The following is a 115,343-nucleotide window of genomic DNA, read 5'->3' as shown; positions in this document are numbered from 1 at the left end:
AGGTTTGAATTGTTAGTATCTGCTCCTAAATTACACCATTCTCCTAAAACCGAATTTCCTAAGAATCCATCATGACCTTTATTTGAATACCCCATTAAAACAGAATTATTCACCTCTCCTCCTACTTTACAATAAGGCCCTAATGTAGTAGCTCCATAAATCTTTGCTCCTAATTTTAAAACTGATTTTTCACACATAGCTAAAGCTCCTCTTACTACAACTCCTTCCATTACTTCCGCATCTTTACCAATATAAATTGGCCCTGTAGAAGCGTTTAAAACTGCATAAGTCAACTTAGCCCCCTTCTCTACAAAGATATCAGCTCTATTAATACAATTAACCGTTTCTGGGATTGGTTCTGATTGTCTTCCTTCAGTAATTAAATCGAAATCGGCACGAATTGCTGCATCGTTTAAAGAAAAAATATCCCACGTGTTTTTTATTTGTACAATATCATCTTCAAATTCTATTTGCTCATACTTGGAAAAGTCTACTTCTTCTTGTGTATCTGCTGTATAAAAAGCAATAACATCATCTCCTCTAAAAACTGCCTGATTCTCTTTTAATCCTTTTACAACCTCAACCAATGATTTGTTTGGTAAAAAAGACGCATTTAACAATACATTCTGCTCCATTTCTACCATTGGATATTTTTCTTCTAAATATTCTTCAGTAATGGTAGTAGTTGTTAAACCAAGGAACTTTTCCCACTTTTCTCTAATTGTTAAAATACCTACTCTTAAATCGGCAACTGGTTTTGTATATGTAAATGGTAATAATGCTGTACGCACATCGCCATCAAATAAAATATAATTCATTTCTGTTTCTTTTTGTAGATACACAAACTTACTACTTTCCTTTGATTTTTTAAGTCTAATTTTTTAATATTACTTTTGTCCTAACAAAACCTAATTGGTTTTTAATTTTTAAACAATGAAAAAGATTTTAGCCCTTATTATTGGTATTATTTTATTAGTTGCTGGTATATACTATGCATTTATTTATTATGTTCCTTATAGCGAAGGTGTTCGATCTGGTGAACTAATCAAGATTAGTCATAAAGGTGTATTTGTTAAAACTTGGGAAGGAGAAATTAGTCAAGGAATTTCTGGAGCTCAAATTTTTTCTTTTTCAGTAGAAGATAAAGAAACTACCGTTATTGATAATTTAAAAAAATACCAAGGTAGGTATGTAAAAGTTACTTATAAAGAACGTTTTGGAACTTTCTTTTGGTTAGGAGATACTAAATATTTTATTACTAAAGTGGAAGAAGAAGCTTCTCCACATTTTAGAGGAGTTACTAAAGAAAATGAACAATAATTATAAAAAAATAGAAGATACTTGCATTACAATTTCTGAACTAATGCTTCCTTCACATGCAAATTTTAGTGGTAAAATTCACGGTGGTTATATCTTGAACCTAATGGATCAAATTGCCTTTGCTTGTGCTTCTAAACATTCAGGAACTTATTGTGTTACTGCCTCTGTAGATACCGTTAATTTTATTAACCCTATTGAGGTTGGCGAGTTAGTTACTATGAGAGCTTCTATTAATTATGTTGGAAATACTTCTATGGTAGTAGGAATCCGTGTAGAATCTCAAAACATCCAAACAGGTAATGTAAAACACTGTAATTCTTCTTATTTTACTATGGTTGCTAAAAATGAGCAGGGAAGTAACTCTAAAGTACCTGGCATTATAATTAGTAACGATAATGAAATGCGTAGATTTTTAGAAGCTATTCATAGAAATGAAACTAGAAAAAATAGACTCGAAGAATTTGATAGTGAAAACTTCTCTGTACAAGAGCACGCAAAAGATTTAGAAAAATATAATATCAAAATTGAATTATAAAAAAACCGAAGCTTAAAGCTTCGGTTTTTGTTTTATACATAGAATTTAAAAATTCTTATTATCTAACAATGTTCCCGCTAATTGCAATAGCTGAAGCTCTGCATTTTTAGCAGTATACTTTGCTCTACTTACACTTAACTCTGCGTTAATTAAATTAATCTGAGCCTGACGGAAATCTATTGAAGTAATTTGCCCTAATTTGTATCGCTCATTAGTTCGTTCAAAATTACGTTTATTCGTTGTTACATTTTTTTCTTGGGCTTGTAACGAAAACAATGCATTTTGATATGTCTCCCAAGCATTATTCACATCTCTTTCTAATTGCTCCTCTTGCTGTTGTTTTTGAATTTCTTGTGTTTCTAAAGCTATTTTTGCATTCGCTACATTAGTTTTAGTTCTTCCTCCATCAAAAATATTCCAAGACAAACTTAAACCTGCATTTACCCCAGTTTGTGTGTTTGATATTGGACTAAACTCATTGGTAGCATCATTATTACTTTTATTCCAAGCATATGAACTTGTTAAACTTACGTTTGGCATCCATCCTGCTCTATTAATTTTCACATCCAATTGCCTTAATTCAATGTTCTTTTTTGCCTGTAAAATAGCTGCATTGCTTGTTTTAGCCTTTTGTAAAACATCTATCAAATTTAAATCAATTGCGTAGGTTACATTGGTATCTACTTTTACAGGGGTGTTTACACTTCTACCCAATACCACGTTTAAATCTCTTTTCGCGTTCGATAATTGACGTTTTAAATCTATATATGTAATACTATCATTATTAACATCAACTTCTGCATTCAGCACTTCTAACTTAGTATTCTGACCATAATCAAAATTATACTTAGCTCTTTCTAATCTCTTTTTAGAAATTTCTAATGTTTCTTTTTGAGTCTTTTCATTTTCCGTCAACCTTCCTACTTCATAATAGGCTAAAAACAATGTAGTTAACGTATTTTCCATTACTTGTCGTGCTTGTAATTCTGTTAAATTATAATTTTCTTTTAATCGTTTAAAGGTATTTTGCCTGTTAAACCCGTTGAAAATAGTATAATTCAATCCTACTGATGCATTGTATGATTTTGATTCAGCTCCTGTAACTGAATTCGTAGTTCCGTTTTGAAATTCAAGATCCGTATTGTTCTTACTATAATTTGCTCCAGCATTTCCCGTAACAGTTGGTAAATATCCGCTGTTATAAATACTTTTATTGTTTTTAGCGGTTTCTAAATTATTCTTTGTTACTCTAATATCGTAATTATTCGCTAGTGTTATTTCTACTGCCTTCTCCTTACTTAATACTTCTTGTCCGTAAAAAGAAATACTAGTGAATAAACACCCTATGATTAAATGTATTTTTTTCATTTCTGTTTTCTTTTACTTTTCTGATTCTTCGTTTTCTGCTTCTAATTCTTTAATAGCCCTTTCTACTTCTTCTCTACTTGGCTTTTTTCCTGTCCATAACCACTTAGTATATACTTTTGAGTAATTAGATATAGACAATAATATTGGTAGCGTTAAAAGTGTTAAAAATGTCGCTATCACAATTCCATAAGCAATAGATATTGCCATTGGAATTAGGAACTGAGCTTGCCTACTTGTTTCAAAAATTAAAGGTGCTAATCCAGCTACTGTAGTTATTGTTGTTAAAAATATTGCTCTGAATCTTGATTTACCTGCTGCAAATAAAGCCTCTTCATATTCCATCCCTTCTTTTAGATAACTATTGAACTTGCTAATAAGGACTAATCCATCATTAACCATAATTCCTATTAAAGCAATAATTCCTAGAAGTGATAAAATATTTACAGCAAACCCATGAATCCAGTGACCCCAAGCAACTCCTATCAAACTAAATGGTACCATAATTAATAGCATAAATGGTTGCCCATATGATCTAAACGTAAATACAATAACAATATAGATTAACAATAAAATTACTGGCCCAACTATTTTTGCTGAACTAGATACTTTTGAAGCCTCTCTATTTTGTCCTTCATATAAGGCTGTTACTGATGGATATTTTGCCGAAATTTCTGGCATTATTCTCTCTTGAATATCTGTAAGGATATCTGTAGCACTTCCTTGGGTGGTTTTTAAATCTGCTTCTACCTTTATCTCTCTTTGTCCATCTAAGTGACTAATTGATATTTCACCTCTTTCAATTTGATAACTTGCTATTTCTGAAAGCGGAATTCTACTTCCTGTAGGAGTTACGATTCGCATGTCATCTAAATTTTTAATTGACGATCGCTCTTCTTTATTATACCTAACCCATACTTTTATTTCATCTTGCCCTCTTTGAAAACGCTGTGCTTGTCTACCAAAAAAACCACTTCTTATTTGCGACATTACCTCGTTCAAATTCAATCCTAATAAATAGGCATTCTCTTTTAATTGAATTTTAATTTCTTTAATCCCTTGCGGATCGTTATCAGTAACATCTTTTAAATCTTGATTCTTTTTTAACTCTTCTTTTAACTCTGTCTTAGCCGCTTTTAGCTCAGTTATATTATTACTTAATAAAGAAACTGATACTGGACTTCCTCCAAAATTACCTCCCGAACCAAAGGTTAGCGTTTCTACTCCATATACTTCTCCTACTCTTTCTCTAATTGCATTGGTAATTTCTCTTGAACTAAAAGAACGTGTTTCTCCAGGTAATAAATTAATTCGTAAAGATGCTTTAGCAGATCCTGGTCCTATTTGTTTTAAAATATTTTCTACTACTGGTTCACCTTCTACTCCATACTTTTTAGTAAATTCTTTCTCTACTTCCCAAGTTTTTGCTTCTATTACTGATATGATACTATCTGTAATTTTCTCATTGGTTCCTTGCGGCATTGTTAAGTTAACCGAAACTCTATCACTTGCTATAGATGGAAAAAAAGTTCCTTTAATAATTCCTCCTTCAAAAGCTCCTTTTGTTAATACTAATAATGATATTGGAATTATTATACCAAAAAACTTATTTTCTAATACAAATTTTAATGCAGGAGCATATAATTTATCCCGCATAAAATCCATTAACTCTTCTGCGTATTTATTAAACTTGTATAACTTTTGATTTCTATCTAGTGCTTTTGAATGTGCTACGTGAGCTGGTAAAATAATTAACGCTTCTACTAATGAAAGAATTAACGTTAATGCTACCACAGTTGCTACTTCTCCAAAAAACTCCCCTATATTCCCATCTAAAAAGAAAAATAATGAGAATGCTAAAACGGTAGTACTTATGGCTGATATAATTGGTGGCACTACTTCCATTGTACCATCTATAGCTGCTCTAATTGGATTTTTCCCTTTCTCATAATGATGGTAAATATTTTCTGATATTACAATTCCATCATCTACCAGAATACCAATTACAATGATCATTCCAAATAGCGATAACACATTTATTGTAATATTAAAATATCCAGCTAACATAAACATTCCGAAGAATGCAACTGGTAATCCAGCTGCCACCCAAAAGGCTAATCGTGGACGTAGAAATAATGATAAAAATAGCATTACCAATAACATTCCTTGCCATGCATTTTTAAATAACAATTCTGTACGCTGGTTTAATGTTATTGAAGAGTCTCTCGTTACCTCTATTTTTACATTATCGTGTTCTACATTAAACTTTTCAATGTATTCGTTTATTTTTTCTGCTGATGTAAGTAAATCTTCACTATTTGTATTACTCACCTGCATTCTTACCGCTAAATTTCCATTGTAAAAATTTCTATTAGGTGTTTCATTCCAAATATCTCTTACTGTTGCAACATCTTTTAATCTAATTATTCTCCCTGAAGCGTCTGCTTTTACTACTAAATTATCTAATTCATCTCCGTAGTATGACCTGTTATTAGCACGTATTAAATACTCTTCTGCATCTGTTTTAACCGATCCTCCTGTTGTTAAAATATTTGCTGTAGAAACTGCATTAGCTACTTGATTAAATGTTAGTTCGTATGCTAATAAATCATTTTCTCTTACGGCTATTTCTATTTCTTCTTCTGGATATCCTGAAATTGAAATTTGTGAAATTCCATCTATTCTTCTGATGTCATTTTCTATTTCTCTCGCTATATTTTTTAATGATTTTAGCGAAATATCATCTCCGGTAACTACAAAACTTATGGTTTCTGCTATATTCTCTATTTTAGCAACTACTGCTGGTTCCATTCCTGTTGGAAAGTTTGGAACTTTATCTACTGCATTTTTAACATCTGCTAAAACAACATTTATATCATAACCTTTTAAAGTTTCTACCGAAATAGTTGCGGCATTTTCTGAGGATGTCGATGTTACTCTATCTACTCCTACTAACCCTTTTAAGTTATCTTCTATTTTTAAAACAACTCCTTCTTCAATTTCTTGAGGTGATGCCCCAGGGTATGCAACATTAATATTAATAAATTTTGCATTTGTTAATGGAAAGAAAGATGATTTTAGTGATGAATATCCAAAAAATCCTAATATCACAAAAGTTATAATAATAATGTTTACTGCTACGGGATACTTTATAAAATATGCTATTACTTTTTTCATATCTTATTTTTTTGCTGTGCTTTTATTTTCTGAAAATATTTTAACTGGCATTCCTGCATAAGCTCCTGCAACTGGTTTATTCACTAATTCTTCTCCATTAGCTAACCCTTTTATTACTACTGTATTTTCATTGAAGTGCACTGGGTTAATTTCAACTAAGTCTAAAACATTATTCCTTACCACATACACTGCTTTATTTTCAACTAACAATTTTCTATTTACCTCTATGGCTTCTTTTTCTGATTTAACAGGTACATTTGCCTCTAAGTACATTCCTTCTCTTAAATCCTTTCCTTTTACTTCTATAAATACTTGAACTGTTTGTGAAGCTTGATCTATTTTTCCATTAATTCTAGAAACTTTTCCTTTCCAAACCTTGGTCTTTTCTAGGTTATGCAACGCTACTAGCTTACCTACTTCTAAAACATCTACCAATCCTCCATTTACCGATAATGCTAATTCAAATACAGAATTATCAATGAACTCTCCCATTTTTTGTCCTGATCTTACCAAAGTTCCGTTAGTTACCAAAGCCTCAGTTAAAACCCCATTAAAAGGAGCTCTAATGTTGTACTTTCCTAATTTTGTTTCTAGATTTTTGATAGTATAAAATGTGGTATAGATATTTCTTCCTGTTATAAAATACTTCTCTTTATCTGACTTTGGTACTGGAAGTGGTTGTACCGTTTTATTAATATCAAAGTTTTTCAAGTAAGCATTCCAGCTTTCAAATGAATCTGGGTAATCCAAACGCATATCTGGCATTATTGAAGCTATTAAATTTTGTAACGAACTTCTTTGTGATTGAATAGACGCATAAAACTCTTGATTATTAATTTTTAAAAGTGTTTGTCCTTTTTTATAAGATACTCCTACTCTAAAATCTTTCCCAGTATTTTGTAAAACCCCTTGTACTTCAGAGTAAATATCTACTTTATTTTTAGCTACTAAATTTCCATTTGCTGAAATATTAATCGCTACATCTCCATTTTTCACCTCTTTTACAAAAACAGTTTTTTCTACTTTTGTTACTTTTTGTTCTGGTACTTTTTTACTGTTTTTTAAATAGTTTGATATTAAAAATGCTAATCCTAACACCACTATTCCTGCCACTACAATAATTACTTTTCTCATGTTCTATATTTTAGTTGCTACCACAACCTTTAGTTGATTTTTGTATTAAATTTCCTTGTACTTTCTTAATTACATTAATTGTATCTTTTATTTCTTTTTCTGAAATATTTTCTTGTAATGATGTTACAAAACTGTCCATTATTGGCATGGTTTCTTTAAGCAATTCTTCTCCTTTTTTTGTCAAATGAATATGATTTATTCTTCTATCTGATTTCGAAGGAATTCTTGCTACTAAACTTTTCTTTTCCATAGTATTTATCAGCCTAGTCAAAGAGGTCTTATCTCTACCTGTTAAAAAAGCTAGCTCCTGTTGTGGCACTCCATTCTTTTCTTCTAACTTTTTTAAAAGAACCCATTGTATTTTAGTCAAGTTTATATTTTTCTCATAAAATAAATCCTGAATATGATTATCTATCATTTTCATTGTCCTTCCTAACCAGGGCGCTAATGTTTTCTCTAAATCCATATTCCCGTTCCTTTATTAGACGCAAAGTTAGATTAAAAGATTAATTTAGTTGCATATGCAACTAGTTAACTTTCTGTTAAAATTGTTAACTTAAAAAAAACTACTCTTTATTCCATTCCTCCATCCAATTACTCATTGCTTCTTTCAATTCTTTTTTAACTTTTGAATTATATTTTTTTAATTGAATTTCTGACAAAACTTTCTCTAAATTTAAATACTCTTCCTTCCCTACTGCTTTCATTTTTTTTCGAATACTGAACATTGATGAATTCTCTACAACTTCCTTCCTTGCTTTAAAAGCATCTAAATTGATTCTAAAAATTTCTTTTGCTTGTTCTTCCGAGAGACCTAATTTTTCCTTCATTAAATCTGTTTTCTTTTTAGCCATTTCTTCTGCTGGAATTGCTTTAAACTTTTCCAATTTTGACTGACTAAAACCTATAGTTGAAATCATCAATACAATCACAACCGTTATTTTCTTTAATACATTCATCTTGTTTGTTATTTAATTATCAAGCAAAAGTATTTTAGAGGTATAAATAAAGTAGAATCTGTTATACCAACTCTTAAAATGTATAGACAAACTGGTTTTAGACTCCTAATCTTTTTAAAATAGCAGCTTTGTATGTTTCACCTATTGGTAAACGTTCATTATTTACAATAAGTTTGTTTTTTTGATGTGAAGACACGTAATCTATATTTACAATGTATGAACGGTGAATACGAAAAAATTTTACTGAAGATAGTTTTTCTAAAATAGCTTTAAAACTCATTAAGGTAAGTATGGATGAGCTTGAATCGATTGTTTTTATCTTTATATAATCTTTTAAACCCTCGATATAAATAATATTTTTAGTTTCTATTTTTACATTTTCATATTCAGATTTTACAAAAATGAAATCATTCTGAACTTCATTCGTAGTATCTTTCCTTTGCTTTAACTCATAAAGCTCTCTTGCTTTTGTTATAGCTTTTATAAATCTTGGAAACGGTATTGGTTTTACTAAATAATCGGTTGCATTCAATTCAAAACCATCTAAAGCATACTGAGGATAGGCTGTAGTAAAAATAAACTGAGGCAAATTAGATATAGATTTCACTAATTCTAAACCTGTTAAATTTGGCATTTCAATATCTAAAAAAACCAAGTCTAAATCGTGTTGTTGCAGTAAAGATAAAGCCTCTAAAGAATTATTGGTTTTGGCTACAATTTCAATATTTCCAACACGTTGAACATAGGTTTCAATAATATCTACTGCTAAAGGTTCGTCATCAACTATAATACATCTCATCTATTTTACTTCTTTTTAAGTTTTACACAAACTTTAAATTTTTCTTTATTAACTTATACGTAATTGCAAACTTACTTTGTACAAATTATCCTTATCTGAAATTTCTAATTTATGCTTATTTGGATACAACAATTTTAAACGTTCTTTTGTATTCTTTAAACCTATACCTGAATTTATATCATCTATTTGTTTTCTATTCTTTACGTTTACACACTCAAATTTAAAATGAGTATCATCTACATCTATAGTTACAATTATTTTTGAGTTTTTTATTGGATCAATACCATATTTAAAAGCATTTTCAATAAATGAAATTAACAATAATGGTGGTATTTTTTGATTGGTAATTTCTCCTGATACTTTTAAAGAGATTCCCTCTTTATCTATCAATCGTAACTTTTGTAGGTTAACATAATTCTCTATGTAGCTAATTTCCTTTTCTAACAATACAAAATCATCATTTGCCTGATATAACATATATCGCATTAACTCTGATAACATAATAACTGCTTCAGGAGCTTCGTCTGCTTTTTTTACTGTTAAAGAATAAATACTATTTAATGAATTAAATAAAAAATGTGGATTTATTTGAGATTTTAAAACCTCTAATTCAGTTATCCTTTTCTGACTCTCTACATCTTTTTTATCTGTTTCATTTTTAGTCCAAGCCAAATATGTTTTAATTACTGCTCCAAGAATTACTAGAATAATATTAAACATTACACTTATTGAAAAACTCTTATAAGCTTTTAAGTTTATTTTCTGTGGTAAGGATTCAAAATAACTTGAAAAATTAAAAGACCTGTATATGAGAGCACCAAGATAAACTACCAACAATACTGCTATTACATATAAAAAAACTTTCTTTTTAAATAATAACTTTGGAACTAGCACTAAATAATTAATATAGAAAAATACAATTCCTAAAGAAATTCTTACCAAAAACGGCAATGGAATTTTACCTTTATCTAAATAAAGTTGAGTTCCTACAAACAAAATAAATGTTAGCCATATAGAACTATGTATTAATAAGCGTTTGTTTGCCTTATCCATTTCTTTTAAAAATTATCTAGATAAATTTAACCTATTTATTTTTACTTCGTCTCTTTTTTATCAACTCCGATAAATCATAAGCAACTCCTATTGAAAAGAAAGGTCTGTTATCTATATCAAAATCGTACAATTCATCTTTATCTACATCTAATAAAGAATACGTATTACTAAACGAATAACCAGCATTAGCATTAGCTCTCCATCCTTTTGCAAACTTATAACTATAACTAATATTTGCTAAGAAATTTCTAAACTGAATTTTTTGAGCTTCTTCTCCATTAAAAATCGGACTGTTACTTCCCGATAAATTCGCATAAAAACCTTGTTGTCTTGCTTCTATCCTAAAACTATTTTTCTTATTTAAATTATAATTGAAAAAAGTACTCGGAAAACCAATTCCATATGAAAATCGTTCATTTAATTTTTGTCTAAAACTTATAAAAGGAATCACACCTGGTTTTCCTGATAAAGTAGCATAGGCAATTCCAAAAATCATAACACTTCCTTTCTTAAAATCCCCCCATCGCTTTGTTGCTAATAAAGCTCCATTCAATAATAAATCTTCTGAACTTAAACTTCCTTTAAGATTTGAAGAAATAGCTGGATTTACTCTCGCAGTTAAAAGCCATTTTTTTTTCAATGGATAAGTATAAGACAATGCATATGATAGGTTATAAAAAGTTTCTATTTCTTTTGTATCAAATGGATAACTCTTATTATAATTCAATGTTGAATAATCAATTCCAATAGAATTGGTTACAAATCCCTTTCCTACTTTTACTGGAATATTAGCACGAATTTCTGTACTATTAAAATCAAAATCTTTACTACTTGGCGAATATTTATGCTCAATACTAAATAAATCTGGTTGTTGCTGACTATAACAAGATCCTATTACACATAGAAAAAACACAACGTTTATTACTTTTCTCATTGATGGCTACTTAAAAATTAAGCCCCAAACCTATAATTACTATACAGCATAATGAAAAAAATTATACTGGCTTAATTTTTCAATAGATGAACCATCATTTTTTATCTACAAAAAACCCGAAGAACTTAATCTTCGGGTTTATTTTATCATTTTTTAATTAATTGTGTAGACATCATTGACTGTTTCACTCAATCTGAAATATCCAAACACCTCTTCATTACTATCATTTATATTAATACAATTTCCTTTTACACGCGCTGGTGTAGTTTGAAATGGCCCACCTTGTCCAAGTTGTTCTATTAATAAATCTATGTAGTTATAATATCGTCTTGAAATTCCTTGAAAACTTAAAGTAACCGTTCCTCCTTTAACTAAATCCTCATCTTCATACTCGATAAAATTCTGATTACCATCTGTAAATTCATCTTTTAAAGTTTCTAAATCGGGAATTGCTAAATTTGATGCTTGAAATACTCCAAGATAATAGTTAGCGACATCTTTAGGATCGTCAAAGTATATTTTTAATTTAATTTCATCATTTCCTCCTATCGATGGAACTGCTTCTTGTTCTATATTCTTAATACCTACAACTGAAATTAATGTTTCTGTAGCTCTATAAGTTTTTCCATCGTAAAGTACTTCTAATTCGTATTCGTCATTCAATACTGGATTAAATGTTCCTATGGTATAATTTCCATTATTTTGATTCGCAAATGTAAAAACCTCTCCAGTATTAGTATTCGTTACTTGAACTTGAGCATTTAAAACTGACTTATTGGGTTCGTTTGAAAAATATTCAGTTGATGTACTCAATTTAATAGTCTGATTTACTCCCGATGTTCCTTTTTCCCATAAAATAGAAGCTTCAATTACCAAACGCTTTCCTCCATTTGGAACACTAACATTTACTACTTCTGTACAGGCATAAAACAAATTAATAATAAGAATGATTACAACTGATTTTATAATTAACTTTTTCATTTTCTTAAAATTTTAAATTATAACTCACTGAAGGAATAATACCAAAAATGGTAGTCTGCGTAGCTTCATTAGCTCCTGTTGTAGCATTTTGTCCAAAACTTATGGAAGCCGCATTATTACGATTGTAAATATTATAAATACTAAATACCCACTCTCCTTTCCATTTTCTATTCTTATTCTTTCTTGGAGTTAATGTAGCAGAAACATCTAATCGATGGTAAGCAGGCAATCTACTTGCATTTCTTTCACTATATGTAGGGATGGATAATCCTTGATAATTAAATTGACCATTAGGATATGTTACTGGTCTACCCGTTTGAAAAATAAAATTAGATCCAAAACTCCATTTTTCATTCAGTTTATAGTTTCCTGTAAACGAAACATCATGAGTTCTATCGTAAGCTGTGTTATACCAGTTACCATTATTAATTCCTAATCCACCAGAAGCATTCCCAGGTGCTCTTTGCTGTGCTTTTGACAAAGTATATGATAGCCATCCTGTAAAATTTCCTTGGTTTTTTCTCAATAACACTTCCAATCCATAAGAACGCATTTCACCAATTAAAATCTCACGTTCTATATTGTTTTGCGCTATTAAATCTGCTCCATCAATATAATCTACTCGGTTATCTACTGTTTTATAATACACCTCTGTTTCTATAGAGTACATATTATTTTTAAAATTTCTGAAATACCCCAAAGCATATTGATCTGCTAACTGTGGTTTTAAAAATTTACCACTTGGCGCCCATACATCTAAAGGTGTTGCCGAAGTTGTATTGGATATTAAATGTAAATATTGTGCTGTACGGTTATAACTTGCCTTTAACGAAGATTTATTATTTAATTGATACGATAAGGCAAAACGTGGTTCAAAATTACCAAATGAGGCTATTGTTTTTCCACTTGAATAATTAGTTTCTCCAATAGCTTCTGCTCGCTCATAAATACCTAATTCAGAATTATACACTACTGGTAAATCATTTTGATACTCATTTAATGTTTGGGCTCCTAAACGATAAAAAGTACTATAGCGTAATCCATACATAGTGGTTAACTTATCTGTAATTTTATGCTCTAAACTTGCATAAATCCCACCTTCAAAAGCACTCTTATCATCTAATTTTCTAGAATTTATACCAGAAGCTTCGTTTAATGGATTTAACTCTCCAGGATTAAATTGATAATAAATTCCGCTAAGTCCAAAATTGAACTTCATTTTATCGCTCGCATAATAGCCAACATCATATTTCAAATTATAGTTATTAATATTCGACTTCCAATCTAAGCCTTGCATATCAAGCTTCAAAGCATAATTATATCTACTGTAGATTACTGATAAGTTTGAAAATAACTTGTCATTAAAAATATGATTCCATCGTAAGTTTCCTGAAATATTTCCATATGAATTAGAAAACCTCTTAGCCAAACTAAAATCATCTTGCCCTAAATATCCTGACAAAAACATTCTATTCTTGCTATCAATCTTATAGTTTGTTTTAAAATTAAGATCGTAAAAACTAGCACTGTTACTATTATTCGCCAGTTTTAAAAATAAATGTGCGTATGATGCTCTACCTGATAACAAAAACGAACCTTTATCTTTAAATGTAGGACCTTCTGCTGTTAATCTACTCGATATTGCTCCAATACCTCCTGTAAGTGCAAATCGCTTGCTATTCCCTTCTTTTTGACGGATATCTAACACCGAAGAAACACGTCCTCCAAACTGCGCTGGAATCCCCCCTTTATATAGTTTTATATCCTTAATAGCATCGCTATTAAACACCGAAAAGAATCCAAATAAATGCGATGAATTGTAAATAATAGCTTCATCTAACAACACTAAATTTTGATCTTCTGCACCACCACGCACATTAAATCCTGAAGCTCCTTCTCCTGAATTTGTAACTCCTGGTAAAAGCTGTATTGATTTAATAATATCTACTTCTCCCATTACAGCAGGAATCTGCTTAATTGTTTTGGTTGATAATTTTGTAACACTCATTTGAGGTGTTCGTATATTCGTTTTCTTTAAGCCTTCCGAATTAATCACAACCTCGTCCAACTGTGAAGTATCTTCTTGTAGTTCAAAATTGAGTTTTAAATTACTATTTAGTGATACTTCTTTTTCAACCGTATTAAATCCTAAATAAGAAATTAGCAAAGTATAATTTCCTTTGGGAACCGTTAACGAATAAAAACCATATTCGTTTGTTGACACTCCTAAATTGGTTCCTTTTAAAAGAACAGTAGCTCCTGTTAATGTTTCTCCGTTTGCTTCAGATTTTAACGTTCCACTGATTGTTATTTTTTCTTGAGCAAAGCTTAAAAAAGATGTAAAAAATATTACACAAAAAATGAATTTCTTCATAAGAGTTTAAATGTTTTTATTGGTTTAAAATCATCAAACATAACGAGAAGAAATTGTTTGTATTTGCCCGTACAACTGGCTTTGGAGCGAAATACTGGTTTTAGGAGTGAAAAGATTTAGATTAACTTTTCTTTAAGAATACTAGAATTACCAAACCTCTTTCTAGTACAATGAAATTTTTGTTTTTATATCCTTTAAATAAGTTTTTGAAACTGGAATTTTAATCATTTCTGGACTACCCAATATCAAATTTGGTTTTTGATTTAGATATTTTAAGCTTTCTATGTTCATCAAATTTACCGCATAAGATCGATGACACTTTATTAGAGATGGAAAGTCTTTTAATTCATTTAAAATTTTTGAAAAACGTGTTCTTACACTTTGTTCTATCAATCTTCCATTTTTCAAATACTTTATTAAAATATATTGGTTTTGAGATTCTATTGCATAAATAGTATTAATAGCTACTGTTAATTTACAAACATCATTTTCATCTAACACCTTTATTAAATCCTCATTTCCAGAAGCTATTTTATAATGCTCCTTAATAACTGTCAAATCTTTTTCTAAAGTAACCTTATCACTTAATAACTGTTTTAAATACGTATATACTAGTATCCCCATTACTGGGTACAATAACACTATACATAAACTAAAGTATGTTAAAAATGAATAAAAAAACATTTCTCTCATAATATTATCAATAGTGATAACATCTTCCTCAAAAACAAAGTAATCAATAATTGTAGTAACACTTACAATCAATAATACATCAATAAAAAACCATTTTAAGAAATATTTGATAGTATAATTTTTAACCAAAAACTGTTTTCGTAAAACAAATTGACTAAATGCTAAAACTAAAAATATAACACATGAAAAGAATAACAACAATAACAAAAGTTCTACAATATTATAACGACTATTTTTCAATACTTCATAAATCCCAAAAGGCTGATAAACCAACACAAAAAGCATTAAAAATATAGAGCTACTTGATACATAAAACCACTTTTCTTTATTAGTATTAAAAAACTCGAAAGGTATATTTAGAAACTGTCCTATTTTCATTTCTGTATTTTAAAAGTTTGATCATACTTAAAACAGTTTCTATTCAAAAATAGTATATGAGATTTACTTTTTTGCACGAAATTTTAAACATCTTTTTCAACTAATTACAATCAAAAAGAAGCGATTTTTATAATAAAAATCGCCTCTTTAATATTTTGTATTCTTTTGTTTATTTACTTAAATACATCTTACGTCTTGAATATAAATCATAGAAAGTATCATCTCTTAATGAATCTATAAATAAAATACTTTCTCCTGTAGATTTCATTTCTGGTCCTAACTTCTTATTTACATTCGGGAATTTGTTAAACGAAAATACTGGTTGTTTAATTGCAAATCCTTCTAATTGTGGATTGAATTTAAAATCAGTTACTTTCTTCTCTCCCAACATCACCTTAGTCGCGTAGTTTACATAAGGCTCTTTATAAGCTTTCGCTATAAATGGTACCGTACGGGAAGCTCTTGGATTTGCCTCAATGATATATACCTTATCGTCTTTAATTGCAAACTGAATATTTATTAATCCTTTTGTTTCTAAAGCTAAAGCGATTGTTTTTGTATACTCTCTAATTTGCTCTAATACTAACTCTCCTAAGTTAAATGCTGGCAAGGTTGCGTTAGAATCTCCTGAGTGTACTCCACAAGGCTCAATATGCTCCATAATTCCAATGATGTACACATTTTCACCATCACAAATAGCATCTGCCTCTGCTTCTATTGCTCCTTCTAAATAATGATCTAATAATAATTTGTTATTAGGAATTTTACGTAATAAATCTACCACGTGCTCTAATAACTCCTCTTTATTGATTACAATTTTCATTCCTTGCCCTCCTAATACATATGATGGACGTACTAAAATTGGGAAGTCTAATTCGTCAGCTAAAGCTAAAGCTTCATCAGCAGTTTCAGCTACACCAAATTCTGGATAAGGAATTTTATTATCTTTTAATAACTCTGAGAAACTTCCTCTATCTTCTGCTAAATCTAAAGCTTCAAAACTAGTTCCTAATATTTTGATTCCATACTTCGTAAGCTTCTCAGCTAATTTTAATGCAGTTTGACCTCCTAACTGTACGATAACTCCTTCTGGCTTTTCGTGCTTAATGATATCGTAAATGTGCTCCCAGAAAACTGGTTCGAAATATAATTTATCTGCCGTATCAAAGTCTGTAGAAACTGTTTCTGGATTACAGTTAATCATAATTGTTTCGTACCCACATTCAGCAGCAGCTAAAACTCCGTGTACACAACAATAATCAAACTCAATTCCTTGTCCAATTCTGTTAGGTCCTGATCCTAAAACAATTACTTTTTTCTTATCTGAAACTACACTTTCGTTTGCTGGTAACTTCTCACCATCAGCAGTTTCAACTTCATTCTCAAAAGTTGAGTAATAATATGGAGTTTGTGCTTTAAACTCAGCAGCACAAGTATCTACTAACTTATAAACACGTTTAATTTTTAATTCCTCACGTAATTTATAAACCTGACTCTCTAAACATCCTAACATATGTGCAATCTGACGATCTCCATATCCTTTTTGTTTAGCTTCTAATAATAATTCTCTATCTAAAGTGTCAACTGTATACGTAGAAATTTCTTTTTCTAAGTGATATAACTCCTCATATTGTTTTAAATACCACATATCTATTTTAGTGATATCATAAATTTTACTTAGAGGAATTCCCATTGCTATTGCATCATAAATAGCAAAAACTCTATCCCAACTTGCATTGGTTAATTTATCTATAATTTGGTTATAATCTTTATACCCTTTACCGTCAGCCCCTAAACCATTACGTTTAATTTCTAACGACTGTGTTGCTTTGTGTAATGCTTCTTGGAAAGAACGTCCAATTCCCATAACCTCTCCAACAGCTTTCATTTGTAAACCTAAAGTTCTGTCAGAACCTTCAAATTTATCAAAGTTCCAACGTGGAATTTTTACAATTACATAGTCTAATGTTGGCTCAAATAATGCCGATGTAGATTTTGTAATTTGATTATCTAACTCATCTAAGCTATAACCAATTGCTAACTTCGTAGCTATTTTTGCAATAGGATAACCAGTTGCCTTACTTGCTAAAGCAGAAGAACGAGATACACGTGGATTAATTTCTATGGCAATAATTTCTTCTTTTTCATCTGGAGAAACAGCGAACTGTACATTACATCCACCTTCAAAATCACCAATAGAACGCATCATTTTAATAGCCATATCACGCATTTTCTGGAATGTCTTATCAGAAAGCGTCATTGCTGGTGCTACCGTAATTGAATCTCCTGTATGAATTCCCATTGGATCCATATTTTCAATAGAACAAATAATAACTACGTTATCATTCTTATCACGTAATAACTCTAATTCATATTCTTTCCACCCCATCATTGCTTTATCAATCATTACCTCATGAATTGGAGATGCTTCCAACCCTCTACGTAATAATTTATCAAAGTCATTTGGATCATATACAATAGAAGCTCCTGCTCCACCTAATGTATAAGAAGAACGAATTACTAATGGGAAACCAAATTCTTGTGCTATTTCTTTACCTTTTAAAAATGATGTCGCTGTAGCTTGTGGCGCCATTGGCACATCAATTTTTAGCATTAACTCTCTAAATTTCTCTCTATCTTCAGTAATATTAATAGCATCAATGTCTACACCTATTAATTTTACACCAAAATCTTCCCAAATTCCTTTATCATCAGCTTCGATACATAAATTTAATGCTGTTTGACCTCCCATTGTTGGTAAAACTGCATCAATTTGTGGATGCTCTTTTAAAATTTGAATTATTGATTTTGTTGTTAAAGGCAACAAGTATACATGATCAGCCATTGAAGGATCTGTCATAATTGTTGCAGGGTTAGAGTTGATTAAAATTGTTTCAATTCCATCCTCTCTTAAAGATCTTAAGGATTGAGAACCTGAGTAGTCAAATTCACAGGCTTGTCCAATAACAATCGGTCCAGAACCGATGATTAAAATAGATTTAAGGTCTTGTCTTTTAGGCATTTTGTTGTTTATTGTGTTGTATTGGTAAAAATAAAAATTGTTTAGGTATAAAAAAAGGTGTTACTAAAAAATAGTAACACCTTATCTAATTAACTACAGTTAATCATTATTTCTTTGGTCTTGGAGCTGAAGATACAGTTAAACTCTTTCTTCCTTTAGCCCTTCTTCTAGCTAATACTTTACGTCCATTAGCAGATGCCATTCTTTCTCTGAAACCGTGTTTGTTTCTTCTTTTTCTCTTCGATGGTTGGTACGTTCTTTTTGGCATTATTTATATTTTTAAAAATCTTCTTTAAATTATATTTTGCTTTTTGAAATTCCGTCTGCTAAAAGCGTGGGCAAATATACAACAGTTTTTTTTTCTAGCAAACCCTATTTTTATTTTTTTAAAAAATATTTTCAATTTGCTAAATTAAGTAATTTTTATAGATGTTTTTTATGTTTTTTATTTGTTCGAATTGCTAGACTTCTTACTTTTGCCCAAACCTAACAATACCATGAACAACACTAAATACGTTTTTGTAACAGGAGGCGTAACTTCATCACTAGGAAAAGGAATTATAGCTGCTTCTTTAGCTAAACTATTACAGCAAAGAGGTTATTCTGTAACCATACAAAAACTAGATCCATATATAAATATTGACCCAGGAACATTAAATCCATACGAACATGGAGAATGTTATGTTACTGATGACGGAGCTGAAACCGACTTAGATTTAGGTCATTATGAGCGTTTTTTAAATATTCCTACATCACAAGCTAATAATGTGACTACTGGAAGAATTTACCAATCGGTAATAAACAAAGAACGTAAAGGAGAGTTTTTAGGAAAAACAGTTCAAGTTATTCCTCATATTACTGATGAAATTAAACACAGAATTCAAATTTTAGGGAATACTGGAGACTATGACATTGTTATTACTGAAATTGGTGGTACGGTAGGTGATATTGAATCTCTTCCTTATGTAGAGGCTGTACGTCAATTACAATGGGAATTAGGTGAAGACAATGCTATTGTTATTCACTTAACTTTAGTTCCTTATTTGGCAGCTGCTGGTGAGTTAAAAACAAAACCTACACAACACTCTGTAAAAATGTTAATGCAAAGTGGTGTTAGCCCTAACATATTAGTTTGTCGTTCTGAACATGAAATTAACGACAACATCAAACGTAAACTCGCTTTATTCTGTAATGTTAAAAAGCAAGACGTAATTCAATCTTTAGATGCAGAAACTATTTACGATGTTCCAAACTTAATGTTTAAAGAAGGTTTAGACTATGTTGTTTTAGATAAGTTAAATTTATCTACTCGCAAGCAACCGAAATTAAAGGCTTGGAATCAGTTTTTAGAACGTCATAAAAACCCAACTGCAACTCTTGAGATTGGTTTGGTTGGTAAGTATGTTGAACTACACGATTCTTATAAATCAATAACAGAAGCCTTTATTCATGCTGGTGCTGCTAACAAAGCTAAGATTAAAGTTCGTTGGATTCACTCTGAAGAATTAACTCCTGAAAATGCTGCTAGTAAACTTGAAGGTTTAAACGGTGTTTTAGTGGCTCCTGGTTTTGGTGATAGAGGTATTGAAGGTAAAATTGCAGCCGTGCAGTATGTACGTGAAAACAATATTCCTTTTTTAGGTATTTGTTTAGGTATGCAAATGGCAGTTATTGAATATTCTCGTAACATTTTAGGTTTGCAAGATGCTAATTCAACAGAAATGAACGAAAAAGTAGCGCATCCTGTTATTAATTTAATGGAAGAGCAAAAAGACGTTACTGAAAAAGGTGGTACAATGCGTTTAGGTGCTTGGGATTGTGAAATCACAAAGGATTCTAAAGTATTTGAAGCTTATAAATCTGAATTAATAAGCGAGCGTCACCGTCACAGGTATGAATATAATAATGATTATAAAGAGCAATTAGAAGCTGCTGGTATGAAAGCTACGGGTATAAATCCAAAAACTGGATTGGTAGAGATTGTAGAAATTCCTACACATCCTTGGTTTGTTGGTGTACAATACCACCCTGAATATAAGAGTACGGTTTTAAACCCACATCCTTTATTCGTTAGCTTTATTAAAGCTTCTTTACAACAATCGAAAAAATAAATTTTAAATCCTGTAATTTTTAATTGCAGGATTTTTTTTGAAATAAATTGGAACACTGTTTGAACTATAACGTATATCAAAATTAATCACAGTAAAACATCATAAAATCTGTAGGGTTTTACTACATTTGTCGGGTTTTTCAATTATCAGAAAAACAAAAAATGACAAGTTGACATTATAACACATAATCAATGGAACAAAAAAAATTTGATTTTAATTCCTTTATAGGAATGCTTTTATTAGGAGGAATCATGCTTTGGTGGATGAATAGCCGAAAGCCTGAAGTTACTCCTGAAACAACTGCTCAAACCGAACAAACTACGCAAGTGTCTTCAGCTCAAAATAATGTAGCGGATACTGCAATCTTAAACGATTCGTTAAGACAAATTGCTTTAAAAAATAAATTAGGGGCTTTTGCCTATGGAGCTTCTACCACTAAAGAAGGTGTCACTTCTATAGAAAATAAGCTTGTTAAATTAACGATTGATAACAAAGGTGGACAAATTACAGAAGCTTTAATTAAAAACTTCAAAACATACGATTCTCTTCCTTTATACTTAGTTAAAGACAAGAACGCTTCATTCAATATTAATTTTGGTACTACTGACAATCGTATTTTAAACACAAAAGACTTATTATTTACTCCTTCTTTAACTAAAAACGGAGACACTCAAGTTCTTTCTATGAAATTAAAGGTTTCTGAAACTCAATTTTTAGAATACCGTTATGAAATGAAAGAAGGTGATTACCGTGTTGGTTTTGCTGTACGTTCTCAAGGATTAAGTAATGTAATTAATAGTTCTCAAGCAATTAATTTAGATTGGAACTTAAAAGGTTTTAGACATGAAAAAAGTTTAAAAACCGAAAATATGTATTCATACTATTATTACAAAGCTGATGATGAAGTTGAATACTTACAAATGAACGATGATGAAACTGTAAGTGATGTTGATTGGGTAGCCTACAAACAACACTTCTTCTCTTCTATATTATCTTCAAAAACTCCTTTTAACAGTGCTAGTGTAAAATCTGTTGATTTTGCTGGAGAGGAAAAAGATAGTGTATTTACAAAAACATATAGTTTAAAAACTCCTTTAGCTTTAACTAACGGAGAATTAAACTATGACATGCAGTGGTTTTACGGACCTACTGACTATAACTTATTAAGTACTTATAAAGGTACTGGCTTAGATGAAATTACAGATTTAGGTTGGGGAATTTTTGGTTTCTTAAACCGTACTATATTCTATCCTGTATTTAATATGCTAAAAGGGTTTATTGGTAACTTCGGATTAATTATCATTTTAATGACAATTGTAGTTCGTATTATCATGTCTCCTGTACTTTATAAATCATATTTATCAAGTGCTAAGATGAAAGTGATTCGTCCAGAGATGGAGGAAATCAATAAAAAATATCCAGGAAAAGAAAATGCAATGAAGCGTCAACAAGAAATTATGGCGATTCAACGAAAAGCTGGAGTAAGTATGATGTCTGGTTGTATTCCTGCTTTACTTCAAATGCCTGTGTTCTTTGCTTTATTTAGATTTTTCCCTACGAATATAGATTTCAGACAAAAAAGTTTCTTATGGGCTAATGATTTATCTTCTTATGATATTGTTTTCCAATTACCATTTAGTATTCCTTTTTATGGAGATCACGTAAGTTTATTCCCAATATTAGCTTCTGTTGCTATTTTCTTTTACATGAGAATGAACCAAAGTCAACAAGCAAATATGCAAGCTCCACCACAAGAAGGTATGCCTGATATGAGTAAGATGATGAAGTATATGATTTACTTCTCTCCTATTATGATGTTATTCTTCTTTAACAACTATGCAAGTGGATTAAGTTTATATTACTTTATCTCTAACTTGTTAACCATTGCAATTATGTTAGTAATTAAAAACTATGTAATTGACGAAAAGAAGATTCACGCTCAGATTGAAGAAAACAAAAAGAGACCTGAGAAAGCTAAAAGTAAATTTAGACAACGTTTAGATGATGCTATGAAGCAAGCACAAGAGCAACAAGCAGCTCAACAACGTGCTAAAGGTAAGAAATAAACAAACTATTAAGTTTTATAAAAACCCCGTTTAAATTGAATTTAAACGGGGTTTATTTATTTAACAAACTGGCAAGTGAAGTTATAATATAGTCAATCAATTTTTATACTAAACTCCGTAATCAAATCTATTTGATATCATCAGCGAACACCACTGAAAGAAAAAACTACCTTAATTAATTAAAATTAAGATAGTTTAAGTATTTTTTAATTTTACTATATTAGTTATTCTTATAAAGATTAATCTTTTTATTTATCCAAATATTAACTTGTTTTTTACTATTGACCAATAACGAATCTACTAAAAACCATCTTTTATTTTTAAATACAAAACATTTTTTAGTATAAGGAAAAGTTGGGGAATATTTTATTTCAGAATTAACATTCTTTTTCAATTCTTCTTTTTCTACAACAAATACTATAGGAATAAAGTTAACTTTCTTTTCTTCTATTTTCATTTTACTAATAGAATCCTCCAAATGATATAACTCATCTTCTGAGTAGTTTTTGTAAAAACTTTTATCTTTATGTTTCAATAAAAGTAATACGTCTGCCATTCCTAAAATGTTTTTGGGGTTCAAATCTGAATCATAAATACACCCATAATCTGGTATTCTATAATAATCATTTAGATAAACAAAACTATCACACGCTAGAGTAAAATCTAACTTTTTAGAATATAAATCATCCACTACTCCATCTTTTATAGTTGTAGAGCTCTCTGTTTTTTTTAACCTTATAGTATCCTTTTGTGTTGTTCTCTGTTTTATTACAGCTTTATTTTTACAAACAACAACAACATTAAGAAGGATAATAAAAACTATTAATTTCTTCATTAGTATTATTTTTTAATTAAAATTTGGCTCGGGCCTGAAATCCCCATACCAACCAGCATGTTTAACTAAACTCTACCATTAAGCCTATAAACAGCTGTTCTTGAAACACTTTTTAAAGTAGTTCCTTCATTATTAACATTATACCTCTTACCTAATTAAAACTTCTATTATTTTTTTACTTCTTTCAAAAAATCTTTGTTTTCTAAAACTTTTTCAACTTTATTAATAAAATTTCTATTGTATTCAGATTTAACATAAAAAATATATAATTTTAAGTCTTCTGCTTGATAAAAAGTATTTGGCCCTTTAATATAGTAACCTACAACTTCATGATTAGTTCCTTCTATTTCAACATACTCTCTATAGATTCCCTTCTTTAATTTGTTTTTGATTTCTAAAATAAAAGCTGGGTCATGAAATATTAACTCTTTTATATATAGTAAATCATTATTCTTTATATTTTTAAAACGTGCTTCTCTAGTTACATTGGTTTCTTTCTTTAAAAAGTCATTGATAGTTTTATCATATTTATCCAATCTTATTTCTACTAAATCAAAATCTGTTTCAAGATATTGTGCTAAAATTTTAAAAAAATCTGTTTCTTTTTTTATTTCTATTATTAAATTTTTCTCAATCTCTTTTTCTTTATTGATATCTAAACTTTGAGAATCGTCATTAGATTCTCTTTTACAAGAACTAAAAAAAATTGTAAGTAATACAATAAATATTATTTTGTTGCTCATTCTATTATTGGTATTGTGTAAAATTATGCATTCTAATCCTACCATCAGGTTAAGTATTTCATTTATCAGAAACTCTATTTAAAATCTAATATCAACTCTCTGAAGAGATTCTTTGAGAAGTCTTTTTCCAAGAAAATCTTTTTCTGAAAAATTAAATATATATCTGTTAATATTTTTATCATATACATAATCATAACTTAATTTTTCTAATTTAAAATAATCACTAGCCCAAGATGCAATAGCAAAAAACAGCCCTTCATCCTGGTAGTCACAAGGAGAAAACTCAATAGATTCAATTGATATCATTAACTTTTCTTGCATATTGATACTACTTTCAATCCATTTTAAACCATTAATCAAAAAAATATAATACGGTTTCGTTAATCTACAATTATCCAATTTTAAATATAAATTATCATTTATTTTAAAACTATTATAATCGATTTCAGAATAAGTTTTTATTTCCAATAGGACAATTATACCCCAACTACTTTTAGAAATTTTATAGCAATACATATTATTTAACTTTTGCTTGTTAAGAAATGAAAAGCTTCTTCTTAAACTCTTTACTTTTTACAATTTCTTTTATCATATCAACATAGCTTCCATCTGAAACGGCATTAGTATAAAAAATGTATAGTCTATTTTTATAAACATAATAACCGTGTGGCATTTTAATTTCATCAAACTTATAAGTGTACTTTATTCCGTCTATAATTTCAATCTCGGAATAAACTCCAAGTTCTATTTTCTCTGCTATTTTATTTATCTCTTCCTTGTCAAGAAAAATCCATTCTTTTACAAAAACTTTTGTTTTTCCTTTTACAGACGAAAATTGTAACTCTCTTGATAACTCACTATTAATAAAAGATAAGCTATAACGTTTTGTAAAATTTATAATTTCTTTATCTAGAAAAGAACCTTTCTTTTCTAACACTAAATCATTCTTTATAGACTCTGTAAGTACCTCTATAAAATCTTTCTTTGTATCTTTTTCTTTATCGCTTATTTTTGATTCTACAGTTAATTTCTTTTCTTCCTTTCTTTCAAAAAAATTACAAGAAATAAAAAGTATTATAATAATAAATGATTGTATAACAGTTTTCATATTCATAATTACATTATAGATAATAGACTAACTACTTCAACAACTAAAGTATAAGTAGATATAATAATAACAAAATAAGCATACGGTTTTCTTCCCTATTCACTCATATAGTAACTAATGAATATCATCTTTTTTCATACTGAGACTTACATAAGTGAACTCTCCATTAAATTCAGAAAAATGTATGACTAGTACCTTTAATTTCTCACCTAATTTAGGATATTCATCTAGACTAATGTTTCTTTTTCCTATATAAGGAGCTAAAACTATTCCATAAAAATTTTTATTTATATCAACATACACTCCATAAGGCTCAACTTTAAAAACTTCTCCATAAAGAATATCACCTATTTGAATTTCTAATTTTAATTTTTCCCAACTTTCAATTGTTCTCTTATTTGTCATTCTAAAGTTTTATTCTTGAGAATCGATAGTAGCAGGTGATTCATGAAAAAACTCATATAATCTTTTACCTACTTTATATTTATTATACTTACCCAAGTTTATATCTGAGTTTTCAGGGTTTTTAGTTGAATAAAATACTTTTACCTTTTTACCTATACAACATTTACTTCCATCATCGCATTTAAAAGGTGTAACTCTCTTTTCTCCAATAATTTTCTTTTCTTCAACAAAAAAAACATACTTTATATAAAACTTACCTCCAATATAGTGTCCTCCAATAATTTCTCCTTCAGTTACAACACCATTATCTATTAGGTCATTACTCTTTGTTACAGAATGATACCCAATAAATCCCAAGATAAGTATCACAAAAAGTTTTCCCGATATTCTGTCTAATTCTGTAGACTCCATAAAAACTGATTAATAATTTCCAAAAATAGAAAAGTCCGTTTCAAAATATTAGTATGAAATCCCTTTACTTTTTATTTAACATTCCTTTAACTAAATCCATTTAAACCATTAAAGAACTTCGCAGTCTAATAGGTCTTAATTAAATACAAACATGAAATATTTCACTTACTTATTCTTATTATTTTCAATAAGTTTATTTGCCCAAGCTCCCAAAAAGAAAAGACCAAAAGTTTCTTTATCCGGAACCATTATAGAAACGCAATCAAAACAAGCGCTAGAATACGCTACTGTTGTACTTACCCATGTAAAAAGTAAACGAGTAACTGGAGGGATTACAGACCTTAAAGGAAATTTTGATATTCAAGTTCCAAAAGGTGAATATGCTATAAAAATTGAATTCATTGGATTTAAAACTAAAACACTTCCAAACCAAACACTATCTCAAAACACCAATCTAGGGACTATCACTTTATCTGAAGACACTGAAACTTTGGAAGAAGTAGAAATAATAGCAGAAAAGTCTACTGTAGAAATTCGTTTAGATAAGAAGATTTATAACGTAGGTAAAGACATGACTGTTAAAGGAGGAAATGCCTCTGATGTTTTAGATAATGTTCCTTCTGTAAATGTAGATGCTGAAGGAGCTGTTAGTTTAAGAGGAAATGAAAATGTTCGTATTCTTATTGATGGAAAACCATCTGCTTTAGTTGGCTTAACTGGAACCGATGCTTTAAGAAATTTACCTGCTGATGCCATTGAAAAAGTAGAAGTAATTACGGCTCCATCTGCTCGTTATGATGCTGAAGGTACTGCGGGGATTTTAAATATTATTCTTAGGAAAGGAAAAATTACAGGGTTTAATGGTTCTGTAAATCTTACGGTTGGTAACCCTGATCAATTTAGTCTTGCTCCTAACTTAAACTATCGTACCAAAAAAATTAATTTATTCTCTAACATTGGATATTCTTATCGTAAAGGCCCAGGAAATTCTTATTCTAAATTTTCTTATTTAGGTGACGATAATATCATAGATAGTATACAAATTGAAGACAGAACTTTTGATAGGAAGAATAAAAACTTCAATGCCTCATTAGGTTTAGAATATTTTCTTACTAAAAATAGCTCTATTACCGGTTCTTTCTTCTATAGAGACTCAAAAGGTGATGATGTAGCTACAAACAATATTGAACAGATAATGTTTAAAAATCCTGGAAAAATCTTACGTATTGAAGACGAAGATGAAAAAGGAACAGACAAACAATATTCTATAAATTATACTAACAATTTTGATGGCAAAGGACAAAAGTTAACAATCGATTTACAATATGGTGAAAGCGATGAAACTGAGCTATCACCCATTACATCAAATGGAGTTTTAGTTGAAGATAATTCTCAAATAACTACTTCAAAAGACAAACTTTTACAAATTGATTATGTTTTACCTATGGGAGAAAACAGTCAGTTTGAGTTTGGACATAAAACAACTTTACAAAATTTAAATTCCAATTTTAAAGTAAATATTTTAGACCCTACTAATAATTTTGATCCATCTAATGCTATTAACTTCAGACAAAATATCTATGCTTTTTACACACAGTTCGGTAGCAAAATAAACAAGTTTTCATACTTATTAGGTTTAAGAACTGAAATTACTGATATTGATTTAGACTTATTAACCACAAACAAAACTTCTGATAAAAACTTTACAGAATGGTTCCCAACAGTAAACTTAGGATATGAGCTTAACGATAATGAAAACATTACATTAGGATATAGTAGAAGGCTAAGAAGACCCCGTCATTGGTTTTTAAACCCTTTTGAAACTAGGAGTTCTACAACCAATTTTTTTAGAGGAAATCCAGATTTAACTCCAACCTTTACCAGTTCTTATGATTTAGGTTATAATACAAAAATTAGCAAGTTTAATTTAGGGGCTTCAATCTATTATCAAAATTCAACAGATTTAATTCGCCCAATATCTTTAACTGAAGTTAGAAATGGCAATAATGTTTTTGTACGTCAACCACTCAATTTAAATGATGAACAACGTTACGGTTTTGAGTTCACTTCTAACTACTCTCCTGCCAAATGGGCTCGATTCTCTGCTTCTTTTAACTATTTTAAATTCAAGACAGAGGCCTTTAATTACACATATAGCTATACAGACACAAACGGAAATTCAGTAACCGAAACATTACCTCTTCCTGAAGTAAATGAAAGTAGTTGGTTTACACGTTTTAATTCAAGAATAACTTTGCCAGCTAAAATTCAATGGCAAACACGTATTATGTATCGTGGACCAAGAGCAAGTGCGCAAACCGATAGAGATGGTGTATTTGTTACCAACTTATCTTTTAGCAAAGACATTTTTAAAGACAAAGCTTCTTTAGTTTTAAATGTAAGTGATTTATTCAATTCTCGTAAGCGTCAAAGCACTACGTATTTTGGTGGTAGAGAAAATCCAAGTACTATTTCTGAAGGAGATTTCCAATGGAGAGAACGTCAAATATCATTGAGTTTTACATATAGATTCAATCAAAAGAAAAAAAGAGAACGACCACAAAGAAATTTTGATGGTGGCGGTGAAGAATTTGGCGGATAAAAAAAGAGGAAACATTTAGTTTCCTCTTTTTTTTTAACAACACTTTACCATTCATTAAATAAACCCATAGCTATTCCAAAGGTCTAATAAAAAACTAAAGATTTATTTATGAAGAAAATCATTTTAACTGGCCTATTTATTTTCTTAGTTCTTGCTAATGTTTTTTCACAACAACAAGAAAACCTAACAAAAAGAATTGACCAACAACTCGAAAAAGTTCAAGAAAAATTAAAACTAGATAATATTCAACTTTTAATGGTTAAAGAGGTTGTAGTAAAATACAGTCGACAAAAAAGAGCTTTGCACAACCAAGAAATGCCTAAAGAAGAAAAAAGAGTTCAAATTAGAGAACTTAATTTAAAACAAGAAAAGGAACTAAGTCAGTTTTTAAATGAAAAACAAATAATTGAATTCAGAAAAATAATGAAAGAACAATTAAAGAAAAAGAGAAAAGAGCGACCTAGAGGAAAAAGAAACGGAAATAGAAGAAATCAATTTTAAAACAAAAAGGCTCGCAAAATGCGAACCTTTTTGTTTATAGTATTCAGAAAACTTACTTACCTTCAGCAGCTTTCTTAGCTTCTCTCTTTAATTTTAAATTTTCCCAGATAGTTCCACCAATCCAGTAAGGAACTACGAATGTTAATAAGAAAATTAACAACCAAAATCCAGTTGTAAAAATAAACATGAATAATACTAATCCTGAAAATTCTGAAAAATCTAACATTTGTTACTATTAATAATTGTTACGCGACAAAATTAAAACTATTTTTCTTTTCTTCCAATAAAATCTGATAAAAATCATTACTAAAAACTATAAGAATTTGTAATTTTGGATTTCGTTAATTTAAAGCCTTTTAAATCATTTTATAATGACAAAATATAGAATCGAAAAAGATACCATGGGACAAGTAGAGGTTCCTGCTGATAAATATTGGGGAGCACAAACAGAACGTTCTCGTAATAATTTTAAAATTGGTCCTGCTGGATCTATGCCTTTAGAAGTTGTATACGGATTTGCATATCTTAAAAAAGCTGCTGCTTATACCAATGCTGAATTAGGTGTTTTAGCAGAAGAAAAACGTGATTTAATTGCGCAAGTTTGTGATGAAATTTTAGAAGGTAAGCACGATGATCAGTTTCCTTTAGTTATTTGGCAAACTGGTTCGGGTACTCAATCAAACATGAACTGTAACGAAGTTATTGCTAATAGAGCACACGAAATTGCAGGAAAAGTAATTGGTGAAGGTGAAAAAACTATTCAACCAAATGATGATGTAAACAAATCACAATCGTCTAACGATACCTTCCCTACTGGAATGCACATTGCTGCATATAAGAAAATTGTAGAAACTACAATTCCAGGAGTTGAACAATTACGCGATACTTTACAAGCAAAATCTGAAGCTTTTAAAGATGTTGTAAAAATTGGTCGTACACACTTAATGGATGCTACTCCTTTAACTTTAGGACAAGAATTTTCTGGTTACGTTGCACAATTAAACTTTGGTTTAAAAGCCTTAAGAAATTCTTTAGAGCACTTATCTCAATTAGCTTTAGGAGGAACAGCTGTGGGAACTGGGTTAAATACTCCTGCTGGATATGATGTATTAGTAGCAAAATATATTGCTGAATTTACGGGATTACCATTTGTTACTGCAGAAAATAAATTTGAAGCTTTAGCTGCACATGATGCTTTAGTTGAAACTCACGGAGCTTTAAAACAATTAGCTGTTTCATTAAATAAAATTGCTAATGATATTCGTTTAATGGCTTCAGGACCTAGATCAGGAATTGGAGAAATTATTATTCCAGCAAATGAGCCTGGTTCTTCAATTATGCCTGGAAAAGTAAACCCAACACAAGCGGAAGCTATTACTATGGTATGTGCACAAGTTATGGGTAACGATGTTGCCGTAACTGTTGGTGGTACTCAAGGGCACTACGAGTTAAACGTATTTAAACCAATGATGGCTGCTAACGTATTACAATCTGCTCAATTAATTGGAGATGCTTGTGTGTCTTTCGATGTTAATTGTGCTGCTGGTATTGAGCCTAATCATGGAAGAATTACTGAATTAGTAAACAATTCATTAATGTTAGTTACTGCTTTAAATACTAAAATAGGATATTATAAAGCCGCTGAAATAGCAAATACAGCACATGCAAATGGTACTACTTTAAAAGAGGAAGCTATTAATTTAGGATATGTAACTGCCGAGCAATATGACGAATGGGTAAAACCAGAAGACATGACTGGAAGTTTAAAATAAAACTGTATTTTTGTACAAAACTTAAAAGCTGCAATTTTTGCGGCTTTTTTTAGCGAAAAGAATTAACCATATTAAAAGATAATGAAGATGAACAAACACGAAGAATATATGAGTGAAGCTGTAAAAGCAGCTTTACGTGGAATGCAAAATAACGAAGGTGGACCTTTTGGTTGTATCGTTGTAAAAGATGGTGAAATTGTTGGACGTGGAAATAACAAAGTTACTTCTACTAATGATCCTACTGCACATGCAGAAGTTACGGCTATTAGAGATGCTTGTAAAAACTTAGGTTCTTTCCAATTAGATGGATGTATAGTATACACTTCTTGTGAGCCTTGCCCAATGTGTTTAGGTGCTATTTACTGGGCTAGACCTGACAAAGTATATTACGGAAGTAATCAAGTTGATGCTGCTAATATTGGTTTTGATGACGAATTTATTTACAAAGAAATTCCATTACCATACGAAAAAAGAAGTATTCCTTTTGAGCAAATTGGACGTGACATTGCTTTAGAACCATTCCAAAAATGGACTGAAAAGCAAGACAAAATAGAATATTAAAAAAAATCCCTTGTAATATGTACAAGGGATTTTTTTTAGTTTTATTCTAATTGAAATCTAATAAACTCCTCTACTTCTTGTTTCGCTTTCATTGCTTCTACCTCATTAAATGTTTTTCCTTCTGCTCGTTTTATATAAGCGTCAAAAATATGACTCATATAAATAGGCGAACTATTTTTAGTATAACTCACTGCATTATGACAACTAAAACAATTTGCTAAATTCCCTACATTAACTTCCGACAATTTATCTTGAAAAGTTTGAGTAAATGTTTCCATAGTAACATTTGCACAATTTAATGATCCTCTAGCGAAAGCTCCAGGATAAGCACTAGATACTTCTCCTCTTAATCCCACTAATATTTGTGCTTGTTGCTCTGGCGTAAATCCATCAGTATCTATCCATATAGAACCATTATAAAAATAGTTTTTCCAAGGCCCTTTTTCTTTCTCTAAATGCCCTTTTACACAAGCATTAATATCTCTGATGTTTTCAAAGTTTAAAGGCTCTTCTTGACTCGTATTCTTCATAAACGCTCCCGTACTATCTCTTGGAACTCCATATTGAAACAAATCAAAAGCTTTACTTTTTAAAACAGGTTGTTTTGTTAATGTATCCCAAGTTATACCTGCTATTCCAGAAGTTTCTCCTTTTTCAAATAACAATTTCTCTGTTGAAGAACTTGCTTTATCCTCTCCTCTGTCATAATTTGGAGCCATATCTGTATGCTCAAAAGTTGCCCAAATAAACTCAGGATGATTTTCTACAACTCCTACAACATGCATTCCTAATAACGCTACTTCTGTATTAACATAATCTACTCCGTTTTCACTAATTCCAGCTACTGTTGTATAATAATCGTCTATTTTATCTTCTGGAATGGCCGATTTAGCTACCCAAGAAACTTTTAATTCTAATGAACCCACTGGAAAAGACGATAAATTATCTTTCGATAATGTTCCGTTCAAAATAGAATCTTTAAACTTAGTTGCAGCTTTTTTGAATATTGGACTTACATGAATTGAATAGTAAACCGTTTCTGCTTTATTATTCTTTTTATTGTACGCTGGATTAGTTTTTAATATTCCTGAAGGTCCAGCTTGTTTAGTATCACTCAACATCACTGCAACTCCATTTTGTAATGGAACATCATCTAAATGTGAAGTTACCTGATGCATTCTTTGAGGATTTAAGAATAAAGGTAATTTTTTAGTAATGACTATTGGATCTGGTTGCCCTCTAATTATTATAGGAATTAAATCTACCTCAATAGTTGGTTTTGTTAACCATAAAAATTTTTGCCAAGACCATTGATGAAAAATTCTATTTGTAGTACTAGATACATCAAAAGGACTTCCTTTTCCTTCTTCTGGTGGAGGTGTTTGTTCGTGAGGAAACCAATCGCTCATACACAAACTCGCATTTGACTTCTCGTTATAAGCTATTTTGTCTTTCTCTTTTTTTAACTCTTTTTCTTCTTTTTTACATGAAGTAAAAATAATAGCGCTCAAAATGAGTACTGCTATTAAATTTTGTTTTAATAGTAATTTCATAATTGGTTAGTTTTTGTTAATTACTAACAAATTATAGATTTTTGACACAGCGTCTTAAAAAAATGTCATGAAACCCCGATTTTACGTTGTGAAAAAAGAAATATTAGGATTTAGAAAATAATATAACAAAAAAGCCAGTCATTTTTAACTGGCTTTTTTGTTATATTATTTTATGCTTCTGTTTTGGTTGTTTTTCTAAACATTAACCACACCCCGATTAAAACTAACGGTATACTTAATACCTGTCCTGTATTTAAAGAGTTCAATACCCAATCTTCTCTTCCTTCTACTTGTGGTTTCTTTAAAAACTCTATAAAGAACCTCAATGACCATAACACAACCATAAATAACCCAAATAAGAAACCTGATTGATTCTTTTTGTCTGTTTTCCAATAGAAGTACCAAAGTGCAAAAAACAGTCCTAAATAACTAAATGCTTCATATAATTGAGTTGGGTGACATGGTACTGTTTCACCTGCTCTTTTAAAAATAACTCCATAGCTACTTCCTGTTGGCTTTCCATAGATTTCTGAATTAAAGAAATTTCCTAGTCTAATAAAGAAACCTGATAAAGCTACCATAATCCCTAATCTATCTAAAATAAATAGCCAAGGTTTATGTAAATGTTTCTTAGCATAAAAGTACATAGCAATTGGAATACCTATTGCTGCTCCATGACTAGCAAACCCAGTAAATCCAGTAAATTCCCATCCTTTTACGAGTCCAAATAATGTCGAAGTTCCTTCTACCTCTTTAAATGGTAAAATTATTTCTAACAAATGATTTTGATAATGCCCCCAACTATAAAAGAAAACATCTCCTAAACGCATTCCTATTAACATAGAAACGAATACATACATAAATAACGGGTCCAATTTTTCTACTGGAATATTATCATTGATGTAAATTTTCTTCATAAAACGAAGTCCTAAAACAAATGCTGCTACAAACATTAAGCTATACCAGCGTATTCCTAAACTTCCAATTTTTATGATTTCAGGATCTAAATCCCATACTATTGATAAAAAATTCATTTATATAATTTTAATTTGTCTTTATTGCTCATTAGAACAACAACAACTGTTATTCTTCTTTTTTTCTGGAACAGGATCATAACCACTTCCTCCCCATGGATGGCAACTAAAGATTCTTTTTAATGCCAACCAACCACCATAAAACAATCCATGCTTTTGTAAAGCTTGTATTGTATAACTCGAACATGTTGGAGAATACCTACATGTTGCTGGTGTAAATGGTGAAATTGCAGTTTGATAAAATCGAACCAACATTATAAACGGGTATGTTAAAATCTTTTTCAACTTACTGCCAATCCTTTTTTAATAATTCATATCGTCTATCGGTACAATTATCTTTTTCATTATGAAATTCCTTAACTGGTTTTAAAAACTTATTCAACACTTTATTAGATGGAATATTTTCCACCCAAACATCTGCTGTTATTTTTTCAAACTTTAATGATAAAAAAGAATGATTAATCATTTCTTTAGTAATTTCTGTGGCATAACCTTTACCCCAAAAATCTTTTCTAAAACGATATCCTAATTCTCTCTCCTCTTCATCATTTGTAAGAAAACCTGCTAAACCTATTAATTCATTTTTATTTTTCTCAAAAACTCCCAAAAGACTAATCTCATTTCCTTCTATATCTCCATCAAAAGAAAGTGCTATTTGAAATTTCATTTCAACATTTTCTTCCGAAGGCTTTTCTTGAGGAATTGCGCTTATTATTTCTTCAGCAGTTAAAAGTTCTACAAACTCATTTCTATGAATCTCTTCAATTTTTTTAACTACTAGTCTTTCAGTTTGAAAAACCATAACTCTTAATTAATTGTAAAAGTTGTTCCTTCTCTTCCGTCTTTTAATTGAACACCTAAAGCCAATAACTCATCACGAATCTGATCAGATAATGCCCAATCTTTATTCTCTCTTGCCTCCTTACGTAACTTAATTAATAATTCAACAGTACCATCTAATGTTTTGGTATCCTGCTGAGTTGTTTCTGAAACTAATCCTAAAACATCAAAACAAAAAGCATTTAACGTATTTTTCAATTCTTCTAAATCATCAGAAGAAATAGTTGCTTTTTTATCTTTTAATAAGTTTATAAATTTAACAGCATCAAATAAATGCGCAATTAAAATTGGAGTATTAAAATCGTCATTCATGGCATCATAACATTTCTGTTTCCATGCTTTTACATCAAACTCAGAAGTTACTTTATCTGCATTAATCCCTTTTAAGTTTTTAATAGCTTCCATCAACTTATTAAATCCTTTTTCTGAAGCTAACATTGCTTCTCCAGAGAAATCTAAAATACTTCTATAGTGCGCTTGCATAATAAAGAACCTTACTACTCCTACACTAAAAGCTTTAGGAAGAATATCATTCTCACCTGTTAAAATAGCTTCTGGCAGAATATAATTCCCAGATGATTTAGCCATTTTCTGACTATTTAACAACAGCATATTTGCATGCATCCAATAATTAACTGGCTGTACACCTGAACATGCATGTGATTGAGCTATTTCACACTCATGATGCGGAAATTTTAAATCCATTCCTCCACCATGAATATCTATTTGTTCTCCCAAATATTTTGAACTCATCACAGAACATTCTAAATGCCAACCTGGAAAACCATCGCTCCATGGCGAAGGCCATCTCATAATATGACGTTCATCTGCTTTTTTCCAAAGTGCAAAATCTTGTGGATTTTTCTTATCCGATTGCCCGTCTAATGCCCTTGTATTGTGAATTGCATCTTCAACAGTTCTCCCTGATAAAATTCCATAATGACTTGTTTCATTATATTTTAAAACATCAAAATACACAGATCCATTTATTTCGTAAGCTAATCCTTTATCCATGATTTCTTTAATCATTTCTATTTGCTCTACGATATGACCTGTTGCTGTTGGCTCTATGCTTGGAGGTAAAAAGTTATAAAGTGCAGTTACCTTATGAAAGTCTACCGTATAACGTTGTACGACCTCCATAGGTTCAATCTCTTCTAAACGTGCTTTTTTCGCAATTTTATCTTCTCCTACATCTGCATCACTTTCTAAATGACCTGCATCGGTAATATTACGAACGTAGCGAACTTTAAAACCTAAATGTAACAGATAACGAAACACCATGTCAAAAGACATAAATGTTCTTACGTTTCCTAAATGTACATTGCTGTATACAGTTGGACCACATACATACATTCCTACACGTCCTTCGGTTACTGGTTTAAAAAGCTCTTTAGATTTTGTTAAAGAGTTATATATTTTTAGTTGATTTTCTTCGTATAATTTCATAGAAATAGTGACTATTAACAGATGCTAAAGATAGTCACTTTATGAAGAATAATGAAAAAGAATTTGTTAGCAATTTTATAAAAATTTAAAGTAATTATTTTTACTATAGATTATTGTTTTTTTAAGGTTAATTGACTGTATTTCCCTTTAATTTCTACAGTTTTATTTTTTGAAGTTATTATAAAATCTCCATTAAATTTTAAATCTCCATTTTTTAAAGTTCTCATATTATCGCTAACATCAAATTTTAGTTCTCCTTGCATATCTAATACATTTATCCCAGCACTTGAATAATTTAAATATACTTTAAAATTGTTATGATTAGGATGTATTTTCTTGATTGTTAACTCTCCAAATTTGTTAATCAACTCTACATTATCATAGATATTATCTACTATTACTCCAGATGAATTTGTATCTAAAGTTGTATTAGCAACCGATGCTACATGAGCATCGGTTACATTATTTAAGAACAACGTACAGGCGTTTAATGAATTTATAGTTACTGGAGAATAAGATACATTTAACTTTCCTCCATTTAACACATCTGCCTTGAAAGTACCATAACTTACTTTACCTGAAGCTTTCGTTTTTGGTAATTTGACTTTACAATGACGTGTATTTAAATCGAAAGTAGCATTCTTTGGCACTTTGATAACGATCTTTTTAGTTACTTTTATTTTTTTCCCATTTACCGTAAAATCATTTCCTTCTGTTGAATACGAGTAACTATAACTTGATGGGTTTTTACCCATTTTTTTAAGAAATTTATTTCTTTTAGATTCAATCAACATTAATCTTAGTTCTCTTTCTCTTTTCTTTACTTTTTCTTTTAGCTCTTTTTGTTTTTCCAGCACTTCTTTTTTAGCTTCTAGAAGTTCTCTTTTCTTTTTTCTATTTAATTTTTTTCTTTCTTCTTTTAATTTCTTTTTAAGCTTTTTGTATTTTTTACTTTTCTTAAACTTTTCCCATTCTTTTTTTGATTTTATAGTAATATCATTTGTTTCATCTTTCCATTGAAAAAAATAATTATCTCCATCTTTAGCATACTTATCAAAATCAAACTCCTCAAGCTCTACACCAAAAGCAATCTCTTCAAAGTTAATTTCTGGAATTACTACATCTGGAATTTCTATATTATCTATTTCTGGAATTATAATAATATCATCGTCATCGTTATCATTATAAAATTCATATATCTTAGGAAGGTTATTTCCTGATGAATTAAAGTATACAATATTATCATTACCTATAGAATTAAACCTATTTTTATTAGCACTGATTTGTACCTTACTTTTATTTCCTAGAGCTTCAAATCCCCAATTTTTTAAATACTTTTCAGCTTCTTTTTTCTCTAGCCCTTCTACTTCTATAACAGCTTCTACTGAAACTTCATTCTTGTTCCATGTAGTTACATCTATCTCTGCATTTGAAGCATTAATATTCACCAATACATCTTTATTAGTATTGAAATTTTCACTAAATTTCTTATTGTATTTCTGTGCAGATACTGCCGTAGTTAGCAGTAAAACTAAAGCACTTATTTTAAATCGTTTGAATGTCATTTTGAGTTGGATTTTTAAATTCTTTTAATTGTTTTTGCATACGTTTTAACAGCTGTAAACGCAATTGCAGATTTCCAATCAATGCATTGATAGTATCATCGTTAACTCCTTTTTTATTGAGCTCTTCGGTTAACGACTTATATTCTTTGGTTAATTCTCCTATTTTAGATAAATAACCATCAAATAATTCTTTATTATCTTCAGTTAATTCTAACTGACTTAATTCGTAGTTTATCGTATTTACGTAATATGTTTCTAAGGTTTTTAACTCAGGAGATACATTTCCTAAACTAATTTGATTATCTAAAGGATTAGGCTTTTCAACAACAGTAGATTCAACTATTTCAACTCCTCCAATAGGATAAAATTTAATTCCTAAACCTAAAAGTACAACTATAGATGCTGCAACATATAGCCATTGATATGACTTTTTCTTTGATGGTTTCTCATGCAACTCTTCCATCAACCTCTGTTGAAAACGCATTCTATGATTTGCTGACAATTCAGCTCGTTTCTCAACATCTTCTTTTAATATTTCTCTAATATCTTTTTTAGACATGGTGTACTGCTTTTAATTGTTCTTGTACTTTTTTCTTACCTCTTAACAAGTGTGTTCTAGAGGTTACTTCTGAAATTCCTAATATTTGTGAAATCTCTCTATGATCATAACCTTCTAACAAGAACAAGGTTAATACAACTCTATACTTTTCTTTTAATTTTTCTATACAACTTACTATTTGTTGATATGATATTGTAGCTGCCACATTCCAATCCTCATTATCATCATCTATCATTGTAGTTACTTCATCATTAATAGAAATCAACTCTACTTTCTTTTTCTTTAACCAATCTATACTCTGATTAATTACAATTTTTTTTAACCAAGCTCCAAAAGCGACTTCCTCTTTATAATATTGAATATTTTTAAACGCTTTTATAAATGCCTCTTGCATTATATCTTCAGCTACATAAGCATCTTTTACATAACGACTTGCAATTGTATGCATAGCTTCGCAATACAAATCATACAATTGCATTTGTGCTTTTGCATCGTTGTTTTTACATGCATCTATTACCGATTGATGTAGCTGTTTAGTTGGTTTCATTTTTGATTTCTTATACTAAAGACGATACTTTTTTCCTAGTGTTGCATTTTTGCTAAATTTTATTTCTAAATTTACATTATTATTTCGTTTTCACTTGATATGACTGACAAAAACAAATCTGCTCTTTCTGAAAAAGATGGTGTTTCTCAACCAGAAACAACCAGTAAATCTTCTGCTGAAAAAATAAAATTAAACAGAAAAAAAAGAACTACAACTCTAGAATTCGTAAATCATATTTTAGCGGGTAATATTCCTTTTTTAAGTAGAGCAATTACTTTAGTTGAAAGCACAAATAATAAACATCAAAAACAAGCTAACGAAATTTTAGAAGCTTGTTTACCTCATGCCAATAAATCTGTTAGAATAGGTATTACTGGTGTACCTGGAGTTGGTAAGAGTACTTTTATTGAAGCTTTAGGAAAACACCTTACTTCTTTAGGAAAAAAAGTAGCCGTTTTAGCTGTTGATCCTAGTAGTTCTATTAACAAAGGAAGTATTTTAGGAGATAAAACTCGAATGGAACAATTAGTTACTGATGAAAATGCATTTATCAGACCTTCTCCTTCTGGTACTTCTCTAGGTGGTGTAGCTCAAAAAACTCGTGAAAGTATTATTTTATGTGAGGCCGCTGGATTTGACACCATTATTATTGAAACCGTTGGAGTTGGTCAATCTGAAACTGCGGTACACTCAATGACAGATTTTTTCTTACTCTTAAAACTTGCTGGTGCTGGTGATGAACTACAAGGTATTAAACGTGGAATTATTGAAATGGCTGATGCTATTGTAATCAACAAAGCTGATAGTGGTAATGAGAAAAACGCTAAGATTGCTAAAGTTGAGTTTAATAGAGCGTTACATTTATATCCACCTAAAGATAGCGGATGGCAACCTAAAGTTTTACTAGCTAGTGCGCTTCACAACAAAGGAGTTGATAATGTATATCAAATGATTAATGAATATATAAGTGCTGCAATAGAAAGTAATTACTTTGACACGAAACGAAATGCTCAAAACAGGTATTGGTTATTGGAAACCATAAACCAGCAATTAAAAGATAATTTCTATAACAATTCTGCTATTAAAGAATTATTAAATAATGAGCTTATCAAATTAGAAAATGGAAAAACAACACCTTTTGCTGCTGCAAATAGACTATTAAATAAATAACTATGAAAGAAATAACTAACACTTTAACTTGGGATGATTTTACTAAAGTTGAAATGCGAATCGGAACAATTATCAGTGCTGAAGAATTTAAAGAAGTAAAAAATCCTGCTTATAAAATGCAAATTGATTTTGGAGAATTTGGTATTAAAAAAACCTCTGCACAAATCACTAAGTTATACACTCCAGAGGAGTTAATAGGAAATCAAATTATTGCCGTTGTTAACTTTCCTAAAAAGCAAATTGCAAATATGATGAGTGAATGTTTAGTTTTAGGTGGTATTGGTGACAACAAAGAAGTTACTCTTATTGCTCCTGAAAGAAATATTAAAAACGGAACTAGAATTGGGTAAAAATCAGTTCACTTTGACAAACTTAAAAACGCAAAATATTTTACCAGATTCAGACCTTATCTGTTTTGTAGTTCCTTCTCTTTTTTCTAAAGCTGAATGCAAAAAGTTTTTAAATAACAATATTAAAAGTTCTTTTCAAGAAGCTATCACAAACTACCCTACACATTATAGGAATAATGAAAGAACTGTAATTAATGATAATGATTTATCTAGTTATCTTTTCAAACAGGTAAAGCCTTTTTTACCAAAAACCTTAGAAATCAACTCTAGCATTGAATCAGAAAATGGAATTTGGCATTTAAAAAAATTAAACAATAGACTTAGGTTTTGTAAGTACTCAAGCAATCAGTATTTTAAAAGACACCTCGATGGTATTCATTATGAAGATTATGTAACTCAATCAAAGTTAACATTTATGATCTATTTAAATGATGCAACTGAATTCAAAGGAGGTAAAACCTTATTTTTCGAAACTAAAAGCACAAATAAAGTTTGGGCATCATATATCCCTAAACAGGGAGATTTGATTGTTTTTGACCATAATGTTTGGCACGAAGGCGAAATATTAACACAAGGTGAAAAATTTGTTTTAAGGAGTGATATTCTATATTCCAAAAAAAAGGAAAACAAAAACTTACAACCATTTTTTGGGCACCTAGGTTATATTTGGTCTTTATTAAAAAATAATGATGAAATTATTTTGAGCGGTGGTCGAGATAAAGAAATAAGAGTTTGGACTAACTTAGGAAAACTAAAAACTTCTTTAAAAGGCCATCTAAATTCTGTTTTATGTATTGAAAAAATAAATAACAATATTTTTATTTCTGGTTCTAGAGATAAACAAATAATTGTTTGGAAAAATTATAAAATACTAAATAAAATTAAAATTCATTCGGCTGTTATTCTTTCATTGTGCCGCTTAACAAATAATACATTTGTATCTAGTAGTGGTGATAACACTATCAAAATAGTAAAACTTAATGGTAGGGTTCTAAAAACTTTTGATGAACATAGCAATTGGGTTTGGCAAACAACAAAAATCAACAACTATACTCTTGCTTCATGCTCTGAAGATTGTTCTATTAAAATTTGGAATATTAATAACGAAAAATCTATATATACTTTTCATGAAACTTCTCCAATTATTAGTATCACATTTAATAATCACACAAAACAATTAATTAGTGGAAATTTAAATGGTGAAATTACTATTAGAACTTTAAAAAATGATTTTAGTCTTTCTAGTATAAAAACATTCCAAGCACATTCCGAAACCATTAGGTCTATAAAAATTTTAAATAATAATTATATTGCTTCTGGAGGAGAAGATAATTCAGTTAAAATATGGAACTTAAAAGGTAATCTAATATCCACATTTAAACACTTAAATTTTGTTCAATCCGTAGAAACTTTAAATTCAAATACTTTGATAAGTGCTTCTTATGATGGAACTATCAAAACTTGGGATATTGAATCGTTAACAAAAATCAATGACTAAATTATATAAATATAACATCAATTTATTTCTATATACCTTTCTACTTATTGTTTTTTTTAATTGTACAAACAAAAAGCAAAAAGCTAATACCCCACCTAAACCAAAGACTCTAATAGTTCAAAGTAATCTGACAGATTCAAGAGATGGTGAGACTTACAAAACTGTTCGAATTGCAAACAAAACATGGATGGCGGAAAATTTACGTTACAACTCTTCTGGCTCTATGATAAACCCTAACAATCCTTCTAGAGCTTATGGTCGATTATATAACTTAAATTCATTAAAAGATGCTTGTCCAAAAGGCTGGTATATTCCTTCTGATAAAGAATGGGACGAATTAGAAATAGCTCACGGAATGCCTTCTTCTTTTATTAGCAAAGGTGGTTGGCGTGGTGAACATGCTATACATTTGAGAAGCGTAGAGCATTGGAATAATGAAACTAATAACACCAACAAACTTAAATTCAATGTACTTCCTGCTGGTTATTTTGATACAGGAAAAACAGGGCTTCCAAAAGGTTTTGAAGGTTTAGGATTTGCAGCAGCATTTTGGTCATCAACCCAAAATAATATAGCTACTGCTCGATTTATGTTTAGTGGAAAAACTTTTGTTAATAAATGGGAAGACAAAAACAATAATACCAACATGGCTTTGTCTTGTCGATGTGTTAAAGATTAGCACTATTTGCTAAACAAAAACATATCTAAAATCCTTTTCTTACTTTCATAAATATTTTATTAATTTCGAATTTCTAAACTATATTAATGAAAGTTTGTATCGCCGAAAAGCCAAGTGTAGCCCGTGAAATTGCTAATATCTTAGGAGCCAATACCAAACGAGATGGATATTTCGAAGGTAATGGCTATGCGGTTACTTATACATTCGGTCATTTATGTACACTTTTAGAACCCAAAGACTACAAACCTCACTGGAAAAGCTGGGATTTAAATAATTTACCCATGCTTCCAGATAAATTTGACACTAAAGTAACGGAAGATTCTGGTATTCAAAAACAGTTTAATATTGTTAAAGGATTATTTGAAAGAGCTGATGTAGTTATCAACTGTGGGGATGCTGGGCAAGAAGGAGAATTGATTCAAAGATGGGTTATTAATCAAGCAGGTTATACCGGTGAAATTCAACGATTATGGATTTCTTCCTTAACTGAAGAAGCTATTAAAGAAGGTTTTGAAAATCTAAAAAATAACGACGATTACAACAATCTATATTATGCAGGTTTTTCCCGTGCTATAGGTGATTGGTTACTGGGGTTAAATGCTACTCGATTATACACAGTAAAGTTTGGAGGTTACAAGCAAGTGCTTTCCATAGGTAGAGTACAAACTCCTACCCTAGCCATGTTGGTTAATCGATTTAAGGAAATTCAGAATTTTAAACCTCAACCTTATTGGGAACTTCAAACCTTATATAGAAACACACTTTTTAGCTGTGAAGAAGGTCGTTTTTTAAAAAAGGAAGATGGTGAAGCTTTTGCTAACAAGGTAAAAGAAGCTGATTTTGAAATAACATCTGTAACCAAAAAGAAAGGAAAAGAATATGCTCCTAAGTTATTTGACTTAACTGGATTACAAGTATATTGTAATAATAAATTTGGTTTCTCTGCTGATGAAACTTTAAAAATAGTTCAAAAATTATATGAAATGAAAGTAGTTACCTACCCTAGAGTAGATACTACTTTCTTACCAAATGATATTTATCCTAAAGTTCCTAATATTTTAAAAGGGTTAAAGCAATTTGCAAGTTTAACACAACCTTTATTAGGAAAGAAAATTCGTAAATCGACCAAAGTATTTAACGATAAAAAAGTTACAGATCACCATGCTATCATTCCTACAGGAATAGAAATCAATTTACAGTATAATCAACAACAAGTGTACGATATAATTGCTCGTAGATTTATTGCTGTTTTTTATCCTGATAGTGATATTGCAAAAACGGAAGTAAAAGGAGAAGCTGACAAAGTTCCTTTTAGAACTTCTGGAAAAGAAATTTTGACCAAAGGTTGGCGTGAAGTTTTTGAATTTGGTATAGATACTAAGAAAAATGAAGAGAAAGATGTGTTACCTACTTTTGAAAAAGGTGAAAAAGGTCCACACGAACCGTCTTTCTTAGAAAAAGAGACCAAACCACCTCGAAATTATACAGAAGCAAGTTTATTACGAGCTATGGAAACAGCTGGTAAACAAGTGGATGATGAAGAAATGCGTGACTTAATGAAAGAAAATGGAATTGGTCGCCCGTCTACTCGCGCTAGTATTATCGAAACATTATTCAGACGAAAATACATAGAACGTCAAAAGAAGTTAATTATTCCAACCCAAACAGGTATAGATTTGATTAATTTGATTGATAATGAATTATTAAAATCTGCTGAATTAACTGGTCTTTGGGAAAAACGTTTAAAAGAAATTGAACGTGGTGAATATAATGCTTCTCACTTTATAAAAGAGATGAAGCGAATGGTAGATACTTTAGTATATGAAGTACGATCAAGTAAAAAAACTGCTCGTTTATCTGCTGAAACCACAGTTAAGACCACAACTACAAAACCGAAAAAAGCTTCTAAAAAGAAAGAAGTTGCAGGAAAAGAATGTCCAAAGTGTAAAAAAGGTCAACTACTAAAAGGAAACTCAGCTTTTGGATGTTCTAATTATAAAAACGGATGTGATTTTGTTTTAGCCTTCCAGTTTTTAGGTAAAAAGATTTCTGAAACTCAACTTATTCGTTTAATTGACAAAGGTTGTACTACTAATTTAAAAGGTTTTAAGCAAGGCGATGAAAAAGTTGAAGGCTTGGTTCGTTTTGATGATGATTTTAAATTAAAATTAGAACCAAAGAAAGGAACTTCTGCTCCTAAACAAACTTCTCAAAACGATAGTGATAAAATTACATGCCCGAAGTGTAAAAAAGGGACTGTTTTAAAAGGTAAATCGGCTTATGGATGCTCTGAATACAAAAACGGTTGTGATTTTGTTTTTACTTTCGATAACATCAAAAAAATGGCTAATGGACAACCATTAACCAAAGAATTAGTTTTAAAAATTATTTCTTCAAACTAATTTCGTTTTTATAATATTCAATTAACTTATCAGGATTCTTAATTGTGTTTTTTATCCATTCAAAGTATAAGACCTTTTGCTCTTCTGGAGTTAATTGCCAGTCTACTTTTGTTTTTCGTAAACGAGAAGTAACATCATTTAAAATAATAGCTGCTGCAACAGATATGTTTAAACTTTCTGTAAAACCTACCATTGGAATTTTTAAAAAACCATCGGCTTCTTGTTTTATATAATCAGAAATCCCATCTTTTTCTGCTCCAAAAACAAAAGCTGTTTTTTTAGTTACATCAAAATCGGCCAGTACACATGAATCTGTATGTGGTGTAGTTCCTATTATTTGATATCCCTTACCTCTTAAATCTTCTAAACACGCCTTAGTATTATCTCCATCTTCTTTAAAACGATTAATATTTAACCATTTCTGACTTCCTTTGGCTACATGTCTAGAAACTTTATTGGTAAATTTATTTTCAATAGCATATACATCTTGAACTCCAAAAATATCACAACTTCTCACTACTGCGCTTGCATTATGAGGTTGATAAATATCCTCTAAAACCACTGCAAAATGACGAGTTCTTTCATTTAATACTCTATGAAAAGTATCCTTTCTTTTTTCAGTAATATAGTCTTCTAAATAAGCTAACAATCCTTCATCAATCATACAGCAAACATACTAAAATTTCATATTCTAGTCCCTTATAAAAGAATCATTTCAATAATTGAGGTTTTAAAATCGCTACGAAAATTAATAAAGAACTCTAAATTATTTTAAAAAGTTAAATTCCCTATCTCAATATCTCCCTCTTGTTTATCTAATTTCACAATAACTATTTGTTTTTCTTCATTTCTCCTTCCATAATTCTTATATACATTCAATTTTAAAATAGTAGGTCCAGATATTTTTTGAACATTATCAGCATAATAATTAACCATAATTTTATATTTTCCTTTAATAGCTTTTTTGAGCATAAATTCCTCTGGTCCATAACCTTCAATCATATCAATTGACATTCTTCCTCCAATTAATGTTTCCCTGTTCTTATAATATGCTTTTTCTCCGTTTGGATCAATAACCCATAAATCAAGATCAGTATCATTATGATTCCAATCAACAACTATTCGTATATCTACCGGTATTGATTTAAAAAGCTTTCTCTGATATTTACTCAACTTTAATTTATTTCCATACTTAGAAACTAATTTTGTAAGTTCTACAAAAACAACAGTTTCTATACCATCAAACCGTTTGTCTATATCTTTTTCTAAAAGTTCTCCTTTATAAATCTTATATAATAAATTAAAACTATCTTGATAATCACCTGTTAATTCATACATCAATGCCAAATCTCTGTATGACTGTGGCTCTTCGGGTCTCAACTCTAGTACTTTCTTATAAATTTGCTTTGCTAAATCATATTCTTTAAAATACTCTAACTTATATGCCAATGCTTTTATAAGCTCATAATTATCTAATTCAATCTCTATTAAATTAGTCAGAACTCTAATTGCTACTTCTTTTTCTCCCTTTTGATTAAAAAAATCAGCTACATCAATATAAAACATTGGACTATTAGAATAATCATCTCTAATTTCTAGATACTTTTTATAAGCAGATAAAACTGAAGCTTCACTTTTTAGAACATTTAGATATGGAGTCTTTGGATTCCAAGCTTTTAATTCTATTCTTTCTTCTATCAATGAGTTTAATTTATCAATTTCTTTTTCATTAATTTCTTTTCCTTCTTTGGTTATATAGATTATAATGCCATTTCTTGCTTTTGCTCCATAAAGTTTTGTTGCATTAAAAGGCTTTATTACTTCTATAGTCTCAATCTCTTTGGAATTTAATTTTTCAACAAAACTCTTTTCTACTGGAATTCCATCAATTATATACATTGGGTCATTTTGACTCAATAAATTATTTTCTTTTATAGAAACGTTTGCGTCTTCCTCATTATTTTGAGAAATCTTTACTCCCGAAGATTTACCTATTAAAGATTCTATTACACTACTACTTACAGATTTTGACTCTTTTTTTACCCCATAAGCCACAACAACAACCTCTTCAAGTACGTTATCTTCTTCTAGTTTTACATTTACAACATTATTACTATTTACAACAACCTCTTTGGTTGAATATCCAACAAAAGAATAAACTAAAACCTCACCAACTTCTACATTTAAAGTATAATTACCATCAAAATCGGTTTCAACTCCTCTAGTATTTCCTTTAACTATTACAGTAGCTCCTGGTAAAGCACCAGATGAATCACTTACAATACCTTTAACAACTTTTTTAGAATAATCTATATCAGTTGTGGGCACATCTACATGACTATCATTAGTTCTAGTATTAATTGTAGTATTTACTTCATTTGTACTAGTATTTATAACTCTTGACGTTTGAGACATTCTAATTTTCTTTTTCCTAACTTTCTTTGGGTAAGTTAATTCGTACCAATCTCTAATTTCTTCATATTGATCAAAAAGTTCTTCTTTTCTATCTTTAATATCCTCTTCCTCTAAAACTTGAGTCTCCTCTTTCTCTTTTAATAACTCTTTATAACGTAACCTTAACTCTTTTGGTGGCTCTATACCATATTTAACATAATCTTCAATTCTATCTAAAATTAACATTGAAGTATAATCTGTTATCAAATGATACTGCTTTGCTAAAGAAACTATTTTCTTTTTGTTTTCTTCTTTTTCATTATTTAAATACTTCAATTTCTCTTTTGCCCAAAGTCTCTTAACATTATTTGATTTTTGAGAATCTTTTAAATTGAGAGTTACTATTTTTGAGACTTTTCCTTGATATCCAAACTTCAATTCTATTGAAGGGTTCTCTTTAAATCTTCCAGAAATTATAAAGTCACCTGTAACATTTACTCTATCTTTTGGATACACCTCTTCAATATTGGCAGAGCTTTTAACCCCTAAGAATTGTAACACTTCTTGTTTTAAAAATCTATTTGCTTCTTCACTATTAAGTTTTCCTAAATTTACATATACACCTCCTTGATTTGTAGCAATTTTATTTAATAGAAAATGATTTGCAGACTGTAATGAATTAATTGTATAAATTGTTTTTTTCTTAATCTCTTTTATATTTCCTAAATTTACTAGCCCATCAGAAAATAAAAGTATTTCGTCTGATTTTAATTTTAGAGTCTTTAATATTTCTAAATTAGTTCCTCCATCATAAGTTAGAGATTGTATTTCCTTTTTAAGATTACTCCATTCACCATTAGTTATAACAAATTTTTCTTTTTTATTTATTGCATTACTAAAAGAAACAAACTCAACTTCTATATTTTGTAAATAGTTAAAATACATATCCAAAAGTTTTACTTCTTTATTCAAATCTTTATTTCTCATTGAAAAAGATGTATCCCAAAGAATACTTAACCTTTTTGGTTTCTGTTTATTTCTTGATTCTTTTTTTAAAGGAATTAAACTATAAAAATAATCTAAGTAAGTTAGTGTCTTTTCTGATTTTAAATTTCTTTTTATCTCTATTTTAATTGGTTTTCGAGGAATTACATTCTTTTCATTTAAAGATGCACTCATTCCATTTTCTTTTTTAATAAAATGGATATATTTAGAAAACTCACTTTTAATAGTTGGTTTATTTGTTATTCCAGAAATAAAAACGTCTAAAGAGAACTCCTCTATAAGTTCCTTAATTCCTATTGGTAACTCAAATACTAATTTATCATTAACTGTTGATAGTTCTTCTTCATATGTTAAAACAACTCTTTTATTTTTCTTAGGCAAAATTGGATATACTCTTGCTTTGTAATTATTACCTGATGTCTTTTCTAAAAGCGCTGGGTCAATATTTTGTCTAACTGTAGTTTCATAAGCAACTCTAGCTAGTTCTTTTTCAATAACTACTGCCTCTCTTAATTCCCCATTAAAATCCATTGCAAACTTATATACTGATTGTCCTTCTCCTAAAGGAAATACTAACTCCCCTTCAAGTGTTCTATCTAGTCCATTATAAAACTCCATATCATAAGTAGTAGTAGCAAAATTACCCGTAATACTAACATTTACTTTTAGACTAGATAATTTTAGTTCTCCAGAATCTTTTAAAGTTATTTTAGGTATTTTTTGTGTAAAAACACTAAAGCTAAATAATAGCAGGCTTATTAGTAGTACTTTTTTCATAGTAGATGCATTAAATTTCAGATAAAACTCAGCATTTAACTTGAAAAATAATATTAAAAATGAGTGTACATCTCTTTTTAATGAGTAAAGTCTCTCATGTAAAAAAGGAAAACATTTCATAACGTTATAAACTAACTTGGTTTTTATACTTTATCCAACCATAAAAACTTTCTAAGTAGATCAAAAACCTTTGATTCATCTCACTAGCTACTAGTAATCGAAATTTCATATTTTAGTCTCATGAAAAAAAGATTAGTAGTGTTAACTGGTGCTGGTATTAGTGCCGAAAGCGGAATTAAAACATTTAGAGATGCTGATGGACTATGGGAAGGACATGATATTTATGAAGTGGCTTCACCAGAAGGTTTTCGTGCAAATCCTGAATTGGTATTAGACTTTTACAATCAACGTAGAAAACAATTATTGGAAGTTAGCCCAAACGAAGCTCACTTTAATTTAGTAAAGCTAGAAGAACATTTTCAGGTAGATATTATTACTCAAAATGTTGATGATTTGCATGAACGCGCTGGAAGCTCTAATGTTTTACATTTACACGGAGAACTTTTAAAAGCTAGAAGTACAGCACATGAACACCTAGTTTATAATTGGGATTCTGATATTATCTTAGGTAGCTTATGCGAACAAAATTCTCAATTACGCCCCCATATAGTATGGTTTGGAGAAGAAGTTCCTATGCTTGAAAAAGCTGTTGAAATTACTTTACAAGCTGATATTCTCGTTATAATTGGTACATCAATGCAGGTGTATCCAGCAGCTAGTTTAATTGATTATGCTCCTGAAAATACTCCTATTTATTTTATAGATCCAAAACCTGCGATGAGTAGCAACTCAATGAATAACTTAACGATTATTAAAGACGTTGCTAGTTTAGGAACCAATAAACTAATAAAGCATTTAATATAAAAACACTAAGATTTCTCATCCATGAAAAAGAAAATTCTATTAAGCCTTATTCTTCTATTTTTAATTTCTGGATGGATATTATCAAAGCAAGATTTTAAAAAGGCACCTCCAACGCTTTATTATAATGCTAATATAATTACGGTTAATAATCAACAACCTACTGCAAATGCCATGCTAGTTACTGATGGTATAATTGAAGAAATTGGAGAACTTAAAAATTTTCCTGAGTTCAAAAATGAAGATTTACAAAAAATAAATCTTAAAGGAGCAACCATAATGCCTGGTTTTATTGATCCTCATACTCATTTTGCTTTATCTATGTTTTTTCAAAATATGTATGACTTATCTGGATTTAAACATAAAAATAATGCAGAAGTATGGAAATATTTTGAAAAATGTGCCTCAAAAGTTTCTAAAAACGAATGGCTTATTTTTAAAGGTTTAGACCCTGTTTTAGTTAGCGATTTAAAAACTCCAACATTACAATACTTAGATAAAATTACTCCAAACAATCCTGTAATTATTTTTAGTCAAAGTTTACATAGTTATTGGGTTAATTCTAAAGCCTTAGAAAGTGTAGCTATTACCCAAAATACTGCTAATCCTTCAAAAAACAGTTATTACGAAAAAGATGCTAAAGGAAATTTAACAGGCCTTATTGTTGAACAAGAAGCTTTCAAACCTTTTATAGAAAAATTAAAAAAAGAAGTTCTAACTCCTAAAGTATTAAGTAGTTCTTCAGAAAAAACAATGTTGAATTATGCTAAAAATGGAAATACAACTATTGTTTCTACAGGTTTAACTATTAATGATAGCAAACCACTTATTTTAATGAAGCATTTATCTGATAAAACACCAAGTTTATTAGGTAACTTTTTAGCTTTAATTGGTCAATTACCAAAAAGAAAACCTACTCCTCGTCATTTTATTTATGTACGTCATGATATGACTTATATTTTACCAGAAACAAAAGGAAAGGCTAACGATTTTTATGATATCATAGGAATTAAACACTGGTATGATGGTTCTCCATATACAGGTTCTATGTATATTAATGAACCTTATTTAACCTCTGACTTAACTGAAAACAAATTACACATTCCTACTAACTCTAAAGGAAAAGCTTTGATTGATAATGATGAATTGAAAGAGTTTATTACAAAATACCATAATAATGGATGGCAAATAGCTATTCATGCTCAGGGTGATGCTGCAAATACTGAAGTAATTAATGCTTTTGAAGAACTTGATAAAGAATTAGATTTTAAAAATTCTAGACATCGCTTAGAACATTGTTTACTTTTACCTGAAAAAGAATTATTAAGAATAAAAAAACTAAACCTATTTCCTAGTTTTCACATAAACCATTTACTCTATTATGGAGATGCTTTAAATACCTCTATTTTAGGTGAAGAAAGGACTTCTAAAATATTACCTGTCAAATCTGCTTTAAACACCGGTATAGTAAGTACGTTACATGCTGATCAACCCATGTTTGAAAGTAATCCTTTTAGGTTAATTCAAACAGCAATTGAAAGAAAAACCAAAAAAGATAGTTTAATTGGTGGCAACGAACGATTAAATCTTCTTGACGCTATAAAAACCTTAACTATAAATGCCGCATATCAAATACACAAAGAAGACAAAATTGGCTCTTTAGAAAAAGGAAAGTATGCCGATTTTATTGTTCTTGATAAAAATCCTTATTCAGTAAAGACAGAGAAACTACATACCATTAAATGCCTTCAAACATTTATTAATGGAAATAAAGTTACCTATTAATTTTTAAGGATTCTCTTAGATTTTTGAAACTAGTTTATTAAAATACTCAAACAACTCCCCTTTCGATATAGCACTTCCTTTTTCTATTAAATCGAAAATTTCAGGATTTCTCTCGTTTGTATATTTTTTAGTTCCTGTAAAAAACTCAATCTTCTCATCATTAGGATTTTTCATCAACCATTCAAATCCTTCTTGCTCTAATACATTAATATCTTTATCGATTTTTATTACAATACGATGCATTTCTTCCTCATCGCATTTAAATAAATTAACAACCTTAGAAGAAAAGTGCTCTAAATACTCGGTTCTCGTAAGTACATCGTCCCAAACAACATCACTAAAAACATTCATTTCGTCTTCAGCTACGTGTGGTTTTTCTTCTTTTAATTGTTTCCATTCTTTGGCATCAATGCTTTGTGATGCTAAAAAACGTGCAAACTCTTCGTGTAATCCTTCAAATTGTTCCTTAGTAAGTTGTCTGTATTTCATAAAAAAAACCGCCTTTTATAAGGCGGTTCAAATATCTGAATTTCCGAACAAATTAGAAAATCCATATAAAATTTATAATTATCTAGTAACTGTACCAGAAATTGCTTTACCAGCATATGTATTTGCTACTGTAAACGCAGTAGATACGGCTTGATTACTTAAAGCTTGAACAAAAGGTTTTAAACCAAATGGTGCTTGTGCATCATTAGTTGTTGGCTCAATAGAAATAACTACTGTTGCATTCGTTAAATCGATAGGGAAAGTCACATTAGGGTATCTATTATTAGGGTCTACGATATAATCTTCACCAGGGAAAGGTGGTACACCATTTGGTCCTTTAAATTCATTGTTATTTGCCGCTCCAAAAAAGCTTATATCTGCCATATTAGGATCTGAGAATCTTCCTGTTGATACTGGTGTTGGATTACCTGAATTGTCATTTACAACAACCCATCCTTCATAAATCCATCCGTTACCTAAAGTTGGTAAATTAGTAAATCCACCTGTTGTTGGAGGTAAAGCATCTATAAACCAAATTCCGTTAGCATCTGATCCTACTGTTCCAACTGAAGGTGCTTTTAAGAAAGCTTGTCCAGTTGCCGTTTCTAAATTACTTGACCCACTATATAAAGCATCATTTGTTGAGGGTGTTGCCGTAGTGTTAGTAAAAGCTCCTTTTGAGAAAATCCATCCACTTGGTGAAGATAAATCTGCTCCTGTTTCATTTGCAGATTCAATAGTAAGCACATACTCTGTAGCTGTATTTACTTTTGTAATATCTATTGAACCACTTGTATGGCTTGCTCCTTCTGTATGAGAAAATCTTCCTGTAGAAATTTTTTCAGTTCCTACAATTAGCCATCCTTCATATACATAATTAGCTCCTAAATCTGGTAAGTTTTGAAACGTTTGAGTTACTGTTTTTGTCGTTGCAACATTATCATTATCGTCGCTACAAGAAGTAAAAGTTACGATGCTTAATGCCGCTAGGCTCATTATTATTTTTCTCATTGTTTTTGTATTTTAAATTTTACAAAAACAAAGTTATAGCCTACATTTTTTTTAAAATGTCAGCTAGCTGACACTTAGGCTATATTTTTTCGAAGTCTTAACTCTTTTCTATTAAATTCTATGACATTGTCTTGTTTTAACTCATTCATAATTGAGTTTAATGTCTGACGTGAAGTACCTATTAAAGTGGCTATATCTTTTTGACTATATGGATGTTTTATTACGTGATCTCCATTATCTGGACATTCATATCCATAATCTTCACAAAGGTCTTTGAAGAATTCTAATAATCTTGTTTTAGTATCTTTAAATAAAAGTAATTGCAATCTTCTTTCTAGCTTTTTCATTCGCAATCCTATAAACTTATATATCTTAAAGCTTACAGATGCATTGTCTCTCATTAAATCGTGCATCGTATCTTTAGCTACAGGACATATAAGTGTTTGATTATCTATAGACTGTGCAAACTCATTTCTTTTTTCAATTCCTAAAATTGCTTTTTCACCAAACAGTTCTCCTTTGGTTAATATTGCTTTGATTACTTCCTCTCCTTCTTCTGTGTAGTATCCTATTTTTACTTTCCCTTCATCAATTAAATACAACTTTGTTGCTGCATCATCTTCAAAATAAATATAATCGCTTTTTTTGTAGGAATTAAACTCATGTCCAGCCTTATACTCCGAATATTTATGCGGGCATAGTATTTTAAATAAATTAACTTCCTCGAAGTACCACAAAGCTCTCATAGTTAAGGCATTTGTTTGTGTAAGTCGAAAAAGATTAAAATTCATTACAAAAAAACTCTGGTAATATCCAGAGCTTTAAAGACTAATCTTTTTTATAATATTTTCAATCATTTGAACACCAAGGCTTAATTGTTCTATAGATACAAATTCATTGGCTCTATGTGCTTGCTCTATGGATCCTGGTCCACAAATAATACTTTCAAAGCCTGCTTCTGCAAATTGCCCCGCTTCTGTAGCATAGGCAACATAACTAGGTTTGGTATTTCCTGTAACCTCAGCAATAAGTTTTACTATAGAAGCCTCTTCGCTAGTTTGAAGTCCCGGAACTGGAGGATGCAATAACGTATTTTCTATTTTAAACTCTGGAAAAAGTTTTCTTTTTTCTTTCTGAAGTTCATTGCAATACTTCTGATAATCGTTTACAATATCCATAATACTATCTTCTGGTATTGAACGAACATCCCATTGAAATGTAGTATTTCCTGCCACAACATTGGTAGCTATTCCTCCTTTTATTTGCCCCACATGCATTGTTGAATGTGGAGGTAAAAATGATTCATTTCTACTTTGTTGCGATAATTCTTTCATTTTGTTTTCTAACCAAAGAATTAATCTAGTACTTTCATGAATAGCACTTACTTCCTTCTCTATTCTACTACTATGACCTTGACTTCCATTTACTTTTGTTTCGACATACAAAATTCCTTTTTGTCCAACAATTGGTTGCATCATTGAGGGCTCTCCTATAATAGCATATTTAGGTTTTTCTGTATAATAGGATTTTATATGTTCTGCTAATTCTGGCGCTCTTAAACATCCTATTTCTTCATCATAAGAAATAGCAAAATAAATTGGTATTGATAAGTTGGCTTTTACCATTTGAGGTAATACTGATAAAAAACAAGCAATATATCCTTTCATATCGCAAGCTCCTCTTCCATATAAATTACCTTCTTTTTCTATTAATTCAAACGGATTGGTATTCCATGGTTGGCCTTTTACTGGTACCACATCGGTATGTCCTGATAAAATAATACCTCCATCAACAGCTGGTCCTATTCTACAATGTAACGAAGCTTGTGTTTTCTCTTCATTGTATACATATACTGTTTCTACACCGTATTGGTTAATATAGTCGCTAATCCAATTGGCTATAGATAAATTATTTTGTTTACTCAATACATCAAAACTCACAAGTTTTGCTAAGATTTCTTTGGCTGTCATTTTAATAATTTATAAAAGTAGCAATAGTTAAAATAGTCCATGAAAGTACTAATATTATAATTACCAAGGGCAAAATAAATTTAAACCATCTGTTTAAAGGAACTCTGCACATACTTAGCATAGCTATGAGTCCGCCCAAAGTAGGATTTACCAAATTGGTTACTCCGTCTCCTATTTGAAATGCTAATATGGTTGTTTGCCTAGTTAACCCTAATACTTCTCCTAAAGGAATCATTACTGGAAGTGTTGCCAATGCTTGTCCACTACCAGAAGGAATAAATAAGTTAATTACTCCTTGCGATATTGACATACCAACCGCAGCAAAAAACTGAGGTAATCCCTGTAATAAATTCGCCATTTCAAAAGATATGGTATCGCTAATATTACTCATATCCATTAACACTTTAATTGTAGTTGCAAAACCTACCATAAAAGCACCTGGAGCTGCTTTTGCTACTGATTCTAATACTGTTTCGCTAAAAGTTGTTGGGTTCATTCTTGATACCAAACCACTTCCTATTGCAATCATTAAAAATATTGCTGAAAGTTCTGTAAAATACCAACTGTGTTTAAATACACCCCAAAGTATAATTCCTAAACCAATAACAAATACACTTAAAACTAAGTAATTACTTTTAGTAATTGTATATTCTGAGATAGATTTGGATAATTTTATTCCGTTTTCATCCAATCCTTTTCCTAAAGATTTTTCTGGGTTATCAGTTATTTTTTTTAAATAACGAATATTATAAAATGCTAATGCTCCTAACGATAGTAAACATAATATAGTTCGTAATATAGCTCCAGAGAATAAAGGTAGTTCTGCTATTTTATGACCAATTCCTACCGTATACGGGTTTATGGGTGATAATCCAAAACCTACGGTAATTGCTGCCACTGAAATACCAGCTGCTAAAATTAAATCGCCTCCAATAGCTATACTCAATACTGCTGCTAGAGGTACCATAGCAATATTATGTTCATACCCTACAAAAACTCCAAGAAAACCGTAAAAAAAAGTAATTAAAAATACGATAAGATACCTTTTTTCATCCCCTAACTTCTTCACTAAAGTTCCTGCTGCATTCTCTATAGCCTGCGTTTTTTCCATAACACCAAACATAATTCCCCCTGCCAAAACAATAAAAATTATATTTACTGCCGTTTTAAAACCTAAAGGAATTGCTTTAAAAATATCGAAAAAACTTACGGGTGTACTCTGAATTATCTCATATGAATTGGGTATTACTCTATTTCTTCCTTCCACTAAAACTCTTTCAAATTTTCCTGCTGGAATTATATGCGTAAATGCAGAAACCAATATTATGATAACAAATAGTAAAGTTAAAGCATGAGGGATTTTAATTTTTTTCAAAAGTATTGTTTAAGAATTATCATTCATCCCAAAAATAAAAAAGTGCAGTTAAAAACTGCACTTTCTATATAAAATATTTGATTTTTAGAAAATTAAGCGTTCTGCTTTTTTATTAAGTTTAATGCTGAACCTTCTTTATACCACTCTATTTGTCCTTTATTATAAGTGTGATTTGCTAAAATTGTATCTTTAGAACCATCAGCATGTACCACTTCTATAGTTAAAGGTTTACCAGGAGCAAACTCATGTAAATCTAAGAAATTAAATGTATCATCTTCTTGGATTAAATCATAGTCAGATTCGTTTGCAAATGTTAGTCCTAACATTCCTTGTTTTTTAAGGTTTGTTTCATGGATTCTAGCAAATGATTTTACCAATACAGCTACAACTCCCAAATGACGAGGCTCCATAGCTGCATGCTCACGTGAAGAACCTTCTCCATAATTGTGATCACCAACAACTATAGTTTTAATTCCTGCTGCCTTATATGCTCTTTGTGTTTTAGGTACTGCATCATATTCTCCAGTAATTTGACTTTTTACAAAGTTTGTTTGCTTGTTATAGGCATTTACGGCACCAATTAAACAGTTATTTGAAATATTATCTAAATGTCCACGATAACGTAACCAAGGCCCTGCCATAGAAATATGATCTGTAGTACATTTTCCAAAAGCTTTGATTAATAATTTTGCGCCTTTAATTTCATCTCCTATAGGTGTAAATGGCGTTAATAACTCTAAACGTTCCGAATTTGGGTTAACCACAACTTCTACCCCACTTCCATCTTCTATAGGCTCTAAATAACCGTTATCATCTACTTCAAATCCTTTTGGTGGTAATTCCCATCCTGTAGGCTCATCTAACATAACTTCTTCTCCATTTTCATTGATTAATTTATCAGTCAATGGATTAAAATCTAAACGACCTGCTATTGCAATAGCCGCTGTTAATTCTGGTGAAGCTACAAAAGCATGCGTATTCGGGTTTCCATCGGCACGTTTTGCAAAATTTCTATTAAATGAGTGTACTATAGAATTTTTAGGTGCATTTTTTGGGTCTTCATAACGCCCCCATTGACCTATACATGGACCGCATGCATTGGTAAAAATTTTAGCATTTAAATTTTCGAAAACTTGTAGAATCCCATCTCTCTCAGCCGTATAACGAACCTGTTCTGACCCTGGGTTAATACCAAATTCTGCCTTGGTTTTTAATCCTTTATCCAAAGCTTGTTGTGCTACAGATGATGCTCTAGACAAATCTTCATAAGATGAATTTGTACACGAACCTATCAACCCCCATTCTACTTGCAATGGCCAATCATTAGCTGTTGCTTTTTCTGTCATTTCTTTACCTACTGAAGTAGATAAATCTGGCGTAAATGGTCCATTTAATAAAGGTCCTAATTCTGATAGATTAATTTCAATTACCTGATCAAAATATTTTTCTGGGTTTGCATACACCTCTGGATCACCTGTAAGATGTTCTTTAATTGCATTTGCTGCGTCTGCTACATCATCTCTATCAGTAGCACGTAAATAACGTTCCATAGAATCGTCATAACCAAAAGTAGAAGTAGTTGCTCCTATTTCAGCTCCCATATTACATATGGTTCCCTTACCTGTACAAGACATAGCTGTAGCACCTGGACCAAAGTATTCTACAATTGCCCCTGTTCCTCCCTTTACTGTTAAGATTTCTGCTACTTTTAAAATTACATCTTTAGGAGCCGTCCAACCTGATAACTTACCTGTTAACTTTACTCCTATTAATTTTGGAAACTTTAACTCCCAAGGCATTCCTGCCATAACATCTACTGCATCTGCACCTCCAACACCAATTGCTACCATTCCTAACCCTCCAGCATTTACGGTATGTGAATCGGTACCAATCATCATTCCCCCTGGGAAAGCATAATTCTCTAGTACTACTTGGTGAATAATTCCAGCTCCTGGTTTCCAAAATCCAATTCCATATTTATTAGAAACTGATTCTAAAAAATTAAATACTTCGTTTGAATTATTTAACGCTGTTTGTAAATCTACTGAAGCCCCTACTTTTGCCTGAATTAAGTGATCGCAATGTACTGTAGTAGGTACTGCTACTTTTTTCTTTCCCGCTTGCATAAACTGCAATAAGGCCATTTGTGCTGTTGCATCTTGACATGCTATACGATCTGGTGCAAAATCTACATAATCAACTCCTCTTTTATAAATAGTCGTTGCTTTTCCATCCCATAAATGCGTATATAAAATCTTTTCAGCAAGTGTTAATGGTTTACCTGTAAGTTTTTTTGCTGCATTAACTCGCTCTTCAAACTTACTATAAACCTTTTTAATCATTTCGATATCAAAAGCCATGTGTTTGTTTAGTTTTTTGTTACATGTCTAAAGTTAGGAAAAAATGACGTAATCGAATTGATTTCACTATAATTAATACAAATAGAAGTATCTGATTAATTGATAAAAACAGTATAAAAAATAAAAGTCCGAGCTTTAAACTCGGACTTTCTTTTATTATAAAAAACAATATAAATTACATTACTAATTGTTTTTGTGATGGCTTAAATTTAGTTAATACTATACCATCTACTGCTGCTTCATATTCTTCCATAGTAGGAGTTCTTCCTAAAATAGTTGATAATACCACTACTGGTGTAGATGATAATAATGATTGTCCTTTTTTCTCAGCTGTATCTTTTACAACACGTCCTTGGAATAAACGAGTTGATGTAGCCATTACAGTATCTCCTGGCTCTGCTTTTTCTTGGTTCCCCATACAAAGGTTACATCCTGGACGCTCTAAATATAATTTGTTTTCATATTTAGTACGTGCTGCTCCTTTAGGGTTATCATCGTCAAATACAAATCCAGCATACTTAGCTAATACTTCCCAATCACCTTCTGCTTTTAATTCATCAACAATATTATATGTTGGTGGAGCTACTACTAAAGGAGCTTTAAATTCTACTTCTCCTTTTTGTGCTTCAATATTTTTTAGCATTTGTGCTAAAATCTGCATATCTCCTTTGTGTACCATACAAGAACCTACGAAACCTAAATCTACTGGCATTGTTCCTTCATAAAAAGATAACGGACGAATAGTATCGTGAGTATAACGTTTAGATGGATCTTCATTATGTACATCTGGATCTGCAATCATTGGTTCAGCAATTTCATCTAAATCAATAACAACATCTGCATAATACTTAGCATTTGCATCTGGCTTTAATGCTGGTCTTTCTCCTGTTTTTAATTCATTGATACGCTTGTTAGCTTTATCAACTAAACCTTTAAGAACCTGTTTTTCGTTATCCATACCTTTATCAATCATAATTTGGATACGCTCTCTAGCAATTTCTAAAGATTCTATTAATGTTTCTTCTTCTGAAATACAGATAGAAGCTTTTGCTTTCATTTCCGCAGTCCAGTCAGTAAAAGTAAACGCTTGATCTGAAGTTAAGGTACCAATATGAACCTCTATTATTCTTCCTTGGAATACGTTTTCTCCTCCGAATTGCTTTAACATTTGTTGTTGTGTCGCATGTACTACATCACGGAAATCCATAAAACTTCTCATCTCTCCTTTGAAAGTAACTTTTACAGAATCTGGAATTGGCATAGTAGCTTCTCCTGTTGCTAAAGCTAAAGCTACAGTTCCTGAATCGGCACCAAAAGCAACTCCTTTAGACATACGAGTGTGAGAATCTCCTCCAATAATTACATCCCAATCATCTACAGCAATATCATTTAACACTTTGTGAATAACATCAGTCATTGCATGATACTTTCCTTTAGGGTCACGAGCCGTGATTAACCCAAAGTCGTTCATGAACTTCATTAATCTAGGAATATTTGCTTTAGATTTGTCATCCCAAACTGAAGCTGTATGACATCCTGATTGGTAACCAGCATCTACAATTGGTGAGATAACAGTAGCTGCCATCATTTCTAATTCTTGAGAAGTCATTAATCCTGTAGTATCTTGAGAACCTACAATATTAACCTCAACACGAACATTAGATCCTGTATGTAATGTTTTTCCTGGAGTTGTTCCTACAGCATTTTTATTAAATATTTTCTCTACTGCAGTTAACCCTTGTCCATCTATTGAGATTTCTTTAGATGCAGCATACACTTGAGGAACATCAATTCCTAAAGCTTTACAAGCAAATGTTTGTAATTTTTTACCGAAAACCACTGCATAAGAACCTCCTGCTTTGATAAACTCCATTTTTTGTGGTGTTAAAGCTGTTGAGATATCTTTTAATTCCTGATCTCCGTTATATAATTTCTTTGTTTTTGTATTGATTGTTAAAACTGTTCCTGTTTCAACTGAGTACATTTGCTCTAATACTGGCTCTCCATCTTCATCGTAAACTGTGTTTCCTTCTTCATCTTTTTTCTTCACCCAGTTTTTTAAATCAATTCCTATACCACCAGTTACACCTACAGTAGTTAAGAAAATTGGTGCAATACCATTAGTTCCAGCAATTACTGGTGCTATATTGATAAATGGCACATAAGGACTTGAAGAAACTCCTGTCCATAATGCAACATTATTTACTCCTGACATTCTTGAAGACCCTACTCCCATTGTTCCTTTTTCAGCGATTAACATAATACGCTTATCTGGGTGTTGCTCTTTTAATGCCAATACTTCTTGTTGCATTTCTTTATTATGCTCAAACATACACTGACCGTGTAACTCACGATCTGATCTTGAATGTGCATCTGCTCCTGGAGATAATAAATCTGTAGAAATATCTCCTATACCAGCTACATATGTAACTACCTCTATTTCTTCATCTATTTCTGGTAACTTTGTAAAAAACTCAGCTTGTGCATAGCTTTCGATAATTTCTTTAGCTATTGCATTTCCAGATTTCATAGCTTCTTCTAAACGCTCAGTATCTGCTTCATATAAGAATACTTGAGTTTTTAATACCTTAGCTGCTTCTTTTGCTATCTCTTCATCATTTCCTAAAGCTAAGTCTAATAAAACTGCTATTGATGGTCCACCTTTCATGTGAGATAATTGCTCAAAAGCAAACTCTATAGAAATTTCTTCCACTACAGATTCTCCTAAAATAATCTCTTTTAAAAATTTAGCTTTTACGCCAGCAGCACTAGTAGTACCAGGTAATACATTATAAATAAAAAAGTTAAGAGACTCTTTACGGTGTGCATTATTTACATCTTTAATTTGCGAAATAATATCTTCTAATAATTCACTTCCGTCAATTGGCTTAGGATGTAATCCTTGGCCTTTTCTTTCTTCAATCTCTTTAAGATAATCTGAATACGTGTTCATAAAAGGTTTATTTTTTAGTAATTAAAGAAAACTTATAAGTTTGTTAAATTCTACTTGAAAAGATATACTACTTTACAGTTAAATTATTTTACTTAGTAAATTTTCTTTTATAAAAGCTAGCTACGCAATGCTTTTTGAAAAGCTTTTCAACTTTTATAGCTATGTTTTTATATAAATTATTTTGTTAATTTTTAGGCTTAGCAAAACTACAATTTTAGCCTGAGATTAAAAAATAAACAACAAAACCCAAAAAACAATAAATTTACTTAATTAAAAACCTAGTTTTTGAGAAAAATCTAAAAAAAAGCAGTTTTAATCTCCTTAAAATTACGAATATGATAATTGACTGTTTTTTAGATGTTAAAAAATATTGTTATAATGATTCTAAATAAGAAAAAAAGCAGACCAGTAAGCTGGATTCTGTTCCTCTAGCGAGGCCCTTATCATTTATCTAGTTTTACAATTACTTGTAAAATCAATCTGCCTACCCCTTAGAATCGCGCGAGTAACGCTCGAGCTCTAATGTACATGGCATTGCACCGCATAGAGTTTACCTGGTTTCACTACAGCATTACCTGTACATACTTTCTGTTGCACTTGTCCTCGGTTTACACCGGACGGATGTTATCCGCTATGCTACTCTTTGGTGTCCAGACTTTCCTACTTATACTAAATATAAGTCGATAAGATAGGTCTGCTTATATATTTTTGTGATTTTTTAGTCTTAGTTCATAAAAAACCCACTCAAAATTTGAGTGGGAAAATTGCTATGAAAAAGAAAAAGTGTCTAGAACGTCTCCTAGACACTGCAAATATAAAATTGTTTTTCAAAAAAAAAAAATATTTTTTCTTTTTTTTTAAGAAAACATATCTTTTACTTTCTCAAAAAATGATTTATCCGATTTTTGTGGATTCGGGCTAAAGTTCTCGTCTTCTTGCATTTGCTCAAAAAACTTACGTTGCTCTTTAGTTAACTCTTGTGGCGTCCATACATTCACATGAATTAAGAAATCTCCATTTCCATATCTTTCAATACTTGGTAATCCCTTACCTTTTAATCTTAAAATTTTACCAGATTGTGTACCTGCTTCTATTTTAATCTTTACTTTTCCTGTTACTGTTTGAACTTCTTTTGACGCTCCTAAAACAGCTTCTGAAAAGTTTATATATAAATCGTAGTGAATATTACTTCCTTCTCTTTTTAGAGTTTCGTGAGGAATTTCTTCAATTAGAACTAATAAATCTCCTGAAATAGAATTTTTACCAGGAGCTTCATTTCCTTTCCCTCCTACTTTTAATTGGACACCTTCTGTTACTCCTTCAGGAATATTTATAGAAACAGTTTCTTCTTTTACTATTAATCCTTGAGCATCTGAACCATTTGGTTTACTACCAATCATTTCTCCTGCTCCATGACATGTACCACAAGTAGTTGCTGTTTGCATTCTACCTAAAATAGTATTGGTAACACGCATTTGTTGTCCAGCACCATTACAAGTAGTACAGGTTTTGTAAGTTACTCCTTCAGCTTGAACCTTTCTTCTAACTTTTACCTTCTTTTCTACTCCATTGGCAATTTCTTCTAAAGTAAGTTTTACACGAATACGTAAATTACTTCCCTTAACTCTAGCTTGACGTTGTCCGCCACCTCCGAAACCACCGAAGCCGCCTCCAAATGCACCTCCGAAAATATCTCCGAACTGACTGAATATATCATCCATATTCATTCCTCCGCCACCAAAACCTCCTTGGCCACCTTCAAATGCTGCATGTCCATACTGGTCGTAACGAGCTTTCTTATTCTCATCACTTAGTACTTCATAAGCCTCAGCACATAATTTAAATTTTTCTTCAGCGTTTTTATCATCTGGATTTTTATCTGGATGATATTTAATCGCCATTTTACGGTACGCCTTCTTTATTTCAGACTGTGTTGCTGATTTTGAAACACCTAATACTTCGTAGTAATCTTGTTTTGCCATTTTAATTCAATTGACAATTAACAATTAACAAAAACAATTGATAACTGATAATTGGTAATTTTGTTTACGCTTGTCCAACCACCACTTTTGGGTGACGGATAATTTTATCTCCTAACTTATATCCTTTTTCTACACAATCGATAATTTTTCCTTTCAAATCATCAGATGGTGCTGGAATTTGAGTAATTGCCTGATGTACTTCTGCATCAAAATCATCTCCAGCCTTTACTTCTACTACTGTTAATCCTTTTTGTTCTAAAGTTTTAACTAACTTTTGATATATTAACAATACACCTTTACGTAATTCTTCTGCTTCTTTATCGTCTTCTATATGAGTTAACGCTCTTTCAAAATCATCTAAAATTGGCAGTAAAACTGTCATTACTTCTTGATTTGCCGTTTTAAATAACTCAATACGTTCTTTTGAAGTTCTCTTTTTATAGTTTTCAAACTCAGCAAATAAACGTAAATATTTATCTTTTTCTACTTGGATTAACTCTTCTGTAGTTGGTTCTTCTTTCTTAACAGCCTCCTCACTTTCAACCACTTCCTCTTGATTTGCCTCAGCTTCAATATTATCTTTTAACTCGTCTTCTTTAGTATATTGATCTTTACTCATTGTAAATCGTCTCTTTTATTTTCTCTTTATTTAAGCAATAATTCTGCCAATAGATTAAAATATGTCAACATGACATTTTACAATTTTAAATTCTAAGTCTTTGTAAATAGGGATTTTTAAAATTTCTTAAAAAAAACACTTTTTTTCATTTATAATTTCTAATTTTAGAAAAATTATAAACAAACTTTTAAGTCCCTCATTAATTATGAAAAAAAACTTATTAAACATTAGTGGAGCAACAATTTTAACTAGTAAAGAGCAAAAAAACTTAACTGGAGGAATCTCTTTTGACCAAGACATTCGTAAATGTGGTTGTGATTGCGCAGGAAGAGTTACTGGACCTTTTTACTGCCACCAATTAATAGCTTGCCCTCAGGTTTATACATGTGATGAAGAAAGTGCTTTATCATAAAAAACAACTATTTAAAGATGAAAAACCAGCTTTACAGCTGGTTTTTTTATGTTAGTTTATTTCTTTATTATTTTCAATTTCTATTGGTTCTTTATCTTTCTGAAATAACCTTGCCGATAAATTTCCTTTCAACACTATAGAATCACCATTTACTTCTAACCAACTCCCTTCTCTTAGTCCTAATACCTTAGTTTCATTAAAAACATGATATTCTTTAATTCGTGTTTCTCTAGTTTCTCCCATATGAGTAGAATCTGGATTAGGGTCTAAATAATGTGCATTAATATTGAATGGTATAAACTCTAATGTTTTAAAACTTGGCGGATATACAATAGGCATATCATTAGTATTCATCATAGTTACTCCACATATATTACTCCCTGCACTTGTTCCTAAATACGGTATTCCTTCTTCTACTACCTTCTTTAAATCAGAAAAAATATTGTTTTTATAAATTTGATTTACTAGTTCAAAAGTATTCCCTCCTCCTGTAAAAATAGCTTCCGCTTTTTGAATTGCTTCTTGAGGAGTTTCAAACTCATGTAGTCCTACTACTTTTTTATTTATTTTTTCAAATGCTTTCCTAGCAATTGCTGTATATTCATCATAACTTATTCCTCCTGGTCTTGCATAAGGTATGAATATTATTGTTTCTACACCTTTAAAAAAAACGGAAAGAGTTGGTAAAATATATTCCAAATATCCACTACCGTGAACTGTTGATGTACTTGCTATTATAAGTTTTTTCATAAATCAAATTAACAAAAATTTACCATGTTATTAAAACATTTTTAAGAAGGTTAGGTAGTTTATTTGTTACATGAAAAGATTCCTACTTTTATTTTTTACGATATTATCTTTTAATGTAACAGCTCAAAATAATCCTAAAATTATTTCTGGTTATATTTTTGTAGACAGTATTCCTACTCAAGATGTTCATTTAATAAATAAAAAACTTTCTATTGGTACTATTACTGATGAAAAAGGACATTTCGAAATTTTAGCTAACAAAGGAGACATGCTTATTGCTTCTCATCTAAATTTTGAATACACTGAATATAGCATTAGTGGTCAAGATTTAAAAACTGCAAAAATTAGTATTTATATTGATAGTAAAAATCACTTACTTGATGAAGTTGTTTTAGAAAAAAAGAAAGGAATTTTTGATATCGATAAAGATATTTTAACCAATAACGCTCCTATTGTTAATGCTAAAACTCTAAAACTCCCTTATGCCAACAGTAAAAAACCTGAAAAAGATAAAACACTAAAAATTAAATCGGGGGTTTCTATTAGTTTAAGTGGACTTATTAATTCCATTAATGGTAACAGTAGAAGAGAAAAAATATTACGAAAAGTAAAATATCAAGATGAAAATATTTCTAAAATAAGAAAACATTTTACAGATGGGTTCTTTGTGCAACAGTTAAAAATTAAAAAAGAAAATATTAATTCATTTTTAGAACATTGTACTTCTAGAGGAATTATCAATTTATATAAAAAAGATAAGCTTCTAGAACTGACTTCTATTTTGATAGACAATAGTAAAAACTCTCCATATCTTTTAGAAAAAGAACAAACAAAACTTACCCAAAAATAAGCCTATGAATAAACCACTACTTTTTTTTCTTTTATTAATTATACATAATAGCTATGCTCAGCAAAAACGAAAATTTTTATATGCTAGTATAAAAGATAATTTTAACTCTATTACTAATGCACATATTATTAATTTAAACACTAATCAAGGTACTTTTTCTAATGATTCTGGTGAATTTAGAATTCTTGCAAAAACAAAAGATTCTCTCCAGATTTCTTTTGTAGGATACACAACTAAAATCGTTGTTGTAAGTCCTAATGATTTTGGTATGTTAACAACTACTATTAAGTTAGAAAAAACAGATTATGAATTAGATGAAATTGTTATAAAAAAGCACAATTTAAAAGGCATTCTTTCAATCGATTCAAAACAAGTATCCAAAGACCAAGGAATTGTTAAATCCATGAAAGCCAGAGACTTCTCAATGGTTAACTTTGATAAAATTGTTATTTTACCAATAGATGAAATTGACAGATCCAAAGCTCCAAACATGAGAAAAGTAACTGATCCTACTACAAAAATCCCCAGTATTGGTATTAGTTTTAATACTGGTTCTCTTAAAAATGCATTAAGAAGAAAAAGGCTTAGAAGTGAACAAAAATTTAAAGAAAACTTCCCTGAAAAATTACTCTCAGAACTTTCACCTAATTTCTTCTTCAAAGAATTAAAAATCCCAAAAGACAAATACTATCATTTTCTAGATTATTGTAATCATTTAGAAATTGATAAATTATACAAAAATGGCAACATATTTGATGTGATAAAAATATTAAAACAAGAAAGTGTTACCTATTTAAAAAGTATAAATTCTCAGGAATGAAAAAACTCTTACCTTTTTTCACATTAGTGTTTTTGCTTTCTAAAGTCCACTCACAAGACTCTAGAAAGTTTTTTTATGCAGAAATAAAAGATAAAATTGGACCTGTTATTAATGCTCACATAATTAATTTAAACACCAATCAAGGTACCTATACTAATGAAAATGGTGAATTTAGAATTTTAGTAAAAGTTAATGATAGTTTAAAACTATCATTCGTTGGTTACAAAACGAAAACATTTCACATCAAAATGAAACATTTTGGTATTCAAAAAAACATTATAAATCTTGTAAAAACTCCCTTTGAACTAAATGAAGTAAATCTGAACGAAAATGATTTATCTGGTTTCTTATCTTCTGATAGTAAAAAAGTTAAATTCAAAAAAGAAATAAATGCAGTTACCTTAAAGCTTCCGTATGCTGGAGCTAAAATTTTAACTCCTGCTCAAAGAAAATTACAAACTGCTAAAGGCGGAAGTGTTCCTTTTACATTTGGCTTAGCAAATTCTTTCTCTTTAGATTATATTTTAAATAGTATTTCAGGAAGAATAAAAAAACTAACTAAACATAGAGACATAGAATCTTTGGAGTTTAAGGTAGAAAAAATAAAAAAAACCTATAGTTTACATTTTACTAAAGAATTTGGAATTAAAGAGTCTGATGTCTATAAGTTTATCTACTACTGCAGTTACGATAAAAATTTTAACACTGTATTTAACTCAGGAGAAATAGATTTAATTCAATTTTTTAAAGTCAAATCAAAAAGCTTTAAAGAATCCAATCCTAAAGATTATACACATTAAAAATTCAGATGGTAAATAATAGTTAAAGAACTAAAATAGATTCCATCTTCACCCCATCATAAATATCTGGCTCATAGCTTTTCATAAATTTTTCGTATCTTTAGAAGTATACCGATTTTAATTTATCATGAAAAAAATACTTCTTCTCTTTATGCTACTTTCTCAATTTCTTTTTGCCCAAGAGGAACGAAGAACATTGTTTGGTATTATTTATAATAAAGATGGAGTGTTAGAAAACGCCCACATTGTTAATTTTACTAGCAATCAAGTTACTTTTTCAAATGAAAAAGGAGAATATCGAATTTTTGCCAAACCTAATGATTCTATTCGTTTCTCTTCAATAGGTTATAAAACAATATTTGAAAAGCTTACTCCTGCTGATTTTAATGTTTACAGAAAAAGAACTACTTTAGAAAAACAAGTTTATGAATTAGATGAAGTTTCACTTAACAATAACGAACTTTCAGGATCTCTCAGTAATGATTTAAAAAAAGCAAAACCAAACTCAAAATTAAAGCTCGCGAAAAAAGCTAGCAATTTTTCTGATATACAATACACTAATAATTCAGTAGACCATATAAATACTAGTGTAAAACCAACTATAGTTAGAGCAGATCCTACGACTACTTTTGAAGGTTTTGGTACAACAACAATAATTCCATTTAGGCAACTAGGGAAAATACGTAAACTTAGAAATGAATTGGCTGCCAAAGAAAATTTGCCCGCTAAACTTTTAAATGAATTAGGTGAAGAATTTTTCTTTGTTGAATTAAAGATTCCAGTTAATAAATATTACCACTTCCTTGAATACTGTAATCCATTGGGGATTGAAAACTTATACAATAGTAATGAAATGTTAAAAGTTATAAATATCCTAAGAAAAGAACACTTAGGTTATCTTAAACTTATCAAAAAACATTAATTTGGCGCAATAATTGATTTTTATCGAAGTATGAAAAAAATATTCATTGCTTTATTTATTGTTCCGCTTTTATCTTTTTCAGTACACAAATATTACATCTCTTTAACTGAGATAACTTTTAAAGAAGAGAATAAATCCATCCAAATTATAATGAATGTTTTTATGGATGATATAGAAACTGCGATTAATACTGATTATAAAGTAGATTTACAATTAACCACAAAAAAAGAACTTAAAAATGTTGATGAATACTTTTTTAAATACTTAAAAGAACATCTCAATATTAAAATCAATAATAACGATTATTCATACAATTTTATAGGTAAAGAGTACGACGGAAACATTGTTTATTTCTATTTAGAAATTGAGAATATATCAGTAGTAAAGTCTATAGAAATTAAAAATACAGTTTTAGTCAATTACTTCCCTGATCAGCAAAATCCTGTAAAAGCTATCGTCAATAAAAAACGAAAAAGTTTATTTTTAACAAAGAAAAATGATAAAGGTTTGTTAAAATTTTAACGTAACTACTTTTCTCCCAGTTAAAATTCAGTAACTTTCCGCACATATTTTTATAAAATCAATCAAAACAAACAATGAGAAAATATTCTACGTTACTATTTTCGGCACTTTTTGTTTCAGCCTCTTTATTTGCGCAAGAGACAAAAAAGAAAGAGCCTCAAAAGGGTCATACTGATCAAAATAAGTTTCGTCAATTAAAAGATGTATTGGCTACACCTAACGATCAGCGTACCGCTTCTGGTGCACCTGGTCATGCATATACACAACAAAAAGTGGATTATGTAATGGACTTACGCTTAGATGAAGCTGCTAATACATTATATGGAGACGAAACAATTACATACCACAACAATTCTAAAGATCATTTAGAATACTTATGGGTACAATTAGATCAAAATATGCGTGCTCCAGACTCAAAAACACCATTAGCAAAGTCAGAAGGAGCTAGTAGTTTTCAAACTCCAGAAGGTTTTGTTTCTAAGAATATGGGAAAACCAAAAGATTTTGGTTACAAAATTGATGCTGTAAAATATTTAAATGGTAGAGATTTATCTCACACTATTAACCGTACAATGATGCGTATTAATTTACCAAAAGCATTAGCTCCTGGTGAAGTTTTTAAATTCAGAATAAAGTGGCACTACCTAATTAACAACTCTGTTGAAGATGGTGGTCGTTCTGGTTTTGAATCATTTCCTGATGGTAACAAAAACTATACTATCGCTCAATTTTTCCCTCGTTTAGCTGTATATGATAACGTAGAAGGATGGCAAAACATGCAGTTCTGGGGACGTAGCGAATGGGCTTTAGAATTTGGTGATTATGATGTTAAATTAACTGTACCAGCCGATCATATTGTTGATGCTACTGGAGAATTACAAAACGAAAAAGAAGTTTTAACGAAAGAACAACGTAAGCGTTTGGCTAAAGCTAGAAAATCATATAAAGACCCAGTTTTTATAGTAACTCAAGAAGAAGCTGAAGCTAACGAAAAAGAAGGAACTTCAAAAACTAAGACTTGGCACTTTAAAGCTAAAAATGTTCGTGATTATGCTTTTGCATCATCAAGAAAATACATTTGGGATGCTATGGCTGTTAACATAAATGGAAAAGATGTTATGGCTGTTTCTTTATATCCAAAAGAAGGAAATCCTTTATGGGAAGAACATTCAACTAGAGTTGTAGCTAACACTTTAGAAGAGTATTCTAAAATGACTTTTGATTACCCGTACTCAAAAGCAGTTTCTGTACATGCTAAAAATCAAGGAATGGAATACCCTATGATTTGCTTTAATTATGGACGTCCTAACCCTGATGGAACTTATTCGGATAGAGTAAAAAATGGAATGATTGGTGTAATTACACATGAGGTAGGACACAATTTCTTCCCTATGATTGTAAATTCTGACGAACGTCAATGGACTTGGATGGATGAGGGATTAAACTCTTTTGTTGAAATTTTAGCTGAATTAGACTACGACCCTAAATTTAACACTGGAAACTTACCTAAAGATATCGTAAGATATATGAGTTTAGATCAAAATAACTTAACTCCAATTATGGCACAAGGTGACTATGTTAAAAACTTTGGACCTAATGCTTATACTAAGCCAGCAGCTGGTTTATATATGTTACGTCAAACAATCATGGGACCTGAATTATTCGATTATGCATTCAGAACTTATGCTAAAAGATGGATGTTTAAACACCCAACTCCAGCAGATTTCTTTAGAACTATGGAAGATGCTTCAGGAATGGATTTAGACTGGTTTTGGAGAGGATGGTTTTATACAACTGACTATACTGATATAGGTATTAAAGAAGTTAAACCATTATACTTAACAGACAAACCAAACGAAAGAACTAAAAAACTACAAGAACAATATCCAAATTATTTTGCTCGTTTAGGTAAGTTAGTTTTCTTAACTACTAATAAAGAAGATGCTAATTCATCTGACGTAGAAGCATACATTAACGGATTACCTGCTGATAAAAAAGCAAACTTAAAAGCTGTACCTAAATACATGTACCAAGTAGAGTTTGAAAAACCAGGAGGATTAGTAATGCCTATCATTGTAGAGCTTACTTATGCTGACGGAACTAAAAAACGTGAAACTTTCCCTGCTCAAATATGGATGAAAAACGACAACAAAGTATACAGAGTATTTTCTTCAGATAAAGAAATTAAAAGTATTGTTGTAGACCCAGACTTAGAAACAGCTGATATTGATACTTCAAATAATAGCTGGCCTAAGAAAACAGCTAATAAGTTTGATAAATTTAAAAATAAAGTAAAAGGATAATATATTTTATCTATCGTTTATATATTAAAAACGCAGCTCATGAGCTGCGTTTTTTGTTTTGTAAAAAGTTAAATGTATTATTTCTGAAATAATTTATTAACTTCATTTAATGTTAAAAATTTAGAAACAGTCATTACATCTGGATCTCTACTAACATATTGTTGAATCTGCATTCTCATTTCACCATCATCTCCTCTTTCATATTTAAAGAAAATTACATCTCCATTAGCTTTAATTTGAAATTTATTTCTAGGCATTTCTTCAAAACCTCTCAACATAATTTGATGTAATTTTTCAACATCATTATCCGTATTATTAAATGAAAAGAATACATATTCATTTATTGGATTATTAATGTTTTTATAAAATAAATTATACGATTCATTATCTCCTACCTTTTCTAAGTATACAAATTCTACTTGTCCAACAATATCTACTTTTGTTGATTCAACAAATTCAATTTGGGAATACGATACTACAGAAAAAAATAAGGTTGCTAAAAAAAATAGTTTTTTCATAAAGTTTAAGGGTTTAAAGTTCGATCTAAATATATTTGATTATAATTAAATAAAAGAACGTTTTTATAAATAAAAAATTATACTTCTCTTTTTGAACCATCCTTTCATAACAAAAAATAAGCTTTAATATTTCACCTTATCTACCTCATTTTTACAGAATAAAAACAGTACTTTAGAGCTATCAATCTTTTAAATTTTATGAAATATTTTTTTTCTATTTTAAGCCTTATAACTTTCCTTTCATGTAATAAACCAGCTTCTGACATATTAGAAACGGGAAATTATAGAGCTATTTTAAAAGTTCAAGACCAGCAAGAACTTCCTTTTATTTTTAAAGTAAAAGAGAATAATTTAATTGAAATATATAACGCTAACGAAGTTATAGAAGTAGATGAAATTACTTACAAAAACGATTCAGTGTATATTCAAACTCCAGTTTTTGAAGGTTATATTACAGCAAAAATTCATCCTAATAAAAAACTAAATGGATACTTTATAAAACCTAGTTTAAACAGAATTGTTCCGTTCTCTACTGAGGCTAGCAATAAAAGATTTGATTCAAAAAACAAACCCAATTACAATATAACAGGTAGATGGGAAACTATTTTTAGTCCAAATAAAGAAAATGACAAATACATTGCCAAAGGAATATTTACACAAGAGAAAAATAAAGTAAAAGGTACTTTCAGAACCACAACTGGTGATTATCGTTATTTAGAAGGTGTTGTAGATGGCGACTCTTTAAAGCTTTCAACGTTTGATGGAGCACATGCTTTTTTATTTACTGCTAAAATTAATGACTCTAGCATGGTTGGTAATTTTTACTCTGGGAATCACTGGAAAGAACCTTTTGTAGCCAAACTAAATAATAATTATGAACTACCTGATGAAAATTCTTTAACAAGTTTAAAAGATGGTTATAAACATTTCAACTTTTCTTTCCCTAATGAAAATGGAGAATTGATTTCATACTCAGACAAGCAATTTCAAAACAAAGTTGTAATTGTACAAATTATGGGAACATGGTGTCCTAACTGCTTAGATGAAAGCAAATATTACGTTGAATATTTAAAAAAGAATAAAAACACAAATCTAAAATTTGTAGCACTAGCTTTTGAAACAGATAAGACTCAAGAAAAAGCTTTTGAAAAAATTAAACGTCTAAAAAAACGATTGAACATTACATATCCAATACTATTAGCACAATATGGAGGTTCGGACAAAAAGGAAGCTGCAAATAAACTACCAATGTTAAATCATATTCTCTCATACCCTACCACAATATTTATAGATAAAAAAGGAATGGTTCGAAAAATACACACAGGTTTTAATGGTCCTGCTACCGGGAAAAAATATATCGAATTTAAAAATGAGTTTAAACACTTTGTAAACACTCTATTAAACGAGTAATAACTTACTCTTTTTAGTTTTTTTTAATAACCTCCTACTAATATTATCAAAGTTTAAATCATTACTTTTACCCTATGAAATGGATTTTTTATTTAATATTATGTTTATCTCTTGCTACACAAGCACAAGATTTACCTAAAGGTTTTACATACCTAAAAAACATAGCTCCTTCTATAAAAAAAGAGCTTAGATATTGTTCAAGTAATAATTTTATAGGAAAACCGATAGATGGGTATGAAAAAGATGTAATTATTACCACTACGCAAACAGCCAAAGCTTTGAAAAAAGTTCAAGATGAATTACAGAAAAAAGGATTGAGTCTTAAAATTTTTGATGCTTATCGTCCACAAACAGCAGTAAATCATTTTGTAAGATGGGCACGAGTAATTAATGACACTTTGATGAAACAACAATATTACCCAAGCGTAAATAAAAGACATTTATTCAAATTAGGATATATCGCTTCTAAATCTGGACATTCAAGAGGAAGTACTGTAGATTTAACCATAGTCGACTCTAAAACAAATACTGAGTTAGACATGGGAAGTCCTTATGATTTCTTTGGAATTTCTTCACACATCACTTATCCAAAATTAACAAAGAAGCAAAAAGAAAATAGAAGCTTGTTACAAAGATTAATGAAAAAAAACGGTTTTAGACCTTACACTAATGAATGGTGGCATTTTACATTACGTAGAGAACCTTTTCCTAAAACTTATTTTAAATTCCCTGTAAAGTAGTAATTTTTAACGCTTTATTTAGACAAACAAATAATATCGGCATTATATTTGCTCAGATTTACGTTATATGAAAAAAGCTATACATTTTATATTCATTCTTGGTCTAATTACTATACATACCAATAGTTTTGCTCAATTAGATAATTCTTCTGGTGGTAAAAAAAAGGGAGTTTCTTCCTTCGGTTTTAAAGTTGCACCAGCCAAAGAAGTTAAGAAACCTAAATCTTTAGACTTTAAAAACAACAACGGTTTTAAAACTGCACACACTAAACAACAAAAAGAATTACAAAAAAAGCAAGCTGAAAGGGATTTTGAAAACAAAGGGATTTTAACAAAAGCTAAAATCGCAGAAGAAAGATACTTAAAAGCATTTCAAAAAATAAATGGAATGTATCAATACCCTATCATCGATCAAGATTTAGGAAGTTTTAGTACAAAATCTCAAAGTGTTAATATCATATGTAGAGATTTTCAATATCCTGATGGAGATAAAGTAACTATTTTTATTAATGGTATTCCTGTTGTTAGTAATATAATATTAAAACAACGTTACCAATCATTTAATATTCCTTTAGATGAAGGTGTAAATACCATAGAAATATTAGCTATTAATCAAGGAACTTCAGGTCCCAATACTGCTGGATTTAAAATTTTTAATGATACAGGAATGCTAATTTCAGCCAATCAATGGAATTTAGCTACAGGTGCAAAAGCTTCGATAATAATTGCAAAAGAAAAAGAATAACTTCAGGCTGTTTTAACGTTACGAAAACCTTACAGCAACTTTTAATAAGAACTTTTTTTAAATTACCAAAAACTACTTACTTTTGTAGTTACGTTTTATAAGAAGTAAAACAAACAAACGTTAAATAAACAACTAATATATAATGAATAAAATCACCAAAGAAACCTATATCAATTGGTATAGAGACATGCTATTTTGGAGAAAGTTTGAAGATAAACTAGCAGCTGTTTACATTCAACAAAAAGTAAGAGGTTTTTTACACTTATATAACGGTCAAGAGGCTGTTTTAGCAGGTTCATTACATGCAATGGACTTAACTAAAGATAAAATGATTACTGCATACCGTAATCACGTACAGCCAATAGGTATGGGTGAAGACCCAAAACGAGTTATGGCCGAGTTATATGGTAAAGCTACAGGAACATCTCATGGTATGGGAGGTTCAATGCACATTTTTTCAAAAGAATTTCGTTTTTATGGTGGTCACGGTATTGTTGGTGGTCAAATTCCATTAGGAGCTGGATTAGCTTTTGGAGATAAATATAAAGGTAATGATGCTGTAACACTTTGTTATTTTGGTGATGGAGCAGCTCGTCAAGGTTCATTACACGAAACATTTAACATGGCAATGAACTGGAAATTACCAGTTATATTTATTGTTGAAAACAATGGTTATGCAATGGGTACTTCAGTAGAAAGAACTGCAAACCATACTGATATCTGGAAATTAGGTTTAGGTTATGAAATGCCTTGTGGACCTGTTGATGGAATGAATCCTATTAAAGTTGCTGAAGCTGTAGATGAAGCTATACAAAGAGCTCGTCGTGGTGAAGGACCAACTTTCTTAGAAATGAAAACATACCGTTATAGAGGACACTCTATGTCTGATGCTCAACACTATCGTACTAAAGACGAAGTTGAAGAGTACAAGAAAATAGACCCTATTACACAAGTATTAGACATTATAAAAGAAAACAATTATGCTTCAGATGAAGAAATCGAAGCTATAAATAAAGAGGTAAAAGATTTAGTTAAAGAATGTGAGCAATTTGCTGAAGATTCTCCATATCCAGAATTAAACCAATTACACGATATGGTATACGAACAAGAAGATTACCCATTTATAAAATCTAAGTAAAAGACCTATGGCTACAATTATAAATATGCCTCGCTTAAGCGATACGATGGAAGAAGGAGTTGTTGCTTCTTGGTTAAAAAATGTAGGTGACAAAGTTGAGGAAGGTGATATTTTAGCAGAAATCGAAACGGATAAAGCTACGATGGAATTCGAATCTTTCCATGAAGGAACTTTATTACATATTGGAGTACAAGAAGGTGAAACATCTCCTGTTGATACTTTACTTGCTATTATTGGTGAAGAAGGTGAAGATATTTCTGCTTTATTAAATGGAGGTTCAGCTCCAGCTGAAACAAAAGAAGAAGCTCCAAAAGTAACTACTGAAACTAAAACTGAAAGTGCTGCAGTAGCTATTCCTGAAGGAGTACAAGTAATAACAATGCCTCGTTTAAGTGATACTATGACTGAAGGTACTGTTGCTTCTTGGTTAAAAAGTGTAGGTGACTCTATAGAGGAAGGAGACATTTTAGCTGAAATCGAAACGGATAAAGCTACTATGGAATTTGAATCTTTCCACGAAGGAACTTTATTACACATTGGTGTAAACGAAGGAGAAAGCGCACCAGTTGATAGCTTATTAGCTATTATTGGAACTGCCGGAACTGACGTTTCTTCTCTATTAGAAGCTCATAAATCTGGTACTTTAACAAGTGCAGGTACAGCTACTCCTAGCAAAGAAGAAGCTCCAAAAGTTGAAGAAAAAGCTTCTGAAGCTCCTAAAACAACTACCGAAGTAACAAACAATAATACTAGCGGAGGAAGAATTTTTGCTTCTCCTTTAGCTAAAAAGATAGCAAAAGATAAAGGTTACAATTTAGCCGACATTAAAGGTTCTGGAGAAAACGGACGTATCGTTAAGAAAGATGTTGAAAACTTTACTCCTGTTGCCAAAGTTGAAGCAACAGCAACTACTAGTACAACTTCTACTCCAGCTGCTGTAACTAATTTTGCTATTGCTGGTGAAGAAAATACTTCTGAAGTTAAGAATTCTCAAATGCGTAAAGCAATTGCAAAAGCATTAGGAAACTCTAAGTTTACTGCTCCACACTTCTACTTAAACATTGAAGTAGATATGGATAATGCTATTGCTTCGAGAAAAATCATTAACCAAATGCCTGACACAAAAGTATCATTTAATGATATGGTTGTAAAAGCTTGTGCTATGGCATTACGTAGACACCCACAAGTTAACACTATTTGGAAAGATGATGTTACTGTATACAACCAACACATAAACATAGGTGTTGCTGTAGCAGTTCCTGACGGATTAGTAGTTCCTGTTTTGAGACATACGGACCACATGAATATAAACGAAATTGATATTCAAGTTCGTGATTTAGCTGGAAAAGCTCGTAACAAGAAATTAACTCCAGACGAAATGCAAGGAAGTACTTTTACAGTTTCTAACTTAGGAATGTTTGGTATTGAAAGTTTTACTTCTATTATTAACCAACCTAATTCAGCGATTTTATCAGTTGGAGCTATTGTTGAAAAACCTGTAGTTAAAAACAGTCAAATAGTTGTTGGTAATACAATGAAGTTAACATTAGCTTGTGATCACAGAACAGTTGATGGTGCTGTAGGAGCTCAATTCTTACAAACATTAAAAACATATTTAGAAAATCCTGTTACCATGTTAGCGTAACATTTTTTCAAATACCATAATAAAAAAACTCGGAATGTAAAATTCCGAGTTTTTTTATTTCTTCATGTAATGTATCATTTTTTTTTCGACGAACTGAGGGTTAAACAACCCATCAAAAAAAATTAAATGAAACATTTACGAATCTTACTAGTACTATCAATAATACTATTACAAAGTTGTGTTCAAAATGATATTATAGACGACAGAGTTGATGAAAAACTAGCTTTTAGCACGTCAATTCAAGAACTTACTATTAAAGGTACTTTTCAATATAATACCAAATACACAGATAATGTTGGTGAAGTACAAACCCCTACTATTACTTGGGCGACCTCAAACCCTGATATCATATCAGTTTCTAACTCAGGTTTAATTTCTGCTTTAAAAATTGGTACTTCAACAATTACAGCTTCAGTAACAACCTCTGAGGGTAAAGTAATTACGAATGAAAATGAAATTACCGTTGTTAAAGCACAACCTAAAATAGAGATTGATAATTTACTTCAGAATTTAACCATAAATACAACACATCAATACACAACAACCTATACAAACGATTTAGGTGAAAACGAAACGCATCCAGTAACTTGGTCAAGTTCTAATTCAGCCATTTTATCAGTTTCTAGTAGTGGTTTAATTACTGCTGTAGCTTTAGGCGACGCAACCATTACTGCAACAGTTACTATAAATGGGAATGCTATTTCTACAGAAGATGTATTAACCGTAGTTGGTGTAGCAGAAAGATTAACAATTAACAATCCTGTTACTGAATTAGATGCTGACACTAATCAAACACATCAATACACTACAACATATACAGATCAAACAGGACAAGTACAAACCCCACAAATAACTTGGTCAAGTTCTGATACTAACATAGCTAGTGTTTCTTCTACTGGTTTAGTTACTGCTAAGTCTATTGGTTCTGTTACTATTACAGCTAGTGTAACTTTAAATGGTAATACAACTACTGACGAAAATACTTTAACAATAACAGGTAGTGGCCCTAAAGAAAAAACAGGAACAATAAAAACGACTAGTAGTTATGCACTATCAGGAACATTTACATTAAAAGAAATCCCTGGTACTAACGATTTAGAATTAAGTATTAATGCTGATTATAATGCTTCAACATCATTACCTGGTTTATATTTATACATGACAAATAACCCTAGCAATATAGGAAATGCTAAACAAATACAAAAAGTAACTGTATTTAATGGTGCACATACCTATACAATTAAAAATACAGGAATAGATGATTTTAACCACTTATTATATTGGTGTAAACCATTTAGTGTAAAAGTTGGAGATGCAGAAATTAAATAATTTAGAATACATAGAAATGAAAAAATATATCATATTATTAGGTTTAATAATTACTTGTTCAAATTCATTATTTGCACAATGGTCTAAAGGAAAAGGAAAAGGTTATTATAAATTATCTGCATGGTATTTAAAATCAGATCAGCATTATACGAATACTGGAGCAATAGACCCAAATGTAACAAGAACACAATTCAACACTAGTGTTTATGCTGAATATGGACTTACTAATAAAATAGACCTTATTGCTTATGTCCCTTTCTTTTCAAGAGCAGCTCAAAACAATCAAATTTCTGGAACCAACAACAATGTAATTCAAAAAGGAGAGTCTTTTAACTCTTTTGGTGATGTAGATTTTGGTGCTAGATATGCATTTTACAAGAAAGGAAAATGGGCCGCAGATGTAAAATTACTTTTAGGATTACCAACCGGTAATGATTCTGGTGGTAGTGATGGAAGCTATCAGACAGGAGATGGAGAATTTAATCAATATATATCTACATCATTAGGATATTCTACAGCATTTAATGAATTACCTTTTTATGCTAAAACACATGTTGGATATAACAATAGGTCCAAAGGTTTTTCTGATGAATTTAGAGGAGGTTTAGAAGCTGGTCTTAACTTATTCAATAGAAAATTTTGGATTATAACTCGTTTAAACCTTGTAAAATCTTTAAAAAATGGAACGCTAAATGCTGCTAATAGCAATGGAAGTATTTTTGCAAACAATGTAGAGTACACTAGTTTTGGTATAGAAGGAGCTTACTATATAACAGAAAAATTAGGAGTGTCTGCTGGTTTTGACTCAGCATTTTCTGGAAGAGTTATTGCTGCAAATCCATCATTTACAGCTGGTATTTTCTTAGATATAAAATAAGAACATTCTTAAGTTATCATAAAAAAGCTCGCTAATAGCGAGCTTTTTTTATTCTGAATACTTACGATAAGTAAATGACTTATGTACTATTTTCCATTCACCTTTTATTTTTAAAAGCATCATATAATCTGTATATATTCGTTTCCATTTTGGCATTAAAATTTCAACTTTAGCCATTGCTGCATCATTTTCATAATCAACAGAAATAATACGTCCTATTCTATTTTTCTTTTTCCCTGATTTTATATTATTAACATAATTCTTTCCTTTCCATGTTACTAAAGTATCGTTTTTGATATGGTATAAATTTAGATTTTCATCAAAAGCTTTACGGACTCTTTCTGGCTCTCCATTCGCAGTTCCTTCAATATAATTTAACAAGGTTGTATTTATCTTTTCTATTTCAGTTTGTCCTATTACAGTTTGAATAGTCAAAAACATTATTAATAAAGTTGCTGTTTTTTTCATAATCATAAATATTTCTTCAAACTTCTAAAAACCAAAGACAAACAACTAATTTTTGCACTTTGAAGTTCTTCAATATTATAATTCTGAATAAAAATTAGCCTTTAAATTGCTTTCTATACTGAGCTGGTGTGCTTCCTGTTACTTTTTTGAAAGCAGCATAAAATGTAGTATTTGAAGAAAATCCTACTTCATAACCTATAGCTTCTAAAGTAAAATTATCATTCGTTTTTAATATTTTCTTTGCCTCTTCTACTCTAAATTCATTTATATATTGATTAAATGATTTTTGTAGATTATTATTTAAAAATTGTGATAATTGATGTGGAGTAACACTAATTTCCTTAGCTAAATCTTTAAGTTTTATGGTATGATCTTTAAACAATTTTTTTTCTTTAAATACTTCAGACAACTTTGTTTTTATTAAAACAGCTTCTTCATCTGATATCAAACTAACTTTATACTTTTCCTCTTCTTCAAAAAATATAGTTGCTTTTTTTCTTCGCATAAACCAAATAATTATAGACAAATAGAAAATAAATGAAAACGATAAAGCTCCAACTATATATGAAGTATAGTTTACTGTTTTATAAGCCAACCAAACAATTCCTATTCCTAAAACCAAATTAACTAACCAAAACTCTTTATCTGTTAGCTTTTCATTTTTAGAAAACAACTTTTTTAAACTATCCTTTATTAAATAACCCGATATTAAAATGTAAACAAACCATTGGGTATATAACAAGTAACCAAACGACATAAATCCTAATCCCCATAATTTCCCTTTATTCTTTTTATATGGATAAAAATAAAACCAAACAACCATTATAACTATAGCAGGAATAACATGCCACAACCAAGTATATGATTTTTTAGCTACTATAATTTTTTTAGTTTCTTTGATATAGAGATATAAAAAAGGACCTATCAAAGCACAAGCTATTAAACCAAACTCTATAAAAAATTCAAAAATATTTCGATTTATAAATAAAAAAGCTGACTTTGTTATTCGAATACTTAAGACCAAAATTAAAGCTGATAAAAAATAAGTAGAACGATTTCTATTTTTTATAAAAAAGGCAAAATATGCACTTAATAAAATACCGTCTAAACCGCCTATTGCACTTAATAAAAATAATAACTGATTAGTCAAAGTCTTATATTTAATTACAATCAAAAATAATAAAAAACGCTCGGGGTTACCGAGCGCTTTTCTATTATGCAATCTATATATCTAAAAATCGAACCTATAATTCATTTTAAAAGCAATTCCCCAGTTTTTCCTATGAAAGTTTTTATTAAGATTATCACTTACAACCAAATACACATAGGATAATGGCTTATACTCCCATTGAAGTCTACTGTTTATATTAAAATTATCTTGTTGTGTATTGTATTGAACATAGGTTGTCCAGTTTAAACGTGTATTAAAAAATATTTCTCCTGTAAGCCTCGTTAAATGAAAAGTTTCCTTTCCTAGTTCTTTTAAATCGATAGAATTAACATCATAGGACGCTTCAATATTTGCAAAAGGCAATAACTGATAATTTAAATAAACACCTCCTGCAATTCTATCTCCCGAATAATAGTTTCCTTTCTGAATATTAAACCTATATCGTAGTTTTTGATTATTGGCTGAATTGTACCCTAATTTTAATAAACCAAAACGATAGGTATCGGGCTGTAATGCATTTCCATTTCGTAAAGGGTCAAAGCCATATTTTAAATCAATAACATCATAATTAAACACATAATATAGAGCAGATAAATCTTTGAAAAATACTGCAGAATTAAAAAAATGTGATGTTTGATTTAATTTACCATTTTCATCAAAATACGTTTGATTATCGTAATTCATATAGCGAATTCTATTCAACTTTTTAGACTCATCATAAAACTTCACATATTGAATTCCTACTGAAACTTGCTTATAACCTTCTCTAAACACCTCATCATTTATAGCATCATAATTATACAATCTTGGCGTAAAACCAACATCTGTTATATAATTCTTTTGAACATTTCTAAGAGATGCATTCCATGAAAGTCCTCGTTTATTAAACCAAACCCCTAGATTATAAAAGTTATTATCACCAGAAATACCATCATTAAAACTCTTCCCATAATTAGCCAACCCTATCCATTTATTATTATCCGATTTATAATTCAAATTAACACCAGCAACTCTGTTATAATCGTTTTTAAAACTAAAACCATTTGTTTCTTGTCTATTTATTAAAAAACCTGTTGTTGTAAAGTTTTTAGATAATTGTTGCTCTGCTACAAATGCCCCGTAATTTTGTGAAAGATTATCTAACTCTTTTTCAGTTTGAACATTTAAAACACCAATTCTTGTTTTAGAAGAAACATTTCCTGATAATTTCAAACCAAAATCAATATTGCTACTCGCTCCTATTTTTCTTGAGTAAAAAGGATTAATACCATTAACTCCCAGATTGGAAAATAAATCAGCATTCTCTAAAAAGAAATTTCTACGCTCTGGAAAAAACACTGAAAAACGTGTAAGATTAGTTACCTGTTGATCAACATCAATTTGAGAAAAATCTGGATTTAATGTCACATCTAATTTTAATGATGAAGTTACATTATACTGTACATCTAAACTCGGAGTAAAATCTGTTTTATCGCTATTATTCTCTACATCTTTTTGATAGTTAACCGTAACAGATGGAACAACAGCAAACCTTGAAACTGTTTTATCAGGTAAGCTTTCTATAGTAAAAGGTCTTGTAAAACGTAAATCAAAAGTTGGATAATTTCTAGACAAGTCGGTCATTATTGTCCACGAATTATTTTTAATATCTCTAACATACATTTGAATTCCAAAAACAGCATTGTCTTTGTTATAGTTTAACGATTTTAATGGAATTGCTATTTCATAAATTTTGTGGTTTCCTTTTTGAAATGTTTTTACTTCCCAAATAGTACTCCAGCTAAAATTCAATCCGTATCCTTGATTCCTTTTTTCTACCAAAGCATCGACTTGTGTACCATAAGCATTACTTGCAAATAAGTATCCGCTTTGTTGTTGATTTTGAGTATCAAATACGATAATAAAAGCATCGCTTAATGCAATAGACACATCTCTTTTTAAAGAACTAACTTGAACTTTAGGTGTTGAGTCCTTATAAATAGCATTTATAAATAATTTCTTTCCATTATGAAACAACTTTACAGAAGTTTGATTTTCAGCTAAACCTATATCTGTAGGTGCTAGATTATGAAAATTGGTTACCTCAGGTAGTCTTTTCCAAACAGCTTCATTTGGTTTACCATCTAACTCTATATCTGTATTAATAAACGGTATTGTGGATTTTGATACTTGACCTAATACTACAACTGAATACATTGAAATTAATAAAACAAAAACTTTACTCATTCTAATTAGCTTTTACTTCACTAACCTTTGTAGCTGTTTTACTTATAATCTTCCAGTTTCCTTCTATTTTTTTCAATAAGAATAAGTCTATGTATACCCATTTTCGTTTAGGGCCTGCAATTTCAACTTTAGCAGTTGCAATATCTTTTGTGATTTTAACTTCTAATATATTTCCTTCTCTTCCATTAAATTTTCCAGCTTCTCCATTCTTAAAGAAATTAGCATATTCTTCAGGCGTATATCTTTTAAATCCTTGCCTTCCGGTTAAATATAATGTAGCATTTGAAGCAAAAGCACTTTTTATTAAATCGAGCTTATTATAAGAACTTCCAGTAATATAATTTTGAAGTGTTTTTTCTATTTCTATTTGGTCATTTTGTGCACTAGCTATTTGACAAAAAGCGAATGTTAGAAATAATAATACGTGTTTCATTTTTAAGATTTTTAGTTTTACCCAAACTTCTTAAAAACATCTAAAAACGAAATGATTAATTATAATTCAGTTGTCCTAGATTATAATTCTGGAGAATTTTATACTACAAAAACTGTTTTTGATATTGCGCAGGTGTCAATCCGACCTGCTTTTTAAACGTAGCATAAAAGTTTGATTTTGAAGAAAATCCTGCTTCAAAGCCTACAGTTTCTAATGTTAAATTGGTGTTTTCTTTTAAAATATTCTTTGCTTCATCAATTCTATAAGTATTTAAAAAGGCGGCAAAGCTTTTTCCTATATTATCATTCAGTAATTGTGATAATTTGTGCGGTGTAACCTGTAATTCTTTCGCAATATCTAGTAGTTTAACATTGCTATTTTTATACAATTCTTTTTGTTTCATTAAAGTATCTAACTTTTCAATTAGCAATGAAGCTTCATTTTCCTGAATTTTTTTAGCAGCATATTTTTCTGGAATATCCTGAAAGATAGTTTCTCTATTCTTCTTCGATAAAAAGAAAATTAACAGTACATAAAACACAACCGAAAAAGTAATAGTTCCTACTAAATACAAAAAGAAATACCCTACAATATATGCAATGAAAATTAAAGCATTTGCTAAAACAACTCCTATTAACCAAAGCTCTGCTGTAGTACATTTGTTTGTCTTAGAAAATACTTTCTTTACAATATCTTTTAAAAGATAAAACGAAGCTAAAATGTATAAACTCCAAACTCCATAAATTACCCAAATAAAATCCCCCCAAAACTCATAATTCCCAGTATAAGGCCTTACTATTCCTACAATTGTTACAAATAAAAAAAGAATACTAAAATGAATAATCCATGATTTAGGAAGCGTCTTTCTATTTTCTATTGATGATTTTATATAATAAAATAACGTTACTCCTATTAAAAAGCAAGCTGACAAACCTACTTGCATAACCAATAATTCTATTTGATCCTGTGGTGCAAAAATTCGATAAACAGACTTTCCTATTCGCAAACTTAAAAACAAGACCAATAGCCCAAACCAAAAATTTTGTATTCTTTTTTGTTTATTAAAAAACAGGAAGTAAATACTCACTAAAAAACCGTTAAATACACCAAGTGAGCAAAGAAAGAATATGATTGGGTTACTAAAATTCATTACAATTTTATAAAGTCTAAACTTCGACTAAAATATAAAATAATGAATTATAATCTTTTTAAAGTTCGTTAAATACTTTTTTTGCTTGCACTATATGACGCTCATTATGATAAATTACAAATCGAAAAGTATCTCCTAATCGCAACTTTAATAAAGGTAAAGTTATACTTGTTTTTGTTTTGGTTAAGTTTTTGTTAGCTGCTACTTTTAACAATTCTAAAAGTTCTTTTTGAAACATTATAAAGCGCTGCAATACTTCTTCTTTATTTAATTTAGAATATATCGGGTTTTTACTTTTAAAAGTATTCATTGTTTTCATTCCTTCCTTAGGCAACATATCTAAAGCAAACTTATTCCCTAAATACCCTGATGTAAATGTATTTGATGCGGGATACTTAGAACTTTTCATTCTTTTTCCTAGTTCTGGATTATAAAATGCTGCATATAGATTTAAATGTTCCAAACATTCTAAAACTGACCAAGACTTCTCACTTTTTTTAGATTGAAGTTTTGCTTCTGACTCCTTTTGTAAGGCTTCTGCATATTCAATATGTGCTGTTACATATTGTTCTAATTCTGTGAGTAAATCTGCTACTTTAAAAACCATTCTCTATTTTTATTTCAAAATTGAGACTTTTAACTATTATAATTCTTGATTCTAATCAAGAGTTTTTAATATTCTCGATAATGTTTCTGGTGTCATTCTTAAATAAGACGCTATATACTTTTGTGATATTTCTTGAAATACCTGTGGACTTCTTTTAAATACTCGTTCAAATCGTTTTTGTGGTGAATAGGTTATAAGGTCTATTTCTCTTTCTATTTGCTGATACACAAAACTCTCCAACAATTTTTTCCAAACCTCTTCATACTCTTTCGCAGAGTTTATAAAACGCATATATCGTTTTTTAGAAATTACTTTCAATTCGCATTTCTTTAAGGCTTGAATAAAAAAAGAGGTCGGCTGTTCAGTTAAAAAACAATCCAAAGCGGTTATTATTGAATTTCTATACCCAAACCTTATGGTATGTTCTTCTACCTCATCATCAATAAAAACACGTAAACTTCCTTCTTTTACAAAATATAAATTGGTATTCGTATCTCCTTGATTTACCAAGAATTCGTTTCGCTTAAGCGTAATTTCTTTTTCCCACTCTCCTTCTAATGCTGCTAACAATTTTTCTAATGGATTCATGTAAACAAATTCAATTGATTGGTTTGGTGTTTATCAAATTTAGTAAAATCTAACGGAGGAAAGTGACTTTCCTTTAAATACAATTTTCTGGCTAGCTTAAACTGCATTGTTATTTGTTCAGCTATTTTCCCTTCTCCTCTCATTCTGGTTGCAAAACTTGAATCATTTAAGGTTCCGTTATGACAGTCTTCTATTTGATGTAGAATTTTGTTTGCTCTATCTGGATATGCTTTTTGTACCCAATTGGTAAATATCTCTCCAATAGCACCATTTAAACGCACTACTGTATAACCTACTGACTTTGCCCCTAATTCACTAACCTTTTTTACTAAAGGTATAATTTCATGACTATTTATTGACGGTATAATGGGAGCCATCATTACATTTACTGGGATTCCATTCTTAGCCAACTCTTTTACTGTTTCTAATCTCTTTTTTATGGTTGCAGTTCTTGGTTCTACCGCTCTTCTTGTTTCTTCCGATAAAGAGGTTATTGAAATACTTACTCTTAACAAATTCATGGAAGCCATTTCTTTTAAAATGTCTAAATCACGAAGTATTAATGAGTTTTTAGTAATTATACTTACTGGATGCTTTAGCTTTAGTAATACTTCTAACATCGCTCGTGTAATTTTTAACTTCTTTTCTATGGGTTGATAACAATCCGTATTTCCCGACAACATAATATTTTGTGCTTCCCAACTCCTACTTCGTAGCTTTTTTTCTAGTAATTCTGCCGCATTGGCTTTGTATAAAATTTTTCTTTCAAAATCCAATCCTGCTGAATATCCCCAATACTCATGACTATTTCTTGCATAGCAATAAATACACCCGTGTTCACATCCTTGATATGGATTCATTGAATATGTAAATCCTATATCGGGACTCGTTACTTTGTTTAAAATAGTTTTGGGATAAATTTCTAAGTACGACGTTTTATTATTGTCAACCTTTTCGTTTTCTACTTCACAATAATTTAAAAAGTCGTCTAGCACCTCATGTTGATGTTGTAAAAATTTATTATGGGTATTATGCTGTGCACCACGTCCTTTAATGTAGTCCTCCATTTTTAGTCTCAATAAAATTATATAAAAAATGTCTTTAGAATGATTTTATCGAGAACACGTTAGAAAACTTCTCGACAACTAATTCCGATAGAAAAACGGAATCACTCGAAGTGACTTTATAAAATTACAGGAAAAAGAAACATGAAAATGTTAATGTTTGAATAGCTTATTAACAATATTCAAAACTCCATATTTATAAAAGAAAAACGATGAGAAAATTAGTAACTAAATTTCTCATCGTTCTTTTTATCTATTAAAATATCATAAGCTTTTTTAAACTCTTCTCATTTTATCAAGCAACCAAAAATCTGCTAATACTAAAGCAGTTAAAGCTTCAACAATAGGGACAGCTCTTGGAACTACACAAGGATCGTGACGTCCCTTTCCATGTATTTCAGTGGCTTCTCCTTCTGAGTTTATCGTTTCTTGATTTTGCATAATGGTAGCTACAGGTTTAAATGCTACTCTAAAATACACATCCATTCCATTAGATATTCCTCCTTGCACTCCTCCTGAAAGATTTGTCCTCGTTGTTCCATCTTCATTAAAAATATCATTATGCTCTGAACCTTGCATTTTAGCTCCACAAAAACCACTTCCAAATTCAAAACCTTTTACTGCATTTATAGACAACATCGCTTTTCCTAATTCTGCATGTAACTTATGAAAGATTGGCTCTCCTAAACCAACTGGCATATTTTGAGCCACACAAGTAATTGTACCTCCTATGGTATCACCTGCTTTTCTTATTTGATTGATTTTTTCAATCATTTGTTCTGCTGATGCTTCATCTGGACAACGTACTATATTGCTTTCTGTTTTTGAAAAATCTAAATCTTGATAAGGCTTTACCATAAAAATATCACCTACAGAAGATGTAAAGGCGTTGATATTAATGTGCTTTATTAATTGTTTAGCCAAGGCTCCCGCTACAACCCAATTGGCTGTTTCACGAGCAGAAGTACGTCCTCCTCCTCTATGATCTCTTATACCATATTTCTTATCATAGGTATAATCGGCATGAGATGGACGATACACATTAGTATTATGATTATAGTCCTTACTTTTCTGATTGGTGTTCTTAATTACAAAACCAATAGAGGCACCAGTTGTTTTACCTTCAAATATTCCTGATAAAAACTCTACAGTATCTGGTTCTTTACGCTGTGTTACAATTTTAGACTGCCCCGGTTTACGTCGGTCTAATTCATATTGAACAGCCTCTAAATCTACTTCCATACCTGCAGGAAAACCATCAATAACTCCTCCTATTGCAGTACCATGTGATTCACCAAATGTGGTTACTTTTAAAATATTTCCAAATGAATTAAACATGTTTTCTTTATTTTAAGACGAAAGTAAATTATTTACCCTGAATAATTGCAATGAAAAAACCATTATTATTCAAATAATATGGCTGTAAAAAAGATTTTTGATGACTTATTTTTTCTTTTTCAACCTAATGAAAACTCAATTTTTAAAAAAAGTAAAAAAAATTACAGCACCAAACTTACTGATAGTAAAAAACTTACGATTACACATTTAAAAAACGCTTACTTTTCATTAAAAAATCTGTCTATTTCTTTTTCAAAACTAAAAAAAGATACTATATTTGCACCCGCAATCAAGGAAATATCTTGAGTGCTAGTCAGGAGAAATGGCAGAGTGGTCGAATGCGGCGGTCTTGAAAACCGTTGTCTGTAACAGGACCGGGGGTTCGAATCCCTCTTTCTCCGCAAAACCGAAGCAATAGCTTCGGTTTTTTTTAGGGGATTAAAGAAAAAGCTTACAACGTAAGCTTTTTTCTATTTATACAAGTTTCTTCTTTTAAATACTCCCTTATATTCAATTAGAATACACATAAAATATTTTCCAATAAAAAAAGATTTATAATAAAAGAAAAAAGTTGTAGTTCATTTAGATAAAATATACTATATTTGCACCCGCAATCAGGAAATACTTGATAGCAGGTCTGGAGAAATGGCAGAGTGGTCGAATGCGGCGGTCTTGAAAACCGTTGTCTGTAACAGGACCGGGGGTTCGAATCCCTCTTTCTCCGCAAAACCGAAGTAACTGCTTCGGTTTTATTATTTTTAGGGGAATTAAAATAAAAGCTTACAATGTGTAAGCTTTTATTTTTTTATAATGTTTTCTACACATTATATTTTCCTTAGTAATAAAGGAATACCGATTTACTTCTTGTAATCCTAATATGAGGAAAACTTAGAATCCTTTTTCTAAAATAATCGAATCACTTTGACTTACTTTTTGACGCCAGGCTTTTATTGCTTGATACTCTGGATCATTATAAAAAGCTTCTGCTGCTGTCTTTGTTGGAAACTCTACAATTACAACACGCCCTTCAGGAACTGTTCCTTCAATAGTCAATGGATTTTCATCTACTGCTACCGTTACTCCTCCATGACGTTGCACAATAGGCACTGCGTTTTCTATATACTCTTTATTAAAGGTTTCTAAATCGTTTACACGTACAAATGCTAACATGTATGCTTTCATAATATTTATTTTAATGATTAATACTGTCACAAATGTATTTTGTCAACAATTGGTGTGCATTAATAAATATTAAGAATTCAAATTATCGCGAAGCTCTTATTTTGTCTCCTTTAGCTTTACTTAGCGCTTCTGGAGTAATCCCTAAATAAGAAGCAATCATTCTTTGAGGCACTCTTTGGGTTAAATTAGGGTATGTTTCTATAAAATGTTCGTAACGTTGTAAACCAGAATAACTCATTAGCATAATTATTCTTCTTTGAAGTACCAACATTCTTTTGGCTATGGCTGGAGCGTTTGGAGAAATTTGACTAAAATCTTTTTCTCTTACTTGAATTACTGAATCTTCAAGAGCTTCAATAAAAAAATCACTAGGTTGTCCTTTTTCAACAGCATCTGCTATAATCCACCCTTCCGGAGCAAACATAAAAATATGTTCTTTCCCCTTCTCATCTATAGTATAACTTCTTAAAAGTCCTGATACCACTTCATAAACCATAGTTTCAAGATCTCCTTTATATTGTAAAATATCTCCTTTCTTAACTTCTATAGTTTTCATTCTTGAATTTTAATAGTTTAAACCTTATTAAATATACATAAACTAACTAATTCTTTAATAAGAAACCATCATATATGAGAAAAGAAGTATACTTTTCAGATACTTCTTTTCCTTAAACTATAACCAAAAATTAACAATGAAAACTTAAACTTTCAATTATTAATCATAAAATTACTTCTAGAAATCAGTTTTTTAAGAAAAATTAGATGAAGTTAATTTATGTATCGATAATGAGAAGACTTTTACACATGAAATAATCTCATTATTACTATTTTTAGCCTCTAATTAAAAAACTGCTATTCTTTTAAAATGATTTTCTTTCTATTTTTTATACTCATCATTGCTTTTATCCTTATTAGAAATACCGGTAAAACTAAATCAGAAACAAATAAATGGAAACAACCTGCTTCTGCTTTCCCTAAAAAATGGTCAATTATTTTAACTCAAAAAGTAACTTTTTATAACGCCCTAACATCCGAAGAGAAAGAATTGTTCGAATTCAAAGTCCATGAATTTATTTTAAACTGTAAAATTATTGGTGTAGATACAACGGTTACTATTACCGACAAACTTCTTATAGGTGCTAGTGCTGTGATTCCTATTTTCAATTTCCCTAATTGGAAATACCCAAACATTTCTGAAGTTATCTTATACCCAGATATGTTTAATCAGCATTTTGAAACTGAGGGCGAAAACCGTAGAATTTTAGGTATGGTAGGAAATGGCTACATGGAAGGCAAAATGATATTATCTAAACCTGCCTTACATTTAGGTTTTACCAATGAATCTGATAAAAAGAATACTGCCATTCATGAGTTTGTGCATTTAATAGACAAACTAGATGGAAATATTGATGGTGTACCTCATGTATTATTAGAAAAACAATATACTATACCCTGGATTGATTTAATTAATAAAAAAATTGACGAAATTTATAATGAAGATTCAGACATAAATCCATACGGTGGAACCAATAAGGCTGAATTTTTTTCTGTTGCTAGTGAGTATTTTTTTGAAAGACCTAAGCTATTAGCCAGAAAACATCCGGAGTTATATGCTTTGCTTGAAAAAATATTTAAACAAGACATGGACGATATGAATCTTCATTTTAAACGTATTGATATTTCTAGAAATGATCCTTGTTTATGTGACAGTGGTCTTAAATACAAAAAATGTTGTGGTACTAACTAAACTCTCTTTAACTAAAACTATTATTTACAGCTCTCTACTCTTGAGTTTGTTATATAGTTGTAATTCTAAAAAAGATTCACCACCTTTTAAAAGTTCTAGAACTGCACTTCTTTCAAAACTAGACAGTAATTTAAGCGAAGAACAATGGGATAGTGTAAATGCAACTTCTCCTAAAGTGATTCAACATAAAAAAGTAAAACGAAATTCGAAATACAAAACATTAGGTTGGTATCTCTATTCTAACGGCACAGTTTATAAGAATTATAATTTCGACTTACTTTGGGCACTTTCTTATTTTTCTTATAAGGTAAACCCCACAACAGGAGCTCCTAAAAATATAGGCAACTGGAAAACCACTGCTATTATAGACAGCGCTAAAGCTCACAATTGCAAAGTATTTTTATCGGTCTCTAATTTTGGAAGTAGTAACAACGCTACATTTTTAAGTAATACCAAAGCTCAAGAAAAATTAATTGACAATCTAGTTACACTTTTAGATTACAGAAAAGCGGATGGTATTAATATTGACTTTGAAGGTATTGCTAAAAAAGACAAACAACTTTTTTCCTCTTTTGTGAATCGTATTTCTAAAAAACTAAAAGAAGCCAATCCTAATTATCTAATCACCTTGTGCCTCTATGCTAATGACTGGCACTATATTTTTGATATTAAAAAAATAAACGTTTCTGTTGATTTTTATACACTAATGGGGTACGACTATTATGGAAACTTTAGTTCCAAAGCAGGTCCGATTAGTCCACTAAAAAATAGCTCCGAATTTGGAAATGGGTTAGAACATTCCATTAAATATTACCTAAAAAAAGGAGTATCTCCTTCTAAACTTATTGTCGGACTCCCCTATTATGGTGCTGAATGGTATACAAAATCAGAAAATGTACCTTCTAAAGTAATTAAATACAAATCGAGTCCAACCTACAGTACTATTAAAAGAATTTATATCGACTCTTTAAAAATCCCTGTACAATTTAACAAAGAAAGCGCTAGTACTTACCTCAGTTTTAAAGAACACAATGCCTACCGACAATTATGGTTTGAAAACCCTAAGTCTTTAGCTTTAAAATACGATTGGATTAAAGAGCAGCAACTAGCTGGTGTTGGTATTTGGACTTTAGGTTATGACAACGGTTATCTTGAATTATGGAATCTTTTAGCTGAAAAATTCTCTGAATAATTTCTAATAAATTTCTTTTCTATAAGTCTATCTCTTTTAAAGCTTTGATATTATTTCGTTCTAAGAAAGCATCTATTGTTTCAAAATGCTCTATTACACGTTTATCTTTAAACTCAAATACTTTTTGCGACAATCCTTGTAAGAAATCACGATCGTGAGACACCAATATCAAAGTTCCGTCGAAATGCAACAATGCTTCCTTAATCACATCTTTAGAGCGTAAATCTAAGTGATTTGTTGGCTCATCTAATATTAGTACGTTTACTGGTTCTAATAATAACTTCACCATTGCCAAACGTGTTTTTTCTCCTCCCGATAATACTTTTACTTTCTTATCAATATCATCGCCTGAGAACATAAATCGTCCTAAGATATTTTTGATTTGAGTTCGCACATCACCTTCCGCTACCTCATCTACTGTTTGAAAGATAGTTAGTTCTGGATCTAATAAAGATGCTTGATTTTGTGCAAAGTAGCCCACTTTAGCATTGTGTCCTAATCCAGCTTCTCCTTCAAAATCTATTTCTCCCATGATAGCTTTTATCATAGTCGATTTCCCTTCTCCATTTCTTCCTACAAACGAAACTTTTTCTCCTCTCCCTATTGAAAAACTTGCATCTTTAAATACGGTTAAATCTCCATATTCTTTAGTTAAGCCTTCTACTTTTACAGGATAATCTCCAGAACGTGGTGATGGTGGAAAGCGTAATTTTAATGAAGATGTATCTACCTCATCAATTTCTACAATGTCTAACTTTTCTAACATACGTTCTCTAGAAGCTACTTGATTTGTTTTTGAGTAAGTTCCTTTAAAACGCTCAATAAATGCTTTGGTATCTGCAATAAACTTTTGTTGTTCTTGATATGCTTTTAATTGATGTGCTCTTCGCTCCTTTCGTAACTCTAAATAATGAGAATAATTCGCTTTGTAATCATGAATAGTTCCCATAGTTACCTCAATAGTTCTATTAGTTATATTATCAATAAAAGCTTTATCGTGCGATATAACAACTACGGCTTTAGCTTTGTTTAATAAAAAGTTTTCTAACCAAATTACCGATTCTATATCTACGTGGTTTGTAGGCTCATCTAACAGAATTAAGTCGGGTTTTTGTAATAAGATTTTTGCTAATTCAATACGCATACGCCAACCTCCACTAAACTCTGAAGTTAAACGATTAAAATCTTCTTGTTTAAACCCTAGTCCTTTTAAAGCTTTTTCTACTTCAGCTTCGTAATTTATTTCTTCTAAAGCATAATATGTTTCTCCTAAGTCCGATACACGTTCTATAATTTTCATGTATTCTTCAGACTCATAATCGGTACGAGTTTCTAATTGCTTATTTAAAGATTCCATCTCTGCTTTCATGGCAAATATTCCTTCAAAAGCCTTAGATGCTTCCTCTTTTACCGTGCAATTATCTTCCATTAATAAATGCTGTGGTAAATAAGCTATTACGGTATCTTTTGGAGTTCTAACACCTCCTTTAGTGGCTTTTGAAACTCCAGCAATAATCTTCATCATGGTAGACTTCCCTGCTCCATTTTTACCCATTAAGGCTATTTTATCATTCTCATTGATAACAAAAGAAACATCTTTAAATAATGTTCTCCCGCTAAATTCTACCGTTAATTGATCTACCGTAATCATAATACTAAATTTTGAATCGCGAAATTAGCAAAATCTATGTACATCGTATTAAATTTTTTACAATTGATGTATCTTCTATTTTCTTATATTTGAAAGAAAATTGCGCAGCGTTTATTCTTTTCTACATTTTGCCTTAGCTAATTATAAAGTAGGCTGACTAAAAACATATAAAAGTTTCGTATATCTAGTCAAACTATAAAGCACACAAACAGAAATAAAATATTAACTATAAACAAGTTACACTATATTTAAAATAAACAAATGAAACAAATTTTAAGCTTATTGATTTGTACATTTTTAATTACATCCTGTGCAAATAAACGTAAAGGTGAACAAAAAACTGGACTACTCTCAAACTTCATAAGTATAACCGATAATGAAGATGCTGGAGTTAAAGAAATTCTAGACTTTTATGGTGGACAATGTAAATATTCAATCGGAACTTCAATTTCAACAAAAAATGGAAAGAAAAAGTATTTTGAACTTGAAATAAGTAAAAGTGAAGTTTTAGAGAAAAATTTTAATAGAATAGAAATGCCAGCTTCAAATATTGCCTATCTTTTTTACAGAAATTTAAAAAAAGAGAAAAACAATTATGATGAAATTCATTCTACGATAATTTTCGAAGATGGAACAAAAAAGACTTTTCCATATTCTGTAGCAACTCTTGAATTAGTAAATAACAGAATGAAATTAACAAATCATACTATAAATTTATTAACTAATAAAGATTACGAAACTCTAAAGTCTATACTCAATACAGAATTATTTGAATTTGATAAAAATGAGCTCATAACTAACATCAAAAAAATTGAGTTGCAATTAGGAGAAATAAAAGAATTTAGACCTTATGGTTTTAGAATAAGAGAAACTAAAAATAGTATTAATCTTCTTCATATATCTGGTGCAATAATTAGAGAAACTCAAAACAATGAGTTTAGTGTTGATATGAATTTGGATTCTGCAAAAGAAGAACTTTACCTCTTACAATATAAGTTATAATTAAATAAAAATGTTTTACAGTAATGGTTATAAATAATTACTTAACCATTAAACTACTCATAAATAAGACCGTTATAACATATTATAATCCACTAGGAATTACAACTAATAAAACAACTTACAATTAAGTTTAGACTCTTATAAAACACATGAAAAAGATAACGATTATACTATTGAATTTATTTTTTTATTCTAATATCATTGCTCAAACCCAAGAGAACAATACAAATAAAATTAATCATTTATACAATTATACTCCTTCAAGTTTAAATACTAAGAATTATGTTTCTGATTTAGAAACAAAATATAAAATAAAGATTAATAAGATAAATAGTTTATTAGCTTTCGGGGTAGCATATACCGAATTAAAACTTAATGACAATGAGTTTCTAACAATGGAGAAACACATTGATCAATTGGCTAATGAATTATACAATGATGGAATTCAACTTCTTTTAAAAGGAGTTTGGGCACATGGAGGTACTTATTTCTCTTCAGAAATTATTAAAGGAAAAAAGATTGAAGTTCTAGTATTTTGTTATGGAAATATTATTAAAGATAATAAAGTAATCTCTAGAATTTTTGAAAAATTTAACCAAAAAATGAAAGAAAAAATTGTGACTAACGTTCTACAACAAAAACTATAATTAATAAGAGATTTGATACTTTTCATAACCAAAACGTTATATATAATTTGAGTAATGATTTTATTCTATAATTAGAAACTTTATTAAAAAATAATGGAAAAATGAACGGAATAACATTTATAGAAAATTATATTGAGAATCCAGCTGAACTTTTCGAGTATTTAAAAAAGAATGTTGAATGGGACAAAAGAATGTCTGCTCGAAAAACAGCTAGCTATGGAAAAACATATAATTATTCTCAAATTAGCTATCCTTTTCAAGAGTTTATTCCTGAATTAAATCACATAATTGAAAAGATTAACAATACTCTCAATTTTAAACCAAATAACTGTTTGATTAATTATTATTTAGATGGTAAATCTAAAATGGGATTTCACTCTGACCAAACAGATATTTTATTTGAGAATACTGGTGTAGGAATAATTTCAATAGGAGAAACCAGAACATTGAGATTTAGGAATATTAAGAATCGTGACTTAATAAAAGACTATAAACTTCCTTCTGGTTCGTTCATTTACATGACAAATGAATTACAAAATGAATGGCAACACTCAATTCCAAAATCAGATACTGAAAATGGAAGAATGAGTTTAACATTTAGAAAGATAAAAGGAGACTAAATGATGAAACTTATTAATAATCTAATACTCATATCCTTTCTAATTATAAACGTTGCAAATGGACAAAATATGAAGCCTAAAATTGAAGAATTAATTGCTGTAAAGCTTATTGATACTGAACAAAAAGAAGAAATGATTAAATTTCTATCTAGATATGGCAACTAACCAAAAGAACAATCATTTATTCATTGTTTCAAATAGAATATAAGAAAGAAACAGGTTATGAATATTCTGGCTTAGACACCTTTCTAGATTTTGAAAAGGAAAAATTAAAAAAAAATGAACAAAATCGAATAAACACTATATTACTTGAATATCTTAAAAAGCTAAAAAAACTCGAGCTTATTAACCAAAAACAATTCGAATACCAATCGGATAGAATAGTAAATAACGAATACATTCATTTATTTCATTTTTTGCTAGATTTAATTAATCAAGTATATTTTGAAGAATGGATGAGTGTTGAAAAACTTGATAATTATAGAAAAAAACTTTTTGAAAATAAGATTATTAGTAAAAAAGAAAACGAGCTCTTAAAATCTGATATTAAAAACAACAAATTGGAATCTCCTTTTCAATTTATTGATTATTGTGAAAAAGCAAGGTTTTTCGATTTATCTAAATATTCTAATTCACCTAAAAATTATTTAGAGCAAATTCATAAATTAACATCAGAAATATTACCTGAATTAAACTTTACTGACTTCAAATATGAAATTAAAATAGATTCTTCAGATTCTTATAACGGTTATACTCCTCACTATTTAATTGTTTCCATAAAATCTAATGAAAAAACATACAAAATGAAGAGTTTTATTTCACCACATGGTATTGAAGGAAATAATTATTTTGGAAAAATAGATAATCAAGAATATTATAAAATTTTCAATAAGGTATTAAAAGATACTCAATCACCTTATCAATTACATTTAATCAATTCAAATTATAACTATAAACAACGAAACACACATCAATATTTTGGGATTGTTGCTTTAAAAAAGGAACAACTTGAAATGTTTCGATATCTAAACAGTTATTGGGAATTAAGTTATGAGAATTTCAATAACTCTCTAACTACTAAAAAGATTAACACGGCTATTCAAGAGTATCAAGAATTAGGCTTATTCAATCATTTAAATAATAATCAAATAAATAAGAGTATTAAAGATGTTAAAGAAAAAATGATTAGAAATCTTAATGAAGTCTTATTCTCATTTCCTGACATTATAGTATCATTTGATTATGAATTATATAATTTAGAAAATCCTTACGAAGAAATTGTTTCTGAATATTCAAAAATCTCACACCAAGAATTTAATCCAACTAATATTAAAGATAACTTTCGCTTGCAAAAAGAAAAAGTTTCTTTGTCTTTTAACTTTAACGGAAAAAGTTATAAAACAGAATTTAAAATTAATAGAGATTGGATTGATGAACGTTTTTTTGATTTTATGGATAAAATCATTGTTGAAAATAAATTAAATGGGCAATTTTATAAACTAAATGGAGAAGGTTTTACATTAATTTATTTAACACCTGAACAATACAAATACATTAAAGAGAAAAAACTTTTAGTTTTTGCTGATGAAGACTAAAGTTAAAACCATGAATAAAGCTATTAATCCAAGCAACAAAACTCTATGAAAAAAATAATACTAAACATAAGTATTATAATTGCTATTATATCTGGAATTTTCTTAATTGGCTATTTATTTATTGCCATCAATGTTTGGTATCAATTTAATGTAGGGTGTGGAATGGATGATGGACCTTTTGAAGCTGTAAAAATTAATAAAATTGAATTATCAGAGAAAACCGAGATATTTAAATTAGAAAATGGAGTATTAATTTTAGACAATAGAAATGATACTTTATCTCCAATTCTAATGTATAAAAAAAATAATACGATTAAGTGGGTTTTAGATACAGACGTTAGAAGTACAAAAGGTTATGAAAACTGTAGAATTTCATCTATTAATGATTTAAAAATCAACGAAAGTTCTAAGGGGTTGAATCTAAAATTTTATGCTTTATGGACTTATGGAGCTGAGAGAGGTTCTATGAATATTGAGAAAAAGAATGGAGACAATAAATTTTGTTTAAGTTGGTAATTAAAATACTACACAAAAAGAAAAATACATTAGAAACTAAAAAAGCATGAAAAAAGAATTTTACCTATACATTATAATAATTTTTCTATTACTTATAAGTTCTTCTTTAATATATCCATATTTTATAGAAATTAGTCTATCTAAACTAAGTTTAGATTATTTACAAGTAATAATAACAGATCATGATAACCAAATTAAATCTGCTATATTATTTTCTTTATCTATAGGAGCATTACCTTTACTTTATTTAGCATTACAAAAAACAACGAATATTAATTTTTTATATAATGGAATTAAAGCTATTAGCATTTTCATTCTTTCTGGATATTCCTTGTGGCTCTTCAGAATTTTTCAATTGAATGCTAAATTTGAATTATATAATACTTTAAATAAAATTGATAATCTAAAGACTACTATCAATCTCAATGTATTTAATCTTGAATTATATTTATTTATTGGTTTTATCGTTGGTGGAATAATTAACATAGTCCTTTTTAAAAGAAAAAAACAGATTTCACTTTAATAAATTTCTTACATATTACTTAATGAAAGACATTAAAAAACTAATAGAACTCATTTCAAAGGATTCTAATTGTACAGTTTATAAACCTAATAATGATTTGACTATCAATAGGAAAATCCCTGAAGATTTAAAAGTATTTTTTACACTAACAAATGGTATTAGTTTATTTGAAAACGAAACTTTTGGAATTAAAATTATTGGAAAAGAAGATTTCATTTCAACTAACAAATATCTTTATCCAAAAGATGATGTTATTTGGGAAGAACTTGAAGATGATATAACTAATGAATGGTTTCTTATTGCTAAAAATGAAGAACTAGCTCAATACATAAGTATAGACTTAACCGATAAAAAATTTGGTAAATGTTATGATAGCTTCATGGATACTCATGGTGAAGAAGGAATGTCTGAAATAATAGCGAATAATTTTACGGAGTTACTTTATAATTTTTACCAGAACCAAGGAAAAGGTGAAAGCTGGTATTGGATAAATAATAATTTTAAGAAAATTGGAGATGCTTTTGACTAATTAGGCTAATTTCAAAATGATGATTTTTGTAATTCTAATAAATTTGTAAACTTATGTAATACATAAATTCTAAATTATTGAAATATAAAAAAGGACAAGTTGTTAGAGAAAAAACATTTTTTTAAACTAAAAAAGGGTATTATTTTGCCGTTATAGTAACAGTTTTAATCGTAATTATTACAATACATACACAAACTCTTTACTGATGGTAATTTTGATACTGAAAATATTGGTGTACTTATGGTTTCTTTAGGAACTATTTGGAGTGGAGTCCGCTGGAATAAAAAAAAACATGGTTAAAACAACAAACAAACTAGAAGACTTATTACAAAAAGGATTAGATTATTTTTCTAAGACTTCAGAAGAAGAAATTAGTAAGAAACTAGCTCCTGAAAAATGGTCTAAGAAAGAAATCTTAGGACATTTAATAGATTCTGGAGTTAATAATCTTCAGCGATTTACAGAAATTCAATTTGAAAACAAGCCCTATAGAATTCGAAAGTACAATCAGAATGAATTAGTAATTGCTAACGATTATCAAAATGCTCAAACTAAAGAACTTCTTAGTTTTTGGATTGCTATCAATAATAGAATTCTTAACATAATGAAACTTCAAACGGAAGAATCTCTTAATTATAAAATTGAACTGAGTATTGATAATATTTCTGACTTACGCTTTTTAATGACTGATTATGTTGATCATTTAGAACATCATTTAAATCAAATTATTAAATAATTTATATTTTACAGCTTATATATCCCTATCATATTTCTAAGTAGATAAATAATGACTGAAAAAGAGAAAATGCTTAATGGTGAACACTACAACTCAAGAAATCCTGAGTTAATTAAAACATATCATAAAGCTAGAAAATTATTAAAAAAGTATAATAATTTAGATTCTGAATTAACTCAGGAACGAACACAAATCTTATCAGAACTTTTTGAATTTAAAGGAACGGATGTTTGGATTGAGACACCTTTTTTTTGTGATTATGGAGAAAATATTTCAATAGGAAAAAATACATTTATTAATACCAATTGTATATTTTTAGATAACAATAAAATTACCATTGGAAAAAATGGGTTAATTGCTCCATATGTCCAAATATACACAGCTAGTCATCCTATAAAAGCATCTGATAGAATATTGGAAAATGAACATAATTCTCGTTATATAACTTTTTCTAAGTCAGTTACTATAGGTGATAATGTTTGGATTGGAGGTAATTCTGTAATTTTACCTGGTGTTACCATTGGGAATAATGTTACTATTGGTGCTGGTAGCGTAGTTACTAAAAATATTCCTGATAATGTTTTAGCTCTTGGAAATCCTTGTAGAATAGTAAAAGAACTCTAAATTAACTATACTTTTTTGCAAACTCTCAACTAATTTAAATGAGTACTATTTTCGAAACATTTAAACCTCAAAACTCAACTATTAAAAAATATGTTGATTATTATTATTTAGATATAAAACCTAACAATAGCACATGTAATTTTCAATGCTTTCCACATTATAATAACACCATTTCTCTATATAAGCCCAATATACAATTAGAGGTTAATGAAATACTATTTAAGGCAAACAAAAACTCACTTCAGATTTTCACTCCAATAAGAGAAAAAATTTTATCTGTAAAACAAAAAGGTAAAGTATATCGTGTTGTTATTGTTTTTCACCCATTAGGTATTCATCAATTTTATAAAGACTTATCCTTTGATAAATTTATTTCTGATTTTGATTTTTTTAATCAAAATGAATTAGAAGAAATATTTTCAACAACAGACACCATACAAATAACTCAACTATTAGATAATTTTTTAGAAGAAAAATTTGAGAAGTTTGAACACCCTTTGCTTGAAAAAACTTTAGAATACATTTTTAATAATTATGATGATTTCAAAGTGGAAGAACTTTCTAAAACTGTTAATATTAGTAGGCAACACCTGAATAAAGTTTTCAAATCTCACTTTGGCCTTTCAATCAAATCATACCATAAAATTGTACTTTTTAGGAAAACTATACATCAAAAGCTTTTTGAAACTCCTGAAGATAACTTCACCAAAGTAGCACATCAATTTAATTATAATGACCAATCTCATTTCATTAAAATATACAAAGCTTTAACTGGAAATTCTCCGAAATCTTTTTTCTCTAAAGGAACATTACTAGGGAATGAAGATACTTTTTGGCACTTATAATTTAAGCAACATTCCATTTTTACAAGTTTGCCTTATTCTTTGTGTATAATTTTGCCTCATAAAATTATTACCATGAGATTTTTTATATCATTTTTATTTATTACAATAACTTTTTGTGTTAATGCACAAGAAAGCTACAAAAGTATTATAGCAAAAGCTATAAAAGAGAGAGATAGTAAATCTGCTGATTTTGACAAAGCTTTTAAATTATACGAAAATGCTTTTAAAAAATATCCCGACAGCATTTCTCAAGATGATCAATATTGGGCTTCCATATTGGCTGCTAGTTTAAATAAAAAGGATAAAGCTTTTAAATATTTAACTCCTTTAGCCAAATTAGAAAAGGACAATTCTGGTTATCCTGGCTGGGAACTAGTTATTGGTAAATTTGCTAAAGTAGATTATCAAAACCTTTTCAATGATAATAGATGGAAGGTTTTAAAAAAACAAGCAGAAATAAGTAAGAAAGCTTTATTTAACAAGCTACTTAAACGTGAAAATGAATTTTACAAAACAAAAAACACCGAATTAAATACTCATCAAAATGTTAAATCATTATACAAGAGTATTAAAAATTATAATCCTTATTTAAGAAAAAAACATAGAGACTATTCTTTGTCTTTTAAAATTAACGATTCAACAAAGACATCATTCACTATTCACTTACCAAAAAATTACAACCCTAATAAAAAATATCCTGTTTTATTTTTTCTACATGGAGCTGTAAGACATACTTCACTTTCTGAATATCAAATCCCTAAAACTAACTTAGGAGGATGGAACAGATACTATACAAAGTATGCCAATAAAAACGATGTGATTTTAGTTTTTCCTAAAGCAAGTAAAAAATACAATTGGATGACTTCTGACGATGGTTTTTCAATGGTTCCTGAAATATTGAAACAAATAAAAACATCCATAAATATAAATGATAATAAAGTATTTGTTTCTGGTCATTCAAATGGTGCCACTGGTTCATTTTCCTATCTAATGAAACAGCCAACTGGTTTTACAGGATTTTATGGTTTTAATACACACCCGCAAGTTTATACAGGTGGAACTTTTATCGAAAATATTTTAAATAGATCTTTCGTTAATTTTTCAACTGATCAAGACTATTATTACCCTCCAAATGCTAATGATAGTTTAAATAAAATGATGAAATCTTTACATGCCGATTATAAAGACTATCGATACAATGGTTTCCCACATTGGTTTCCTAAATTTAATGAATCTGAACCTGCCTATAAAATTCTTTTTGCTGATATAAATAATAGAATTCGAAATCCTTATCCTAAAAAAATTAACTGGGAATTTGATGATAACAACTATGGAAACATAGATTGGTTATCTAATATTAAACTAGATACTTTATCAAAGAAAGCAACTTGGAATAAGCAATTAAACTTTAAAATTGATAAATGGTTAGGTTATAATAAAAATGATAGTTTAATTAGTAAAAAAGTAGATATTAAAGCTTTTAAATTTCCTAGAAAATCAGGAAAAATAATAGCTGAATACGACAAAAACACATTTAAAATTAAAACTTCACGTATCGCTAGTTTCTCTGTAAATATTTCTCCTGAAATGGTTAATCTTAAAAAGAAAATAAAAGTTTATGTTAACGGAAAACTTCTATTCAATGATAAATTAAAATTTGATAAAAAATTTATGTTACAAAATTTTAAGAATACTAATGATAGAAATCAAATTTGGATTAACTCCATTAACTTAAAAATATAAGAAGCTATATGATAAAACATATACAAAAGAGTCTGACTTTAATAAGTCAGACTCTTTTTCATTCAACATATTCATAATATATTTTATAAAGCTATCAAACTTATCAAACAGATAAGGTTAAGACTAGCTAAAATAAATTCTGAAATTAATCCTTGAATTATCAATTTATTTGGTTTCCCATCAAATCTAATACTTAATGCTCTTCCTATTCCAAAACCTAAAAAAATTAATATCGCTACTACAAATGAAGTAAAAGTTAATTCAGACACCATTGTTCCAAGTAAAATAATAATACCTCCTAATAACATAACTCCACTTACTCCTCGCATTTCATTCAATAAACTAGCATCTTTTTCTAATTTAATTCCTGAATTCTTTAAATATGTTTTTATAGGATTACTTAATCTCATCAAACCCACAAATAATAATAAGCTTCCTGATAATGCTAACGTAATAATTTTGAAAATTTCCATTTTAATTGTCTTTAGTTTTTTAGTACACTGCAAACTTAAAACGGACTAATGACAGCGGTGTGTCAGGGGTATTTTATAATTTTAGAAAAAATTATTTTATTTCTATTTTATTCCCTAAAAACTTAGGTTTAACTCTAAATAAAATATCAATAAAAACTTTTGTCCTTGCTAAGTATTCTCTTAATTTAACTTTCAATCCATAACGTCCTGAAACATCTTTAGCATTAAATCCAACCGCTTCTATATTATGATTATGTGCTAAATAAATTGCTCTTTCATTATGGAACTTTTGTGATATTATGGTAACCTTATCTTGTCCAAAAATTTCTTTACATCTAACCACAGAATCTAAAGTTCTAAAACCAGCATAGTCTAAGAATATTTTATCTTCTGGTATTCCGTACTTCATTAATTCATTTTTAAAATCGGTAGGCTCATCATAACTTTTATTTCCATTGTCGCCACTTATAAGTACAAAATCTATTTTTCCTTTTTTAAATAATTCAACAGTGGCTTCTATTCTATATTTAAAATATAGATTAACCATTCCATTGCTTAACATTTTTGCTGTACCTAAAACAAGGCCTACTTTGTTTTTCTTAATTTCTGAAGCATTAGAAAAAGTTTTTCCTTTGGCATAATTTTCTATTGAATAATTTGAAATTATAATTATCAATAATGGAAATAGTACAACAAACAGTGTTATGATATATTTTTTCTTTTTCATGCTTTTACCTTTTATAGTCCCAACCAATTATTAAAAGCTGCGGTACTATTTTGACTTGTTTTTAATATAGTTTTACTATTTCTCAGATGTACCGCAACACTATTTTTAGTGTATCTACTTATTTTTTCAATAAAATTTCTATTTACAAATTCACTTCTATTAATTTTAAAAAAAATAATTGGATCTATAAGATCTTCTACTGACTTTAATGAAGTTTGATTCAAAATATGTTTTTTTTCTAAATTATCATAAGCAACAATAACACCATAGTCTGCTTGGAAGTACATTATTTCTTCAATTTTTAGAAAATATGTATAACTGGAAGTTTTAACTGGTATAAAATCTTGATATGTTATTGTCTCTTCTTTTTGTTTGCTAAAATAACTCTCTAGTTTTTCTAGTACATGTTGCTCACTAGATTCTACAACCAATGTACTTTTTAAAGTTAAGTACTTTTGTATAGCAGCTTCAAAGCGTTCAAATGAATAAGGTTTTAATAAGTACGCTATTCCTGTAGTTTCAAAAGCATTCATCCAAAATTGATTGTAAGCTGTACTAAATATAATCGGTGCTTTTATATTTAAATCTTTATAAGCATTAAAAACATTTCCATCTAACAACTCAATATCTGAAAAAATTAAATCAACTTCAGGTTCTGATTGAAAATATGATAAAACCTCTTCAATTACTTCTAACTCTCTTACAATAGTATAAGGCTCAGAGATTTTTTCTAAATACTTTTTTATTTTCTTTCTGGCTGGAAATTCATCTTCAACCAATACTATTTTCATCATACTATTTTAAATTAATCAATGGAAGTGTTACTTCAAAAGAAGTCTCATTTTCTTTTATCAAAATTGGCTTTTTAACAAAATAATGAAATTGCTTTGTAATATTCTTTAACGCTATGCCATTTCCTTTTTTCTTATTCTTAAAGGCCATTTTATTATTAGATACTTTAATTCCCTCTTTTACTTGTTCTATTTTTATATTGATTGGATTTTCTACAGTACCTCTATTATGGGTTATCGCATTTTCAACTAAAACTTGAATACAAAATGGAGGTAAAATAGCTTTCAACAATTTCAACTCTTCTTCAATTATTAAATTATAATAAGAATAATACTTAACCTTCATTAATTCAAAATAGCCTTCAGAAAAAGTTAGCTCATCTTGTATAGAAACTAATTCTTTATTTGCACTAAATAAATTATAACGATACAATTCTGAAAAACGATTTAAAAACGAACTTGCTTTCTCTGTATCTTCTTCTATTAAATGATCCAATACATTTAAATTATTAAATAAAAAATGAGGATTTAATTGAGTTCTTAATTGGGTAACTTCATTTTTAACTTTACTAATTTCATAGTCTTTTACCTGCTCTTCGTATTTTCTATTCTCTTTAAAATAAAGGTATGCCAATGAAAAACCTCCAAAAATTAGAAAATCTATTATCGAACCAAAATTTTTATAAACTATTTGATAAAGACTTCCAAAGTTTCTTGAAAAAGTATTGAAAATAAAAGCTACTAATAAACCTAATATATTACTATACAACACATAACAAAACAAGCCTATTCCAAAAAAAAGTACATATTTTTTTTCTATAGATATTTTTAATTGTGAATTATTGTCCACTTTCTTCTTTATAAATGTAACCAGTAGAAAAATAAAAATTCCATTTAAAAAAAACCAAAAAGGTGCATCTATATGAAATCTAAAATCTTCAAAAGACCGAGATATTAGTAATTCATTTTTTAAAATAAGTAACCAACTGAAAGCAAAAAGAAAAAATAAAAAATGTAAATTTTCTTTTAAAAATGTAACAACTTTTTTCATATTTATGGTAACAAATATATTCAATTTGTGATGAAGCTTTTTAGTAAACTTCATCACAAATTTTAAAAATTATTTCTTGTTTTCAGGCCAAGTACTAACTACATTTCCTTTTTCATCATAAGCTACCAATTTAATAGCATTATTTTCATCAATTATAAACTTAGCTCTCATTCTTCCTTGATCATCATTTAAAAACAATCCATTTTGTTTTCCTGGAGTCTGTCCTAAAATTACTCTAGGAGCACCTCCTAAAAATCCTTTCTTTCTATACTCTTTAATTTTTTCTTTTCTCTTTACTTTATCCTCTATAGCACTTAACTCTTTTAGTAATTTTCTTGACATTTCTTGTGTCTCGTTATCTGGTCTATCATTAAAAACTAAACGTCCAGATTTATATCTTTTATCCCCATCACTATTATCTAGAGTTATCAATTGCATTACTTGATCTCCATCGTATTGATCAAATGTTAAAGAAAGTCCCGAACTATGTCCTTTTCCTCTTTTTTTACCATCATAAATTAATCCACCACACTCTTTACCATCTTCAGTATAAAACAACAATCCTGGTCTCTTTACTCTTTTATGGTAAACTTGTCCATTAATTTCATCTCCTTCAGAAGGGAAATTTTCAGCATTCGTAATTAACATTTTTACTGTTCCATCATTTTCTACAACATTAATACGTTTCACATCTATGGTATCAAACTTAGTAACCTTCTTAGTTTTAAAACTCTGAGTAGTTAACAATACAATTGCACTTGTTAAACAAAATGCAAACGCTCTTAAAAAAATTAGTTCTCTTTTAGTATTCATCTTTAAAATGTTTTTTATGATTTATACTTCAAAAGTATCCTAGGTACCTTGATCTTAAAATCACTTTTTAGGAAACCAAGGAATTATTCATATGAACTAAGGAATATTTACGATAAAAAAATGAGGTACTTATATTTCTATAAATACCTCACTAGTTGCATGTAATAATCAATTAATTATATAATGGTGCTTTGACCCATATGTATATTCTGGAAATTTAAATTACTATCCTCTTGATTATAGATATAATCGGCTATAAAATCACCAACTTTACTTGTTCCAAAACTAGTTTCAGAACTAATATCTTCTGTCGTAATTCCTAGTTCTAACGATTTTTCCACTGCTCGTTCTACAGCAATGGCTTCTGTATGTAAGCCTAAATGTTTCAATAACATTGCTGCTGATAAAATTGAAGCCAACGGATTAGCTATATCTTTTCCTGTAGCTTGTGGAAAAGAACCATGAATAGGTTCAAATAAAGCATTCTCTTCACCAACTGAAGCTGAGGCTAATAATCCTATAGACCCTCCAATAACACTTGCTTCATCACTAATAATATCTCCAAACAAATTTTCTGTCAGAATTACATCAAACTGTTTAGGATTTAAAATCATTTGCATTGCTGCATTATCTACGAATAAAAAGTCTAAAGTAACTTCTGGATATTGACTTGATAATGCAGTAACCGTTTTTCTCCACAAACGTGATGTTTCTAAAACATTTGCTTTATCTACTAAGGTTAATTTTTTACGTCTATTTTGTGCTTCTTTAAAAGCTAAATGTGCAATACGTTCAATTTCTTCTACTGAATAAGAACACCCATCAAATGCTATTTTTCCATCATCACTTAACTCTTTTATTCCAAAATAAATACCTCCTGTTAATTCTCTATAAATAGAAATATCAGTATTTTTTATAATGTCTTCTTTTAGTGGTGAATTTTCAATCAGTTGATTGTAAGCTTTTACTGGTCTAACGTTGCAAAATAACCCTAACTCTTTACGTAACTTCAATAAACCTTGTTCTGGTCTAACTTTAGCACTTGGATCATTATCATATTTAGGATGTCCTATTGCTCCAAATAATATTGCATCAGACTGTTTACAAATTGAAAGAGTTTCATTAGGTAATGGGTTTCCCGTTGCATCTATAGCACAAGCTCCCATTAATGCTTCTTTATAAATAAAAGTATGGTCGTAAACATGAGCAATCGCATTCATTGCTTTTTTTGCTTGTTCAGTAACTTCGGGTCCTATTCCATCTCCTGGAATAACAGCTATATTATATTTCATATTTTTTATAATGTTGCTTCAAAAGCTTTTATTTTATCTTTTTTACTTATTAAGAAATCAATATCATCGTATCCATTAAGCATGCATATTTTTTTATATTGATTGATTTCAAATTCACAATTACCAATAGGAGTTTTTAATACTTGATTCTCTAAATCAACTATCAAAGCTGTTTCTGGAATTTCTTTTACTTTTTTCAATAACTTCTTTAGATATTCTTCAGATACTTGGATGGGTAATATTCCATTGTTTAAAGCATTACCCTTAAAAATATCAGCAAAAAAACTACTAATTACAACCTTAAACCCATAACCTGATAATGCCCAAGCTGCATGTTCTCTACTAGAACCACATCCAAAATTATCGCCAGCAATTAATATGCTTCCTTGGTATGTATCATTATTTAAAACAAAATCTTTATTTATACTGCCATCTTTGTGAAAACGCCAATCTCTAAATACATTATCTCCAAATCCTTTTTTATCCGTTGCCTTTAAAAAACGAGCTGGAATTATCTGATCAGTATCAATGTTTTCAGTAGGTAAAGGAATTGCTGTATCTATTAATTTCACAAACTTTTCCATTTTAATTAAGATTTTTAGTTATATCAATAATTCTTCCTTCTACTGCAGTCGCTGCTGCTATTAGTGGACTTGCCAAAATAGTTCTTGCCCCTTGTCCTTGTCTACCTTCAAAATTTCTATTGGATGTAGAAACACAATATTCTCCTTCAGGTATTTTATCATCATTCATTGCCAAACAAGCAGAACACCCAGGTTCACGCAATTCAAAACCAGCTTTTTCAAAAATAGTTTGCAACCCCTCCTCTTGAATTTGTTTTGCTACCAATTGTGATCCTGGCACTAACCATGCATTTACATTTTTTGCCTTTTGTTTTCCTTTAACGTAAGAAGCTGCAACTCTAAAATCTTCAATCCTTGAATTTGTACAACTACCAATAAAAACATAATTAATTTTCTTATTAACTAAGCTTTCACCCTTTTTAAAATTCATATAAGTCAACGATTTTTCAAAAGAAGCATCATTTTCTTCAGGAATAGTTTCAGTAATTTTTATTCCCATTCCAGGATTTGTACCATAAGTAACCATTGGTTCTATATCTTCAGCGTTAAAAGAGTACTCTTTATCAAACTTAGCATTTATATCTGTTTTTAAAGTTTTCCAATGAGCTACTTTCTCTTCAAATAACTCACCTTTAGGAGCAAATTTTCTACCTTTTACATATTCAAAAGTAGTTTCATCAGGAGCAATCATTCCTCCTCTAGCTCCCATTTCAATACTCATATTACAAACAGTCATACGACCTTCCATAGACATTTCTTCAAAAACATTTCCTGCATATTCACAGAAATACCCTGTTCCTGAATTTGTCCCTAGCTGAGCTATTATATAAAGTATAACATCTTTAGGCAACACACCTTTTTTTAAGGTTCCGTTGACCGTTACTCGTAAACTTTTAGGCTTTTGCAATAACAAACATTGACTTGCAAATACTTGTGCAACTTGACTTGTTCCTATTCCAAAAGCAATTGTACCAAAAGCTCCATGGGTTGATGTATGACTATCTCCACAAACCATTGTCATGCCTGGTTGAGTAATTCCTAATTCTGGAGCCATTACATGAACAATTCCATTGTATTTATGACCTAAACCATATAATTCTATATTATTCTCTTTACAATTATTAGTTAATTGCTCTAATTGATTTCTAGAAAGTTCATCTCTAACAGGTAAATGTTGATTTACTGTAGGAGTATTATGATCAGCTGTTGCAATAATCTTATCTGGACGCGCAATTGGAATATTACGTTCCTTTAACTCATTAAATGCTTGTGGACTTGTAACCTCATGGATTAAATGTTTATCAATATATAAAACTTGAGGTCCATTCTTTATAGTATCTACTACATGAGCATCCCATACTTTGTCAAATAATGTTTTTCCCATTAGGCTATCGCTATTTTAGAAACCTTATTAACTTGTTTCATTATCATATGAATATCATCATCTATTACTTCTTTTTGCTTATCTGCAAAACTTAAAAAAGTTCTATAGGCTGAATCAAGTTGAATTTTGGTTAACTCATACCCTATTTTTTTTGCTCTATATGCTAAAGCAGCTCTACCACTTCTTGCTGTTAATACAATAGCGCTTTCAGTAACACCTACATCAGCTGGATTTATGATTTCATATGTCTCACGATTTTTAATAACTCCATCTTGATGAATCCCAGAACTATGTGCAAAAGCATTTGCTCCAACTATAGCCTTATTTGGCTGTACAGGCATTCCCATACTTTCTCTAACCATTAAGCTAGTATCATATAATAACTGTGTATTGATATCTGTTTGTAAATTCAAATAAGGGTGTTGTTTTAAAATCATAACAACCTCTTCTAAAGCTGTATTTCCTGCTCGCTCTCCAATCCCATTAATAGTACACTCTATTTGACGAGCACCATTAATTGCTCCAGCGATTGAATTTGCTGTAGCTAAACCTAAATCATTATGACAATGGCATGAAATGATTACATTTTCAATTCCTTTTACATTCTCTTTTAAGTATTTTATTTTAGCTCCATACTCTTCAGGTAAACAATAACCAGTAGTATCTGGAATATTTAAAACTGTAGCTCCAGCTTTAATCATCTCTTCACAAACTTTCGCTAAAAAAGCATTATCAGTTCTACCAGCATCTTCTGCATAGAATTCTACATCATCAACAAAATTCTTCGCATATGAAACAGCTTCAAACCCTCTTCTTATAACTTCATCTTGAGAAGAATTAAACTTATATTTAATATGAGAATCACTCGTTCCAATTCCTGTATGAATTCTTGGTCTTTTAGCTATTTTTAAAGCTTCTGCAGCAACTTCAATATCTTTTTTTACTGCTCTAGTCAAACCACAAACTGTAGCATTCTTTACAAGTTTTGCAATTTCATTTACAGAAGTAAAATCTCCTGGACTAGAAACTGGAAAACCTGCTTCAATAATATCAACTCCTAAAAAATCTAATCTCTCAGCAATAACTAGCTTTTGTTTTGTGTCCAGTTTACAACCGGGGACCTGCTCTCCATCTCTTAAAGTGGTATCGAAAATTTGGACTTTATCGTTATTCATTCTCTTAAATATATTGTCATTATATCAATCAAATGTATATATTGGCTTTTCAGAAGTGCTATTTTTTTAAATACTCTTTACGACATCAAAAAACAAAACAAAAACAATAACAAGCTGATTAACAATATTTTAAAATGAATTATTTTACAAGAGTTAACCAACAAAATGATTCTTTATTTGTACTGATTCAATCTTTAACGAAATCAGAAAAACGTCAGTTTCACTTATATATTGGTCGATTAGAAGGTAATACTGAAGCTAAATTTTTTACTCTTTTTAAGTTTTTAGAGAAACAAAAAAAGTATGATGAAAAAGCAATTATTAATAGTGGAATTGTAAGCAAACAACAACTTTCTAATTTAAAAGCTCATTTGTATAAGCAAATACTAACTAGCCTACGAATGAATCCGAAACATAAAAATGTTCGAGTTCAAATACGTGAACAATTAGATTTTGCCACAGTACTATATCAAAAAGGTCTATATAAGCAAAGTCTTAAATTGCTTGATAAAGCAAAAGTATTAGCAATAGATAATGAAGAAAAAAATATTGCTTATGAAATTGTTGAACTAGAAAAAGTAATAGAAAGTCAGTATATAACGCGAAGTATTAGTACCAGAGCTGATGAATTAACAATTCAGGCTAAGGAATTAAGTTTACAAAATGTAATTACAAGTAAACTCTCTAACTTATCACTTCAATTGTATGGTATTCTTTTAAAAACTGGCTATGCCCGTAATGATGAAGAGCTGAATAAGATTAACTCTTATTTTTACGCTCGCTTACCAAATTTTGATTACAATAAATTAGGATTTAGAGAACGTTTATGGCTATACAAAGCACACCTATGGAGATCTCTTTTAACTCAAAATTTTCTGAATGGTTATAAGTATTCTTCAAATTGGGTAAACTTATATCGAGAGTATCCAAAAATGGTAAAATTAAATCCTGTTTTCTATTTAAAAGGAGTCAACTATTTATTAGAATCATTATTCTTTATTCAACATGAAAAAGAATTTAATAAAGAACTTACATTATTTGAAAATAGTATAAAAGAAAATAAAATTCCAATGAATGGAAATACTGAGATTTTAATTTTTCAATATTTCTATGCAAACAAATTACATAAGCATTTCTTAGAAGGTACATTTAGTGAAGGTGAGTATTTAGTTGAAGAAATTAATACTAAGATTCATGAATATAGTAATCGAATAGACAAACATCATATTATCACATTATATTATAAGATAGCTTGCTTATACTTTGGAATGGGTGAAAATAAAAAATCTATTGAATACCTATCCAAAATTATAAATTCAAAAAAGCTATATGTTGGTGAAGATTTACAATGTTTTGCTAGAATTTTAAATCTAATTGCACATTACGAATGCGGGTTAGACTATCATTTAGAAAGACAATTTAAAGACACATACAAGTTCCTTCTTAAAATGGAAAATTTACAAGAAGTACAAAAAGAATTTATTGTTTCTATAAAATCACTTGGAGATGTTTTTCCACATCAAATAAAAAATGAATTTAAGAAAATTCATAGCCGATTAAAAGTTTATGAAAATCATCCTTTTGAAAAAAGAGCCTTTCTATATCTAGATATTCTATCATGGCTAGAAAGTAAAATTGAAAACAAGCCTATTTCAACGATTATAAGAGAAAAATATAATCATCGAAAGAAAAAGCCTTGTTAATTTATAGAACAAGTCTAAAACTCATATAAAACAATTTATTTTCCTATAGAGATAGTCTAATACTTTCTTCAAGAATATTTTTATTTAGATTTAGGGCAAAAAAAAACCTCAATCTTATTGTATAAGATTGAGGTTAAAAAGAAAGGCAACGACCTACTCTCCCACCATTGGCAGTACCATCGGCGCTAATGGGCTTAACTTCTCTGTTCGGAATGGTAAGAGGTGAGCCCCATTGCAATAATCACC

Annotated in this window: 107 protein-coding genes, 2 tRNA genes, 1 rRNA gene and 1 other RNA gene (1 of these 111 running past the window's edge); 46 read left to right on the top strand and 65 right to left on the bottom strand. The window is 29.7% G+C overall.

Annotated elements, in window-relative coordinates:
- Positions 1-818 carry the 5' portion of a GlmU family protein gene (locus Q0958_RS10225; protein ID WP_299122651.1) on the bottom strand. Its footprint begins 358 nt before the window's first position, so the window shows 818 of its 1,176 coding nt (coding positions 1-818); its start codon is at positions 816-818; its stop codon lies off the left edge, out of view.
- 115 nt (positions 819-933) lie between these two features.
- On the opposite strand from Q0958_RS10225, the gene Q0958_RS10220 reads away from it, so the two are divergent.
- Both Q0958_RS10220 and Q0958_RS10215 read left to right on the top strand, forming a co-directional pair.
- Complete coding sequence (locus tag Q0958_RS10220; RefSeq protein ID WP_272151529.1) at positions 934-1,320, top strand: 6-phosphogluconate dehydrogenase; 387 nt, start codon at positions 934-936, stop codon at positions 1,318-1,320.
- A complete protein-coding gene (locus tag Q0958_RS10215; protein ID WP_150901409.1) occupies positions 1,310-1,855 on the top strand; it encodes an acyl-CoA thioesterase in 546 nt (181 codons plus the stop codon). Before Q0958_RS10220 ends, Q0958_RS10215 begins: the two co-directional genes overlap by 11 nt.
- 45 nt (positions 1,856-1,900) lie before the next feature.
- Here the strand turns inward: Q0958_RS10215 and Q0958_RS10210 are convergent, their stop codons facing one another.
- The 13 genes from Q0958_RS10210 to rpmH all read right to left on the bottom strand — a co-directional run bounded on the left by Q0958_RS10210 (position 1,901) and on the right by rpmH (position 18,992).
- Positions 1,901-3,223 (bottom strand): TolC family protein, encoded by a 1,323-nt coding sequence (locus Q0958_RS10210; protein ID WP_299122646.1) that lies wholly within the window; start codon positions 3,221-3,223, stop codon positions 1,901-1,903.
- A 12-nt stretch (positions 3,224-3,235) separates the two neighbouring features.
- The gene (locus tag Q0958_RS10205) at positions 3,236-6,397 is read right to left on the bottom strand and encodes an efflux RND transporter permease subunit (protein ID WP_299122644.1); all 3,162 of its coding nucleotides are present in this window, start codon (positions 6,395-6,397) and stop codon (positions 3,236-3,238) included.
- A 3-nt stretch (positions 6,398-6,400) separates the two neighbouring features.
- Entirely contained in the window at positions 6,401-7,531 is a 1,131-nt protein-coding gene (locus tag Q0958_RS10200; RefSeq protein ID WP_299122642.1) for an HlyD family efflux transporter periplasmic adaptor subunit, read from the bottom strand.
- Positions 7,532-7,541: 10 nt separating this feature from the next.
- Entirely contained in the window at positions 7,542-7,997 is a 456-nt protein-coding gene (locus Q0958_RS10195) for a MarR family transcriptional regulator (protein WP_299122640.1), read from the bottom strand.
- 100 nt (positions 7,998-8,097) lie between these two features.
- Positions 8,098-8,490 carry a hypothetical protein gene (locus Q0958_RS10190; RefSeq protein WP_299122638.1) on the bottom strand — a complete coding sequence of 131 codons (393 nt, stop codon included), beginning with the start codon at positions 8,488-8,490 and terminating at the stop codon, positions 8,098-8,100.
- A gap of 97 nt (positions 8,491-8,587) precedes the next feature.
- Positions 8,588-9,289 (bottom strand): LytTR family DNA-binding domain-containing protein, encoded by a 702-nt coding sequence (locus Q0958_RS10185; protein WP_299122636.1) that lies wholly within the window; start codon positions 9,287-9,289, stop codon positions 8,588-8,590.
- Positions 9,290-9,337: 48 nt separating this feature from the next.
- Positions 9,338-10,342 (bottom strand): sensor histidine kinase, encoded by a 1,005-nt coding sequence (locus tag Q0958_RS10180; RefSeq protein ID WP_299122632.1) that lies wholly within the window; start codon positions 10,340-10,342, stop codon positions 9,338-9,340.
- A 31-nt stretch (positions 10,343-10,373) separates the two neighbouring features.
- Positions 10,374-11,276, bottom strand: a complete 903-nt coding sequence (locus Q0958_RS10175; RefSeq protein WP_299122630.1) for a DUF6268 family outer membrane beta-barrel protein — start codon at positions 11,274-11,276, stop codon at positions 10,374-10,376.
- A 153-nt stretch (positions 11,277-11,429) separates the two neighbouring features.
- Complete coding sequence (locus Q0958_RS10170; protein ID WP_299122628.1) at positions 11,430-12,257, bottom strand: DUF4249 family protein; 828 nt, start codon at positions 12,255-12,257, stop codon at positions 11,430-11,432.
- A 4-nt stretch (positions 12,258-12,261) separates the two neighbouring features.
- Entirely contained in the window at positions 12,262-14,631 is a 2,370-nt protein-coding gene (locus tag Q0958_RS10165) for a TonB-dependent receptor (RefSeq protein ID WP_299122627.1), read from the bottom strand.
- 162 nt (positions 14,632-14,793) lie between these two features.
- Positions 14,794-15,702: a LytTR family DNA-binding domain-containing protein gene (locus Q0958_RS10160; RefSeq protein ID WP_299122625.1), complete on the bottom strand. Its 909-nt coding sequence runs from the start codon at positions 15,700-15,702 to the stop codon at positions 14,794-14,796.
- Between the two features lie 169 nt (positions 15,703-15,871).
- Positions 15,872-18,724: a carbamoyl-phosphate synthase large subunit gene (gene carB, locus Q0958_RS10155; protein ID WP_299122623.1), complete on the bottom strand. Its 2,853-nt coding sequence runs from the start codon at positions 18,722-18,724 to the stop codon at positions 15,872-15,874.
- A 106-nt stretch (positions 18,725-18,830) separates the two neighbouring features.
- On the bottom strand, positions 18,831-18,992 hold the full coding sequence (rpmH, locus tag Q0958_RS10150) for a 50S ribosomal protein L34 (RefSeq protein WP_093871631.1): 162 nt from the start codon (positions 18,990-18,992) through the stop codon (positions 18,831-18,833).
- Between the two features lie 229 nt (positions 18,993-19,221).
- Here rpmH and Q0958_RS10145 point away from each other — a divergent pair, with 229 nt between their 5' ends.
- Together Q0958_RS10145 and yidC are read left to right on the top strand one after the other, a co-directional pair.
- Positions 19,222-20,835: a CTP synthase gene (locus Q0958_RS10145; RefSeq protein ID WP_299122608.1), complete on the top strand. Its 1,614-nt coding sequence runs from the start codon at positions 19,222-19,224 to the stop codon at positions 20,833-20,835.
- A gap of 191 nt (positions 20,836-21,026) precedes the next feature.
- The gene (gene yidC / locus Q0958_RS10140) at positions 21,027-22,901 is read left to right on the top strand and encodes a membrane protein insertase YidC (protein ID WP_299122606.1); all 1,875 of its coding nucleotides are present in this window, start codon (positions 21,027-21,029) and stop codon (positions 22,899-22,901) included.
- A 220-nt stretch (positions 22,902-23,121) separates the two neighbouring features.
- Here yidC and Q0958_RS10135 read toward each other — a convergent pair whose 3' ends face one another.
- The 6 genes from Q0958_RS10135 to Q0958_RS10110 form a co-directional block, all read right to left on the bottom strand.
- Positions 23,122-23,736, bottom strand: a complete 615-nt coding sequence (locus Q0958_RS10135) for a hypothetical protein (RefSeq protein WP_299122604.1) — start codon at positions 23,734-23,736, stop codon at positions 23,122-23,124.
- Positions 23,737-23,903: 167 nt separating this feature from the next.
- Positions 23,904-24,479: a hypothetical protein gene (locus Q0958_RS10130; RefSeq protein ID WP_299122602.1), complete on the bottom strand. Its 576-nt coding sequence runs from the start codon at positions 24,477-24,479 to the stop codon at positions 23,904-23,906.
- Between the two features lie 78 nt (positions 24,480-24,557).
- Complete coding sequence (locus tag Q0958_RS10125; protein WP_299122600.1) at positions 24,558-24,995, bottom strand: hypothetical protein; 438 nt, start codon at positions 24,993-24,995, stop codon at positions 24,558-24,560.
- 19 nt (positions 24,996-25,014) lie between these two features.
- Entirely contained in the window at positions 25,015-25,587 is a 573-nt protein-coding gene (locus tag Q0958_RS10120; RefSeq protein ID WP_299122597.1) for a hypothetical protein, read from the bottom strand.
- A gap of 114 nt (positions 25,588-25,701) precedes the next feature.
- A complete protein-coding gene (locus tag Q0958_RS10115) occupies positions 25,702-25,992 on the bottom strand; it encodes a S1 RNA-binding domain-containing protein (protein ID WP_299122594.1) in 291 nt (96 codons plus the stop codon).
- A 9-nt stretch (positions 25,993-26,001) separates the two neighbouring features.
- Positions 26,002-26,403 (bottom strand): hypothetical protein, encoded by a 402-nt coding sequence (locus Q0958_RS10110; RefSeq protein WP_299122592.1) that lies wholly within the window; start codon positions 26,401-26,403, stop codon positions 26,002-26,004.
- Between the two features lie 151 nt (positions 26,404-26,554).
- Between Q0958_RS10110 and Q0958_RS10105 the strand changes: the two genes are divergently transcribed.
- Positions 26,555-29,005: a TonB-dependent receptor gene (locus Q0958_RS10105; protein WP_299122590.1), complete on the top strand. Its 2,451-nt coding sequence runs from the start codon at positions 26,555-26,557 to the stop codon at positions 29,003-29,005.
- A 108-nt stretch (positions 29,006-29,113) separates the two neighbouring features.
- A complete protein-coding gene (locus tag Q0958_RS10100; protein ID WP_299122588.1) occupies positions 29,114-29,506 on the top strand; it encodes a hypothetical protein in 393 nt (130 codons plus the stop codon).
- A gap of 52 nt (positions 29,507-29,558) precedes the next feature.
- On the opposite strand, the gene Q0958_RS10095 is transcribed toward Q0958_RS10100, so the two are convergent.
- Positions 29,559-29,732 (bottom strand): hypothetical protein, encoded by a 174-nt coding sequence (locus Q0958_RS10095; protein ID WP_167850394.1) that lies wholly within the window; start codon positions 29,730-29,732, stop codon positions 29,559-29,561.
- Between the two features lie 145 nt (positions 29,733-29,877).
- Between Q0958_RS10095 and fumC the strand changes: the two genes are divergently transcribed.
- Complete coding sequence (fumC, locus tag Q0958_RS10090; protein ID WP_150901429.1) at positions 29,878-31,278, top strand: class II fumarate hydratase; 1,401 nt, start codon at positions 29,878-29,880, stop codon at positions 31,276-31,278.
- Positions 31,279-31,365: 87 nt separating this feature from the next.
- Positions 31,366-31,839 carry a nucleoside deaminase gene (locus Q0958_RS10085; protein ID WP_150901430.1) on the top strand — a complete coding sequence of 158 codons (474 nt, stop codon included), beginning with the start codon at positions 31,366-31,368 and terminating at the stop codon, positions 31,837-31,839.
- 41 nt (positions 31,840-31,880) lie between these two features.
- Here the strand turns inward: Q0958_RS10085 and Q0958_RS10080 are convergent, their stop codons facing one another.
- The 8 genes from Q0958_RS10080 to Q0958_RS10045 all read right to left on the bottom strand — a co-directional run bounded on the left by Q0958_RS10080 (position 31,881) and on the right by Q0958_RS10045 (position 39,386).
- The gene (locus tag Q0958_RS10080; RefSeq protein ID WP_299122578.1) at positions 31,881-33,392 is read right to left on the bottom strand and encodes a hypothetical protein; all 1,512 of its coding nucleotides are present in this window, start codon (positions 33,390-33,392) and stop codon (positions 31,881-31,883) included.
- Positions 33,393-33,562: 170 nt separating this feature from the next.
- Positions 33,563-34,426: a prolipoprotein diacylglyceryl transferase gene (gene lgt, locus Q0958_RS10075; RefSeq protein WP_299122576.1), complete on the bottom strand. Its 864-nt coding sequence runs from the start codon at positions 34,424-34,426 to the stop codon at positions 33,563-33,565.
- Positions 34,427-34,447: 21 nt separating this feature from the next.
- The gene (gene yidD / locus Q0958_RS10070) at positions 34,448-34,711 is read right to left on the bottom strand and encodes a membrane protein insertion efficiency factor YidD (protein WP_299122574.1); all 264 of its coding nucleotides are present in this window, start codon (positions 34,709-34,711) and stop codon (positions 34,448-34,450) included.
- A 1-nt stretch (position 34,712) separates the two neighbouring features.
- Positions 34,713-35,228: a GNAT family N-acetyltransferase gene (locus Q0958_RS10065; RefSeq protein WP_299122572.1), complete on the bottom strand. Its 516-nt coding sequence runs from the start codon at positions 35,226-35,228 to the stop codon at positions 34,713-34,715.
- A gap of 5 nt (positions 35,229-35,233) precedes the next feature.
- Positions 35,234-36,715 carry a cysteine--tRNA ligase gene (cysS, locus tag Q0958_RS10060; protein ID WP_299122570.1) on the bottom strand — a complete coding sequence of 494 codons (1,482 nt, stop codon included), beginning with the start codon at positions 36,713-36,715 and terminating at the stop codon, positions 35,234-35,236.
- A gap of 110 nt (positions 36,716-36,825) precedes the next feature.
- Entirely contained in the window at positions 36,826-38,280 is a 1,455-nt protein-coding gene (locus Q0958_RS10055) for a hypothetical protein (RefSeq protein WP_299122566.1), read from the bottom strand.
- Complete coding sequence (locus Q0958_RS10050; protein WP_299122564.1) at positions 38,261-38,839, bottom strand: hypothetical protein; 579 nt, start codon at positions 38,837-38,839, stop codon at positions 38,261-38,263. Before Q0958_RS10050 ends, Q0958_RS10055 begins: the two co-directional genes overlap by 20 nt.
- On the bottom strand, positions 38,832-39,386 hold the full coding sequence (locus Q0958_RS10045; protein WP_299122562.1) for a sigma-70 family RNA polymerase sigma factor: 555 nt from the start codon (positions 39,384-39,386) through the stop codon (positions 38,832-38,834). Before Q0958_RS10045 ends, Q0958_RS10050 begins: the two co-directional genes overlap by 8 nt.
- Positions 39,387-39,485: 99 nt before the next feature.
- On the opposite strand from Q0958_RS10045, the gene meaB reads away from it, so the two are divergent.
- The 5 genes from meaB to Q0958_RS10020 all read left to right on the top strand — a co-directional run bounded on the left by meaB (position 39,486) and on the right by Q0958_RS10020 (position 45,485).
- Positions 39,486-40,556 (top strand): methylmalonyl Co-A mutase-associated GTPase MeaB, encoded by a 1,071-nt coding sequence (meaB, locus tag Q0958_RS10040; protein ID WP_299122560.1) that lies wholly within the window; start codon positions 39,486-39,488, stop codon positions 40,554-40,556.
- A gap of 2 nt (positions 40,557-40,558) precedes the next feature.
- The gene (locus Q0958_RS10035) at positions 40,559-40,906 is read left to right on the top strand and encodes a tRNA-binding protein (RefSeq protein ID WP_299122559.1); all 348 of its coding nucleotides are present in this window, start codon (positions 40,559-40,561) and stop codon (positions 40,904-40,906) included.
- 13 nt (positions 40,907-40,919) lie between these two features.
- Entirely contained in the window at positions 40,920-42,404 is a 1,485-nt protein-coding gene (locus Q0958_RS10030) for a 2OG-Fe(II) oxygenase (protein ID WP_299122557.1), read from the top strand.
- The gene (locus Q0958_RS10025; RefSeq protein ID WP_299122555.1) at positions 42,397-43,083 is read left to right on the top strand and encodes an FISUMP domain-containing protein; all 687 of its coding nucleotides are present in this window, start codon (positions 42,397-42,399) and stop codon (positions 43,081-43,083) included. Before Q0958_RS10030 ends, Q0958_RS10025 begins: the two co-directional genes overlap by 8 nt.
- Positions 43,084-43,169: 86 nt before the next feature.
- Positions 43,170-45,485, top strand: a complete 2,316-nt coding sequence (locus tag Q0958_RS10020) for a type IA DNA topoisomerase (protein WP_299122553.1) — start codon at positions 43,170-43,172, stop codon at positions 45,483-45,485.
- Here Q0958_RS10020 and Q0958_RS10015 read toward each other — a convergent pair.
- Together Q0958_RS10015 and Q0958_RS10010 are read right to left on the bottom strand one after the other, a co-directional pair.
- The gene (locus tag Q0958_RS10015) at positions 45,469-46,149 is read right to left on the bottom strand and encodes an RNA methyltransferase (protein ID WP_299122550.1); all 681 of its coding nucleotides are present in this window, start codon (positions 46,147-46,149) and stop codon (positions 45,469-45,471) included. The two genes, Q0958_RS10020 and Q0958_RS10015, sit on opposite strands and share 17 nt — an antisense overlap.
- Before the next feature lie 107 nt (positions 46,150-46,256).
- A complete protein-coding gene (locus Q0958_RS10010) occupies positions 46,257-49,661 on the bottom strand; it encodes a VIT domain-containing protein (RefSeq protein WP_299122548.1) in 3,405 nt (1,134 codons plus the stop codon).
- A 240-nt stretch (positions 49,662-49,901) separates the two neighbouring features.
- Between Q0958_RS10010 and Q0958_RS10005 the strand changes: the two genes are divergently transcribed.
- Positions 49,902-50,585 carry an NAD-dependent deacylase gene (locus Q0958_RS10005; protein ID WP_299122542.1) on the top strand — a complete coding sequence of 228 codons (684 nt, stop codon included), beginning with the start codon at positions 49,902-49,904 and terminating at the stop codon, positions 50,583-50,585.
- 21 nt (positions 50,586-50,606) lie between these two features.
- Positions 50,607-52,367, top strand: coding sequence for an amidohydrolase (locus Q0958_RS10000; protein ID WP_299122541.1), 1,761 nt, complete (start codon positions 50,607-50,609; stop codon positions 52,365-52,367).
- A 15-nt stretch (positions 52,368-52,382) separates the two neighbouring features.
- Here Q0958_RS10000 and Q0958_RS09995 read toward each other — a convergent pair whose 3' ends face one another.
- The 10 genes from Q0958_RS09995 to Q0958_RS09950 form a co-directional block, all read right to left on the bottom strand.
- On the bottom strand, positions 52,383-52,856 hold the full coding sequence (locus Q0958_RS09995) for a DUF6495 family protein (RefSeq protein ID WP_299122540.1): 474 nt from the start codon (positions 52,854-52,856) through the stop codon (positions 52,383-52,385).
- 78 nt (positions 52,857-52,934) lie between these two features.
- Positions 52,935-53,867, bottom strand: a complete 933-nt coding sequence (locus Q0958_RS09990; protein WP_299122539.1) for a hypothetical protein — start codon at positions 53,865-53,867, stop codon at positions 52,935-52,937.
- 74 nt (positions 53,868-53,941) lie between these two features.
- Complete coding sequence (locus Q0958_RS09985; RefSeq protein WP_366140149.1) at positions 53,942-54,658, bottom strand: Crp/Fnr family transcriptional regulator; 717 nt, start codon at positions 54,656-54,658, stop codon at positions 53,942-53,944.
- 30 nt (positions 54,659-54,688) lie between these two features.
- On the bottom strand, positions 54,689-55,837 hold the full coding sequence (argE, locus tag Q0958_RS09980; protein ID WP_299122538.1) for an acetylornithine deacetylase: 1,149 nt from the start codon (positions 55,835-55,837) through the stop codon (positions 54,689-54,691).
- Position 55,838: 1 nt separating this feature from the next.
- Positions 55,839-57,212: a TIGR00366 family protein gene (locus tag Q0958_RS09975; protein ID WP_299122537.1), complete on the bottom strand. Its 1,374-nt coding sequence runs from the start codon at positions 57,210-57,212 to the stop codon at positions 55,839-55,841.
- Positions 57,213-57,304: 92 nt separating this feature from the next.
- Positions 57,305-59,572, bottom strand: coding sequence for an aconitate hydratase (locus tag Q0958_RS09970; RefSeq protein ID WP_299122536.1), 2,268 nt, complete (start codon positions 59,570-59,572; stop codon positions 57,305-57,307).
- Positions 59,573-59,747: 175 nt separating this feature from the next.
- The gene (locus Q0958_RS09965) at positions 59,748-62,525 is read right to left on the bottom strand and encodes a bifunctional aconitate hydratase 2/2-methylisocitrate dehydratase (RefSeq protein WP_299122535.1); all 2,778 of its coding nucleotides are present in this window, start codon (positions 62,523-62,525) and stop codon (positions 59,748-59,750) included.
- A 393-nt stretch (positions 62,526-62,918) separates the two neighbouring features.
- Positions 62,919-63,226, bottom strand: an RNA gene (gene rnpB, locus Q0958_RS09960) — RNase P RNA component class A.
- Positions 63,227-63,382: 156 nt separating this feature from the next.
- Positions 63,383-64,507 carry a molecular chaperone DnaJ gene (gene dnaJ, locus Q0958_RS09955; RefSeq protein WP_299122534.1) on the bottom strand — a complete coding sequence of 375 codons (1,125 nt, stop codon included), beginning with the start codon at positions 64,505-64,507 and terminating at the stop codon, positions 63,383-63,385.
- Positions 64,508-64,571: 64 nt separating this feature from the next.
- Positions 64,572-65,126, bottom strand: coding sequence for a nucleotide exchange factor GrpE (locus tag Q0958_RS09950; protein WP_299122533.1), 555 nt, complete (start codon positions 65,124-65,126; stop codon positions 64,572-64,574).
- Between the two features lie 205 nt (positions 65,127-65,331).
- Here Q0958_RS09950 and Q0958_RS09945 point away from each other — a divergent pair, with 205 nt between their 5' ends.
- The gene (locus Q0958_RS09945; protein WP_299122532.1) at positions 65,332-65,538 is read left to right on the top strand and encodes a hypothetical protein; all 207 of its coding nucleotides are present in this window, start codon (positions 65,332-65,334) and stop codon (positions 65,536-65,538) included.
- A gap of 51 nt (positions 65,539-65,589) precedes the next feature.
- Here Q0958_RS09945 and pepE read toward each other — a convergent pair whose 3' ends face one another.
- Positions 65,590-66,288 carry a dipeptidase PepE gene (gene pepE / locus Q0958_RS09940; protein WP_299122531.1) on the bottom strand — a complete coding sequence of 233 codons (699 nt, stop codon included), beginning with the start codon at positions 66,286-66,288 and terminating at the stop codon, positions 65,590-65,592.
- 70 nt (positions 66,289-66,358) lie between these two features.
- On the opposite strand from pepE, the gene Q0958_RS09935 reads away from it, so the two are divergent.
- The 6 genes from Q0958_RS09935 (at position 66,359) to Q0958_RS09910 (ending at position 72,505) form a co-directional block, all read left to right on the top strand.
- On the top strand, positions 66,359-67,138 hold the full coding sequence (locus tag Q0958_RS09935; protein ID WP_299122530.1) for a carboxypeptidase-like regulatory domain-containing protein: 780 nt from the start codon (positions 66,359-66,361) through the stop codon (positions 67,136-67,138).
- A 4-nt stretch (positions 67,139-67,142) separates the two neighbouring features.
- On the top strand, positions 67,143-67,958 hold the full coding sequence (locus tag Q0958_RS09930) for a carboxypeptidase-like regulatory domain-containing protein (protein WP_299122529.1): 816 nt from the start codon (positions 67,143-67,145) through the stop codon (positions 67,956-67,958).
- Positions 67,955-68,758 carry a carboxypeptidase-like regulatory domain-containing protein gene (locus Q0958_RS09925; protein ID WP_299122528.1) on the top strand — a complete coding sequence of 268 codons (804 nt, stop codon included), beginning with the start codon at positions 67,955-67,957 and terminating at the stop codon, positions 68,756-68,758. Before Q0958_RS09930 ends, Q0958_RS09925 begins: the two co-directional genes overlap by 4 nt.
- Before the next feature lie 127 nt (positions 68,759-68,885).
- Entirely contained in the window at positions 68,886-69,680 is a 795-nt protein-coding gene (locus tag Q0958_RS09920; protein ID WP_299122527.1) for a hypothetical protein, read from the top strand.
- Positions 69,681-69,710: 30 nt separating this feature from the next.
- Positions 69,711-70,202 (top strand): DUF6702 family protein, encoded by a 492-nt coding sequence (locus Q0958_RS09915; RefSeq protein WP_299122526.1) that lies wholly within the window; start codon positions 69,711-69,713, stop codon positions 70,200-70,202.
- A 74-nt stretch (positions 70,203-70,276) separates the two neighbouring features.
- Positions 70,277-72,505, top strand: coding sequence for a M1 family metallopeptidase (locus tag Q0958_RS09910; RefSeq protein WP_299122525.1), 2,229 nt, complete (start codon positions 70,277-70,279; stop codon positions 72,503-72,505).
- A gap of 77 nt (positions 72,506-72,582) precedes the next feature.
- Here the strand turns inward: Q0958_RS09910 and Q0958_RS09905 are convergent, their stop codons facing one another.
- On the bottom strand, positions 72,583-73,023 hold the full coding sequence (locus Q0958_RS09905) for a hypothetical protein (RefSeq protein WP_272151470.1): 441 nt from the start codon (positions 73,021-73,023) through the stop codon (positions 72,583-72,585).
- 198 nt (positions 73,024-73,221) lie between these two features.
- On the opposite strand from Q0958_RS09905, the gene Q0958_RS09900 reads away from it, so the two are divergent.
- The 7 genes from Q0958_RS09900 (at position 73,222) to Q0958_RS09870 (ending at position 80,907) form a co-directional block, all read left to right on the top strand.
- Positions 73,222-74,433 (top strand): TlpA disulfide reductase family protein, encoded by a 1,212-nt coding sequence (locus Q0958_RS09900; protein ID WP_299122502.1) that lies wholly within the window; start codon positions 73,222-73,224, stop codon positions 74,431-74,433.
- 74 nt (positions 74,434-74,507) lie between these two features.
- The gene (locus tag Q0958_RS09895) at positions 74,508-75,173 is read left to right on the top strand and encodes a M15 family metallopeptidase (protein WP_299122501.1); all 666 of its coding nucleotides are present in this window, start codon (positions 74,508-74,510) and stop codon (positions 75,171-75,173) included.
- 67 nt (positions 75,174-75,240) lie between these two features.
- Positions 75,241-75,918 (top strand): hypothetical protein, encoded by a 678-nt coding sequence (locus tag Q0958_RS09890; RefSeq protein WP_299122500.1) that lies wholly within the window; start codon positions 75,241-75,243, stop codon positions 75,916-75,918.
- A gap of 142 nt (positions 75,919-76,060) precedes the next feature.
- A complete protein-coding gene (gene pdhA, locus Q0958_RS09885; protein WP_299122499.1) occupies positions 76,061-77,056 on the top strand; it encodes a pyruvate dehydrogenase (acetyl-transferring) E1 component subunit alpha in 996 nt (331 codons plus the stop codon).
- Between the two features lie 7 nt (positions 77,057-77,063).
- Complete coding sequence (locus tag Q0958_RS09880) at positions 77,064-78,701, top strand: pyruvate dehydrogenase complex dihydrolipoamide acetyltransferase (protein WP_299122498.1); 1,638 nt, start codon at positions 77,064-77,066, stop codon at positions 78,699-78,701.
- Positions 78,702-78,827: 126 nt separating this feature from the next.
- Positions 78,828-80,030 (top strand): Ig-like domain-containing protein, encoded by a 1,203-nt coding sequence (locus Q0958_RS09875; protein ID WP_299122497.1) that lies wholly within the window; start codon positions 78,828-78,830, stop codon positions 80,028-80,030.
- A 16-nt stretch (positions 80,031-80,046) separates the two neighbouring features.
- On the top strand, positions 80,047-80,907 hold the full coding sequence (locus Q0958_RS09870; protein ID WP_299122496.1) for a hypothetical protein: 861 nt from the start codon (positions 80,047-80,049) through the stop codon (positions 80,905-80,907).
- A 48-nt stretch (positions 80,908-80,955) separates the two neighbouring features.
- Here Q0958_RS09870 and Q0958_RS09865 read toward each other — a convergent pair whose 3' ends face one another.
- The 9 genes from Q0958_RS09865 to aroC form a co-directional block, all read right to left on the bottom strand.
- On the bottom strand, positions 80,956-81,375 hold the full coding sequence (locus Q0958_RS09865; RefSeq protein WP_299122495.1) for a nuclear transport factor 2 family protein: 420 nt from the start codon (positions 81,373-81,375) through the stop codon (positions 80,956-80,958).
- A gap of 94 nt (positions 81,376-81,469) precedes the next feature.
- Entirely contained in the window at positions 81,470-82,525 is a 1,056-nt protein-coding gene (locus Q0958_RS09860) for a helix-turn-helix domain-containing protein (protein WP_299122494.1), read from the bottom strand.
- A gap of 81 nt (positions 82,526-82,606) precedes the next feature.
- Positions 82,607-84,772 (bottom strand): DUF5916 domain-containing protein, encoded by a 2,166-nt coding sequence (locus Q0958_RS09855; RefSeq protein ID WP_299122493.1) that lies wholly within the window; start codon positions 84,770-84,772, stop codon positions 82,607-82,609.
- Position 84,773: 1 nt separating this feature from the next.
- On the bottom strand, positions 84,774-85,205 hold the full coding sequence (locus tag Q0958_RS09850) for a nuclear transport factor 2 family protein (protein ID WP_299122491.1): 432 nt from the start codon (positions 85,203-85,205) through the stop codon (positions 84,774-84,776).
- A 103-nt stretch (positions 85,206-85,308) separates the two neighbouring features.
- Positions 85,309-86,211 carry a helix-turn-helix domain-containing protein gene (locus tag Q0958_RS09845; protein ID WP_299122489.1) on the bottom strand — a complete coding sequence of 301 codons (903 nt, stop codon included), beginning with the start codon at positions 86,209-86,211 and terminating at the stop codon, positions 85,309-85,311.
- Between the two features lie 202 nt (positions 86,212-86,413).
- Positions 86,414-86,962 (bottom strand): DinB family protein, encoded by a 549-nt coding sequence (locus tag Q0958_RS09840; RefSeq protein WP_299122487.1) that lies wholly within the window; start codon positions 86,960-86,962, stop codon positions 86,414-86,416.
- A gap of 51 nt (positions 86,963-87,013) precedes the next feature.
- Complete coding sequence (locus Q0958_RS09835) at positions 87,014-87,550, bottom strand: Crp/Fnr family transcriptional regulator (protein WP_299122485.1); 537 nt, start codon at positions 87,548-87,550, stop codon at positions 87,014-87,016.
- A complete protein-coding gene (locus tag Q0958_RS09830) occupies positions 87,547-88,617 on the bottom strand; it encodes a PA0069 family radical SAM protein (RefSeq protein ID WP_299122483.1) in 1,071 nt (356 codons plus the stop codon). The genes Q0958_RS09835 and Q0958_RS09830 overlap by 4 nt, the downstream gene beginning before the upstream one ends.
- 273 nt (positions 88,618-88,890) lie before the next feature.
- Positions 88,891-89,952: a chorismate synthase gene (aroC, locus tag Q0958_RS09825; RefSeq protein ID WP_235275937.1), complete on the bottom strand. Its 1,062-nt coding sequence runs from the start codon at positions 89,950-89,952 to the stop codon at positions 88,891-88,893.
- 316 nt (positions 89,953-90,268) lie between these two features.
- Here aroC and Q0958_RS09820 point away from each other — a divergent pair.
- Together Q0958_RS09820 and Q0958_RS09815 are read left to right on the top strand one after the other, a co-directional pair.
- Positions 90,269-90,353, top strand: a tRNA-Ser gene (locus Q0958_RS09820).
- Positions 90,354-90,591: 238 nt separating this feature from the next.
- Positions 90,592-90,676: transfer RNA gene (locus tag Q0958_RS09815), tRNA-Ser, on the top strand.
- A gap of 164 nt (positions 90,677-90,840) precedes the next feature.
- On the opposite strand, the gene Q0958_RS09810 is transcribed toward Q0958_RS09815, so the two are convergent.
- Together Q0958_RS09810 and Q0958_RS09805 are read right to left on the bottom strand one after the other, a co-directional pair.
- Positions 90,841-91,134 (bottom strand): DUF1330 domain-containing protein, encoded by a 294-nt coding sequence (locus Q0958_RS09810; RefSeq protein WP_299122478.1) that lies wholly within the window; start codon positions 91,132-91,134, stop codon positions 90,841-90,843.
- 82 nt (positions 91,135-91,216) lie between these two features.
- The gene (locus Q0958_RS09805; RefSeq protein ID WP_299122476.1) at positions 91,217-91,690 is read right to left on the bottom strand and encodes a Crp/Fnr family transcriptional regulator; all 474 of its coding nucleotides are present in this window, start codon (positions 91,688-91,690) and stop codon (positions 91,217-91,219) included.
- A gap of 309 nt (positions 91,691-91,999) precedes the next feature.
- On the opposite strand from Q0958_RS09805, the gene Q0958_RS09800 reads away from it, so the two are divergent.
- Positions 92,000-92,881, top strand: coding sequence for a zinc-dependent peptidase (locus tag Q0958_RS09800; RefSeq protein WP_299122473.1), 882 nt, complete (start codon positions 92,000-92,002; stop codon positions 92,879-92,881).
- Positions 92,882-92,921: 40 nt separating this feature from the next.
- Positions 92,922-94,073, top strand: a complete 1,152-nt coding sequence (locus tag Q0958_RS09795) for a glycosyl hydrolase family 18 protein (protein WP_299122470.1) — start codon at positions 92,922-92,924, stop codon at positions 94,071-94,073.
- 19 nt (positions 94,074-94,092) lie between these two features.
- On the opposite strand, the gene Q0958_RS09790 is transcribed toward Q0958_RS09795, so the two are convergent.
- Positions 94,093-95,724 carry an ABC-F family ATP-binding cassette domain-containing protein gene (locus Q0958_RS09790; RefSeq protein ID WP_299122467.1) on the bottom strand — a complete coding sequence of 544 codons (1,632 nt, stop codon included), beginning with the start codon at positions 95,722-95,724 and terminating at the stop codon, positions 94,093-94,095.
- 261 nt (positions 95,725-95,985) lie between these two features.
- On the opposite strand from Q0958_RS09790, the gene Q0958_RS09785 reads away from it, so the two are divergent.
- The 12 genes from Q0958_RS09785 to Q0958_RS09730 all read left to right on the top strand — a co-directional run bounded on the left by Q0958_RS09785 (position 95,986) and on the right by Q0958_RS09730 (position 105,104).
- The gene (locus Q0958_RS09785; RefSeq protein ID WP_299122464.1) at positions 95,986-96,726 is read left to right on the top strand and encodes a hypothetical protein; all 741 of its coding nucleotides are present in this window, start codon (positions 95,986-95,988) and stop codon (positions 96,724-96,726) included.
- Between the two features lie 149 nt (positions 96,727-96,875).
- A complete protein-coding gene (locus Q0958_RS09780) occupies positions 96,876-97,373 on the top strand; it encodes a hypothetical protein (RefSeq protein ID WP_299122461.1) in 498 nt (165 codons plus the stop codon).
- A 101-nt stretch (positions 97,374-97,474) separates the two neighbouring features.
- Positions 97,475-97,993: an alpha-ketoglutarate-dependent dioxygenase AlkB gene (locus tag Q0958_RS09775; protein ID WP_299122458.1), complete on the top strand. Its 519-nt coding sequence runs from the start codon at positions 97,475-97,477 to the stop codon at positions 97,991-97,993.
- Complete coding sequence (locus Q0958_RS09770; protein ID WP_299122455.1) at positions 97,994-98,158, top strand: hypothetical protein; 165 nt, start codon at positions 97,994-97,996, stop codon at positions 98,156-98,158. It begins immediately after the preceding gene.
- Positions 98,159-98,181: 23 nt separating this feature from the next.
- Entirely contained in the window at positions 98,182-99,588 is a 1,407-nt protein-coding gene (locus Q0958_RS09765) for a hypothetical protein (protein WP_299122452.1), read from the top strand.
- A 45-nt stretch (positions 99,589-99,633) separates the two neighbouring features.
- Positions 99,634-100,104, top strand: a complete 471-nt coding sequence (locus Q0958_RS09760; RefSeq protein ID WP_299122449.1) for a hypothetical protein — start codon at positions 99,634-99,636, stop codon at positions 100,102-100,104.
- Positions 100,105-100,150: 46 nt separating this feature from the next.
- The gene (locus Q0958_RS09755; protein ID WP_299122446.1) at positions 100,151-100,627 is read left to right on the top strand and encodes a hypothetical protein; all 477 of its coding nucleotides are present in this window, start codon (positions 100,151-100,153) and stop codon (positions 100,625-100,627) included.
- Between the two features lie 22 nt (positions 100,628-100,649).
- Entirely contained in the window at positions 100,650-101,156 is a 507-nt protein-coding gene (locus Q0958_RS09750) for an SMI1/KNR4 family protein (protein ID WP_299122441.1), read from the top strand.
- 292 nt (positions 101,157-101,448) lie between these two features.
- Positions 101,449-101,892 (top strand): DinB family protein, encoded by a 444-nt coding sequence (locus Q0958_RS09745; RefSeq protein ID WP_299122438.1) that lies wholly within the window; start codon positions 101,449-101,451, stop codon positions 101,890-101,892.
- 51 nt (positions 101,893-101,943) lie between these two features.
- Positions 101,944-102,516, top strand: a complete 573-nt coding sequence (locus tag Q0958_RS09740) for a sugar O-acetyltransferase (protein ID WP_299122436.1) — start codon at positions 101,944-101,946, stop codon at positions 102,514-102,516.
- A 38-nt stretch (positions 102,517-102,554) separates the two neighbouring features.
- The gene (locus Q0958_RS09735; RefSeq protein WP_299122434.1) at positions 102,555-103,361 is read left to right on the top strand and encodes an AraC family transcriptional regulator; all 807 of its coding nucleotides are present in this window, start codon (positions 102,555-102,557) and stop codon (positions 103,359-103,361) included.
- 72 nt (positions 103,362-103,433) lie between these two features.
- Positions 103,434-105,104 (top strand): alpha/beta hydrolase-fold protein, encoded by a 1,671-nt coding sequence (locus tag Q0958_RS09730; RefSeq protein WP_299122432.1) that lies wholly within the window; start codon positions 103,434-103,436, stop codon positions 105,102-105,104.
- 83 nt (positions 105,105-105,187) lie between these two features.
- Here the strand turns inward: Q0958_RS09730 and Q0958_RS09725 are convergent, their stop codons facing one another.
- From Q0958_RS09725 to Q0958_RS09685, 9 genes are all read right to left on the bottom strand, one after another.
- On the bottom strand, positions 105,188-105,577 hold the full coding sequence (locus tag Q0958_RS09725) for a DUF4345 family protein (protein ID WP_299122430.1): 390 nt from the start codon (positions 105,575-105,577) through the stop codon (positions 105,188-105,190).
- A gap of 91 nt (positions 105,578-105,668) precedes the next feature.
- Entirely contained in the window at positions 105,669-106,304 is a 636-nt protein-coding gene (locus Q0958_RS09720; protein ID WP_299122428.1) for an ElyC/SanA/YdcF family protein, read from the bottom strand.
- 11 nt (positions 106,305-106,315) lie between these two features.
- Positions 106,316-107,098, bottom strand: a complete 783-nt coding sequence (locus Q0958_RS09715; RefSeq protein WP_299122426.1) for a LytTR family DNA-binding domain-containing protein — start codon at positions 107,096-107,098, stop codon at positions 106,316-106,318.
- Between the two features lies 1 nt (position 107,099).
- The gene (locus Q0958_RS09710) at positions 107,100-108,146 is read right to left on the bottom strand and encodes a histidine kinase (RefSeq protein ID WP_299122424.1); all 1,047 of its coding nucleotides are present in this window, start codon (positions 108,144-108,146) and stop codon (positions 107,100-107,102) included.
- Between the two features lie 69 nt (positions 108,147-108,215).
- Positions 108,216-108,959, bottom strand: coding sequence for a hypothetical protein (locus tag Q0958_RS09705; RefSeq protein WP_299122421.1), 744 nt, complete (start codon positions 108,957-108,959; stop codon positions 108,216-108,218).
- A gap of 176 nt (positions 108,960-109,135) precedes the next feature.
- Positions 109,136-110,251 (bottom strand): 3-isopropylmalate dehydrogenase, encoded by a 1,116-nt coding sequence (leuB, locus tag Q0958_RS09700; protein ID WP_299122418.1) that lies wholly within the window; start codon positions 110,249-110,251, stop codon positions 109,136-109,138.
- 5 nt (positions 110,252-110,256) lie between these two features.
- A complete protein-coding gene (gene leuD, locus Q0958_RS09695; protein ID WP_299122416.1) occupies positions 110,257-110,835 on the bottom strand; it encodes a 3-isopropylmalate dehydratase small subunit in 579 nt (192 codons plus the stop codon).
- Position 110,836: 1 nt separating this feature from the next.
- Entirely contained in the window at positions 110,837-112,219 is a 1,383-nt protein-coding gene (gene leuC, locus Q0958_RS09690; protein WP_299122414.1) for a 3-isopropylmalate dehydratase large subunit, read from the bottom strand.
- Positions 112,219-113,394: a 2-isopropylmalate synthase gene (locus Q0958_RS09685; RefSeq protein ID WP_299122412.1), complete on the bottom strand. Its 1,176-nt coding sequence runs from the start codon at positions 113,392-113,394 to the stop codon at positions 112,219-112,221. Before Q0958_RS09685 ends, leuC begins: the two co-directional genes overlap by 1 nt.
- Before the next feature lie 134 nt (positions 113,395-113,528).
- On the opposite strand from Q0958_RS09685, the gene Q0958_RS09680 reads away from it, so the two are divergent.
- Entirely contained in the window at positions 113,529-115,097 is a 1,569-nt protein-coding gene (locus tag Q0958_RS09680; RefSeq protein ID WP_299122410.1) for a hypothetical protein, read from the top strand.
- A gap of 140 nt (positions 115,098-115,237) precedes the next feature.
- Here Q0958_RS09680 and rrf read toward each other — a convergent pair.
- Positions 115,238-115,343: ribosomal RNA gene (rrf, locus tag Q0958_RS09675) — 5S ribosomal RNA — on the bottom strand; the annotation flags it as partial.

The sequence above is a fragment of the uncultured Tenacibaculum sp. genome, from assembly GCF_947499065.1.
Taxonomy (GTDB): domain Bacteria; phylum Bacteroidota; class Bacteroidia; order Flavobacteriales; family Flavobacteriaceae; genus Polaribacter.
This window is presented reverse-complemented; position numbering and strand designations above follow the sequence as displayed.

Bases quoted from the DNA above. Each gene is read 5' to 3' on its own strand.
- Q0958_RS09785 (WP_299122464.1), top strand. From the start codon at position 95,986: ATGAAACAAATTTTAAGCTTATTGATTTGTACATTTTTAATTACATCC.
- Q0958_RS10125 (WP_299122600.1), bottom strand. From the start codon at position 24,995: ATGTATTGCTATAAAATTTCTAAAAGTAGTTGGGGTATAATTGTCCTA.
- Q0958_RS09775 (WP_299122458.1), top strand. From the start codon at position 97,475: ATGAACGGAATAACATTTATAGAAAATTATATTGAGAATCCAGCTGAA.
- Q0958_RS09705 (WP_299122421.1), bottom strand. From the start codon at position 108,959: ATGAATACTAAAAGAGAACTAATTTTTTTAAGAGCGTTTGCATTTTGT.
- Q0958_RS09680 (WP_299122410.1), top strand. From the start codon at position 113,529: ATGAATTATTTTACAAGAGTTAACCAACAAAATGATTCTTTATTTGTA.
- argE (WP_299122538.1), bottom strand. From the start codon at position 55,837: ATGACAGCCAAAGAAATCTTAGCAAAACTTGTGAGTTTTGATGTATTG.
- Q0958_RS09880 (WP_299122498.1), top strand. From the start codon at position 77,064: ATGGCTACAATTATAAATATGCCTCGCTTAAGCGATACGATGGAAGAA.
- Q0958_RS09915 (WP_299122526.1), top strand. From the start codon at position 69,711: ATGAAAAAAATATTCATTGCTTTATTTATTGTTCCGCTTTTATCTTTT.
- Q0958_RS09925 (WP_299122528.1), top strand. From the start codon at position 67,955: ATGAAAAAACTCTTACCTTTTTTCACATTAGTGTTTTTGCTTTCTAAA.
- Q0958_RS10020 (WP_299122553.1), top strand. From the start codon at position 43,170: ATGAAAGTTTGTATCGCCGAAAAGCCAAGTGTAGCCCGTGAAATTGCT.
- Q0958_RS09855 (WP_299122493.1), bottom strand. From the start codon at position 84,772: ATGAGTAAAGTTTTTGTTTTATTAATTTCAATGTATTCAGTTGTAGTA.
- Q0958_RS10115 (WP_299122594.1), bottom strand. From the start codon at position 25,992: ATGACAAATAAGAGAACAATTGAAAGTTGGGAAAAATTAAAATTAGAA.
- Q0958_RS09805 (WP_299122476.1), bottom strand. From the start codon at position 91,690: ATGAAAACTATAGAAGTTAAGAAAGGAGATATTTTACAATATAAAGGA.
- yidC (WP_299122606.1), top strand. From the start codon at position 21,027: ATGGAACAAAAAAAATTTGATTTTAATTCCTTTATAGGAATGCTTTTA.
- Q0958_RS10105 (WP_299122590.1), top strand. From the start codon at position 26,555: ATGAAATATTTCACTTACTTATTCTTATTATTTTCAATAAGTTTATTT.
- Q0958_RS10135 (WP_299122604.1), bottom strand. From the start codon at position 23,736: ATGAAGAAATTAATAGTTTTTATTATCCTTCTTAATGTTGTTGTTGTT.
- leuB (WP_299122418.1), bottom strand. From the start codon at position 110,251: ATGAAATATAATATAGCTGTTATTCCAGGAGATGGAATAGGACCCGAA.
- Q0958_RS09865 (WP_299122495.1), bottom strand. From the start codon at position 81,375: ATGAAAAAAACAGCAACTTTATTAATAATGTTTTTGACTATTCAAACT.
- Q0958_RS10205 (WP_299122644.1), bottom strand. From the start codon at position 6,397: ATGAAAAAAGTAATAGCATATTTTATAAAGTATCCCGTAGCAGTAAAC.
- Q0958_RS09685 (WP_299122412.1), bottom strand. From the start codon at position 113,394: ATGAATAACGATAAAGTCCAAATTTTCGATACCACTTTAAGAGATGGA.
- Q0958_RS09970 (WP_299122536.1), bottom strand. From the start codon at position 59,572: ATGGCTTTTGATATCGAAATGATTAAAAAGGTTTATAGTAAGTTTGAA.
- Q0958_RS09920 (WP_299122527.1), top strand. From the start codon at position 68,886: ATGAAAAAAATACTTCTTCTCTTTATGCTACTTTCTCAATTTCTTTTT.
- Q0958_RS10000 (WP_299122541.1), top strand. From the start codon at position 50,607: ATGAAAAAGAAAATTCTATTAAGCCTTATTCTTCTATTTTTAATTTCT.
- Q0958_RS09950 (WP_299122533.1), bottom strand. From the start codon at position 65,126: ATGAGTAAAGATCAATATACTAAAGAAGACGAGTTAAAAGATAATATT.
- Q0958_RS09755 (WP_299122446.1), top strand. From the start codon at position 100,151: ATGAAAAAAGAATTTTACCTATACATTATAATAATTTTTCTATTACTT.
- Q0958_RS10165 (WP_299122627.1), bottom strand. From the start codon at position 14,631: ATGAAGAAATTCATTTTTTGTGTAATATTTTTTACATCTTTTTTAAGC.
- Q0958_RS10130 (WP_299122602.1), bottom strand. From the start codon at position 24,479: ATGAGCAACAAAATAATATTTATTGTATTACTTACAATTTTTTTTAGT.
- pepE (WP_299122531.1), bottom strand. From the start codon at position 66,288: ATGAAAAAACTTATAATAGCAAGTACATCAACAGTTCACGGTAGTGGA.
- carB (WP_299122623.1), bottom strand. From the start codon at position 18,724: ATGCCTAAAAGACAAGACCTTAAATCTATTTTAATCATCGGTTCTGGA.
- Q0958_RS09985 (WP_366140149.1), bottom strand. From the start codon at position 54,658: ATGAATTTTAATCTTTTTCGACTTACACAAACAAATGCCTTAACTATG.
- Q0958_RS10190 (WP_299122638.1), bottom strand. From the start codon at position 8,490: ATGAATGTATTAAAGAAAATAACGGTTGTGATTGTATTGATGATTTCA.
- leuC (WP_299122414.1), bottom strand. From the start codon at position 112,219: ATGGGAAAAACATTATTTGACAAAGTATGGGATGCTCATGTAGTAGAT.
- aroC (WP_235275937.1), bottom strand. From the start codon at position 89,952: ATGTTTAATTCATTTGGAAATATTTTAAAAGTAACCACATTTGGTGAA.
- Q0958_RS09870 (WP_299122496.1), top strand. From the start codon at position 80,047: ATGAAAAAATATATCATATTATTAGGTTTAATAATTACTTGTTCAAAT.
- Q0958_RS09895 (WP_299122501.1), top strand. From the start codon at position 74,508: ATGAAATGGATTTTTTATTTAATATTATGTTTATCTCTTGCTACACAA.
- Q0958_RS10080 (WP_299122578.1), bottom strand. From the start codon at position 33,392: ATGAAATTACTATTAAAACAAAATTTAATAGCAGTACTCATTTTGAGC.
- Q0958_RS10210 (WP_299122646.1), bottom strand. From the start codon at position 3,223: ATGAAAAAAATACATTTAATCATAGGGTGTTTATTCACTAGTATTTCT.
- Q0958_RS10010 (WP_299122548.1), bottom strand. From the start codon at position 49,661: ATGAAAAAAGTACTACTAATAAGCCTGCTATTATTTAGCTTTAGTGTT.
- Q0958_RS10185 (WP_299122636.1), bottom strand. From the start codon at position 9,289: ATGAGATGTATTATAGTTGATGACGAACCTTTAGCAGTAGATATTATT.
- Q0958_RS09730 (WP_299122432.1), top strand. From the start codon at position 103,434: ATGAGATTTTTTATATCATTTTTATTTATTACAATAACTTTTTGTGTT.
- Q0958_RS09720 (WP_299122428.1), bottom strand. From the start codon at position 106,304: ATGAAAAAGAAAAAATATATCATAACACTGTTTGTTGTACTATTTCCA.
- Q0958_RS10015 (WP_299122550.1), bottom strand. From the start codon at position 46,149: ATGATTGATGAAGGATTGTTAGCTTATTTAGAAGACTATATTACTGAA.
- Q0958_RS09780 (WP_299122461.1), top strand. From the start codon at position 96,876: ATGAAAAAGATAACGATTATACTATTGAATTTATTTTTTTATTCTAAT.
- Q0958_RS09745 (WP_299122438.1), top strand. From the start codon at position 101,449: ATGGTTAAAACAACAAACAAACTAGAAGACTTATTACAAAAAGGATTA.
- pdhA (WP_299122499.1), top strand. From the start codon at position 76,061: ATGAATAAAATCACCAAAGAAACCTATATCAATTGGTATAGAGACATG.
- Q0958_RS09930 (WP_299122529.1), top strand. From the start codon at position 67,143: ATGAATAAACCACTACTTTTTTTTCTTTTATTAATTATACATAATAGC.
- Q0958_RS10175 (WP_299122630.1), bottom strand. From the start codon at position 11,276: ATGAGAAAAGTAATAAACGTTGTGTTTTTTCTATGTGTAATAGGATCT.
- cysS (WP_299122570.1), bottom strand. From the start codon at position 36,715: ATGAAATTATACGAAGAAAATCAACTAAAAATATATAACTCTTTAACA.
- Q0958_RS10170 (WP_299122628.1), bottom strand. From the start codon at position 12,257: ATGAAAAAGTTAATTATAAAATCAGTTGTAATCATTCTTATTATTAAT.
- Q0958_RS09990 (WP_299122539.1), bottom strand. From the start codon at position 53,867: ATGAGAAAAATAATAATGAGCCTAGCGGCATTAAGCATCGTAACTTTT.
- Q0958_RS09910 (WP_299122525.1), top strand. From the start codon at position 70,277: ATGAGAAAATATTCTACGTTACTATTTTCGGCACTTTTTGTTTCAGCC.
- rpmH (WP_093871631.1), bottom strand. From the start codon at position 18,992: ATGCCAAAAAGAACGTACCAACCATCGAAGAGAAAAAGAAGAAACAAA.
- Q0958_RS10195 (WP_299122640.1), bottom strand. From the start codon at position 7,997: ATGGATTTAGAGAAAACATTAGCGCCCTGGTTAGGAAGGACAATGAAA.
- Q0958_RS10145 (WP_299122608.1), top strand. From the start codon at position 19,222: ATGAACAACACTAAATACGTTTTTGTAACAGGAGGCGTAACTTCATCA.
- Q0958_RS09790 (WP_299122467.1), bottom strand. From the start codon at position 95,724: ATGATTACGGTAGATCAATTAACGGTAGAATTTAGCGGGAGAACATTA.
- Q0958_RS09945 (WP_299122532.1), top strand. From the start codon at position 65,332: ATGAAAAAAAACTTATTAAACATTAGTGGAGCAACAATTTTAACTAGT.
- Q0958_RS09890 (WP_299122500.1), top strand. From the start codon at position 75,241: ATGAAAAAAGCTATACATTTTATATTCATTCTTGGTCTAATTACTATA.
- Q0958_RS09835 (WP_299122485.1), bottom strand. From the start codon at position 87,550: ATGAATCCATTAGAAAAATTGTTAGCAGCATTAGAAGGAGAGTGGGAA.
- Q0958_RS10120 (WP_299122597.1), bottom strand. From the start codon at position 25,587: ATGAAAACTGTTATACAATCATTTATTATTATAATACTTTTTATTTCT.
- Q0958_RS09800 (WP_299122473.1), top strand. From the start codon at position 92,000: ATGATTTTCTTTCTATTTTTTATACTCATCATTGCTTTTATCCTTATT.
- Q0958_RS10200 (WP_299122642.1), bottom strand. From the start codon at position 7,531: ATGAGAAAAGTAATTATTGTAGTGGCAGGAATAGTGGTGTTAGGATTA.
- Q0958_RS09760 (WP_299122449.1), top strand. From the start codon at position 99,634: ATGAAAAAAATAATACTAAACATAAGTATTATAATTGCTATTATATCT.
- Q0958_RS10025 (WP_299122555.1), top strand. From the start codon at position 42,397: ATGACTAAATTATATAAATATAACATCAATTTATTTCTATATACCTTT.
- Q0958_RS09725 (WP_299122430.1), bottom strand. From the start codon at position 105,577: ATGGAAATTTTCAAAATTATTACGTTAGCATTATCAGGAAGCTTATTA.
- Q0958_RS10035 (WP_299122559.1), top strand. From the start codon at position 40,559: ATGAAAGAAATAACTAACACTTTAACTTGGGATGATTTTACTAAAGTT.
- lgt (WP_299122576.1), bottom strand. From the start codon at position 34,426: ATGAATTTTTTATCAATAGTATGGGATTTAGATCCTGAAATCATAAAA.
- Q0958_RS09840 (WP_299122487.1), bottom strand. From the start codon at position 86,962: ATGGTTTTTAAAGTAGCAGATTTACTCACAGAATTAGAACAATATGTA.
- Q0958_RS09830 (WP_299122483.1), bottom strand. From the start codon at position 88,617: ATGGAGGACTACATTAAAGGACGTGGTGCACAGCATAATACCCATAAT.
- Q0958_RS10160 (WP_299122625.1), bottom strand. From the start codon at position 15,702: ATGAAAATAGGACAGTTTCTAAATATACCTTTCGAGTTTTTTAATACT.
- meaB (WP_299122560.1), top strand. From the start codon at position 39,486: ATGACTGACAAAAACAAATCTGCTCTTTCTGAAAAAGATGGTGTTTCT.
- Q0958_RS10110 (WP_299122592.1), bottom strand. From the start codon at position 26,403: ATGGAGTCTACAGAATTAGACAGAATATCGGGAAAACTTTTTGTGATA.
- fumC (WP_150901429.1), top strand. From the start codon at position 29,878: ATGACAAAATATAGAATCGAAAAAGATACCATGGGACAAGTAGAGGTT.
- Q0958_RS09715 (WP_299122426.1), bottom strand. From the start codon at position 107,098: ATGATGAAAATAGTATTGGTTGAAGATGAATTTCCAGCCAGAAAGAAA.
- Q0958_RS10045 (WP_299122562.1), bottom strand. From the start codon at position 39,386: ATGAAACCAACTAAACAGCTACATCAATCGGTAATAGATGCATGTAAA.
- Q0958_RS09995 (WP_299122540.1), bottom strand. From the start codon at position 52,856: ATGAAATACAGACAACTTACTAAGGAACAATTTGAAGGATTACACGAA.
- Q0958_RS10065 (WP_299122572.1), bottom strand. From the start codon at position 35,228: ATGGTTTTTCAAACTGAAAGACTAGTAGTTAAAAAAATTGAAGAGATT.
- Q0958_RS10180 (WP_299122632.1), bottom strand. From the start codon at position 10,342: ATGGATAAGGCAAACAAACGCTTATTAATACATAGTTCTATATGGCTA.
- Q0958_RS09935 (WP_299122530.1), top strand. From the start codon at position 66,359: ATGAAAAGATTCCTACTTTTATTTTTTACGATATTATCTTTTAATGTA.
- Q0958_RS10050 (WP_299122564.1), bottom strand. From the start codon at position 38,839: ATGTCTAAAAAAGATATTAGAGAAATATTAAAAGAAGATGTTGAGAAA.
- Q0958_RS09710 (WP_299122424.1), bottom strand. From the start codon at position 108,146: ATGAAAAAAGTTGTTACATTTTTAAAAGAAAATTTACATTTTTTATTT.
- Q0958_RS09735 (WP_299122434.1), top strand. From the start codon at position 102,555: ATGAGTACTATTTTCGAAACATTTAAACCTCAAAACTCAACTATTAAA.
- Q0958_RS10100 (WP_299122588.1), top strand. From the start codon at position 29,114: ATGAAGAAAATCATTTTAACTGGCCTATTTATTTTCTTAGTTCTTGCT.
- leuD (WP_299122416.1), bottom strand. From the start codon at position 110,835: ATGGAAAAGTTTGTGAAATTAATAGATACAGCAATTCCTTTACCTACT.
- Q0958_RS09900 (WP_299122502.1), top strand. From the start codon at position 73,222: ATGAAATATTTTTTTTCTATTTTAAGCCTTATAACTTTCCTTTCATGT.
- Q0958_RS10095 (WP_167850394.1), bottom strand. From the start codon at position 29,732: ATGTTAGATTTTTCAGAATTTTCAGGATTAGTATTATTCATGTTTATT.
- Q0958_RS10005 (WP_299122542.1), top strand. From the start codon at position 49,902: ATGAAAAAAAGATTAGTAGTGTTAACTGGTGCTGGTATTAGTGCCGAA.
- Q0958_RS09750 (WP_299122441.1), top strand. From the start codon at position 100,650: ATGAAAGACATTAAAAAACTAATAGAACTCATTTCAAAGGATTCTAAT.
- Q0958_RS10085 (WP_150901430.1), top strand. From the start codon at position 31,366: ATGAACAAACACGAAGAATATATGAGTGAAGCTGTAAAAGCAGCTTTA.
- Q0958_RS09965 (WP_299122535.1), bottom strand. From the start codon at position 62,525: ATGAACACGTATTCAGATTATCTTAAAGAGATTGAAGAAAGAAAAGGC.
- Q0958_RS09875 (WP_299122497.1), top strand. From the start codon at position 78,828: ATGAAACATTTACGAATCTTACTAGTACTATCAATAATACTATTACAA.
- dnaJ (WP_299122534.1), bottom strand. From the start codon at position 64,507: ATGGCAAAACAAGATTACTACGAAGTATTAGGTGTTTCAAAATCAGCA.
- Q0958_RS10055 (WP_299122566.1), bottom strand. From the start codon at position 38,280: ATGACATTCAAACGATTTAAAATAAGTGCTTTAGTTTTACTGCTAACT.
- Q0958_RS09770 (WP_299122455.1), top strand. From the start codon at position 97,994: ATGATGAAACTTATTAATAATCTAATACTCATATCCTTTCTAATTATA.
- Q0958_RS10220 (WP_272151529.1), top strand. From the start codon at position 934: ATGAAAAAGATTTTAGCCCTTATTATTGGTATTATTTTATTAGTTGCT.
- Q0958_RS09905 (WP_272151470.1), bottom strand. From the start codon at position 73,023: ATGAAAAAACTATTTTTTTTAGCAACCTTATTTTTTTCTGTAGTATCG.
- Q0958_RS09810 (WP_299122478.1), bottom strand. From the start codon at position 91,134: ATGAAAGCATACATGTTAGCATTTGTACGTGTAAACGATTTAGAAACC.
- Q0958_RS09850 (WP_299122491.1), bottom strand. From the start codon at position 85,205: ATGAAACACGTATTATTATTTCTAACATTCGCTTTTTGTCAAATAGCT.
- Q0958_RS09740 (WP_299122436.1), top strand. From the start codon at position 101,944: ATGACTGAAAAAGAGAAAATGCTTAATGGTGAACACTACAACTCAAGA.
- Q0958_RS10215 (WP_150901409.1), top strand. From the start codon at position 1,310: ATGAACAATAATTATAAAAAAATAGAAGATACTTGCATTACAATTTCT.